Annotated in this window: 101 protein-coding genes, 2 tRNA genes, 2 pseudogenes and 1 riboswitch (1 of these 106 cut by a window edge); of the genes and pseudogenes, 52 read left to right on the forward strand and 53 right to left on the reverse strand. The window is 66.9% G+C overall.

The features are described 5' to 3' along the window. A pseudogene (locus ASE66_RS33080) lies at nt 1-286 on the reverse strand (IS3 family transposase); the annotation flags it as partial. Between the two features lie 178 nt (nt 287-464). Beyond that, entirely contained in the window at nt 465-1,160 is a 696-nt protein-coding gene (locus tag ASE66_RS02695) for a FadR/GntR family transcriptional regulator (protein ID WP_244494779.1), read from the reverse strand. A 230-nt stretch (nt 1,161-1,390) separates the two neighbouring features. Here ASE66_RS02695 and ASE66_RS02700 point away from each other — a divergent pair, with 230 nt between their 5' ends. From ASE66_RS02700 to ASE66_RS02720, 5 genes are all read left to right on the forward strand, one after another. Further along, entirely contained in the window at nt 1,391-2,383 is a 993-nt protein-coding gene (locus ASE66_RS02700) for an ABC transporter substrate-binding protein (protein ID WP_057188015.1), read from the forward strand. Nucleotides 2,384-2,476: 93 nt separating this feature from the next. Continuing rightward, nucleotides 2,477-3,295 (forward strand): ABC transporter permease, encoded by an 819-nt coding sequence (locus ASE66_RS02705; RefSeq protein WP_244494780.1) that lies wholly within the window; start codon nt 2,477-2,479, stop codon nt 3,293-3,295. Next, nucleotides 3,292-4,119: an ABC transporter ATP-binding protein gene (locus ASE66_RS02710; RefSeq protein WP_057188017.1), complete on the forward strand. Its 828-nt coding sequence runs from the start codon at nt 3,292-3,294 to the stop codon at nt 4,117-4,119. Before ASE66_RS02705 ends, ASE66_RS02710 begins: the two co-directional genes overlap by 4 nt. Nucleotides 4,120-4,128: 9 nt before the next feature. Beyond that, nucleotides 4,129-4,881: an ABC transporter permease gene (locus ASE66_RS02715; RefSeq protein ID WP_057188018.1), complete on the forward strand. Its 753-nt coding sequence runs from the start codon at nt 4,129-4,131 to the stop codon at nt 4,879-4,881. Nucleotides 4,882-4,913: 32 nt separating this feature from the next. Continuing rightward, nucleotides 4,914-5,618 carry a fumarylacetoacetate hydrolase family protein gene (locus ASE66_RS02720; RefSeq protein WP_057188019.1) on the forward strand — a complete coding sequence of 235 codons (705 nt, stop codon included), beginning with the start codon at nt 4,914-4,916 and terminating at the stop codon, nt 5,616-5,618. Nucleotides 5,619-5,970: 352 nt separating this feature from the next. Here the strand turns inward: ASE66_RS02720 and ASE66_RS33905 are convergent, their stop codons facing one another. The 5 genes from ASE66_RS33905 to ASE66_RS02745 all read right to left on the reverse strand — a co-directional run bounded on the left by ASE66_RS33905 (nt 5,971) and on the right by ASE66_RS02745 (nt 9,577). Then, nucleotides 5,971-6,510 carry a helix-turn-helix domain-containing protein gene (locus ASE66_RS33905; RefSeq protein WP_413814243.1) on the reverse strand — a complete coding sequence of 180 codons (540 nt, stop codon included), beginning with the start codon at nt 6,508-6,510 and terminating at the stop codon, nt 5,971-5,973. Further along, nucleotides 6,472-6,547 (reverse strand) — tRNA-Thr (locus ASE66_RS02730). The genes ASE66_RS33905 and ASE66_RS02730 overlap by 39 nt, the downstream gene beginning before the upstream one ends. 114 nt (nt 6,548-6,661) lie before the next feature. Then, nucleotides 6,662-7,606: a prephenate/arogenate dehydrogenase family protein gene (locus tag ASE66_RS02735; protein WP_057188021.1), complete on the reverse strand. Its 945-nt coding sequence runs from the start codon at nt 7,604-7,606 to the stop codon at nt 6,662-6,664. Beyond that, entirely contained in the window at nt 7,603-8,712 is a 1,110-nt protein-coding gene (gene hisC, locus ASE66_RS02740) for a histidinol-phosphate transaminase (RefSeq protein ID WP_057188022.1), read from the reverse strand. The genes ASE66_RS02735 and hisC overlap by 4 nt, the downstream gene beginning before the upstream one ends. Nucleotides 8,713-8,743: 31 nt before the next feature. Next, entirely contained in the window at nt 8,744-9,577 is an 834-nt protein-coding gene (locus ASE66_RS02745) for a chorismate mutase (RefSeq protein WP_057188023.1), read from the reverse strand. A gap of 155 nt (nt 9,578-9,732) precedes the next feature. Here ASE66_RS02745 and metX point away from each other — a divergent pair, with 155 nt between their 5' ends. Next, a complete protein-coding gene (metX, locus tag ASE66_RS02750; RefSeq protein ID WP_057188024.1) occupies nt 9,733-10,911 on the forward strand; it encodes a homoserine O-acetyltransferase MetX in 1,179 nt (392 codons plus the stop codon). 2 nt (nt 10,912-10,913) lie between these two features. Further along, complete coding sequence (gene metW, locus ASE66_RS02755) at nt 10,914-11,537, forward strand: methionine biosynthesis protein MetW (RefSeq protein WP_082613147.1); 624 nt, start codon at nt 10,914-10,916, stop codon at nt 11,535-11,537. A gap of 237 nt (nt 11,538-11,774) precedes the next feature. Here the strand turns inward: metW and ASE66_RS02760 are convergent, their stop codons facing one another. Both ASE66_RS02760 and otsB read right to left on the reverse strand, forming a co-directional pair. Continuing rightward, entirely contained in the window at nt 11,775-13,613 is a 1,839-nt protein-coding gene (locus ASE66_RS02760) for a glycoside hydrolase family 15 protein (RefSeq protein WP_057188025.1), read from the reverse strand. A gap of 14 nt (nt 13,614-13,627) precedes the next feature. Next, on the reverse strand, nt 13,628-14,425 hold the full coding sequence (gene otsB, locus ASE66_RS02765; RefSeq protein ID WP_320409748.1) for a trehalose-phosphatase: 798 nt from the start codon (nt 14,423-14,425) through the stop codon (nt 13,628-13,630). 217 nt (nt 14,426-14,642) lie between these two features. Between otsB and ASE66_RS02770 the strand changes: the two genes are divergently transcribed. The 7 genes and pseudogenes from ASE66_RS02770 (at nt 14,643) to ASE66_RS02795 (ending at nt 22,479) form a co-directional block, all read left to right on the forward strand. Next, nucleotides 14,643-16,199, forward strand: a complete 1,557-nt coding sequence (locus ASE66_RS02770) for a trehalose-6-phosphate synthase (RefSeq protein WP_082613148.1) — start codon at nt 14,643-14,645, stop codon at nt 16,197-16,199. 179 nt (nt 16,200-16,378) lie between these two features. Continuing rightward, the gene (gene ptsP, locus ASE66_RS02775) at nt 16,379-18,646 is read left to right on the forward strand and encodes a phosphoenolpyruvate--protein phosphotransferase (RefSeq protein ID WP_057188026.1); all 2,268 of its coding nucleotides are present in this window, start codon (nt 16,379-16,381) and stop codon (nt 18,644-18,646) included. A 57-nt stretch (nt 18,647-18,703) separates the two neighbouring features. After that, the gene (gene prfA, locus ASE66_RS02780) at nt 18,704-19,789 is read left to right on the forward strand and encodes a peptide chain release factor 1 (protein ID WP_057188027.1); all 1,086 of its coding nucleotides are present in this window, start codon (nt 18,704-18,706) and stop codon (nt 19,787-19,789) included. Between the two features lie 62 nt (nt 19,790-19,851). Beyond that, nucleotides 19,852-20,097 carry a hypothetical protein gene (locus tag ASE66_RS02785; RefSeq protein WP_057188028.1) on the forward strand — a complete coding sequence of 82 codons (246 nt, stop codon included), beginning with the start codon at nt 19,852-19,854 and terminating at the stop codon, nt 20,095-20,097. Nucleotides 20,098-20,125: 28 nt separating this feature from the next. Further along, entirely contained in the window at nt 20,126-21,010 is an 885-nt protein-coding gene (gene prmC, locus ASE66_RS02790) for a peptide chain release factor N(5)-glutamine methyltransferase (protein ID WP_200964537.1), read from the forward strand. A 392-nt stretch (nt 21,011-21,402) separates the two neighbouring features. Next, nucleotides 21,403-21,597: pseudogene (locus ASE66_RS33910) on the forward strand (DUF4167 domain-containing protein); the annotation flags it as partial. Nucleotides 21,598-21,660: 63 nt separating this feature from the next. Continuing rightward, on the forward strand, nt 21,661-22,479 hold the full coding sequence (locus ASE66_RS02795; protein ID WP_244494783.1) for a hypothetical protein: 819 nt from the start codon (nt 21,661-21,663) through the stop codon (nt 22,477-22,479). 57 nt (nt 22,480-22,536) lie between these two features. Here the strand turns inward: ASE66_RS02795 and ASE66_RS02800 are convergent, their stop codons facing one another. Continuing rightward, nucleotides 22,537-23,325: an MOSC domain-containing protein gene (locus ASE66_RS02800; RefSeq protein ID WP_200964538.1), complete on the reverse strand. Its 789-nt coding sequence runs from the start codon at nt 23,323-23,325 to the stop codon at nt 22,537-22,539. A gap of 104 nt (nt 23,326-23,429) precedes the next feature. Continuing rightward, a complete protein-coding gene (locus ASE66_RS02805) occupies nt 23,430-23,798 on the reverse strand; it encodes a DUF2293 domain-containing protein (RefSeq protein WP_244494784.1) in 369 nt (122 codons plus the stop codon). 145 nt (nt 23,799-23,943) lie between these two features. Here ASE66_RS02805 and clpB point away from each other — a divergent pair, with 145 nt between their 5' ends. Next, nucleotides 23,944-26,565, forward strand: a complete 2,622-nt coding sequence (gene clpB, locus ASE66_RS02810; protein WP_057188030.1) for an ATP-dependent chaperone ClpB — start codon at nt 23,944-23,946, stop codon at nt 26,563-26,565. A gap of 167 nt (nt 26,566-26,732) precedes the next feature. Here the strand turns inward: clpB and ASE66_RS02815 are convergent, their stop codons facing one another. Continuing rightward, the gene (locus tag ASE66_RS02815; protein WP_057188031.1) at nt 26,733-27,941 is read right to left on the reverse strand and encodes a M20 family metallopeptidase; all 1,209 of its coding nucleotides are present in this window, start codon (nt 27,939-27,941) and stop codon (nt 26,733-26,735) included. Between the two features lie 234 nt (nt 27,942-28,175). On the opposite strand from ASE66_RS02815, the gene ASE66_RS02820 reads away from it, so the two are divergent. Continuing rightward, nucleotides 28,176-29,642: a methyl-accepting chemotaxis protein gene (locus ASE66_RS02820; protein WP_057188032.1), complete on the forward strand. Its 1,467-nt coding sequence runs from the start codon at nt 28,176-28,178 to the stop codon at nt 29,640-29,642. A gap of 54 nt (nt 29,643-29,696) precedes the next feature. Here ASE66_RS02820 and ASE66_RS02825 read toward each other — a convergent pair whose 3' ends face one another. Continuing rightward, on the reverse strand, nt 29,697-30,887 hold the full coding sequence (locus ASE66_RS02825) for a pyridoxal-phosphate-dependent aminotransferase family protein (protein WP_057188033.1): 1,191 nt from the start codon (nt 30,885-30,887) through the stop codon (nt 29,697-29,699). A 108-nt stretch (nt 30,888-30,995) separates the two neighbouring features. Then, on the reverse strand, nt 30,996-31,628 hold the full coding sequence (locus ASE66_RS02830) for a LysE family translocator (protein WP_057188664.1): 633 nt from the start codon (nt 31,626-31,628) through the stop codon (nt 30,996-30,998). A 181-nt stretch (nt 31,629-31,809) separates the two neighbouring features. Between ASE66_RS02830 and ASE66_RS02835 the strand changes: the two genes are divergently transcribed. Next, entirely contained in the window at nt 31,810-32,352 is a 543-nt protein-coding gene (locus tag ASE66_RS02835) for a hypothetical protein (RefSeq protein ID WP_057188034.1), read from the forward strand. A 12-nt stretch (nt 32,353-32,364) separates the two neighbouring features. On the opposite strand, the gene ASE66_RS02840 is transcribed toward ASE66_RS02835, so the two are convergent. The 3 genes from ASE66_RS02840 to ASE66_RS02850 all read right to left on the reverse strand — a co-directional run bounded on the left by ASE66_RS02840 (nt 32,365) and on the right by ASE66_RS02850 (nt 35,238). Further along, nucleotides 32,365-32,865, reverse strand: a complete 501-nt coding sequence (locus tag ASE66_RS02840; protein ID WP_057188035.1) for a DinB family protein — start codon at nt 32,863-32,865, stop codon at nt 32,365-32,367. A 165-nt stretch (nt 32,866-33,030) separates the two neighbouring features. After that, on the reverse strand, nt 33,031-34,251 hold the full coding sequence (locus ASE66_RS02845) for an NAD(P)/FAD-dependent oxidoreductase (RefSeq protein ID WP_057188036.1): 1,221 nt from the start codon (nt 34,249-34,251) through the stop codon (nt 33,031-33,033). 72 nt (nt 34,252-34,323) lie between these two features. Beyond that, complete coding sequence (locus tag ASE66_RS02850; protein WP_057188037.1) at nt 34,324-35,238, reverse strand: LysR family transcriptional regulator; 915 nt, start codon at nt 35,236-35,238, stop codon at nt 34,324-34,326. Nucleotides 35,239-35,419: 181 nt separating this feature from the next. Here ASE66_RS02850 and ASE66_RS02855 point away from each other — a divergent pair, with 181 nt between their 5' ends. From ASE66_RS02855 to ASE66_RS02865, 3 genes are all read left to right on the forward strand, one after another. Then, entirely contained in the window at nt 35,420-36,940 is a 1,521-nt protein-coding gene (locus tag ASE66_RS02855) for an aldehyde dehydrogenase family protein (RefSeq protein ID WP_057188038.1), read from the forward strand. Nucleotides 36,941-37,068: 128 nt separating this feature from the next. Then, nucleotides 37,069-38,286: an acyl-CoA dehydrogenase gene (locus ASE66_RS02860; RefSeq protein ID WP_057188039.1), complete on the forward strand. Its 1,218-nt coding sequence runs from the start codon at nt 37,069-37,071 to the stop codon at nt 38,284-38,286. A 121-nt stretch (nt 38,287-38,407) separates the two neighbouring features. After that, nucleotides 38,408-39,592, forward strand: a complete 1,185-nt coding sequence (locus ASE66_RS02865) for a CaiB/BaiF CoA transferase family protein (RefSeq protein ID WP_057188665.1) — start codon at nt 38,408-38,410, stop codon at nt 39,590-39,592. 9 nt (nt 39,593-39,601) lie between these two features. Here the strand turns inward: ASE66_RS02865 and ASE66_RS02870 are convergent, their stop codons facing one another. Next, nucleotides 39,602-39,976: a type II toxin-antitoxin system VapC family toxin gene (locus ASE66_RS02870; RefSeq protein ID WP_274532926.1), complete on the reverse strand. Its 375-nt coding sequence runs from the start codon at nt 39,974-39,976 to the stop codon at nt 39,602-39,604. A 5-nt stretch (nt 39,977-39,981) separates the two neighbouring features. Continuing rightward, nucleotides 39,982-40,224 (reverse strand): type II toxin-antitoxin system Phd/YefM family antitoxin, encoded by a 243-nt coding sequence (locus ASE66_RS02875; RefSeq protein WP_057188041.1) that lies wholly within the window; start codon nt 40,222-40,224, stop codon nt 39,982-39,984. 53 nt (nt 40,225-40,277) lie between these two features. Between ASE66_RS02875 and ASE66_RS02880 the strand changes: the two genes are divergently transcribed. Then, a complete protein-coding gene (locus ASE66_RS02880; RefSeq protein WP_057188042.1) occupies nt 40,278-41,957 on the forward strand; it encodes a thiamine pyrophosphate-binding protein in 1,680 nt (559 codons plus the stop codon). Here ASE66_RS02880 and ASE66_RS02885 read toward each other — a convergent pair. Together ASE66_RS02885 and ASE66_RS02890 are read right to left on the reverse strand one after the other, a co-directional pair. After that, entirely contained in the window at nt 41,942-42,496 is a 555-nt protein-coding gene (locus ASE66_RS02885; protein ID WP_057188043.1) for a cytochrome b, read from the reverse strand. The two genes, ASE66_RS02880 and ASE66_RS02885, sit on opposite strands and share 16 nt — an antisense overlap. Nucleotides 42,497-42,535: 39 nt before the next feature. Continuing rightward, complete coding sequence (locus tag ASE66_RS02890; protein WP_057188044.1) at nt 42,536-43,102, reverse strand: YceI family protein; 567 nt, start codon at nt 43,100-43,102, stop codon at nt 42,536-42,538. Nucleotides 43,103-43,362: 260 nt separating this feature from the next. On the opposite strand from ASE66_RS02890, the gene ASE66_RS02895 reads away from it, so the two are divergent. Beyond that, nucleotides 43,363-43,866 (forward strand): hypothetical protein, encoded by a 504-nt coding sequence (locus tag ASE66_RS02895; protein ID WP_057188045.1) that lies wholly within the window; start codon nt 43,363-43,365, stop codon nt 43,864-43,866. Between the two features lie 55 nt (nt 43,867-43,921). On the opposite strand, the gene tal is transcribed toward ASE66_RS02895, so the two are convergent. The 4 genes from tal to ASE66_RS02915 all read right to left on the reverse strand — a co-directional run bounded on the left by tal (nt 43,922) and on the right by ASE66_RS02915 (nt 48,222). Beyond that, nucleotides 43,922-44,890, reverse strand: a complete 969-nt coding sequence (tal, locus tag ASE66_RS02900) for a transaldolase (RefSeq protein WP_057188666.1) — start codon at nt 44,888-44,890, stop codon at nt 43,922-43,924. A 128-nt stretch (nt 44,891-45,018) separates the two neighbouring features. After that, nucleotides 45,019-45,855, reverse strand: a complete 837-nt coding sequence (locus tag ASE66_RS02905; protein WP_057188046.1) for a carbohydrate ABC transporter permease — start codon at nt 45,853-45,855, stop codon at nt 45,019-45,021. Further along, nucleotides 45,855-46,742, reverse strand: a complete 888-nt coding sequence (locus ASE66_RS02910; protein ID WP_057188047.1) for a carbohydrate ABC transporter permease — start codon at nt 46,740-46,742, stop codon at nt 45,855-45,857. Before ASE66_RS02910 ends, ASE66_RS02905 begins: the two co-directional genes overlap by 1 nt. Nucleotides 46,743-46,848: 106 nt before the next feature. Continuing rightward, complete coding sequence (locus tag ASE66_RS02915; RefSeq protein ID WP_413814244.1) at nt 46,849-48,222, reverse strand: ABC transporter substrate-binding protein; 1,374 nt, start codon at nt 48,220-48,222, stop codon at nt 46,849-46,851. A gap of 313 nt (nt 48,223-48,535) precedes the next feature. Here ASE66_RS02915 and ASE66_RS02920 point away from each other — a divergent pair, with 313 nt between their 5' ends. The 3 genes from ASE66_RS02920 (at nt 48,536) to ASE66_RS02930 (ending at nt 52,784) form a co-directional block, all read left to right on the forward strand. After that, on the forward strand, nt 48,536-49,519 hold the full coding sequence (locus ASE66_RS02920) for an ABC transporter substrate-binding protein (RefSeq protein ID WP_057188049.1): 984 nt from the start codon (nt 48,536-48,538) through the stop codon (nt 49,517-49,519). A gap of 31 nt (nt 49,520-49,550) precedes the next feature. Beyond that, on the forward strand, nt 49,551-51,296 hold the full coding sequence (locus ASE66_RS02925) for an ABC transporter permease (RefSeq protein WP_082613151.1): 1,746 nt from the start codon (nt 49,551-49,553) through the stop codon (nt 51,294-51,296). Between the two features lie 183 nt (nt 51,297-51,479). Then, entirely contained in the window at nt 51,480-52,784 is a 1,305-nt protein-coding gene (locus ASE66_RS02930; protein WP_057188050.1) for a diguanylate cyclase, read from the forward strand. A gap of 12 nt (nt 52,785-52,796) precedes the next feature. Here ASE66_RS02930 and ASE66_RS02935 read toward each other — a convergent pair whose 3' ends face one another. After that, complete coding sequence (locus ASE66_RS02935; RefSeq protein ID WP_057188051.1) at nt 52,797-53,735, reverse strand: LysR family transcriptional regulator; 939 nt, start codon at nt 53,733-53,735, stop codon at nt 52,797-52,799. Nucleotides 53,736-53,856: 121 nt separating this feature from the next. Here ASE66_RS02935 and ASE66_RS02940 point away from each other — a divergent pair, with 121 nt between their 5' ends. The 4 genes from ASE66_RS02940 to nudC all read left to right on the forward strand — a co-directional run bounded on the left by ASE66_RS02940 (nt 53,857) and on the right by nudC (nt 58,576). Further along, the gene (locus ASE66_RS02940; RefSeq protein ID WP_057188052.1) at nt 53,857-55,353 is read left to right on the forward strand and encodes a CoA-acylating methylmalonate-semialdehyde dehydrogenase; all 1,497 of its coding nucleotides are present in this window, start codon (nt 53,857-53,859) and stop codon (nt 55,351-55,353) included. A 25-nt stretch (nt 55,354-55,378) separates the two neighbouring features. Then, the gene (locus ASE66_RS02945) at nt 55,379-56,527 is read left to right on the forward strand and encodes an isobutyryl-CoA dehydrogenase (protein WP_057188053.1); all 1,149 of its coding nucleotides are present in this window, start codon (nt 55,379-55,381) and stop codon (nt 56,525-56,527) included. 12 nt (nt 56,528-56,539) lie between these two features. Continuing rightward, nucleotides 56,540-57,526 (forward strand): 3-hydroxyisobutyrate dehydrogenase, encoded by a 987-nt coding sequence (mmsB, locus tag ASE66_RS02950; RefSeq protein WP_082613152.1) that lies wholly within the window; start codon nt 56,540-56,542, stop codon nt 57,524-57,526. A 93-nt stretch (nt 57,527-57,619) separates the two neighbouring features. Beyond that, entirely contained in the window at nt 57,620-58,576 is a 957-nt protein-coding gene (gene nudC / locus ASE66_RS02955; protein ID WP_057188055.1) for an NAD(+) diphosphatase, read from the forward strand. A 61-nt stretch (nt 58,577-58,637) separates the two neighbouring features. Here the strand turns inward: nudC and ASE66_RS02960 are convergent, their stop codons facing one another. Together ASE66_RS02960 and ASE66_RS02965 are read right to left on the reverse strand one after the other, a co-directional pair. Next, complete coding sequence (locus ASE66_RS02960; RefSeq protein WP_057188056.1) at nt 58,638-59,492, reverse strand: prephenate dehydratase; 855 nt, start codon at nt 59,490-59,492, stop codon at nt 58,638-58,640. A gap of 8 nt (nt 59,493-59,500) precedes the next feature. Beyond that, complete coding sequence (locus ASE66_RS02965) at nt 59,501-60,244, reverse strand: 3-deoxy-manno-octulosonate cytidylyltransferase (protein ID WP_057188057.1); 744 nt, start codon at nt 60,242-60,244, stop codon at nt 59,501-59,503. A gap of 174 nt (nt 60,245-60,418) precedes the next feature. On the opposite strand from ASE66_RS02965, the gene ASE66_RS02970 reads away from it, so the two are divergent. The 6 genes from ASE66_RS02970 (at nt 60,419) to ASE66_RS02995 (ending at nt 68,123) form a co-directional block, all read left to right on the forward strand. After that, a complete protein-coding gene (locus ASE66_RS02970) occupies nt 60,419-60,964 on the forward strand; it encodes a c-type cytochrome (protein ID WP_057188058.1) in 546 nt (181 codons plus the stop codon). A gap of 167 nt (nt 60,965-61,131) precedes the next feature. Further along, nucleotides 61,132-63,000, forward strand: coding sequence for an extracellular solute-binding protein (locus tag ASE66_RS02975; RefSeq protein ID WP_057188059.1), 1,869 nt, complete (start codon nt 61,132-61,134; stop codon nt 62,998-63,000). A gap of 6 nt (nt 63,001-63,006) precedes the next feature. After that, a complete protein-coding gene (locus tag ASE66_RS02980; RefSeq protein WP_057188060.1) occupies nt 63,007-64,101 on the forward strand; it encodes a microcin C ABC transporter permease YejB in 1,095 nt (364 codons plus the stop codon). A gap of 1 nt (nt 64,102) precedes the next feature. Next, the gene (locus ASE66_RS02985) at nt 64,103-65,281 is read left to right on the forward strand and encodes an ABC transporter permease (protein WP_057188061.1); all 1,179 of its coding nucleotides are present in this window, start codon (nt 64,103-64,105) and stop codon (nt 65,279-65,281) included. Further along, complete coding sequence (locus ASE66_RS02990; RefSeq protein WP_057188062.1) at nt 65,278-66,906, forward strand: ABC transporter ATP-binding protein; 1,629 nt, start codon at nt 65,278-65,280, stop codon at nt 66,904-66,906. Before ASE66_RS02985 ends, ASE66_RS02990 begins: the two co-directional genes overlap by 4 nt. Continuing rightward, complete coding sequence (locus ASE66_RS02995) at nt 66,906-68,123, forward strand: phosphopentomutase (RefSeq protein ID WP_057188063.1); 1,218 nt, start codon at nt 66,906-66,908, stop codon at nt 68,121-68,123. Before ASE66_RS02990 ends, ASE66_RS02995 begins: the two co-directional genes overlap by 1 nt. Before the next feature lie 169 nt (nt 68,124-68,292). Here ASE66_RS02995 and ASE66_RS03000 read toward each other — a convergent pair whose 3' ends face one another. Further along, nucleotides 68,293-69,750, reverse strand: a complete 1,458-nt coding sequence (locus ASE66_RS03000; protein WP_057188064.1) for a methyl-accepting chemotaxis protein — start codon at nt 69,748-69,750, stop codon at nt 68,293-68,295. Further along, nucleotides 69,747-70,109 (reverse strand): hypothetical protein, encoded by a 363-nt coding sequence (locus ASE66_RS03005; RefSeq protein WP_057188065.1) that lies wholly within the window; start codon nt 70,107-70,109, stop codon nt 69,747-69,749. The genes ASE66_RS03000 and ASE66_RS03005 overlap by 4 nt, the downstream gene beginning before the upstream one ends. A gap of 190 nt (nt 70,110-70,299) precedes the next feature. Here ASE66_RS03005 and ASE66_RS03010 point away from each other — a divergent pair, with 190 nt between their 5' ends. Together ASE66_RS03010 and ASE66_RS03015 are read left to right on the forward strand one after the other, a co-directional pair. Next, nucleotides 70,300-70,728, forward strand: coding sequence for a TadE/TadG family type IV pilus assembly protein (locus ASE66_RS03010; RefSeq protein WP_057188066.1), 429 nt, complete (start codon nt 70,300-70,302; stop codon nt 70,726-70,728). Nucleotides 70,729-70,763: 35 nt separating this feature from the next. Further along, nucleotides 70,764-72,443, forward strand: a complete 1,680-nt coding sequence (locus tag ASE66_RS03015) for a pilus assembly protein TadG-related protein (protein WP_057188067.1) — start codon at nt 70,764-70,766, stop codon at nt 72,441-72,443. Nucleotides 72,444-72,446: 3 nt separating this feature from the next. Here ASE66_RS03015 and ASE66_RS03020 read toward each other — a convergent pair whose 3' ends face one another. The 5 genes from ASE66_RS03020 to murA are packed head-to-tail and all read right to left on the reverse strand — an operon-like array spanning nt 72,447 to nt 76,499. Next, nucleotides 72,447-72,854, reverse strand: a complete 408-nt coding sequence (locus ASE66_RS03020; RefSeq protein ID WP_057188668.1) for an ArsC family transcriptional regulator — start codon at nt 72,852-72,854, stop codon at nt 72,447-72,449. Between the two features lie 46 nt (nt 72,855-72,900). Next, entirely contained in the window at nt 72,901-73,374 is a 474-nt protein-coding gene (locus tag ASE66_RS03025) for a UPF0262 family protein (RefSeq protein ID WP_057188068.1), read from the reverse strand. A 47-nt stretch (nt 73,375-73,421) separates the two neighbouring features. Beyond that, entirely contained in the window at nt 73,422-74,714 is a 1,293-nt protein-coding gene (gene hisD, locus ASE66_RS03030; protein WP_057188069.1) for a histidinol dehydrogenase, read from the reverse strand. Between the two features lie 23 nt (nt 74,715-74,737). Beyond that, nucleotides 74,738-75,178, reverse strand: coding sequence for a DUF2948 family protein (locus ASE66_RS03035; RefSeq protein WP_057188070.1), 441 nt, complete (start codon nt 75,176-75,178; stop codon nt 74,738-74,740). Between the two features lie 31 nt (nt 75,179-75,209). After that, nucleotides 75,210-76,499 (reverse strand): UDP-N-acetylglucosamine 1-carboxyvinyltransferase, encoded by a 1,290-nt coding sequence (murA, locus tag ASE66_RS03040; protein ID WP_057188071.1) that lies wholly within the window; start codon nt 76,497-76,499, stop codon nt 75,210-75,212. Nucleotides 76,500-77,223: 724 nt separating this feature from the next. On the opposite strand from murA, the gene ASE66_RS03045 reads away from it, so the two are divergent. From ASE66_RS03045 to ASE66_RS03060, 4 genes are all read left to right on the forward strand, one after another. After that, on the forward strand, nt 77,224-78,180 hold the full coding sequence (locus ASE66_RS03045; RefSeq protein ID WP_057188072.1) for an enoyl-CoA hydratase-related protein: 957 nt from the start codon (nt 77,224-77,226) through the stop codon (nt 78,178-78,180). Between the two features lie 176 nt (nt 78,181-78,356). Next, on the forward strand, nt 78,357-80,708 hold the full coding sequence (locus ASE66_RS03050) for a putative bifunctional diguanylate cyclase/phosphodiesterase (RefSeq protein WP_057188073.1): 2,352 nt from the start codon (nt 78,357-78,359) through the stop codon (nt 80,706-80,708). 124 nt (nt 80,709-80,832) lie between these two features. Further along, on the forward strand, nt 80,833-82,278 hold the full coding sequence (locus ASE66_RS03055; RefSeq protein WP_057188074.1) for a dihydrolipoyl dehydrogenase family protein: 1,446 nt from the start codon (nt 80,833-80,835) through the stop codon (nt 82,276-82,278). Between the two features lie 11 nt (nt 82,279-82,289). Continuing rightward, on the forward strand, nt 82,290-83,744 hold the full coding sequence (locus tag ASE66_RS03060) for a sensor histidine kinase (RefSeq protein ID WP_057188075.1): 1,455 nt from the start codon (nt 82,290-82,292) through the stop codon (nt 83,742-83,744). Nucleotides 83,745-83,894: 150 nt separating this feature from the next. On the opposite strand, the gene ASE66_RS03065 is transcribed toward ASE66_RS03060, so the two are convergent. Continuing rightward, on the reverse strand, nt 83,895-84,521 hold the full coding sequence (locus ASE66_RS03065) for a helix-turn-helix transcriptional regulator (RefSeq protein ID WP_057188076.1): 627 nt from the start codon (nt 84,519-84,521) through the stop codon (nt 83,895-83,897). A gap of 231 nt (nt 84,522-84,752) precedes the next feature. Between ASE66_RS03065 and ASE66_RS03070 the strand changes: the two genes are divergently transcribed. Both ASE66_RS03070 and ASE66_RS03075 read left to right on the forward strand, forming a co-directional pair. Next, the gene (locus ASE66_RS03070) at nt 84,753-85,094 is read left to right on the forward strand and encodes a DUF952 domain-containing protein (RefSeq protein ID WP_057188669.1); all 342 of its coding nucleotides are present in this window, start codon (nt 84,753-84,755) and stop codon (nt 85,092-85,094) included. Further along, nucleotides 85,091-86,179 carry a quinone-dependent dihydroorotate dehydrogenase gene (locus ASE66_RS03075; RefSeq protein ID WP_057188077.1) on the forward strand — a complete coding sequence of 363 codons (1,089 nt, stop codon included), beginning with the start codon at nt 85,091-85,093 and terminating at the stop codon, nt 86,177-86,179. Before ASE66_RS03070 ends, ASE66_RS03075 begins: the two co-directional genes overlap by 4 nt. A 30-nt stretch (nt 86,180-86,209) precedes the next feature. Here ASE66_RS03075 and ASE66_RS03080 read toward each other — a convergent pair whose 3' ends face one another. The 5 genes from ASE66_RS03080 to ASE66_RS03100 all read right to left on the reverse strand — a co-directional run bounded on the left by ASE66_RS03080 (nt 86,210) and on the right by ASE66_RS03100 (nt 90,707). After that, nucleotides 86,210-86,575 carry a hypothetical protein gene (locus ASE66_RS03080; RefSeq protein WP_156411998.1) on the reverse strand — a complete coding sequence of 122 codons (366 nt, stop codon included), beginning with the start codon at nt 86,573-86,575 and terminating at the stop codon, nt 86,210-86,212. A 190-nt stretch (nt 86,576-86,765) separates the two neighbouring features. Then, the gene (locus tag ASE66_RS03085; RefSeq protein ID WP_057188079.1) at nt 86,766-87,038 is read right to left on the reverse strand and encodes a DUF6460 domain-containing protein; all 273 of its coding nucleotides are present in this window, start codon (nt 87,036-87,038) and stop codon (nt 86,766-86,768) included. Nucleotides 87,039-87,122: 84 nt separating this feature from the next. After that, on the reverse strand, nt 87,123-87,788 hold the full coding sequence (locus ASE66_RS03090; RefSeq protein ID WP_413814239.1) for a response regulator: 666 nt from the start codon (nt 87,786-87,788) through the stop codon (nt 87,123-87,125). 217 nt (nt 87,789-88,005) lie between these two features. Continuing rightward, nucleotides 88,006-89,640, reverse strand: a complete 1,635-nt coding sequence (locus ASE66_RS03095; RefSeq protein ID WP_057188080.1) for a cisplatin damage response ATP-dependent DNA ligase — start codon at nt 89,638-89,640, stop codon at nt 88,006-88,008. Next, nucleotides 89,637-90,707 (reverse strand): ligase-associated DNA damage response exonuclease, encoded by a 1,071-nt coding sequence (locus tag ASE66_RS03100; protein WP_057188081.1) that lies wholly within the window; start codon nt 90,705-90,707, stop codon nt 89,637-89,639. The genes ASE66_RS03095 and ASE66_RS03100 overlap by 4 nt, the downstream gene beginning before the upstream one ends. Before the next feature lie 60 nt (nt 90,708-90,767). On the opposite strand from ASE66_RS03100, the gene ASE66_RS03105 reads away from it, so the two are divergent. From ASE66_RS03105 to ASE66_RS03120, 4 genes are all read left to right on the forward strand, one after another. Further along, the gene (locus ASE66_RS03105; RefSeq protein ID WP_162262435.1) at nt 90,768-91,703 is read left to right on the forward strand and encodes a methyltransferase domain-containing protein; all 936 of its coding nucleotides are present in this window, start codon (nt 90,768-90,770) and stop codon (nt 91,701-91,703) included. A 163-nt stretch (nt 91,704-91,866) separates the two neighbouring features. Beyond that, nucleotides 91,867-94,353, forward strand: coding sequence for a ligase-associated DNA damage response DEXH box helicase (locus tag ASE66_RS03110; RefSeq protein ID WP_057188083.1), 2,487 nt, complete (start codon nt 91,867-91,869; stop codon nt 94,351-94,353). 2 nt (nt 94,354-94,355) lie between these two features. After that, on the forward strand, nt 94,356-95,060 hold the full coding sequence (pdeM, locus tag ASE66_RS03115; RefSeq protein WP_413814245.1) for a ligase-associated DNA damage response endonuclease PdeM: 705 nt from the start codon (nt 94,356-94,358) through the stop codon (nt 95,058-95,060). A 195-nt stretch (nt 95,061-95,255) separates the two neighbouring features. Continuing rightward, nucleotides 95,256-95,330: transfer RNA gene (locus ASE66_RS03120), tRNA-Thr, on the forward strand. Nucleotides 95,331-95,457: 127 nt separating this feature from the next. Here ASE66_RS03120 and ASE66_RS03125 read toward each other — a convergent pair. Beyond that, on the reverse strand, nt 95,458-96,669 hold the full coding sequence (locus tag ASE66_RS03125; protein ID WP_057188084.1) for an MFS transporter: 1,212 nt from the start codon (nt 96,667-96,669) through the stop codon (nt 95,458-95,460). A gap of 201 nt (nt 96,670-96,870) precedes the next feature. Here ASE66_RS03125 and ASE66_RS03130 point away from each other — a divergent pair, with 201 nt between their 5' ends. Together ASE66_RS03130 and ASE66_RS03135 are read left to right on the forward strand one after the other, a co-directional pair. Beyond that, entirely contained in the window at nt 96,871-97,725 is an 855-nt protein-coding gene (locus tag ASE66_RS03130; protein WP_057188085.1) for an AraC family transcriptional regulator, read from the forward strand. A 42-nt stretch (nt 97,726-97,767) separates the two neighbouring features. Next, the gene (locus ASE66_RS03135; protein WP_082613156.1) at nt 97,768-98,514 is read left to right on the forward strand and encodes a GntR family transcriptional regulator; all 747 of its coding nucleotides are present in this window, start codon (nt 97,768-97,770) and stop codon (nt 98,512-98,514) included. On the opposite strand, the gene ASE66_RS03140 is transcribed toward ASE66_RS03135, so the two are convergent. From ASE66_RS03140 to ASE66_RS03160, 5 genes are all read right to left on the reverse strand, one after another. After that, nucleotides 98,503-100,023, reverse strand: a complete 1,521-nt coding sequence (locus ASE66_RS03140) for a tripartite tricarboxylate transporter permease (RefSeq protein ID WP_057188673.1) — start codon at nt 100,021-100,023, stop codon at nt 98,503-98,505. The two genes, ASE66_RS03135 and ASE66_RS03140, sit on opposite strands and share 12 nt — an antisense overlap. 4 nt (nt 100,024-100,027) lie before the next feature. After that, nucleotides 100,028-100,519: a tripartite tricarboxylate transporter TctB family protein gene (locus ASE66_RS03145; RefSeq protein ID WP_057188086.1), complete on the reverse strand. Its 492-nt coding sequence runs from the start codon at nt 100,517-100,519 to the stop codon at nt 100,028-100,030. Between the two features lie 56 nt (nt 100,520-100,575). After that, entirely contained in the window at nt 100,576-101,526 is a 951-nt protein-coding gene (locus tag ASE66_RS03150) for a Bug family tripartite tricarboxylate transporter substrate binding protein (protein ID WP_057188087.1), read from the reverse strand. A 102-nt stretch (nt 101,527-101,628) separates the two neighbouring features. Further along, nucleotides 101,629-102,561 (reverse strand): methylisocitrate lyase, encoded by a 933-nt coding sequence (gene prpB / locus ASE66_RS03155; protein ID WP_057188088.1) that lies wholly within the window; start codon nt 102,559-102,561, stop codon nt 101,629-101,631. 6 nt (nt 102,562-102,567) lie between these two features. Beyond that, nucleotides 102,568-104,019 (reverse strand): bifunctional 2-methylcitrate dehydratase/aconitate hydratase, encoded by a 1,452-nt coding sequence (locus tag ASE66_RS03160; RefSeq protein ID WP_057188089.1) that lies wholly within the window; start codon nt 104,017-104,019, stop codon nt 102,568-102,570. Between the two features lie 211 nt (nt 104,020-104,230). Between ASE66_RS03160 and ASE66_RS03165 the strand changes: the two genes are divergently transcribed. The 3 genes from ASE66_RS03165 to ASE66_RS03175 are packed head-to-tail and all read left to right on the forward strand — an operon-like array spanning nt 104,231 to nt 107,165. After that, the gene (locus ASE66_RS03165) at nt 104,231-105,202 is read left to right on the forward strand and encodes a Bug family tripartite tricarboxylate transporter substrate binding protein (RefSeq protein ID WP_057188090.1); all 972 of its coding nucleotides are present in this window, start codon (nt 104,231-104,233) and stop codon (nt 105,200-105,202) included. A 34-nt stretch (nt 105,203-105,236) separates the two neighbouring features. Then, entirely contained in the window at nt 105,237-105,662 is a 426-nt protein-coding gene (locus ASE66_RS03170) for a tripartite tricarboxylate transporter TctB family protein (protein WP_057188091.1), read from the forward strand. Further along, complete coding sequence (locus ASE66_RS03175; RefSeq protein ID WP_057188092.1) at nt 105,663-107,165, forward strand: tripartite tricarboxylate transporter permease; 1,503 nt, start codon at nt 105,663-105,665, stop codon at nt 107,163-107,165. A 34-nt stretch (nt 107,166-107,199) separates the two neighbouring features. Here ASE66_RS03175 and ASE66_RS03180 read toward each other — a convergent pair whose 3' ends face one another. The 6 genes from ASE66_RS03180 to ASE66_RS03205 form a co-directional block, all read right to left on the reverse strand. After that, on the reverse strand, nt 107,200-107,856 hold the full coding sequence (locus ASE66_RS03180) for a class I SAM-dependent methyltransferase (RefSeq protein WP_057188093.1): 657 nt from the start codon (nt 107,854-107,856) through the stop codon (nt 107,200-107,202). Next, entirely contained in the window at nt 107,853-108,632 is a 780-nt protein-coding gene (locus tag ASE66_RS03185) for an ABC transporter ATP-binding protein (protein WP_057188094.1), read from the reverse strand. Before ASE66_RS03185 ends, ASE66_RS03180 begins: the two co-directional genes overlap by 4 nt. Then, nucleotides 108,629-109,672, reverse strand: a complete 1,044-nt coding sequence (locus ASE66_RS03190) for a FecCD family ABC transporter permease (RefSeq protein ID WP_057188095.1) — start codon at nt 109,670-109,672, stop codon at nt 108,629-108,631. The genes ASE66_RS03185 and ASE66_RS03190 overlap by 4 nt, the downstream gene beginning before the upstream one ends. Then, complete coding sequence (locus ASE66_RS03195; RefSeq protein ID WP_057188674.1) at nt 109,669-110,676, reverse strand: ABC transporter substrate-binding protein; 1,008 nt, start codon at nt 110,674-110,676, stop codon at nt 109,669-109,671. The genes ASE66_RS03190 and ASE66_RS03195 overlap by 4 nt, the downstream gene beginning before the upstream one ends. Nucleotides 110,677-110,915: 239 nt before the next feature. Then, nucleotides 110,916-111,226, reverse strand: a riboswitch (cobalamin riboswitch). Between the two features lie 34 nt (nt 111,227-111,260). Beyond that, entirely contained in the window at nt 111,261-112,967 is a 1,707-nt protein-coding gene (locus ASE66_RS03200; protein WP_057188096.1) for an aconitase X, read from the reverse strand. Nucleotides 112,968-113,076: 109 nt separating this feature from the next. Further along, nucleotides 113,077-113,576, reverse strand: partial view of an enolase C-terminal domain-like protein gene (locus tag ASE66_RS03205; protein ID WP_057188097.1) — the final stretch only. Its footprint extends 682 nt past the window's final position; only the last 500 of its 1,182 coding nucleotides appear in the window; its start codon lies beyond the right edge, outside the window — the gene reads right to left on this strand; its stop codon occupies nt 113,077-113,079.

Raw genomic sequence — 113,576 nt, forward strand, 5'->3', positions numbered from 1 at the left:
GGTGCCAACGCTCGATCTTGCCCTGCGTCTGCGGATGGTACCTCATGTGTCGTCCTCCCCATCCGCCAGCATGCTTTTTTTGAGCAGGCGGCTTTCCAGGGTCAGATCGGCCACGGCCTCCTTCAGCGCCTGTGCCTCACGGCGCAGGTCCCTCACCTCGTCGGACGTCGCCGCGCGCGCCGTGTCACCGGCGAGCCGGCGCTTGTCGGCATCGAGGAACTCCTTCGACCAGCCGTAATACATCGACGCGGCGATCCCCCCCGCGCCGGCACAGCTCGGCGATGCTCTGCGCGCGGCCGCTCCTGATGCGCCCGCACCATCAGCGGCGATCGGCCAAGCGCCTCGCAGGCGTTTGGCGCGTTGGCCGAGACGCGTTGAACTTTCGGATCAGGTGACGAGCAGGCTTGCGCTGAGTGAGGAGCTTGCCCTGAGTCGAGGCGGCCCTTCCGGGACGCTCTTTTCGCTCAGGGCGAGCGCCCGATCAGCCGATCCTCGACGTTCTGAAGATGCCGGCGCATCGCGTCGGCGGCCCCCGCGGGTTCCCGGTGAGCGATGGCGTCGACGATCCGGTCGTGGTCGTCGAAACTATGGTGATCGGCGGGCGGGCTGCTGTGGCTCGGCCGCGGCCGCCCCCAGGTAACGGCGCGGCGCACGGCGTTCAGCGTTTCGAGCAGTGCGAGCAGGATCGGATTATGCGCAGCCTCGGCGATCTGATGGTGGAAGCGCGCGTCGTAAGCCTCGTACTCACGCCAGGTCGTCGAAGCGCGGCAAGCGCTGTTCAGTTCGGCGAGCGTGGTGACCTCGCCAGCAGTGGCGTTGACCGCGGCGAGGCGGGCGAGTTCAGGCTCGAGGCCGATGCGCGCCTTCATCACCTGAATCGGATTGCTGCGCTGCGCCAGGTCCGAGACGTCCAGCAATTGCGGCGGCCGCTGCCCGACGAAGGTGCCCTTGCCGACACGGCGCCAAAGCTGGCCCTCGCGCTCAAGCACTGCCAGGCCCTTGCGCAGTTCGGCGCGTTTGACCCCGAGGAGTTCGGCGAGTTCTCGCTCCGGCGGCAGACGCCCGTCATCCGGCAGTCTCGCGGCAGCGAGAAAACCATAGAGCTGCGTCATGACGCCCGAGACGGCGGTATCGGGTGAAGAATTGACCGTCTGATCCATCATGCGGCGTCCGGCAGTGAATGACAGCACCTTGATTTCACGAATGGGCGACGATTTCAACCATTTTGAGATTGGTTGAAACAATCCGGCTTTTTAAGCCGGATTTCTTACCCGTTAGGAGATTATCTCGGCCTTGACAGGATCAATCCGCACCATGACACTGCCCAAAATAAAATTGGTTGCGACCAGATCGCGCAAAAAGACCAAACAGAACTCTGGGAGGAGTCGTCATGAAGCTCTTGGGAAGAAGGCTGCCCGCCGTGCTCGCCGCCGCCGTCGCGGCCGCCTTGACGATCGGGAGCGTGGCCGCGCAGGCGCAAGGCAAGGTCCGGGTGGCGCTCGGAGACGTGCTGTCGACCGAGACGCTTGCGATGATCATCGCGCTCGAGCGCGCCAAGGAGAAGGGCGTCGACTATCAGGTGACGCATTTCTCGAAGGAGGATCTCGCCATCCAGGCCGTGATCAATGGCCAGGCTGACCTGGGCATCGGCACGCCCTATGCGGTCGTGCAGAAGAGCAAGGCGCCGCTGCGCGTGCTCTTCCAGGGCACGCGCCTCGTCTTTTTCCCGGTCGCCGACAAGTCCTACAAATCGTGGAAGGACATGGCCGGCCAGCCGATCACGTTCCATGCCCGTGCGACGGGGACGGAAGCCATCGGCAACATCATCGCCAAGCGCGAAGGCATCCAGTTCGGCGAGCGCAGCTATGTGCCCGGTTCCGAGAACCGGATCATCGGCATGATGAAAGGCCAGATCAAAGCCACCATCGTCGATCTCGCCAACAAGAACCTGCTGCTCGAGAAGGCGGGCGACCGCTTCCACGTTCTTCCCGGCGTCAGCGAACCCGCTTCCGACGAGACATTGTTCGGGCAGATCGACTGGATCAAGAAGAACGAAAAGCAGGTGGACGTCATCGTCACCGAGTTCCTGCGGCTCTGGCAGGAAATGGCGGCCAATCCCGGAATCGTCGAGCAGGAGCGCACCAAACGCAAGCTGATGGCCGACCAACCCAAGGAGGTGCTGGAGGGCATCACCAAATTCTACACGATGGCGACCAAGGAAGGCGTCTATGCACCGACCGGCGGCAGCGCCGAAATCGCGAGGGCCGATTTCGAGTTTTACGCCGAGGCCGGACAGATGCAGGGGCCGGCTGCGGAGCTGAAGGTCGAGGACTTCTGGTATCTCGCGCCGCTCGAGCGGGCACGCAAGGCATTGGGCAGCTAGGCCGAGTTCGCGCCTGCCCAGCCGATCGGCATGCCGGGCGATGACGGCCCGACATGCCCCTCCTTGCGGCTCTCACAAGCGGAGGGACCTCCCTTGCAGATTTCCGACCTTGCCACCGCCCTCCCGACACGCCGTGAACCTCCGGCCAGCTACTGGCGCGATGCGCTGATCCACCCGCTCGTACTGCGTCTGGTTTCCTTCGCGGCGGTGTTGGCGCTCTGGGAATATGCCGGGCGGATTCCGCTGAGCCCGGCCTTCCCGACCTTTCTGGAGACGCTGGGCGGGCTTGGCGCGATCATCGCCGACGGAACCCTGTTCAAGGCCTTCCTGATCACGCTCCATCCGCTTGTCATCGGTCTCGCCGCCTCGGTCCTGCTCGGCGTGGCGCTCGGCGTCCTGATGGGTCTGCACGAGCCTTCAGAATGGCTGATCGCGCCGATCTTCGTGATCGCCCAAGCGGCGCCGCTGGCCGCGCTCATCCCGGTCCTGACCTTCGCCTATGGCATCGGGCTCACCGCCAAGATCATGACTGTCTGCATCATGGCGATGCCGGTCATCGTGCTGAACACGCTAGGCGCGGTGCGCAACACGCCAAAATCGCTACTGGAAATGGGCCGGTCCTTTCTCGCCACGCGCAGCCAGAGCATCCGCCTCGTCATCCTGCCCGCGGCGAGCCCGATGATCTTCGCCGGTCTCCGGCTCGGCTGCGCGGCCGCCTTCATCGGCGTGATCCTCGCCGAGTTGCTGATCACGCCGACCGGCATCGGTGACGTGATCTCCTACAACCAGTCGGTCGCCGACTATCCGAAGATGTACGCGGCCATTCTCGCCATCATCGTGTTCTCGGTCCTGTTCATCGAGCTGCTGGAGCGGATCGAGCTCACCCTGTTCCGACCGGAGAGCCGCGCATGACGCCGACCATCGCTCCTGCCGAACCACGGCAGCTGTCCGGCTCCGCGCCGATCCCGTCCCTCGCCGCGCGGCCGATCGTCGAGGTCAAGAGCGTCTCGAAGACCTATCCGGGCGGCCTCGAGGCGCTCAGCGGTATCTCGCTGGATTTTCCGGAAGGGCGGCTGACGACCCTGCTCGGACCATCGGGCTGCGGCAAGACCACGCTCCTGAAGATCATCGCCGGCCTGATACCGGCCAGCGGCGGCCAGGTCTTCGTCGACGGCGCCGAGGTGAAGGGACCCGGCCCCGAACGCGCCTTCGTCTTCCAGGATTTCGCGCTGATGCCTTGGGCGAGCGTCATCCGCAATGTCGCCTTCGGGCTCGAATTGCGCGGCGTCGCCCATAGCGAGCGCGAGGCGATCGCCGAACGCCACATCGCGCGCGTCGGCCTCAAGGGCTTCGAGCAGAAATACCCGCATGAGCTCTCGGGCGGCATGCGCCAGCGCGTCGGTCTTGCCCGTGCGCTCGCGGTCGACGCCAAGGTCGTCCTGATGGACGAGCCGTTCTCGGCCGTTGATGAGCAGACGCGCCGCAAGTTCCAGGAGGAGTTGCTCGAACTCGTCGCCAACGAAGGCAAGTCGTTCATTTTCGTGACGCACAGCATCGAGGAGGCGGTCTATGTCTCGGACCGGATCGCGTTGCTATCGCGCCGGCCGAGCCGCGTCTCGGCAATCATCGAGCCGAAGATCGTGCGCGGCGGCGACCCGGAGAAGATCAGGCGCGACAGCGCCTATCTCGATGTCGTCGAGGATATCTGGCAGCAGCTCAAGCACTATCTGGATTAGGAGGCGGCCATGGTCATTTCCGGCATCCGCCTTCCCATGATGACGTCACTCATCGTCTGGGCCGTGATCTGGGAGATCGTCGGCCATACCGACGCCGGCTTCATCCTGCCCCCGCTGTCGCGCATCATCTGGCGCGTCGTCGAGATCGTCCCGACCGCTTCATTCCTCGACGCGCTCTTGATCACCGGCCGCGCCTTCCTGCTCGGCAATGCCATCGCGATCAGCGTCGGCGTCCCGCTCGGGATCGTGATGGGCCGCTCGGTCATCGCCGACCGGCTGCTCCTGCCCTGGGTGAACCTCTTCCTCTCGGCACCGCTCAGCGCGCTGGTCCCGGTGATCATGGTGCTGTTCGGGCTCGGTGAGACCACGATCGTCCTCGTCGTCGTGCTGTTTTCGATGTGGATCATCGTCCTCAACACCCGCGCCGGCATCCGCGCGATTTCGCCCTCGCTGGTCGAGATGGCGCGCAGCTTCGGCGCCAATCGCTGGCAGGCTTTCAGCCGGATCTATCTCTGGGCGGCGCTGCCCGAAATCCTGGCCGGCATCCGGCTGGGCATGATCCGCGCCGTCAAAGGCGTGGTCATCGGGCAACTCCTCGTCTCCGTCGTCGGCTTCGGCACGCTCTTCGAGATCTACCAGTCGCATTTCCTGATGGAGCATTTCTGGGCGCTGCTGCTCGTGCTCTTCAGCTTCGCCTTCACCCTCAACGAGTTGCTGGCCCGGCTCGAACTTCGGTTCGGCTATTACGCCGCCTCGCGCTGACCACCCCTCTTGCCAACCAAGGATCCCGCAAGATGAACATCGCCACGCCTCAGAACCATGTCGTCCAGGCCCCGGCGCCGGTTTCGCTTCCCGTGCGCGGGACGCAAAGCCGCTTCCCGGTTCACCGCATCTATTGCGTCGGCCGCAACTACGCCGCCCACACGATCGAGATGGGTGGAGACCCGACCCGCGAGGCGCCCTTCTTCTTCCAGAAGAACCCCGACAACGTCGTCCTCGATGGCGGCGACTTCCCCTATCCGCCCCGCAGCAGCAATGTTCACCACGAAATCGAGATGATCGTTGCCCTCGCCAAGGGCGGCAAGGACATTGCCGTTGAGGACGCCCTCGACCATGTCTACGGCTATGCCGTCGGCCTCGACATGACCCGGCGCGACCTGCAGGACGAGTGCAAGAAGGCGAGCCGGCCCTGGGAGATCGGCAAGGCCTTCGAGCATTCAGCGCCGATGGGCGAGATCGTTCCGGCGAGCACGATCGGCCATCCCGAGAACGGGGCGATCTGGCTGAAGGTCAACGGCGAGATCCGCCAGCAGGGCGACCTCAACCACATGATCTGGAAGGTGCCGGAGATGATCTCCTATCTCTCCGGCCTATTCGAGCTGCAGCCGGGCGACCTGATCATGTCGGGCACTCCCTCCGGCGTCGGCGCGATCTTGCGCGGCGATGTGATGGAAGGTCATATCGAGGGCATCGGCACCTTGCACACCAAGGTGGTCTGAGCAGCGACGAATCCAGCAATATCACGCCGAGGGCTGCGTGATCAGGCCCTCGGCCGGCGAGCCGCATCTGCTCGACCATACCGGCCTGCTCTCGTCTTCGACAACCATGCGCAGAGAAGGCTGAGATCTAGATTCCGCTTCGTACGAGGCGGGATCTAGAAGCGCCCGCCAATTGCGGAATGTGCGGAACGGAAGACCCCGGCCCCGTCAGCGATCAAGTGAGCTGCTCATCATCACAAAACCTGCCAAGCAGTTCCAGCCTCCGGCTGCGCTCCCTTATCGCCAAACTGAGCCGCCGGGAATCGGACGTTCCAGACGTCCAGAAAGGGCCATTTCAGCGGTTGGGCTGCTATTAGCCTCGGGTCCTGCGGGTCAACCGGAGGAGTTCGCTGGGCTCAACACCCAAAGCGTCTGCGATCAGGCCAAGGACCGTAACGCTCGCAGAAACATCTGCCCGCTCAACAGCTCCGACGTAGCGGCTATTGATCCCCGCCCGTTCGGCGAGTCCCTCCTGCGTCAGCTGACGTTCACGCAACAGGCGGTGCAGATTTGCGGCCAGGACATCCTTGAGATCCATGGGCGCCACAAGCGGCACATGAGAACGATCGACCCCGGAATGATCGTTCCGCCGAACGCGGCGCCGGCAGCCGCGATGTTCAAAACTGGGAAAATTAGCGCGTTTGATGCGAACACCTGCGCCAGTCCGCAGCCCGGGAATCGACCGTGCGCAAGGGGGTGGGCAGTGGCTGAAACTCGAAACTTCGTGATTCGCTATCAGCGCCGAAAAGCCCGGCGCTGCCGGCTCTCGTGTCCTGAACCCGACCGGGCAGAGACTAAAAATCGAGCTAAGCGATGGTGCCGCAAGAGGGATTCGAACCCCCGACCCCCTCATTACGAATGAGGTGCTCTACCAGCTGAGCTATTGCGGCGACGGGTGGGGCTGTATCAGTCCGACCCCGTTTTGACAAGGCAGGCAGGCGCCGCCTCGCACCAGAATTCACGCCTGACTGCGCAATACCGTGGGATCGTGCGAGCCCCTGCCCTCACCCCTTCTTCAGCTTCTCCGTCTCGGCCTTCTCCTGGCCGAGCGCGACGATGCCGCGGCGGATGGTGCGGGTGCGGGTGAAGTGCTTGTGCAGGGTCTCGCCGTCGCCATAGCGGATGGCGCGGGTGAGCAGTGCCAGATCCTCGTTGAAGCGGCCGAGCATCTCCAGCACCGCCTCCTTGTTGGCAAGGAAGACGTCGCGCCACATGGTCGGGTCGCTCGCCGCGATGCGGGTGAAGTCGCGGAAGCCGCCGGCGGAGAACTTGATCACCTCCGATTGCGTCACCGCCGCCAGATCCTCGGCGGTGCCGACGATGTTGTAGGCGATCAGATGCGGCAGATGGCTGGTGATGGCGAGGACGAGGTCATGATGCTGCGAGCCCATCACCTCGACGATCGCCGCCATGCCCTCCCAGAACTGGCGGGTGCGGGCGATCGCGGCCTCATCCGTGCCGGGCGGCGGCGTCAGGATGCACCAGCGGTTGAGGAAGAGGCTGGGGAAGCCGGCATCGGGCCCGGAATTCTCGGTGCCGGCGACCGGATGGGCCGGGACGAAATGCACGCCCTCGGGCAGATGTGGGCTCACCGCCTCGACGACGGCATGCTTGACCGAGCCAACGTCGGAGAGGATCGCACCGGTTTTCAGCACGCTGGCGATCTCGGCCGCGACCGCGCCGCAGGCGCCGACCGGCACGCAGAGCACGATATGGTCGGCATCGCGGGCCGCCTCGGCTGCGCTCTCGGCAACCTCATGGCCGAGATCGAGCTCGCGCGCCCTGCGCCGGACATCGGCGTCGGCGTCGCTCAGCACGATATGGCCGGCGAGATTGAGCTCCCTGGCCGCATGCGCGATCGATGAGCCGATCAGGCCGATGCCGATGATGGCGAGCCGCCCGAACAGCGGCTCGTCGCGGCGCGGCGCGAAGCTTTCCGGCGCGCTCACGCGGCCTTGCCCAGGAACTCGGCCAGGGCCGCCACGACGAGGCGGTTGGCCTCCTCGCTGCCGATGGTCATGCGCAGCGCACCGGGCAGGCCATAGGACGCGACCGAGCGGAGGATCAGCCCGCGCTGGCTCAGGAAGGCATCGGCCTCCTGAGCGCTCGTGCCGGCGGCCGCCGGGAAATGGATCAGGATGAAGTTGCCGACCGAGGGCGTCACGGTGAGGCCGAGCTTCTCCAGCTCGGCCGTGGTCCAGGCCAGCCATTTGTCGTTGTGCTCGATCGCGGCGGCGATGTGGGCCTCGTCGGCGATCGCGGCGACGCCGGCTTCGATCGCGGCGCCGTTGACGTTGAAGGGTCCGCGGGCGCGGTTCAGAGCGTCAATGATGTCGGCCGGCCCATAGAGCCAGCCGAGGCGCAGATTGGCGAGGCCATAGATCTTCGAGAAGGTGCGCGTCATCACGACGTTCTCGCTGGTCGCGACCAGTTCGAGGCCCGAGGCGTAGTCGTTGCGGCGGACATATTCGGCATAGGCCGCGTCGAGCACGAGCAGCACATGCGGCGGCAGCCCGGCCTGCAGGCGCTTGACCTCGTCGAAGGGCAGATAGGTGCCGGTCGGATTGTTGGGGTTGGCGAGGAAGACGATCTTGGTCCGCGGCGTCACCGCCGCGAGGATCGCGTCGATATCCGCGGTAAGGTTCTTCTCGGGCACGACCACCGGCTTGCCGCCGGCGGCGAGGATGGCGATCTTGTAGACGAGGAAGCCGTGCTGCGTGAACACGCCCTCGTCGCCATCGCCGAGATAGACCTTGGTGATCAGCTGCAGCAATTCGTCCGAGCCGGTGCCGCAGACGATGCGGTTCGGATCGAGGCCATAGCGGCCAGCGATCGCCTCGCGCAGCTTCGTCGCCGAGCCGTCCGGGTAGAGTTCGAGCTTGCCGGCGAGGCCGCCATAGGCTGCGATCGCCTTCGGGCTCGGCCCGAGCGGTGTCTCGTTCGAGGAGAGCTTGTGCAGCTTGACGCCGGCCGGGGCCGAGGACTTGCCGGGGACATAGGCCTCGATGTCGAGGACGCCGGGACGCGGGACGGGGCGGGGAGCGGGCAGAGCCATGGGGCTGGACCTTGAGAGCAGCGTGAATTGATCAGCGAGCGGATTTGAAGGCGAAGCGAGCGGCGTGGCTGCCGATCTCGGTCAGTTCCTTGAGGCCGGCCGGTTCGAGCGCGCTGCGAATGGCCGTGGCCGGCGTCTCGCCGGAGGCGGCAACCAACAGCGCCAGATGCGAACCGTCGGCGGCGCTGGCCGAGACCTCGGCGAGATGGTGGGCAAGGCCAGCGCGCAACGGCTCCGACCAGCGCTCGACGCGGGCGGCATAGAGCACGATCTCGCGCACCGCGGCGTCGGTGAGCGGCTTGGCGATGCAGTAGACCGGCGTGCCGGCGGGATGGTCGGGCCGCTCGATGAAGGGCAGGCGCGCGATGATCTTGGGCTGGGCGGCACCGATCAGGTCGCGCCACCAGACGCCGGCGCTGGCGCCGAGGTCCATGCGGAAGATGCCGAGATCGCCGGCCGATTCCGCCACCGCCGCGATCACGGCGCGCGCGTCCTCATGCGTGACGAAGGGCACGGTAAAGCCGAAATGGAAGCGGGCGCTGTCGCGCATCGGCGCATCGCCGCCCGAGATGTCGGCATGGACCGAGTAATTCGCCTGCACGAAGGTGAAGGTCGCGATGATGATGCGCCAGATGCTCTCGACGGTATCGAGCGGCAGCAGGCCCTGATGGCGCAAGGCGAGGCGTTTCATCATGTCGGCCTCGCGGCCGGGGCGGAAGGCCGAGCCGGAAACCTGCGTCTTCTTGATCGCGATCAGCGTCTCGATGATCTGCGAACGCTCCATCAGGAGGCCGTGCATCGCGGAATCGATGCGGTCGATCTCGCTTCGCAGATCGGCGAGCGTGGTCGGTGCGGCTTGCGTCATGATAGCCAGACTTCTTTAATCGTGCCGGTCTCTTAGCGGTCGTTGCCGAGCTTGGCAAAGCCATCGCAACGCATCGCCGCGTTGACAGGCGGGAAGAGCCGCGCCATCGGTAAAGTCCGCTATTACGAACGGACCGGGCGACAAGACAAATCCGAATGCCGAACCGGACGCAAGCTCCCGAACTTCTGGCCGACCCGCTGGCCGAAGCCAACCAGCCGTCGAGCCTGTTCGCCCGGTTCGGGCCGGACAAGGCGCTGCAGCTCGATTCCGGCGCGACGCTGGAGCACTGGCAGATCGCCTATCAAACCTATGGCGAGCTCAATGCGGCGCGCTCGAACGCAGTGCTGGTCTGCCATGCGCTGACCGGCGACCAGTATGTCGCGAGCCGCAACCCGGTCACCGGCAAGGGCGGCTGGTGGACGGCGATGATCGGGCCGGGCAAGCCTGTAGACACCGACCGCTTCTTCGTGATCTGCGCCAATGTGCTCGGCGGCTGCATGGGCACGACCGGCCCGGCCTCGACCAACCCTGAGACGGGCAAGCCCTGGGGCCTGTCCTTCCCGATGGTGACGATCCGCGACATGGTGCGGGCGCAGGCGCATCTCATGGACTCACTCGGCATCGACAGCCTGTTCTGCGTCGCCGGCGGCTCGATGGGCGGGATGCAGGTGCTGCAATGGGCGGCGAGCTATCCGACGCGGGTGTTCTCGGCGCTGCCGCTGGCGACCGCCGCCAAGCACTCGGCCCAGAACATCGCCTTCCACGAGGTCGGCCGGCAGGCGGTGATGGCCGATCCGGACTGGCGCCAGGGGCGCTATCTCGACGAGGGCACGCGGCCTTCGAAAGGGCTTTCGGTGGCGCGCATGGGCGCACACATCACCTATCTCTCGGAGCCGGCGCTGCACCGCAAGTTCGGCCGCAAGCTGCAGGAACGCAGCGCCCCGACCTTCACCTTCGACGCGGATTTTCAGGTCGAGAGCTACCTCCGCTATCAGGGCATCAGCTTCGTCGAGCGCTTCGACGCCAATTCCTATCTCTATGTGACGCGGGCGATGGATTACTTCGACCTCGCGGCCGATCATGACGGCGTGCTGGCCAAGGCCTTCGCCGGGACGCGGACGCGGTTCTGCGTCGCGTCCTTCACCTCGGACTGGCTGTTCCCGACCACCGACTCGCGCGCCATCGTGCACGCGCTCAACGCCGCCGGTGCCTCGGTCTCCTTCGTCGAGCTCGAAAGTGACAAGGGCCACGACGCCTTCCTGCTGGAGGAGCCCAATTTGTTCGCGACGACGCGCGGCTTCATCGGCGCCGCGGCGCGGGCGAGAGGGATCTGAGCATGGCGCTGGCGGAGAACCAGACCAACCGCATCGACCTGCGCCTCGTCGCCGAGATGGTGACGCCGGGTTCGCGCGTGCTCGATGTCGGCTGCGGCGACGGGGAATTGCTGTCGCTGCTCGCCGAGACCCGCGGCGTCGACGGGCGCGGCATCGAGCTCTCGCGTGAAGGCGTCGCCGGCTGCGTGGCGCGTGGGCTCTCGGTGATCCAGGGCGACGCCGACACCGACCTCGCCGACTACCCGGACGACAGCTTCGACTACGTCATCCTGTCGCAGACCATCCAGGCGACGCGCAATCCGCGCCATGTGCTGGAGCACATGCTGCGCATCGGAAGGCGCGCCATCGTCTCCTTTCCAAATTTCGGGCATTGGCGGATGCGCACCCAGGTCTTCTTCCTCGGTCGCATGCCAGTGACCGACTCCCTGCCCTATGCCTGGTGGGATACGCCCAACATCCATTTCTGCACGATCCGCGACTTCGTGGCGCTCTGCGACACGATCGGCGCGGAAAAGGAGCGCGCCGTTGCGCTCGACGTCGCCGGCGGCAGGGTCGGCGTCAGCGCGCCCTGGTGGTTCTGGAACCTCTTCGGCGCGCAGGCAGTGTTTCTGCTGAAGCGGGGCTAGAGCAGCTCCGCCCGGTCGACCGCGATTACTCGGGAACCGCGACCCAACCTTCTCCCGGATGGGAGAAGGTGGCGCGGAGCGCCGGATGAGGGCCTGCCTCATCCGCAGAAGGCGCAGCGGCGCCGCATCGCCTTAATTATTCGCGGCAGTCCCTCACCCCTGCCCCTCTCCCATCCGGGAGAGGGGTTCCCCGCGCCTCGCTAAACGTACGTACCCGCCCGAGAATGACGACGCCGCTCAAAACGCCTCTTCCCAATTCCGGCTCAGCCGCATCGCCGAGTTGATCAGCCCGACCATCGAATAGGTCTGCGGGAAGTTGCCCCAGAGCTCGCCGGTCGTAAGGTCGGCGTCCTCCGAGAGCAGGCCGAAGCTGTTGCGGCGCTGCAGGATGCGGCCGAACAGCTCCTTGGCCTCGTCCTTGCGGCCGATCGCATGCAGCGCGTCGACATACCAGAAGGCGCAGATCAGGAAGCCGGTGTGCATGAAGCCGAAATCATCCTCGGTGCCGTAGCGCAGGATGAGATCGCCGCGGCCGAGATCGCGACCGATCGCCTCGACCGTCGCGATGTAGCGGGGATCGTCGGGCTTGACGAAGCCGAGCTCGGCGATGAGCAGCAAGGTGGCGTCGAGATCGGCCCCGTCGAAGGTCGAGACGAAATGGCCTTTCTCCTGGTTCCAGATCCGGTCGGAGATGATGCCCTTGAGCCGCTTGGCCTCACCGCGCCAGTACTCCTTGCGATCGGAGCGGCCGAGCGTGCCGGCGATGCGGGCGAGCCGGTCGCAGGCAGCCCAGCACATCACGCTGGAGAAGGAATGCACGACCTCCTTTTCGCGCAGCTCCCAGGGGCCAGCATCCGGCTTGTCGAAGAGCTCGATGGCGCGCTCGCCCATGCGCTCGAGCTGGGCGAAGAGCGCCTCCTTGCCGGGCTGAATCAGGCGGCGATCGAAGAAGGACTGGGTCGCGGCGAGTACGACCGCGCCATAGCCGTCGTTCTGGATTTGGGTCGCCGCGCCATTACCGACGCGAACTGGCTGATGGCCGCGATAGCCGGCAAGGTTCGGCACTTCGAACTCGCGCATTTCGCCACCGCGCGTAATCGGATAGAGCGGCGGCAGATGCTCGGCACCGCTCTCCGAATAGGTGTCGACGACGTTGGTGATGAAGCCAAGATAATCCTCCATCGTCCGGGTCGTACCGAGGCGGTTGAGCGCATGAACGACGAAATAGGCGTCGCGCAGCCAGCAGAAGCGATAGTCCCAGTTGCGCTGCGTGCCCGGCGCCTCGGGGATCGAGGTGGTCAGCGCGGCGACGATGGCGCCGCTCTCCTCGAAGGAGCAGAGCTTCAGCGTGATCGCGGCCCGGATGACCTCGCGCTGCCATTCGAACGGGATCGAGAGCGAGCGGACCCAGTCGCGCCAGTAGTCGGTGGTCTTGTCGAGGAATTCGCGGGAGGTCGTCTCGATCTCGGCGCGCAGCGCCTCATCCGAGCCGATGAAGAAGGAAAACGGCTTCTCGACCGCGAAGGGAATGCTCTCCAGCACATAGGAGACCGGCGCGTCCGTGGTCAGCCGGATCGTCTGGTCGGCGCCGACGAAGCGGACATGGTTGGAGCCGCGGGTGATCTCGTCCGGCTCCTCGCCGAGGCCGAGACAAGGCTTGACCACGACGCGGATGCGCGGCCGGCCAGAGATGCGGCGGACGCGGCGCACCAGCTGCGGCGGCCGGAAGAAGCGCTCGAAGCGGACGAAGCGCGGCGCGAAGTCGAGGATCTCCAGCGCATTGCCCTGGTCGTCGGAGAGCACCGAGGAGAGGATAGCCGTGTTGTCGAGATAGCTCTGCTCACAGCGCGTCATCCCGACCATCTCGATGGCGAAGACGCCCTTCTTTGGCATGGCGTCGCCGTCGTCGATCTGGTTGTCGATCAGCGAGCAAAAGACCGGGTCGCGGTCGAAGCGCGGGAAGCAGCTCCAGACGATGCGCGCCTGCCGGTCGATCAGCGCGGCGATCGTGCAATTGCCGATGACGCCGAGATCGAGCGAGGCCACTCTCGGCGAGGCGGTGGTCGTCACAGTCATGCCTGTTCCTGAAGTCAGTTCTGGAGAAAGGTTTCGAGCGTGAGGTCGCCGCCTTCGGCAGCCGCAAGAAGAACATTGTGCAACGCCGTCGGCGAAGCCAGGCGATGGCGGGCGCAGGTCTGGCCATCGCCGATCCGGATTGACAAACCATCTGCAGCATTGACCGCGGAGAAGCCGTCCTCGTCGGTGATGTCGTCGCCGATGAACACCGGCGTGCGGCCGACATAACCGTCCTGCTGCAGCAACCAGCTGATCGCGCCGCCCTTGCTCGCAGTCGCCGGAACCAGCTCGGCGACGGCCTTGCCACGCTGCAGGCGCATGGACGGTCCGATCTCGAGGGCGACGGCTTCCATCAACGCCAGCGCGTCATCGGCGAGCGCCGGCGCCAGTCGCCAGTGCAGCGCCACGGACTGGCGCTTGTCCTCGACGATGATGCCGACATGAGCGTTGGCGAAGCGGACCATCTTGCGCGTCGCCGCATGCAGCGCCTCCGAGGGCGCGGCGAGCGGCGCGTCGACTCCTCCGAGGCGGATCTGGGCACCGTGCAGGCCGGCAGCGTCGAAGCGATAGGGCGTCATCATCTCGTCGAGAAACGCAACCGGGCGGCCCGAGACGAGGGCCAGGGCGCCGCCCAGCCGCTTGCGCAACGCCTCGAGGGCGCCAGGCAGGCGACGATCGATGCGGACATCGCTCGGCGACGGCGCGATCTCGACGAGGGTTCCGTCGAAATCCAGGAACAAAGCGACCTGCCCGGTGATGGCAGCGGCTTTTGCGGGAGGCTCGGCGATTGCGGGACTCAGCATCTCTGACATGGCGTTCTGGTTAGAAGGCGAAACGGGCGAAAGGACGACAATCGGGGATGGTCCCCTCATCGCCACATTCAAGGTTCAGTTTGGCTCACGGTCGCCATGATCCGGTCACGGCGACGACGCGATCCGGCCGGGGAGCCGGCCTGCACACGAAACATTACGCCTGCCCGCGCGTTCTGTTCCCGCGCCTTTGTGGCAAGCGTCAGCAAAAAAGTGAGGCATCATGCGTCTTGTCGTCGTGTCCAACCGCGTCACCATGCCCGAGCGGGGCGAAAAGGTGGCGGCAGGGGGATTGGCGGTCGCATTGCGCTCGGCGCTCGAACAGCATGGCGGTCTTTGGTTCGGCTGGAGCGGCGCGACCAGAGCGGATCCAGCGGCCAGTGTGGAGCCGGTGCGACATGGCAAGGTCAGCTATGCCGTCACCGACCTCACCGAGGCCGAGCGCCAGAGCTATTATCTCGGCTTCGCCAACCGGGCGCTCTGGCCACTGATGCATTACCGGCTCGGCCTGACCGAGTTCACCCGGGCCGACTATGCCGGCTATCTCGGCGTCAACCGCCGCTTCGCGCGATTGCTGATCCCGCTGCTCAAGCCCGACGACATCATCTGGATCCACGATTACCATCTGATCCCGCTTGCGGCGGAGCTGCGCCGGCGCGGCGTCACCAACCGGATCGGCTATTTCCACCACATTCCTTGGCCGCCGGCCGATGTGTTCAGTGCCCTGCCCTTCTCGTCGACGCTGATCAGCACGATGACCGCCTATGACCTCATCGGCATGCAGACCCCGAACGACGTGGCGAATCTGATCGGCGGACTGGTCGCGCTCTGCGGGGCGCGCCGCGAGGGCAACCGGGTCAAGGCCGGCCAGCGCGAGGCCGTGATCCAGGCCTTCCCTATCGGCATCGATGTCGAGGGCTTCCGCAAGCTCGCAGTCGCTTCGGTCCGGGCAGCGACCCAGCCGGTCCGGGCCACGACCGCACCGCTCGGCGACCGCAAGCTGGTGATCGGCGTCGACCGGCTCGATTATTCCAAGGGCATCGTCCAACGGCTCGAAGCCTTCGGTACCTTCCTTCGCAACCATCCGGAACACCGCAGCAAGATCGGCCTCCTGCAGATCGCACCGCCCTCGCGCAGCGACGTGCCCGAATATGCCGAGCTCGACCGGATGTCGGACGAGGTCGCAGGCCGACTCAACGCCGCGCTCGGCGAGTTCGACTGGACGCCGATCCGCGTGGTGAAGAAGGCCTATTCGCGCAGCGCCCTCGCCGGCCTCTACCGGCGCGCCCAGGTCGGGCTGGTGACGCCGATGCGCGACGGCATGAACCTCGTCGCCAAGGAATATATCGCCGCGCAGAATCCCGACGATCCCGGCGTGCTGGTCCTGTCGCGCTTCGCCGGCGCGGCGCAGCAGCTCGGCGAGGCGCTGATCGTCAACCCGTTCGACACCCATGAGGTGGCCGAAGCGATCAGGACGGCGCTCGCCATGCCGTTGTCGGAGCGCCTGCGCCGCTTCGAGCGGCTCTATGCGACGATCTCCTCGACCGACATCGACTGGTGGACGTCGCGCTACCTCGCCGCGCTCTCCGGCCTCGATATCCCCAGCGGCGACATCGTGCCGCCTGGACGCCCCAAACCGCTGCGCAGCACACGCAAATCAGGCGTAGGCGCCAAGCCTGCACGCACCAATACGCACCCTCAAGTCTCCCGAACGGCGCCGCGCAAGGGCGAGCCGATGCGCGCGAAGGTCTTGCCGAACGCTCCCTCAGCTGGCTAGAAGCTCCTCGCCGACTGAAACTGAGAGACGGATTCACCGATCAGGTAGCTTCAACCTGATCGGATCCGGCTCTTGGGCAGCAGAGCCCGGCTTTCGCTTGCGACTCAGCCGTTGCGATGTCAGGTCTGCTGAGGGTATTCGGCTGAAATGGCCGTGGAGGCGGGCGGAGGGCTTTGTTGATGCGAGGCGCACTCGGGGGATCGGGCGTGCTGCTGCGCCGTCTCCGCGAGGTGATGGCGGCGCCGGTCAGCCCGCAGGAGCGGCTCGACAGGCTCGTCGTCGTGATCGCAGGCAACCTCGTGGCCGAGGTCTGCTCGGTCTATGTCCTGCGCGAAGACAGCTCGCTCGAACTCTACGCCACCGAAGGCCTCAACCGCGAGGCGGTCCACCTCACCACCATGCGGGCGGGCGAGGGCCTGGTCGGCCTGATCGCCAGCGAGGCGGAGCCGCTCGCGCTCTCCGACGCTCAGTCGCACCCGTCCTTCTCCTACCGGCCGGAGACGGGCGAAGAGATCTACCGCTCCTTCCTCGGCGTGCCGATCCTGCGTGGCGGCGCGGTGATGGGCGTGCTCGTGGTGCAGAACCGCGCCTCGCGCCTCTACAGCGAGGACGAGGTCGAGTCGCTGCAGACCACGGCCATGATCATGGCCGAGATGATCGCGGCCGGTGGCTTGAAGGCACTGTCGAAGCCCGGCGCGACCATCGGCCTCGACCGTCCGATCCACAGCATCGGCACAACGCTCGCCGACGGCGTCGGCCTCGGCCATGCCGTCCTGCACGAGCCGCGCGTCGCGATCACCAACCTGATCGCCGAGGATCCGGGCCGCGAGGTGCAGCGGCTGGAGGCCGCGATCGCGACGATGCGGCTCGCCATCGACGAGCTGATCGAGCGCGGCGACGTCGCCCATACCGGCGAGCACCGCGACGTGCTCGAGACCTTCCGCATGTTCGCGCATGACCAGGGCTGGCTCAGGCGCATGCGCGAGGTGGTGATGACCGGCCTCACCGCCGAGGCCGCGGTCGAGCGCGTGCAGTCGGATACCCGCGCCAAGATGCTGCGCCAGACCGACCCCTATCTGCGCGAGCGCCTGCACGATCTCGACGACCTCGCCAACCGGCTGCTGCGCACGCTGGTCGGCAAGGCCAATGGCGTCACCCGCGAGGAACTGCCGGAGAATGCGATCCTGATCGCGCGCTCGATGGGGCCGGCAGCGCTGCTCGACTATGATCGCGGGCATCTGCGTGGCCTCATCCTTGAGGAAGGCGGCCCGACCAGCCATATCGCCATCGTGGCGCGGGCGCTCGGCATCCCCGCCGTCGGCGAGATCGCCAATGCGACGGCGCTGATCGAGGCCGGCGACGCGGTCATCGTCGACGGGCAGGCCGGCGAGGTGCAGATTCGGCCGCAGCCGGACGTCGAGAACGCCTACAAGGACAAGGCGCGCCTGCGCGCCCGCAAGCAGGAGCAGTACCGCAAGCTCAAGACGCAGCCGGCGGTGACCAAGGACGGCGTCGACATCACCCTGCAGATCAATGCCGGACTCCTGGTCGACATGCCCAATCTCGACGAGACCGGCGCCGGCGGCATCGGCCTGTTCCGGACCGAGCTGCAGTTCATGGTGGCGCAGCACATGCCGACCACCGCCGAGCAACAGGCCCTTTACGGCGCCGTGCTGGAGGCTGCGAACGGACGACCGGTGACCTTCCGCACGCTCGATATCGGCGGCGACAAAGTGCTGCCCTATATGGAGCGCGTCGAGGAGGAGAACCCGGCGCTGGGCTGGCGCGCGATCCGCATCGGCCTCGATAAGCCGCGGCTGCTGCGGGCCCAGGTCAGGGCGCTGCTGCGCGCTGGCGCCGGCCACGATATGAAGATCATGCTGCCCATGGTCGCGACGGTGAACGAGTTCCTGCGGGCGCGATTGATCGTCCGCCGCGAACTCGCCGTGCTGGAGCGCGACGAGCGGCCGGCACCGACGAGCCTGCAGCTCGGCGTCATGGTCGAGGTTCCCTCGCTCCTGTTCGAGTTGCCCGAGATCGCCCGCGAAGCCGACTTCCTCTCGATCGGCACCAACGACCTGATGCAGTTCCTGTTCGCGGCCGACCGCGAGAACAAGCGCGTCTCCGATCGCTTCGACCCGCTCTGCGCCGCCGGCCTGCGGGCACTGCGTTCGATCATCGAAGAGGCCGGAAAGGCGGGCTGCCCGGTCACCGTCTGTGGCGAGATGGGAGGCAAACCGATCGAGACGCTGGCCCTGATCGCGCTCGGCTACCGCTCGTTCTCGATGTCATCAGCCTCGATCGGCCCGGTGAAGGCGATGCTGCGCGCGCTCGACGCCGGCAAGGCGCAACAGCGTCTCGAGGCCTGGCTCGCCGCGTCCGACGGTGCTGCCAGCCTGCGCCCGCTGCTCGCCGCACTCGCCGCCGAAATGAAGGTGCCGGTCTAGCGACGCTTCCGTCCTCGCCCGCGCACACCTCCGTTCCGCTCAGATTGTTTTCGCATCATGTCGCTCCCCCTTCCGCAAGACCGCCTCGACGGCATCGTCGCTCGCCACGCTGCGGCGAGCGACGCCATCAACCATGCGACCGAGGCGACGCGCGTCGTCGAGCTGGCGAAAGAGCTCGCCGAACTCGACCCCGTGGTTGCGGCGATCGCGGCCTGGCGACGGGCGCAGACCGGGTTGGCGGAAGCGCTCGCGCTCATCGACGATCCGGCGACCGATGCCGAGATGCGCGACCTCGCCTATGAGGAGCGCGATGTCTCCCGGGCCGAGATCGAGGCGCACGCCCGCGAGATCCTGATCGCGCTGCTGCCGAAGGATGCTGCCGACGAGCGCGGCGTCATCCTCGAAGTCCGCGCCGGCACTGGCGGCGATGAGGCTTCGCTCTTCGCCGGGGACCTCTTGCGGATGTACCAGCGCTACGCCGCCGGCAAGGGCTGGAGCGTCGACATCCTGACCGAGAGCGAGGGCACGGTCGGCGGCTTCAAGGAGGTCATCGCCGAGATCGCCGGCAAGGGCGTCTATGCCAGGCTGAAATACGAATCCGGCGTGCACCGGGTGCAGCGCGTGCCAGACACCGAGACGAGCGGGCGCATCCACACCTCGGCGGCGACTGTCGCCATGCTGCCGCTCGCCGGCGAGGTCGATGTCACGCTCGAGGAGAAAGATCTGCGCATCGACACGATGCGAGCCCAGGGCGCCGGCGGCCAGCACGTCAACAAGACCGAGTCGGCGGTGCGCCTCACCCATATTCCGACCGGCATCGTCGTCCTCGTCCAGGACGAGCGCTCGCAGCACAAGAACAAGGCTCGCGCCTACGAGCTGATGCGGGCCAAGCTCTACGACATGGAGCGCAGTCGTGCCGACGCCGAGCGCTCGGCCGACCGGCGCTCGCAGGTCGGCTCCGGCGACCGCTCCGAGCGCATCCGCACCTACAACTTCCCACAGGGGCGCGTCACCGACCACCGCATCAACCTGACGCTCTACAAGCTCGACGAGATGATGCAGGGGCTCGTGCTCGACGAGATCATCGACGCGCTGACGGCACAGCGACAGGCCGAGCTGCTGGCCGAGCAAGGCAGCGTATGAAACTTTCGTCTCCCTCGCGCGTTCTGGACGCATCAACCGTTCTTTTTGGGGAGGATAGAGAGATGAAAGCCCTGTTCAGCGCCATCGCCCTTGCTGCGGCCGTCGCCCTCGTGCCAGCCTCCGTGGGCGCGCAGGAGCAGACCGCGAAGAAGGTCCTCAGCGGCCAGCCGGCGACACTGCACAACGCCAAGACCGAGTCGCAGGCACGGCGCGATTGCCAGCAACAGTATCGCGGCGCTAGGGAGAGCAAGTCCGCGCTGCGGATCAAGATGAAGGAATGCGTCCGAGAGGGGATGCAGGGCAACTGACCGGCCGCGTGCCGGGCCAAGGACACACTTGACCGGCGCAGCCAGACCGACCGACGAGATCGCGCCCGTTGCCGTGCCGGCAGCGGGCGGAACTGTATCCGCGACCCGGAAGGCGATCGCGCTGGTGCTGAAGCGGGCCGGCATCGCCGATTTCACCTTCGAGGCCCGTATCCTGATCGAAGACCTCGCCGGCGCCAGCGATCCGATCGACGAGGCCGCTGCCATCAGGCTGAACGATGCGCTCGCACGGCGTCTTGCCGGCGAGCCGCTCTGGCGTATCCTTGGCGCGCGCGAATTCTGGGGCCTGAGCTTTTCGCTTTCGCCGGGCACATTGGAGCCGCGGCCGGACAGCGAGACCTTGATCGAGACGGCCCTCGGTCATCTCGATCAGCGCCGGCATGAGCCCCTGCGCCTGCTCGACCTCGGTACCGGTACCGGCTGCCTTCTGATCGCGACTTTGCGCGAGTTTCCGCAGGCGACCGGGCTCGGCATCGACCTGTCGCCCGATGCGGTCGCGACGGCAACCGGTAATGCCGCGCGCAATGGCGTCGCCGAGCGCGCCGCTTTTCGCCAGGGCGATTGGACCGATGGCATCGCGGAGCGCTTCGACCTCATCCTGTCGAACCCGCCCTATATCGGCAGCGACGAGATCGCCGGCCTCGACCATAACGTGCGCGAACACGACCCGCTTCTCGCCCTCGACGGCGGGCCGGACGGGCTCGATGCCTATCGCGCCCTCGCCGCCGCCCTGCCCGGTCATCTGAAGCCCGGCGGCCTTGCCATCCTGGAGATCGGTGCCGGACAGGAAGAAGCGGTCGTCGCGCTGATGAGGCGGGCCGGCCTGCATCACCGCGAGTCCCGGCGCGATCTCGGCGGCCATATTCGCGCCCTCGTTTTCGGGCATAACCTCTGAACGATGCACAGCAAGTTGCGCGAATTTGCTTGGAAGAAGCCGCAAAACCAGCTATGCACGCGTGGTCTTGAAGACAGTGTCGACAGCATATAACCTTTGGCTAGGGTTCGCAGAGCGGACCGGGTCCTCGGATCACTGCCAGAATCGACGTTACTGACATAGCGAGACCGAGACTCCGAATGCGCGAGACAGCCGTTCGGAGGGGGAGCCGGTAAGGCTCCATTGGAAAGAGCGCGTGAAGACCCATATCGGCGCAGAGCCCTGTCAGGTCGGATTTTTTACGCACGGCGTCGCAACCCGCCGCGCGTCACGACGCGCATGACGACCTCAAGGTTGCTTTGAATGAACAGAACGCGAGACAGACGCGAATGAGACCAGGTCAGAACCGGCGCATGCGCGGCCGTAACAGCAACAACAGCAATAACAATAACAATAGCAACAACGGCAACCGGAAATCTCCTAACCCGCTTCAGCGGAGTTACGAGTCGAATGGCCCGGACGTCAAAGTCCGGGGCACTGCGCAAAATGTCGCCGAGAAATACCTGCAGCTCGCCCGCGACGCCCAGTCTTCGGGCGATCCGGTTGCGGCCGAGAACTATTTCCAGCACGCCGAGCACTACTATCGTATCCTGCTCGCGGGACAGGAGCAGATGACCCAGCAGTTCGGGCACACGTTCCAGCTGAACCGCGCCTTCGTCGAAGATGCCGATGAGCACGAGGAAGAGGGCGACGAGGACACCAATTTCCAGGGCGGCCAGCCGCAAGGTGAGCGCCAGCATGTCAACGGCAATGGCCCGAACGGCCATGGCGCGCCGCGGCATGAGGGTGAGGACGTCGAAGGCGGCCAGAACAACGGCCAGCGCTTCGATCGGCCGCCTCGCCCGGACCGGCAGGACCGCAATTTCGATCGCAACGGCCAGCGCCGTTTCGATCGCCCAGATCGTAACGACCGCCAGGACCGCGGCGATCGGCCGGATCGGGGCGAGCGTCGCTTCGAGCGGAACGACGGCCAGAACGGCTCCTATGCCCCGCGCCCCGAGGCTCAGCCCGGCGCCGAGCAGCCCGATATCGCGGCGCCGGTCCAGGGCCAAAGCGAGCCCCGTTTCGAGCGGCCAGAACGCCAGGAGCGGCCGGAGCGCCAGGAACGGCCCGAGCGCGCGCCGCGCGGCGAGCGTCCTTCGCGCCGTGACCGCAACGAGGCCCGCGCCGGCAACGAGGAGCAGGAAGCCCCGGCTGGGCTGCCGGCCTTCCTGACCACGCCGACCCGCGTGCCGATCGCGATCTCGGAAGAGCCCGCGGCTCCGGTCACCGCTTCACCCGCTGCAGCCGCTGCAGCCGCTTCGGCAGACCTCGCAGAGGGCGCGCCCGAGGCCGGCGAGAAGCCCAAGCGCCGGGCGCCCCGGCGGCGTTCGCCGCGCGAGGTCATGGACGCGCTCGGCAACGATGGCGGCGAGACGCCGGCGGAGTGATCCTGCCGGGTAAGATTATGAACACGAAAGAGGGCCCGAAAGGGCCCTCTTTCTGTTTCAGGCGACGCCGAGCGTGGCCGGCGCGCTCGCCTCGACCAAAGTCAGCCGCTCGCCTTCGCCGAGCGTTCCGCCAGTGATGATCCGGCAATAGATGCCGCAATCGACATGGCCGTAGCCCTGCATCAGCGCCTTCGGGATCTGCAGGTCGCGAATACCGGTCGCCGGGGCGACATTGGTGGCGGCGCAGCGTTCGATCCGCTTGATCACCAGGAGGCGCAGGCCCGACGGAGCGGTAAGCTCGCGCCCGACCAGATCAAGCTCCGCCCAGGCCGCCAGATCCTCGACCATGACATTGCCGCGGAAGCGCAACGGGTCGACCGCCACGCCGAGCCGCGTTTCCAGATCGGCGACGCTGGCGAGGTTGATGATCGAGACGAAGCCCGAGCGCGAATCGGTGAAACGATAGCCCTCCAGCGCTGTCAGCAAGCGTGGCTCGCCACGCAACTCATCCGGCATGTAACCCTTGAAGAACGCGGTCAGCCCTTCCCGGCCCGCTTCCGTTTCGGTGGCAACGCGGGTCTCCGCGCCATCGTGACCGATGACAAGATCGCCACTGCCATCGTCATAGCGGGTGCGCAGGCGCGCCAAGGACTCGTTGCGCATCAGCATCAGGTATTTGATCTTCGGCTGGTGCACTGGCTCGGCCGGATCGAAACCGGACGGCCCGTTCTCGACGGCGAAGAGCCGGTCCCCTGGGAAATAGCCGCCCGTCGGCAGCTCCGCGCGGTTCAAGCGCTCGGGCGACAGGCCTTTGACCGGGTAGCGATACAGTGAAGCGACACGCATGGGCTCGGCCCTTTCGATAGCGAGGCGGCGGAAACTGCCACGCAAAGAACCGAGGCGCCACAGCGAGGGCAGTCACGGCCGATGAAAGGATTGCATCGATCCGATCAATGCGGCTGCTCGGCCCCCTCCTCCACCTCAGCTTCGTCAAGGATCGAGCGCTGGCAGCCCCAGCCGGAAAGCACGTCGTCGATCGCGTCGGCGACGAAGAAGCGGGCGGCGTCACGCTCATAGCCTTCAGCGAGCAGGTGATCATAATCGGTATGGCTGTGGCGAACATGACTGCCGAGCGCGAGCCAGAGCGCGGTCGAGGGCGGCAGCGCCTTCATCTGCGCCCGTCCGGCCAGCGCCAGCACCGTCTCGGCGTCGAGCAAGGGGATGCCGGGTACGAGCGCCCGCAGCGCCTTGCGAATCGCCTGCTGCCGTTTGGTGCCGATCATGGTGACAGGCTGGGCGAGGCTCGCGGTGGAGGTCAATGCGAAAGCACCGCCCGCCCCCTTCCGTTGCGCGAAAGCAACACTATCTTCTGAGGCGAAGGGCTGCCCATCAGGGGGCCCTATCCCTTTGAAAGGCAGCCGGCTCCGCCGCTTCGGGGCGCGACCGGCGGGCGGAGGTAACCGAATGAACATCGAGAAATATACGGACCGGGCGAAGGGCTTCCTGCAGGCTGCGCAGACGATCGCGATGCGCGAGGGCCATCAGCAGTTCACGCCCGAGCACGTGCTGAAGGCGCTGCTCGACGACAGCGAAGGCATGGCGGCTGGGCTGATCGACCGGTCCGGCGGGCAGGCAAAGCAGGCCAGGCAGCTCGTCGACGCGGCCATTGCCAAGCTCCCCAAGGTGAGCGGCGCCGGCGCGGGCGGCCTGCACCTGACGCCGCCGCTGGCGCGCGTCTTCGATACGGCCGAGAAGGCTGCCGACAAGGCCGGCGACAGCTTCGTCACGGTCGAGCGGCTGCTGCTTGCGCTGGCGATCGAGAAGGATAGCGAGGCCGGCAAGATCCTGGCCAAGGCCGGCGTCACGCCGCAGGGTCTCAACGCCGCCATCGAGGCGATCCGCAAGGGACGTACTGCCGACTCGGCCTCCGCCGAGCAGAGCTATGACGCGCTGAAGAAATATGCACGCGACCTCACCGAGGCGGCGCGCGAGGGCAAGCTCGACCCGGTGATCGGCCGCGACGAGGAGATTCGCCGCACCATCCAGGTTCTGAGCCGGCGTACCAAGAACAATCCCGTGCTGATCGGCGAGCCCGGCGTCGGCAAGACCGCGATCGCCGAGGGCCTCGCCTTGCGCATCGTCAATGGCGACGTGCCCGAGAGCCTGAAGGACAAGGAGTTGCTCTCCCTCGACATGGGTTCGCTGATCGCCGGCGCGAAATATCGCGGCGAGTTCGAGGAGCGGCTGAAGGCCGTGCTTTCCGAGGTCTCGGCCGCGGCCGGCGGCGTCATCCTGTTCATCGACGAGATGCACACCCTGGTCGGTGCCGGCAAGACCGACGGTGCGATGGATGCCTCGAACTTGCTGAAGCCCGCTTTGTCCCGCGGTGAATTGCACTGCGTCGGCGCGACCACGCTCGACGAGTACCGCAAATATGTCGAGAAGGACGCGGCGCTGGCGCGGCGCTTCCAGCCCGTCTTCGTCGACGAGCCGACGGTCGAGGACACGGTCTCGATCCTGCGCGGTCTGAAGGAGAAGTACGAGCAGCACCACCGCGTGCGCATCACCGACTCGGCGCTGGTCTCGGCCGCGACGCTGTCGAACCGCTACATCACCGACCGCTTCCTACCGGACAAGGCGATCGACCTCGTCGACGAAGCGTCGGCGCGGTTGCGCATGCAGGTCGATTCCAAGCCCGAGGAACTCGATTCGATCGACCGCGAGATCGTGCGCCTGAAGATCGAGCAGGAGGCGTTGAAGAAGGAGAGCGATGCCGGCTCGAAGGAGCGGTTGAAGCGGCTCGAATCCGAGCTCGTCGAGCTCGAGGCGCGCTCGGCCGCGATCACCGCGGCCTGGAAGGCCGAGAAGGACAAGCTCGGCCAGGCGGCGGAGATCAAGACCAAGCTCGACAACGCCCGCAACGAGCTCGCCCAGGCACAGCGCAAGGGCGAGTACCAGCGCGCCGGCGAGCTCGCCTATGGCGAGATTCCGCAGCTCGAGAAGCAGCTCTCCGAGATCGAGGCGAGAGGCGATGCACCCGGCATGGTCGAGGAAGCCGTGACGCCGGACCATGTCGCGCAGGTGGTCAGTCGCTGGACCGGCGTGCCGGTCGACAGGATGCTGGAGGGCGAGAAGGAGAAGCTCCTGCATATGGAGCAGAGCCTCGGCACCCGTGTCATCGGCCAAGCGGAGGCGGTCGAGGCGGTCTCCAAGGCGGTCAGGCGTGCCCGCGCCGGCCTGCAGGATCCGAACCGGCCGATCGGCTCGTTCATGTTCCTCGGCCCCACCGGCGTCGGCAAGACCGAGCTGACCAAGGCGCTGGCGTCGTTCCTGTTCGACGACGACACGGCGATGGTCCGGCTCGACATGTCCGAATACATGGAGAAGCACTCGGTCAGCCGGCTGATCGGCGCTCCTCCCGGCTATGTCGGCTATGAGGAAGGCGGCGCGCTGACGGAAGCGGTCCGGCGCCGGCCCTATCAGGTCGTGCTGTTCGACGAGGTCGAGAAGGCGCATCCGGACGTGTTCAACGTCCTCTTGCAGGTGCTCGACGACGGGCGACTGACCGACGGCCAGGGCCGCACGGTCGACTTCCGCAACGTGCTGATCATCATGACCTCGAATCTCGGTTCGGAGTACTTGGTGAACCAGCCGGAAGGCCAGGACAGCGACGCCGTGCGCGACGAGGTGATGGGCGTTGTCCGTCACGCCTTCCGGCCGGAGTTCCTGAACCGGATCGACGACATCATCCTGTTCCACCGCCTGCGGCGGGCCGACATGGGCGCAATCGTCGATATCCAGATGGCGCGGCTCGCCAAGCTCTTGGTCGACCGCAAGATCACGCTCGACCTCTCGCAGGAAGGGCGCGACTGGCTGGCGGAGAAGGGCTACGACCCGGCCTATGGCGCGCGCCCGCTGAAGCGCGTGATCCAGAAGTCGGTGCAGGACCCGCTCGCCGAGCTGCTGCTCTCGGGCGCGATCCGCGACGGCGAGACCGTGCCGCTGACCGTGGGCCCGGCTGGGCTGATGCTTGGCGAATTTCCCGCCGCGCGCGAGAGCCGGCCGGCAGGGATCGCGCTGAACTGAAGGTCGGTCTGCTAAGAACAAAGGGCACCGCGCAAGCGGTGCCCTTTTTCATGCCGTCATTCTCGGGCGGCGCGAAGCGCAGGCCCGAGAATCTCATGACGATAAGGGCGCAGATCAGCTCCTCATCCGGCCTGAGATGCTCGGGTCAAGCCCGAGCATGACGCGCGTCACTCCATCCGCGCCGCGGTCCGCATCACCGCCAGCGCCAATGTCTGCGCCGCAGGCACGATGCTCTCGACCTCGAGGAACTCATCCGGCGTATGGGCCATGCCGCCGACGGGTCCGACGCTGCACAGGGTCGGGCAGCCCTGCGCCGCGGTGAAGCCGGAATCAGCGCAGCCGCCGGTGTACTCGGCCGTGACGGCGATACCGAGCCCGGCCGCCGCCTCGCGATAGGTGTCGTAGAGCAGGAGCGAATCCGGCGTCTGCTCCAGCGGGTAGAACTCGCCCTTGATGATCAGCTTGGCCGAGGTGCCCTCGACCACCGGCGTCTCGACGATGTCGCGGATCGCCTCGACCAGCTCCTCGCGTTGCGTCGGCGTCTTGTAGCGCAGGTCGATCTCGCACCAGGCCGAGGGAGCAACCGTGTTGACGGTCTGGCCGCCGCCGATCAGTCCGACATTGACGGTGACGCCGGCTTGAAGATCGGTCAGCCCCTGCAGGCGCGGGATCTTGTGGCCGAGATCGACGATGGCCGAGACGCCCTTCTCGTAGTTGGCGCCGGAATGCGCCGCCTTGCCGACGAACTCGGCGCGCATGAAGACGCCGCCCTTGCGGCCCGATGTGATCGACTGCCTATGGTCGCGGCCATAGTCGGTGCCGGCCGGCAGGCGGCTCGGCTCGGCATTGAAGACGCAGCGCGACTCGCGCGCCGCCGCCTCGATCACCGGCCGCGAGGAAGGCGAGGCGATCTCCTCGTCGCTGGTGGTCAGCATCGTCAGCGGCGCCTTCAGGCCGCCATTGGCGGCGAAGGCGGCAGCGACGAAGGCCTCGATGACGAGCCCGGCCTTCATGTCGGCGACCCCCGGCCCATAGGCGCGTCCGCCCTGGATGGTGAAGGGCCGGCGCGTCGGCTCGCCCTCGGGGAAGACGGTATCACGGTGACCGAGCAGCAGGACGGGCCGCTGATCGTTCGCGGTGGGATTGGGCAGGCGCGCCTTGACCGCGTCGCCATAGCGGGCATCCGGCACGATCTCGATAGAAAGCCCGTTCGCCTCGTGGAAACGGGCCAGTACCTGCCCGGCCCGGTCGACACCCGCCTTGTCGTAGGAACCTGAATCGGTGTCGACCATCTCGCGCAGCAGATCGATCATCGCCTGCTTGCGCTCGCCCAGCCAGGCGAGAATGCGGGCTTCTTCCTGCGTCGTGTCGGTCATGGTCGGCTTTCCCGTGTCCTGGTGCGGCGGCGAGCTTAGCCAAGCCGCTCCGGCGACGATAGGAGACGCACGCAAATCCGTCAGACCTCCGGCGCGGTCCGGCGCTGCGAAATCCCGGCTATGGCGTAAATGGTTAAGCGAAAATTCAGCGAGAGGAGCGAGGCTGCCAGAGGGGGATTGGCCTGCCGACAGCTATCGGCCATCTCCGAACAGCGCTCACAGGCCAACGCCCGCATGCAAACCGATTCCGCCGCGACCTATCTGACGCAGCTGCGGCTGCGCGTCGGCGGCGCCCTCACCTTGCTGCTCTGGCTCTTCGTGCCGGCGACGATGCTGGCCTGGTTCGCGAGCGGCAGCGTTGGGACATTCACGCCCCCGCTCATCACGATCGGCCTGGCAGCCTTCGCGACCCTGACCTGTCGGCGCGACCCGATCGGCATGGCGACGCAGATCATCCTCTCGCTGGCCGCGACCGGCAGCGCGCTCGCCTTCACCTATGGGCTCAAAGGCGCGAGCTGGCACGAGGCGAGCGATTCCGTGCTGCTTATCATGCTGACTCTGTCGGCCGGCTGGTGCGCCTGGCAGCCGCTCGTCGCCACGGCGATCATGGCGCTCGGCCATGCCAGCCTCATCGGGGCGATGCTCTCCCGTGCAGGCACCCCTTTGCAGGGCGACGCGCTCTTCCTCGCCGGCGTCGTCATTCAGCTCGGCCTGCTGCTCTGGATCATCAAGCAACAGAGCCGGACGCTCGCGGCCGCGGGCGACATGGCGGCGCAGGCGCGGGACGACGCCACGGCGCAGGCCGAGGAGCTGCATCAGGCGCAGCTGCGCGACATGGAGCGCGAGGCCGCCCGCCGCCAGACCACCAAGGACATCGTCGCCGGCTTCAATACGCAGTTCCTCGCCACGCTCGACACGGTGCTGCAGGATATCCGCAATCTGAAGGGGCGCGCCGCCTCCCTGAACGAGATCGCCGACATCGCCAATGGCGAGGTCACCGCCGTGGCCTCGACCTCGGAAGAATCCTCACGCAACGTCTCCGACGTCGCCGCGGCGACGGAGCAGCTCTCGACCGCGATCACGTCGATCGACCGCCAGCTCGCCACCACCCAGGCACTGGTCGCCGACATGAACGGCAGCGCCCGCACCACCGCAGGCTCGGTCGACCTGCTCGACCGGGCGGTGCGGCGCATCGACGGCATCGTCGCCCTGATCCGAGGGATCGCCGGGCAGACCAATCTCCTGGCGCTCAACGCGACGATCGAGGCCGCCCGGGCCGGGGATGCCGGCAAGGGCTTCGCCGTCGTCGCCGGCGAGGTGAAGAGCCTGTCGCACCAGACCGCGATCGCGACGCAGGACATCGCCGGGCAAATCGCCGAGATCAAGCAGGCGACGGCCGGCGTGGTCGAGACCATCGCCAAGCTGACCGCCGGCATGGCCGACATGGACGAGCGCACGCTCTCGATCACCGCCGCGCTGGAGGAGCAGGGGCAGATGACCCATGTCATCAGCCGCAGCATCGCCGAGGTCGCGACCGGCACGGAATATCTGGCGCAGACCACCAACAACATCCGCGGCTCGGCCCATCAGACCCACGAGGTCGCCAGTGCGGTGCTCGCCTCGACCACGGCGCTGGAAGGCAAGGCCGAGGAGCTCGGAACGGCGGTGCACCAGTTCCTGCAGCGCGTCTCCGCCGCCTAAGGCGCGTCCCGGCAATCCGCTTCAATACGGCTGCCGGCGCTCGCCCGATCGATGCTAGGCAGCGACCTCGCGCGCATTGGCGCCGAGATAGGCGATGGCAGCCGCGACGCCGCCGCTGCCATGCGGGATGCCTTTCGCCTGCAGCGCCATCTCGACCGCGCTCAGGCTGCCCAGCACCATCGGCGCATTGACATGGCCCATATGGGCGATGCGGAAAGCCTTGCCGGAGAGATCGCCGATGGCGATCCCGAGCGTCACACCGCAGACCTGCTGTGCGTAATCGGTGATCGCAGCCGGGTCACCGTCGACAAGGATCGTGGTGACCGAGGGCGCGCGCTGCGACGGCTCGACGACATTGAAGCTCAGCGTCTGGCCCTCCGCCCATTTCGACATCGCTGCCTGCGTCGCAGCCGCCAGCAAGGCATGGCGCCGCCAGACGGCTTCGAGTCCCTCAGTGAAGATCATGTCGAGGGCGGCGCGCAGGCCGAACATCAGATGCTCAGGCGGCGTGCCGCAATGCTTCATGTAGAGCAGCGGGTCCATGCGCGCGGTCCAGTCCCAATAAGGCGTGCGCATCGTCGCCTGCCGGTGCGCCTGCAGCGCCTTGCCGTTTGCGGCGACGAAGGCGAGGCCAGGCGGCGTCATCAGGCCCTTTTGCGAGGCCGACATCGCGACATCGACGCCGAAGGCATCCATCTCGAACGGCATGCAGCCGAGCGCGGCGACACCGTCGACCATGTAGAGCGCGGGATGGCCGGCCGCATCGATGGCGCGGCGGATCGCCTGGATATCGTTGACCACGCCGGACGCGGTATCGACCTGGACCGTCAGGACCGCCTTGATCGCTTGGTCCCTGTCCTGCCGCAGGCGCTCTTCCACCGCAGCCGGATCGACCGCCGCACGCCAGGAGCCGGCGAGCACTTCGACATCGGCGCCCATGAACCGGGCCATCTCGCCCCAGCCGATGGCGAAGCGGCCGCTGGCGAGCACCAGCACCTTGTCGCCGCGCGAGAGCACATTGGTGAGCGCCGCCTCCCAGCCGCCATGGCCGTTGGCGGCGTAGAGGAAGGTCTCGCCCGTCGTGCGGAAGATCGCCTTGAGGTCTGCCAGCAGGGTTTGCGTCAGGTCGACGATCGTCTTCGAGGCGAGTTCCTCGGCGGGACGCATCATCGCCTGGAGCACGCGGTCGGGAATATTGGTCGGACCCGGCATCGCGAGCAAAGCGCGGCCGTTGGCAACACTCATCTAGAACTCCTGCCTGATGTACTGCGCCGAGCGCGATGAGCCGGCAGCGGCCCGACGGCGCGATGCATAAGCCTTGGTAACGGTGCAGAAATCGTTGCCGACAGCCGATCAGCGACGTGCTTCGGCCGCCATGCGCACGGCGAAGCCCGCGAGCATCGTGGCCATCAGCCAGCGCTGCACCAGCGCCCAGAACGGACGCGTGCGCAGGAAGATGGCAATGCCGCCGGCAGCGAAGGTGATCAGCGTGTTGACGCTGACCGAGACGATGATCTGGATGAAGCCGAGGACGATCGACTGCGTCAGCACGCTGCCGGCGGCGGGATCGATGAACTGCGGCAGCAGCGCCAGATAGAACATCGCGATCTTCGGATTGAGCAGGCTGGTCAGGAAGCCCATCGCAAAGAGCTTGCGCGGCCCGTCATGCTTGAGTTCGCGGACATTGAAGGGCGAACTGGCTCCCGGCCGAACCGCCTGCCAGGCGAGCCAGAGCAGATAGGCGGCGCCCGCCAGCCGCAGCGCGTCATAGGCGTAAGGCACCGCGAAGAGCAGCGCGGTGATGCCGAAGGCGGCACAGACAACATAGAAGACGAAGCCGAGCGCGATGCCGCCGAGCGAGATCAGCCCGGAGGCCGGCCCCTGCGAGATCGAGCGCGAGATCAGGTAGATCATGTTCGGCCCGGGCGTCAGCACCATGCCGAAGGCGAGCAGGATGAAGGCGATCAGATTGGTGGTGTCGATCATGGCGCGCTCCGGCTCTAGGTGGCCGACCATGGCATTGCCGGCGAAACGACCGCAAGACGCAGCTCATGCAGCCGCCGCATCGCCGCCATCCCAGGCCCGGCGGGCTCTGACAGGAGCTGGCGGGAACGAGTCGCCGTCTGCCGGGTTACATGGCGCACGGTCTCCGGGGGGAGTTGCACCAATGACCTTGTTCAGTCGCCTGCTCTATTCCGGCATCGCCGGCGTCCTACTGCTGGCCGCAGTCCTGCTGATGGCGGTCGCGATCTCGCAGACTTTCACCGGCTTCCGGACAGGGGAAGGCGCGCTCGACACCATGCTCGACGGCATCGGCCTGGTGATCATCGCGGTCGCCGTCGCCGATGTCGGCAAGTTCCTGTTCGAGGAGGAGGTCATCGCCGACCGGGAATTGCGGCGACCGGCCGAGGCGCGCGGCTCGCTCACCAAATTCATGACCATCATCATCGTCGCGCTCAGCCTGGAGTCGTTGGTGCTGATCACCAAGGCTTCGCGCGACAAGCCGGCCGACATCCTGTTCCCGGCCCTGCTGATGCTTGTCGCGGTCGCGGCCCTCGTGGGCCTCGGGCTGTTCCAGAAGCTGAGCCAGCATGCGACGGCCGCGATTCCCGACGATGTCGGCGACTCCAGCGGCGACGAAAACGAGACCGGCGAGGATGCGCCGAAGCGGTTGGCAACCAGGTCACGCAAACCGAGGACCGTTGGCTAGGGCAGTTCAATCTTAGGCGCCGACCAGCATCAGGTCGGTGTCGTCCGGCTTTGCGCCGGATGCGGTCAGCATGGCGTGAATTTGCCCGCGATGATGGGTCTGGTGATTGAAGAAATGCATGACCAGCAAGGCCTTCGGCCTGGTCAATTCGCGACGGGAGATACCCGACACCCAGGTCAGATCGCCAGCGAGCCATTCGGGCGTGAGTCCGGCCGCCCAGTCGCCGATCAGCGTGTCGGTGACCTGCCGTTCGGCGACGAGTTCCTCCCATGCCCCGATCATCCGGGCGGATTCGCTGCCGGGGACGCTGGGCTTCGGCGTTCCAGCGAAACGCGAGAGCCACATCCTGTCGGCCCATAGAAGATGACAGAACGTGCCGTGGATCGAACGGAAGAAGGCGCCACGGTCGAGCCGGCGCGCCTCGTCGCTCAGGCTGTCGGCCGCCTCGTAAAGACTGCGGTTCTGCCAGCGATTATAGCGCGCCATGGTCGCGACATAGGCCGTGTCGATCATGGTGTTTCTCCCCAGCTCCGGTCCAGCTTACCCGACGCCCCTCATCCTGGGGAGCCGTGAAGCGGCGTCTCGAAGGATGTTTCAGGAGACCCCGGATCAATCTGGATCATCCTTCGAGACGCGATCCTTCGGATCGCTCCTCAGGATGAGGACTGAGGACCGACTTCAGATGATGTTCGCCTCGCGCAAAGGCGTGCCGGAGACGATGCGCTCATGGCCGAGATCGGCGAGATCGAGCGAAACGTAGCGACCGTTGACGATGTGCTCGGCGAGGCCGCGGCCGACCGCGGGCGACTGCTGCAGGCCATGGCCGGAGAAGCCGTTGGCGAGATAGAGGTTCGGCAGGCCGACCGCCGGGCCGAGGATGGCATTGCCGTCGAGGCCGTTCATGTCATAGGGGCCGGCCCAGGCGCGGCCGGGCTTGATCGCCTCGAAGGCGGGCACGCGATGGGCAAGCGGCGCCCAGACATATTCCTCGAAGAAGGACCAGTCGACATCCTCGACATCGGCGTCGGTCTCGATCCATTCGCGGTCGAGTTCGGCCGGCGGCGAGGAGCCGCAGATGAACATCTGGCCCTCGTTGCCGCGCTTGCCCTCGGGGCGGACATAGGCGCCGGAAGTGTCGATTAGCAGCGGGCAGTTGTCGACCTCGCCCTTGCAGGTGAAGCTGTAGACATAGCGCTTCATCGACTTGACGGGGATCTCGACGCCCGCAGTCGCCGCCAGCCTCGCGCCGTGCGTGCCCGCTGCGTTGACCGCGGCGGCGCAGGCGATGCGACTGCCATCGGCCAATTCGACACCGGTGACGCGGCCGCCCTCGACGGCATAGCCGACGACCTCGCCCTGGCGATATTCGACACCGAGCGAGCGCGCCTTCTTGCGGAAGGCCTGCAGCAGGGCCCAGCCGTCGAACCAGCCCTCGCCGCTGACGCCATAGGTGCCGCAGGCGAGATCTGAAGTATTTAGCCAGCTGAATTTGCTGCGCAGCATTTCTGCAGCATAGAGCGCAACATCGGCGCCTTCCTGCTGCTGAAGCGCTTGATTCTGCTGGAGAACCTTACGTCCCTCGTCACCGGCGACGTAGAGATAGCCACCCTCGTGCAGGTCGATCGAGGGCGTCTCGCCATCGACTGCAAGGTACTGTCCGATGTTGCGCAAAAATTCGATGCCGAAGAGCGAGACGCGGATGTTCACCGCGCTGGAGAATTGCTGGCGGATCGAGGCGGCCGAGAGCGCCGAGGCCGAGAGCCGATAGGTCGGATCCTTCTCGACGACGATCACCTTGCCGTTGAAGCCGGGATCGCTGGCGAGATGATAGGCGACGGAGGAGCCAATCGCAGCGCCCCCCACAATGACGATGTCGGCCGAGCCTGGAGCGGAAGACATGAGTGACCTGCGCAAGCGGTGGTTCGTGATCTCAGCGCATGAATGACGCCTCGACCGGCGCTTGTCGAGAGGCTAGCTCGTCTCTCCGCATTCGCCGAGCAGCCAATCGCGGAAGGCGATCACCGCCGGCAGGCTTGCCTTGGCCTCGGGATAGACGAGGTAATAGCCTTCGGGACCGCGCACCGGCCGATCGACCGGAATGACCAGCGCGCCAGAGCGCAATTCCTCCTCGATCAGGAAGCGCGGCACGATGGCGACGCCGAGCCCCGCCACCGCCGCCTGCGCCACCATGGCGAACTGCTCGAAGCGCGGGCCCATCAGCGCCCGCTCCGGCGGCAGGCCCTGCTGCTCCAGCCAGTTGGCCCAGGCGCGTGGGCGGGTCGATTGCTGCAGCAAGGGCTGGCGCAGCAGATCGGCCGCCTCGCGAATGCCGGCCCGCGCAACCAGCGCCGGCGCCGCGACCGGCACGACCTCCTCGCCCATCAGTCGATGCAGGCGGGCGCCCGGCCAGACGGGATGGCCGAAATGGATGGCGGCATCGGCCGGGTCATGGGCGAAGTCGAAGGGCACCAGCTTGGTCGAGAAATTGATGGTGACGCCGGGATGCGCCTCGGTGAAGCGCGGCAGACGCGGGATCAGCCAGCGCGTGCCGAAGGTCGGCAGGATGGCGAGATGGAGCAGGCCGGCACCGCCACGGAAAGCCATGGCAGAGAGCGTCGCCGCGGCGAGCCGCGAGAGCCCGTCGCGTACCTCGGCGGCATAGGCGCCGCCGGCCGGCGTCAGGCTGACGCGTTTCTTGACGCGCTCGAACAGTTTCAGGCCGAGACTCTGCTCGAGCAGCGCAATCTGGCGGCTGACCGCACCTTGCGTCAGGTTGAGTTCCTCGGCGGCGCGGGTGAAGCTGCCATGGCGTGCCGCCGCCTCGAAGGCGGCGAGCGCCGACAGCGACGGCACCGAAAGACGGCCGGGGACGATCTCCGAGTTCATGATCTACCCTCATCAAGTCGTGAGAACATATCGATTGCGGAGAGCGGCCGGAAGAGGGCATTGTGCAGCCGAACTGGCAGGCTTCCGGCAAGCCGCCATCCCTGGATGATCCGGCATCCGGGTTCATTTGCGTTGCTGATGCTGCGCGATGGCCCGATGGCGGCAGGAGCATAAGCGAACGATGACGACATCCCTCCCGAAAGACGCTCTTGCCCTCCTGAAGCGCCTCGGCGTCTCCGAGAGCGCCTATGCCAGCGCCGGCCTCTCGGCTTCCTCACCGATCACCGGCGAGACGGTCGCGACACTGCGTGAGACTTCTCCGGCCGAGGCCGAGGCCGCGATCGGCCGGGCACAGGCCGCCTTCCTCGCCTGGCGCAAGGTTCCGGCGCCGCGGCGCGGCGAGTTCGTCCGCCTGCTCGGCGAGGAGCTTCGCACGCACAAGGCCGATCTCGGCCTGCTGGTGACGCTGGAGGCCGGCAAGGTCACCTCAGAGGGCCTCGGCGAGGTCCAGGAGATGATCGACATCTGCGACTTCGCCGTCGGTCTGTCGCGCCAGCTCTACGGTCTCACCATCGCAACCGAACGCCCGAACCATCGCATGATGGAGACCTGGCACCCACTCGGCGTCTGCGGCGTGATCTCGGCCTTCAATTTCCCGGTTGCGGTCTGGTCGTGGAACGCGGCGCTGGCCTTCGTCTGCGGCGACAGCGTCGTCTGGAAGCCGTCGGAGAAGACCCCGCTGACCGGCATCGCCGTGCAAGCGATCGTCGAGAAGACGATGAAGCGCTTCGGCCCCGAGGCGCCGATCGGCCTGTCGGAAATCCTGATCGGCGGCCGCGAGATCGGCGATATCCTGGTGCAGGACCATCGCGTCCCCATCCTCTCCGCCACCGGCTCGACCCGGATGGGCAAGGAGGTCGGCCAGAAGCTCGCCGCCCGCTTCGCCCGCGCCATCCTCGAGCTCGGCGGCAACAACGCCGCGATCGTCGCGCCCTCTGCCGATCTCGATCTCGCCTTGCGCGGCATCGCGTTTGCGGCGATGGGCACCGCCGGCCAGCGCTGCACCACGCTACGCCGCCTGATCGTGCATGAGAGCGTCTACGACAAGCTCGTGCCGAAGCTCGCCAAGGTCTACGGCTCGGTGAAGATCGGCGACCCGCGCGAAGCCGGCGTGCTGGTCGGCCCGCTGGTCGACGAGGCTGCCTATCAGGGCATGCAGAAGGCGCTCTCCGAGGCCAAGGCCGAAGGCGGCAAGGTCCATGGCGGCGAAAAGGTCGACGTTGGCTCCGGCGGCTTCTATGTCCGTCCGGCGCTGGTCGAGATGCCCAGGCAGTGCGGCCCGGTCGAGCGCGAGACCTTCGCGCCGATCCTCTATGTGATGAAGTACAAGACGCTGGCCGAGGCGATCTCGCTGCAGAACGCGGTCGGAGCCGGCCTGTCTTCCTCGATCTTCACCCTCGACATGCGCGAGGCCGAGAACTTCGTCTCGGCCGAAGGCTCGGATTGCGGCATCGCCAACGTCAATATCGGCCCGTCCGGCGCCGAGATCGGCGGCGCCTTCGGCGGCGAAAAGGAGACCGGCGGTGGCCGCGAGGCCGGCTCCGACGCCTGGAAGGCCTATATGCGCCGCGCCACGAATACGGTGAATTACGGCACCACGCTGCCGCTGGCGCAGGGCGTCAGCTTCGATGTGGATGCGTGATCGATAAGCCGTCATTCTCGGGCGAAGCGAAGCGCAGAGCCTGAGAATCTCAGGACCAGCCAGCTGGTTTCCGAGATGGTCGGGTCAAGCCCGACCATGACGATCAAACGAACAGGGGAGTTGAGATCATGGCCGAAGCCGCGCGCAAGACCGCCCAGAGCCACAAGCTGGCCGAGTTCAACTGGCAGGACCCCTTCCTGCTCGATGACCAGCTCAACGAGGACGAGCGGCTGATCCGCGACACTGCGCGCGACTATGCGCAGGAGAAGCTGATGCCGCGCGTGGCCGATGCCTATCTCGAGGAGAAGACCGAGCGCGGCATTTTCAACGAGATGGGCGAGCTCGGCCTGCTCGGCGTCACCGTTCCCGAAGAGTATGGCTGCGCCGGCGCCAACTACGTCTCCTACGGGCTGGTTGCCCGCGAGGTCGAACGCATCGACTCCGGCTATCGCTCGATGATGTCGGTGCAGTCCTCGCTGGTGATGTACCCGATCTACGCCTATGGCGACGAGAACCAGCGCAAGAAGTACCTGCCCAAGCTCGCCTCGGGCGAATGGGTCGGCTGCTTCGGCCTGACCGAGCCGGATGCCGGCTCCGATCCCGGTGGCATGAAGACCCGGGCCGAGAAGGTCGCCGACGGCTACAAGCTCAGCGGCTCGAAGATGTGGATCTCGAACTCGCCGATCGCCGATGTCTTCGTCATCTGGGCGAAGTCGGCCGCGCATGACAACCAGATCCGCGGCTTCATTCTCGAAAAGGGCATGAAGGGCCTGTCCGCCCCGAAGATCGGCGGAAAGCTTTCGCTTCGCGCCTCGATCACCGGCGAAGTCGTCATGGACGGCGTGATCGTGCCGGAAGAGAACCTGCTGCCGAACGTCTCCGGCCTGAAGGGCCCGTTCGGCTGCCTCAACCGCGCCCGCTACGGTATCTCCTGGGGCGCGATGGGCGCCGCCGAGGATTGCTTCCACCGCGCCCGCCAATACGGGCTCGACCGCAAGCAGTTCAACAAGCCCCTCGCCCAGACGCAGCTCTACCAGAAGAAGCTCGCCGACATGGTGACCGAGATCACGCTCGGCCTGCAGGGCTCGCTGCGCGTCGGCCGCCTGCTCGACGCCGGTCAAATGGCGCCGGAGATGATCAGCCTCGTCAAGCGCAACAATTGCGGCAAGGCGCTCGACATCGCCCGCCAGGCCCGCGACATGCACGGCGGCAACGGCATCTCGATCGAGTACCATGTCATGCGCCACGCCGCGAACCTCGAGACGGTCAACACCTACGAAGGTACGCACGACGTCCACGCGCTGATCCTCGGCCGGGCAGTGACCGGGCTGCAGGCGTTCTTCTGATCATCCCTCTCGGGTCGTCCCGGGCGAGCGCAGCTCGACCCGGGACCCATGCCTGGACCGTTCCGGCATGGGTCCCGGCTCTCCGCTTCGCTCCGGCCGGGACGACGGCGCGGATTTCGACATGACTTCAGCCCCTCCCCTCGCCGGCCTGCGCGTCCTTGAACTGGCGCGCATCCTCGCAGGCCCGTGGATCGGGCAGCTCCTCGCCGATCTCGGCGCCGATGTCGTCAAGGTCGAGGCGCCGGAGGGCGACGACACCCGCAAATGGGGACCGCCCTTCGTCGAAGGCGTCGGCGACGAGCATCTCTCGGCTGCCTATTTCCATTCGGCCAATCGCGGCAAGCGCTCGATCACAGCCGATTTCCGCACGGCCGAGGGCCAGGCGCTGGTGCATCGCCTCGCCGCCCATGCCGATGTGGTGATCGAGAACTTCAAGGTCGGCGGCCTCGTCAAATACGGGCTCGACGTGGCGTCGATGCGCAAGGCCTATCCTCGCCTGATCTACTGCTCGGTCACGGGCTTTGGCCAGGACGGCCCTTACGCGCCGCGCGCCGGCTACGACTTCCTCGTCCAGGGCATGGGCGGGCCGATGTCGGTCACCGGCGAACCGCAAGGCGCGCCGATGAAGGCCGGCTATGCCGTCGCCGACATCTATACCGGCCTTTATGCCACGACCGGCATCCTCGCAGCGCTGCGTCGGCGCGATGCCACCGGCGAAGGCGCGATGCTCGACATGGCGCTGCTCGATGCCCAGGTTGCCGTGCTCGGCAACCAGGCGATGAACTACCTCACCTCCGGCAAGGCACCACAGCGCCTCGGCAACGCCCATCCCAACATCGTGCCCTATGACGTCTTCCCGGTGGCGGACGGGCACATCATCATCGCCACCGGCAATGACGGGCAATGGCGCAAGCTCTGCGAGGCCATCGGCGACGCCGGTTTCGCAGCTGAGCCCGATTACATCGACAACCGCTCGCGCGTCGCCAACCGCGTCGCACTGACGGCCCGCCTCAATGCGCTGACCAGCCGCTTTGCCAAGCTCGATCTGCTCGCCAAGCTGGAAGCCGTCGGTGTGCCGGCCGGCCCGATCAACACGATCGAGGAGGTCTTCGCCGACCCGCAGGTCAAGGCCCGCGGCGTGCGCGTCGACCTGCCGAGCCCGGCGGCCAAGGCCGGCGCCATCCCGACCATCGCCTCGCCGATCGTGCTCGACGGTATCAGGCAGGTCGCGAGCCGGCCGAGCCCGCGCCTCGGCGAGCACGAAGACGAGATCCTGAACGACCCGGCCTGGGGCGGAGGCGGCTGAATGGCCGGCTCACCACAAGCGGCGGGCGCCGAGCGCATCGAAGGCTGTATCCGACGAGACCAGCAGCAGGTCCTCGAGAATCGCCTGCGCGGCCAGCATGCGATCGAAGGGATCGCGCGGCTCGGCCTTGATGGAGCCGGCGAAGAGGCCATGGCGGTGAGACAGCGGCAGCAGGCCGAAGCCCTCATCGGCGCATCGGACCTCGAATTCCTCGACCAGCAACCGTGCGTCGGGAAGCTTGCCGATGCGCAGCTTCGTCGACAGCTCCATCGCCGTGATCGCGCTGACGAAAACGGCGTCGGCGGCACTGATGCCGTTCCGCGCGGTAAGAGTCAGTTGCGGGCTGTCATTGGCCCACCAGATCAACGCCGAGGTATCGAGCATAAGCCTCAATCGTCGCGACCTTCCCAGAGCCGCAGCTCCTCTTCTGGAAGGGGCTCGAAGAATTCCGGCCCGATATCAATCAGCCCCTTCATCCGCCCCGGCTTGCGCTCCGGCCGCGCCGTCTCGATCGGCACCAGGCGCGCCACCGGCTTGTCGCGGCGCGAGATCACGACCTCGCCCCCCTTCTCGACCTGCTCGATCAGGCGCGAGAGATGTGTCTTGGCTTCATGGATGGTGACGCGCGTCATCGCCGTCTCCTCGTTCAACCTGACCAACTTAGCTAACTAGGGCGGATGTTTCAATGACCGGACCTCGCACAGGCGGGCAGATCCTCGTCGACCAACTCCTGATCCATGGCGCGACCGACGCCTTCTGCGTGCCGGGCGAGAGCTATCTTGCCGTGCTCGACGCGCTGCACGACGCCGAGATGAAGGTCACCATCTGCCGGGCCGAGGGCGGCGCGGCGATGATGGCGGAGGCCGCCGGCAAGCTCACCGGCAAGCCCGGCATCTGCTTCGTGACGCGCGGTCCCGGCGCCACCAACGCCTCGCCCGGCATCCATATCGCCGACCAGGACTCGACCCCGATGATCCTGTTCGTCGGCCAGATCGAGCGCGGCATGCGCGAGCGCGAGGCCTTCCAGGAGCTCGACTACCGCGCCGTCTTCGGCACCATGACCAAATGGGCGACCGAGATCGACGATGCCGCGCGCATCCCCGAAATCATCAGCCGCGCCTTCCATGTCGCGACCGCCGGCCGCCCCGGCCCAGTGGTGATCGCGCTGCCTGAGGATGTGCTGACCGACCTCGCCGACGTGGCCGACGCGCAGCCCTATCAGGTGACCGAGACCCATCCCTCGCTCTTGCAGACGATCGACCTGCAGAAGCGGCTCTGGGCGGCGAAGGCGCCGATCGCGATCCTCGGCGGCTCGCGCTGGGACCCACAGGCGATCGCGCGCTTCCAGCGCTTCGCCGAGCGTTTCGACCTGCCGGTGGCGGTCTCGTTCCGCCGGCAGATGATCTTCCCGGCCGATCATCCGAACTTCGCCGGGGATCTCGGCATCGGCCCCAATCCGAAGCTGTTGAAGCGCATCCAGGACAGCGATCTCGTGCTGCTGGTCGGCGGGCGGCTCTCGGAGATGCCGAGCCAGTCCTACACGCTGTTCGGCATCCCCAATCCGGGCCGGCCACTGGTGCATGTCCATCCCGACGCGGAAGAGCTCGGCCGTGTCTACCGGCCGGAGCTGGCGATCAACGCCTCGCCGACCGCCTTCTGCGCCGCGCTCGAGACGGTGCATCCGCCACAGGTGATCCCGTGGGCCGGTGCGGCGGCCGAAGCACATGAATCCTATCTCGGCTGGAGCGAGCAGCCGGCGCCGGTGCCGGGCAAGTTCCATCCCGGCGAGATGGTGACCTGGCTGCGCCGCAACCTCCCGGCCGATGCGATCATGTGCAACGGCGCCGGCAATTACGCGACCTGGGTCCACCGCTTCCACCGCTTCACCAAATTCGCGACGCAGCTCGCGCCGACCTCGGGCTCGATGGGCTATGGCGTGCCGGCCGCGATCGGCGCCAAGCGCTTGTTCCCCGAGAGAACGGTGATCGCCTTTGCCGGCGATGGCTGCTTCCTGATGAACGGCCAGGATTTCGCGACGGCGGTGCAATACGAGCTGCCGGTGATCGTCATCGTCGTCGACAACGGCATGTACGGCACCATCCGCATGCACCAGGAGAAGCACTATCCCGGCCGCGTCTCGGCGACGACGCTGAAGAACCCCGACTTCGCCGCCTATGCCAAGGCCTTCGGCGGCCATGGCGAGCGGGTCGAGACGACCGAGGAGTTTGCGCCGGCCTTCGAGCGGGCGCTGAGCAGCGGCAAGCCGGCGATCATCCACTGCCTGCTCGATCCCGAGGCGATCACTCCTGCGAAGTCGCTCTCGACCATCCGTGCCGAGGCGCTGGCGTCTCAAGGCAAGGGCTGATCGCGACCGAACCAGATCCGGCGCACCAGCCCGTCCTTCAGCACGAACTGGTGGAGCAGGGCCGCGCCGGCATGGATCATTGCGAGCGCGGCCAACGTGGCGAAGAGCACCTCGTGCAAGCGCAGCATCGCCTCGTAGACCGCCTTGTCCGGGCCGATCGGGTGCGGCACCGGAATCCAGCCGAAGAGCAGTGTCGGAATCTGGATCGGCGCGGCCGAGACCATCAGCAGCCCGGACAGCGGTAGCGCCAGCAGGCAGAGATAGAGCCCAGCCTGGACGCTTGTCGCGGCGAGGCGCTGCCAGGCCGGCATGACGAGCGGCTGCGGCGCCGGTAAGGCCAGCCGCAGCGCGAGGCGCATAAGGACGAGCGCCGCGACGGTGAGCCCGACGGATTTGTGCCATTGATAAAGCTGGAAGCGGCTGATGAGGTCGCGCGTCTCGTCGCGCATCATCTGTGCGAGCCCGAACTGCACGAGGATCAGCGCCAGCGTCAGCCAGTGTAGGGCGATGATCAGGGGATGCCAGCGTCTCAGGCGCATCGCGAACGTCCCGCCCCTGCCTGCAACGAAACGCGCCGTTCAGCGCAAGATCTCGCCCCGGATAGCCAGGTCGACCTGATCGTCCACGACGTTGACGTCACGCCCGATGTCGAAGGCGTTGCGCGAGAAGGCTGCCGTCGCGCGGAAAGGCAGTCGCTCGCCAGGGCGCATCGTCGCCGGGTCGCGCTCGGCAATCGCGCTGACACTCACCTGCTGCGTGGTGGCGCGGATCGTCAGCCGGCCGCGGATGACGAGGCTGCGACCGTCGACTCGGCTGATCTGCTCGGACACGAAGGTCGCCGTCGGGTAGTGACCGACATCGAGCATGCTCTCCCCCTTGACGAAGCCGTCGACAAGGGCGGTGCCGGTATGGAGGGAGGCCGTTTCGATCGTCATCCTGATGCGACTGCGCTCGGGATGATCGAAATCGAGCGAGATGGCGCCGTCGACATGGCCGAAGATGCCCGAGGCGGTCGATACGCCGAAGCGCTTGGCGGTGAAGGAGACTTCACCGGACCCCGGCCGAAGCACGCTTGACGGCTCGGCGGATACCGCAGTCGCAAGGGCGGCGGAGAGAAGCAGTGCGAGGAAGGAACGGATCGTCATGACAGCCGGCCCGGCCTGTTGGACGAGAGCTCATCTCTAAGCTTCTGCCCCGGTGCCCGCCAGAGCACGCGCGCAATCGTGTACGAAGCGGCCGCAGTCGCCGGAACGAGGCGGGTGCAATGAACATGCAACGAACCGATCGAACTTTCCCGCCCGTACCTCGTTTGAGAGGAACGGGCGCCTTCGATTGCGGCGCTGACACGAACAAGCGCGACGCAACCGGGCAAGGCAGGATGGGAGGTTCGGCCATGACACGACGGATGATCCTGGCGATCGGCGTAGCCGGCGGCATCGGCCTCGCCATGGCGCCGCGGGCCGAGGCCGCGGGCTTCCTCGACGATCTCACCCGGGCGATCTTCGGCAATCCGACCCCGCCGGCTGCGATCGGCGGCCTTGACGGGCCGGTGATCAGGCCGAAGCCCAGCAAGCCGCGGCAGGTCAGCACGAAACCGGCGGAACCCGCGCTCAAGCTCGATCCGGCCAGCGATGCCTATTGGTATCTGCGCGACCCCACGCTGCGGAAGGGCGACATCGTCGTCACCCGCAGCGGTATCGTGGTGTTTGACGGCCAGAAATCATCGGAACATGCGAGCAGCGCGTTCACGGCCCTTGAGGACACCAAGCGCCTGCCGAAGGCCCAGCAACAGACACTGGAAGCCGCGGCCGCGCGGGGACGGGCCAATTTTACGCCGTCCACCACCGCTCCGGTCATTCCTGTGATGCAGACGAAGGCAGAGATCGGCGCGACCGCGCAGGCTCAGTAAGTCGCCCGGCCACCCGAAAATTCGACGACGGCGAGCTTCGGCGAAGCAGCCGTGCTCACGCCGCCTTGGCCTCGTCGAGCTTGGCGGCGACGAGCTTGCGCAGGCTGCGCAGGTCCTTGACGAAGCCACGAATGCCTTCCGCGAGCTTCTCGGTCGCCATCGGATCCTCGTTCATGGCGAAGCGGAAAGCCTTCTCGTCGAGATCGAGCTTTTCAGGCGCCTTGCCGGAGGCCTCGGGCGAGAGCTTGCGCGGGAGGTCACCGGTCGCAGCCGCCAGATCGTCGAGCAGGCCGGGGCCGATGGTCAGCCGGTCGCAGCCGGCCAGCGCCTCGATCTCGCCGGTGTTGCGGAAGGAGGCGCCCATCACCACGGTCTTGATCCCGAACGCCTTGTAATAGGCGTAGATGCTCTTCACCGAGACGACGCCCGGGTCGGTCTCCGCCGTATACGGGCCTCCGCCAGCCTTGACGTGCCAGTCGAGGATCCGGCCGACGAAGGGCGAGATCAGGAAGGCCTTGGCATCGGCTGCCGCGACCGCCTGCGGCAGGGCGAAGAGCAGGGTCAGGTTGCAGTCGATGCCCTCGGCCTGCAGGACGCGGGCGGCCTGGATGCCTTCCCAGGTCGAGGCGATCTTGATCAGGATGCGCTCGCGCCCGACGCCGCGCTCCTTGTAGGCGGCAATGATGGCGCGCGCCTTGGCGATCGAGGCCTGCGTATCGAAGGAGAGATCGGCATCGACCTCGGTCGAAACCCGGCCGGGAACGATCCTGGTCAATTCGGTGCCGAAGGTGACGGCGAGCCGGTCGCAGACCGCCTCGACCGCGGCTGCACCGCCCTGGCGCTTGCCCCAGGCGATCGCCTCTTCGACGAGGCCGGCATAGGCCGGCGTCTCCACCGCCTTGAGCAGCAGCGTCGGATTGGTGGTGCAGTCGACCGGCTTCAGCCGACGCACGGCCTCGATGTCGCCGGTGTCGGCGACGACGGTGGTCATGGCGCGGAGCTGGTCGAGCTTGGAGGCGGTCATCACGTCATCCATAGGGGTTGTTGCGGCGTCCAACGCCAATATGCGGCTTGCCGTCCGTCATTGCGAGCGAAAGCGAAGCAACCCGGCTCTGCATCAGCTAGGGCCGGGTCGCTTCGACGACGCTTTCGTCAGCTCTTCACCGCCCCGGCGGTCAGGCCAGTGACCATGTTCTTGCGGAAGCCGTAATAGATCACCGCCGGCGGGATGGCGTAGATCAGGCCGGCCGTCATCAGGAGGTTCCAGGGCGCGTCGTCAGCCGAGAGGAAGAGGCCGAGGCCGACGGCGAGCGGCACCGCCTTCTCGCTGGAGAGCAGCAAGAACGCGTAGAGATACTCGTTCCAGGCAAGCAGCAGCGCGTAGATGCCGATCACCACCATCGAAGGCTTCATCAGCGGCAGGTAGACCAGCCTGAAGAGCTGCAGCGAGTTGGCGCCGTCCATGATCGCGGCTTCGTCGAGTTCCTTCGGCAGCTTGTCGGAGGCCTGCTTCAGCACCCAGATCGCATAAGGCGAAGCCAGCGCCACCATGGCGAGGATCAGCGCGATGCGCGTGTTGAGCAGCCCGAAGGTGCCCATCGCCTTGTACATGGGGATGGCAAGGAATGCGGCCGGGATCAGATAGGTCGCGAGCGCGAAGTTCATGATCGAGCGGCCGCCCGGCGCCTTCAGCCGCGAGATGGCGAAGGCAGCGCAGGTCGCGATGAACAAAGTGAGCAGCCCGGTCGTGATCGCGATCAGGAAGCTGTTGAACAGCTGCAGCCAGAAATTCGTCAGGTAGTAGTGCTGCTGGTTGAAGACGATCTGGAAGTTCTGCAGCGTCGGCTTCTCAGGCCAGAGCCTGCCGGCGAGCATCGATTCCTGCGTCGAGATCGACAGCACGAAGAGGTGGTAGATCGGCAGCAGCGTCCAGATCAGCACCGGGATGGCGATCAGGATCAGCTTACCCTCGTCGAGAACCTTCTTCATCATTCGGCTCCCTTCGAGAGACGCTTCACCATGAACCAGACCATGGGCAGGATCAGCGGCATCGCGCAGATGATCGAGGCGATGCCGAGGTCGAGATTGTTGTTGCGCATATAGCGGATGCCGAGCGTCGCCAGCACGTGGTTGAGATCGCCCGGGCCACCGCCGGTGAGCAGGTAGACGCTGTTGAAGTCGCCCAGCGTCCAGATCATCGAAAGCAGCGTCGAGGTGACGTAGAGCGTCGCCAGCGAGGGCCAGGTGATGAAGCGGAACTGCTGCCATTTATTGGCGCCGTCGACGCTGGCGGCCTCGTAGAGGTCCTGCGCGATGGCGAGCCGGCCGGTGACGAGGATCAGCGTCCAGAACGGCAGCGACTTCCAGATGTGGACCATGATCGAGGAGGCGAAGGCGAGCGTCGGATCGGTCAGCCAGCCCGGGCCCTCGACGATGCCGAACCAGTGGAAGAGCTGCTGGTTGATCATGCCGTTCTCGGGATTGAGCATCACCCGGAAGGACAGGATGGTCGGGATCGAGGGCACCGCCCAAGGCAGGATGAACAGCACCAGCATGAAGCGCACCCAGGCGCGCTGCTGGATGAAGAAGCCCGAGAGGAACAGCGCCATCAGGAACTTCAGGTTCACCGCGATGAACAGGAAGACGACGGTGTTGACCAGCGTGCGAACGAAGATCGGATCGGCGAAGAGCGCCTTGTAGGACTGCCAGTTGAGACCGAGCCAGAGGCCGTAGGCGACCGGGTAGACCACCATCACAGCGAAGACGAGGAGATAGGGGGCGAGCATGAGCACGCCCCAGAACACGCGGTCGCGCGCCTGCCCGGAGGTCGCATCGCTCGAAGCAGTTGCTGGGGGAGCCATCGCTGCCGTGGTCATTTTGTCGTTCTCCCTCGAGACGCGCCCGTCGCCGAAGACGGGTCGGCATCCCGCAGCGAGGTCGCGCTGCGGGATGCCGTGTTTGTCGGCTTGCCTTATGCCGGCGTCAGCCGGCGATCTGCTTGATGCGGGCGATCATCTCGTCGGTCGCCTGCTCGGGCGAGACCTTGTCGACCAGCACGCGGTTGACGGCCTTGGCCCAGACGTTCTCAGCATTCACAGCCGTGAACTTGTAGTTGTAGACGAACTGGAACGGCACCGTGCCGTCCTTGTACTGCTTGTAGACCACGGCCCGGTGCGGGTCCTTGCCGTCGGACCAGAACGGAGCCTCGATGCCCGCAAGCGTCGTCGAGACCCAGCGGCCGGCCGAGCCCTCGACGAAGGGACGCAGGTTCTCGTCCTTCATCAGGAAGGCCATGAACTCCTTGCCGCGCTTCTTGTTCTTGCCGTCGGCGAAGACGACCGCCGTCTTGACCGCCGCGAGGTTGGTCATGGCGCTGCCGTCAGGCTTCTTCGGGAACTCGGCGGTGCGGATGTTGTCGTAATAGTTCTTCTTGGCCGTGTCGCGCTGCTCCTGCGTCAGCGCGGGATTGTTCATGTCGTCCATATGCTTGCCCGCGATCGAGATCGTCGCGTTGTGCGTTGCGACGGTCGTGCGGTTGTGGAAGGCAACGTTGTTGTCGGGATCGAGCCAGTTCACCGACGACGGCGGCGTGCAGCCGCGCTGCATGATGTTGGCATAGGACTTCACCGCCTCGATCATGGCGGCGCGGTTCTTCGGCTCGTCGAGCACGATCTTGCCGGTCTCGTCGACGACCTTCGCGTCATAGGCGTTGGCGAAGGTCAGGAAGGAGTAGAAGGTATCGGAGGCGGCGACGCCAAGCGGATGACCGATGGCGTAGACGCGCTTGCCCTTGGCGCGCATCGCGCCCTGGACCTTGTCGCACCAGAAGTCCCAGTAGCCGTTCCAGGTCTTCGGGATGTCGCTTTCCTTGAAGCCGGCCTCCTCCAGCATGTCCTTCCAGTAGGTGATGTGCATCATCTGCTGCTCGACCGGGAAGGCGTAGTAGGCCTTCTTCTTGGTCTTGTCGTTCATCAGGAAGGTCGTCGCCAGCGCCTGCGGCTGGAATTCGGCCTTCATCGGCTCCAGAACATCGGTGACGTCCTCGAGCTTGCCCTCGAAGGCCCACTGGCCGGTGGTACGGAAGTCATAGGTCGTGCAGAAGCCGACATCCGGCGGCGTGCCTGCCTGGACGGCGCCGACCGACTTGGTGACGCAGTCCTCGGTCGCGTAAAGCGAGAGATCGACCTTGACGCCCGTCGCCTTCTGGAACTTATCGACGACGGCAAGCAGCGCATCGTCCTCGCCCTTGTAGAAGCCCTTGGTGAACCAGACCGTCACCGTCTCCTGGGCGAACGCTGCTCCGGACCAGCCCGCAGTGATCGCGGCCAAGGCTGCACCGGCAGCAAGAGAACGCACGAATTTCATGAAAACCTCCCATTTAAAACGTTTAGATTGAGCTTTTTTGCCCTGCTCCTCCTAAACACTAGTCGAAGAGCCCTGCAAGAAACAAGCGGCAGGTCTGCACCAATTTCATGGGAGGCTGGGCAGGCCGCTGCCGCCATCCTCTTCGCCGGAGCCTTGAGAATCGGCTTTGACGGCGCAGCCGGGCCGCGTCAAAGAGAGGCTGTCACGGATGTGTCATCGGCACGGCTTACCTCGCGCCGCACGATCATGTCTCGATGCTCGCGAAGCCTCGCTGGTTTTGCGGCAGACCCAACCGGAGTTTCCCATGCGCGCCCTTGCAACTGCCGCCCTCGCGCTCGGCCTCGTTGTGCCGGCGATCGACGCCGCCCTCGCGGTCGAAGGCAAACTGGTACTCTACACCAGCCAGCCCAATACCGACGCCCAGCAGACGATCGACGCCTTCAAGGCGAAGTATCCCAAGGTCGAGATCAGCTTCGTCCGCGACGGCACGCCGCGCGTGATGGCCAAGCTCCGGGCCGAGATCGAGGCCGGCGCGCCGCAGGCCGACGTGCTTTTGATCGCCGACGCCGTGACCATGGAAGGTCTGAAGAAGGAAGGCCGCCTGCTCGCCCATGACAAGGCCGATGTCTCGGCCTTTCCGGCCGGCGTCCACGATCCCGCGAAGATGTGGTTCGCGACCAAGCTGATCACCACCGGCATCGTCTACAACACCAAGGCGGCGCTGAAGCCGGAGAGCTGGCTCGATCTCGCCAAGCCCGAGGTCAAGAACCAGCTCGCCATGCCGAGCCCGCTGAACTCCGGCGCTGCGATGATCCACACCATCACGCTGACCGGCAACCTGCCGGGCGGCTGGAGCTTCTATGAAGAGCTGAAGAAGAACGGCACGCTCGCGGCCGGCGCCAATGGCGACATCCTGCGCCAGGTCGCGACCGGCGAGAAGCTCTACGGCATGATCGTCGACTTCATGCCGATCCGCGAGAAGGCCAAGGGCGCGCCGGTCGAGTTCGTCTTCCCGAAGGAAGGCGTCTCGGCGGTGAGCGAGCCGGTCGCGATCCTGAAGAGCAGCAAGAATCCCGAGGCCGCCAAGGCCCTGGTCGATTTCCTGATCTCGAAGGACGGCCAGGAACTGGCGCTGAAGCAGGGCTATGTCTCGGCCCATCCCGACGTCGCCCTGCCGGCCGGCTATCCGGCCCGCGGCGCGATCAAGCTGATGCCGTTCGACGCCGCCAAGGCGCTGGCCGACGAGCCGGCCGCCCGCAAGCGCTTCAGCGCCATCTTCGAAGGCTGAGCCCAGTCAGACCGGTCCAGGCACCGACACGATGACGCTCGCAGCACCCGCAGAGCTCCGGCAGGCCGGCATCCGCCCGGCCCTGCCGGGGTTTGCCTTGCCGGCCGGTCTCGGCTTGCCGGCACTGCTGCTGCTTTGCGCAACGCTGTTCGGCGCCCTGCCCTTCCTGCGGTTGCTCATTGCCGCCTTCGCCCCGGGCTGGCAGTTCGCGCCCGAGGGCGCGCTGGCCGAGATCACCAGTCGCGCCGCGGTCAAGGCGACCCTGCATACCTTCGAGACGGCGGGCCTTTCGGCGCTCGGCGCGCTCGCGATCGGCGGCGCGGCGGCGATCCTGCTCGCCGTCACCGATGTGCGCGGCAAGCGGCCGCTCGCCTTCGCGCTGGTGTTCTCGATGATGATCGCGCCGCAGGTGGCGGCGCTCGCTTTCCTCAGCCTGTTCGCGCCGAGCTCGGCTCTGCTCGGCATGGTCGGGCTCGCGCCGGAACCAGGCACGCCCAATCCGCTGCTCGGGCGCGGTGGCATCATCCTGGTGATGGCGCTGCATCATGCGCCGCTGGTGGCGATCACGCTCTGGACCGGCCTGCGCAGTGTGCCGCATACGCTGGTCGAGGCGGCGCAGATGGAGGGCGCGGCGCCCGCTACCATCGTCGGACGCATCCTCTTGCCGGTGCTGCGGCCGCAGATCATCGCCGCGGCGCTGCTCGCCTTCGTCGCCGGCATCGGCAATTTCGGCATTCCGGCCCTGCTCGGCCTGCCGGTGAACTATCTCACGCTCCCGACGCTGATCTATCGCCGGCTGTCGAGCTTCGGCCCGTCAGGCCTGCCCGATGCGGCGGCGCTCTCGCTCCTGGTCGCGCTCGTCGCCGGCCTCGGCATCGTCGCCGGCCTGCTCGCGACGCGTCGCGGCGGCGGCAAGGTCGAGATCGAGCGGCCGCTGCAGCCATTCTGGCAACTCGGTGCCGCTCGCCCCTTCGTCGCCGCCGGGCTCTGGCTGCTGATCGCGGTCAAGCTCGGCCTGCCGCTGCTGGCGCTGATCGGCGAGGCGTTGACGCCGGCGCTCGGAGTTGCCCTCACCTGGCAGAATCTCACCTTCGACAAGTTCGCCGAGGTGCTGCTGCGACAGGATGTGACGGTGCGCGCCTTCCGCAACTCCTTCCTCTTCGCCGGTACCGCGGCCGTGCTGCTGGCCTTCCTCTCGATCGCCTTCGCCTACGCGCTGGAGCGGCGCATGGGCAAGCTCAGGCGCGTCGTCGACGTGGTGATCGAGCTGCCCTACGCGCTGCCGGGCGTCGTGCTCGCCATCGCCTGCATCCTGATGTTCCTGAAGCCGCTGCCGCTGATCGGCGTCAGCATCTACGCCACGCCCTTCATCATCCTCTTCGCCTATATGGCCCGTTTCCTGCCGCTGGCGCTGAAGGCCCCGGTCGCGGCGATGGCCCAGATCGAGGCGCATCACGAGGAAGCCGCCAAGCTCGACGGCGTCACGCTCTGGCAAATGCTGCGCTTCATCGTCGCGCCGATCCTGGCGCCGGCGGCAGCCGTCAGCGGGCTGATGGTCTTCCTCGTCGCCTTCAACGAGCTCACCGTCTCGGCCCTGCTCTGGTCGTCCGGCACCGAGACGCTCGGCGTCGTGCTGTTCAGCCTGAAGGAAGCCGGGCTCGCCGGCGAAGCCGCCGCGGTAGCGATCAGCGCCTGCGCGGTCATCCTTGCCGTGATGCTCGGGCTCGACGCGCTCGGCCGCAAGCTGCCGGCCAACATCCTGCCCTGGCGGATCTGAGCGGCCCCTCCCGCCGTACCGATAAGCCCGCCTTATCGGCCGTGGACGGCAGGGGCTTAAGTTAAGCCCAATTTAACGTTACGGCAGGATGGTCTGCCACATGGAGTTCGCCCTTCCATCGCGAAGCAGAGCTTGCAACCTGCCGTATACCCCGCCGGCGCCGATCCGGGACTTGTGAGTTCAATGGCCTATCGCGCAAACGGACGCCGCCAGAGCGAACCCACCTCCAAGCAGCTCAAGGTCCTCCTTGTCGAGGATTCGCGCACCTATGCGCTGGCGCTGTCGCGCCGCCTCGAAGCCGAGCTGCGCCTGCCCATCGTCGTCTGCCAGTCGCTCAACGAGCTCCACGAGGTGGTCACCGAGGACCGCGCCGCCTACACCATGGCCGTGGTCGACCTGAACCTGCCTGACGCACCGCGCGGCGAAGCGATCGACTTCACCGTGCAGCGCGGCATACCGACCATCGTCCACACCGCGAGCTACGACCTCGAGACGCGCGACCGGATCATGGAGCGCGATGTCATCGACTATGTCCCGAAGGACAGCGCCTTCACACTAGAGACCGTCGTCGCCACTGCCAGGCGCGCGCTCGCCAACCGGCAGACCCGCATCCTGGTGGTCGACGACACGTCGGCGACCCGCAAGCTGCTCGCCCATATGCTGAAGGTCCAGCAATACCAGGTGATCGAAGTCGGTTCGGGAGACGAAGCGCTGTCGCTTCTCCATGACAATCCCGACATCCGGCTTGTCGTGAGTGACTATTACATGCCGGCGATGGACGGCTACGAACTGACGCGGCGCCTGCGCCGGCAATTCGCCTCGAACCGGTTGCGGGTCATCGGCGTCTCATCCTCCAACGACCGCATGGTCTCGGTCGGGTTCCTCAAGGCAGGCGCGAACGACTTCATTTCCATGCCCTTCATCCCCGAAGAGCTGCAATGCCGGATCGCCAGCAATGTCGAGACCCTGGAACAGATCGAGCTGCTCCATAACCTCGCCTCGCGCGATGCTTTGACGGGCCTGTTCAATCGCCGCCATTTCTTCGAGAGCGCCGGCAGACTGGTCGAGGAAGCCCAGGCGAAGAACCTGACGAGCGCCGTCGCGATCCTCGACATCGACGACTTCAAGCAGTTGAACGACAGCCACGGCCATGATTTCGGCGATCAGGCACTGGCGAAGGTGGCGCGTTACCTCGCCCAATCGGTCGAGGGCAGCGGCCATCTGCTGGCGCGGATCGGCGGCGAGGAATTCGCGATCCTGTTCCCGGGCCTGAACGCCAAGGAGGCGATGCGCCTGAGCGATCACATCCGACTCGACCTCTCCCATGAGACATTGCTGGTCGACGACCGGCAGATCACGCTGACGGTCTCGATCGGGGTCGCGGAGATCGGCGGGCAAGGCAGCCTCGACCAATATCTCGTCGCCGCCGATCGCGCGCTCTATGCAGCCAAGCACGAAGGCCGCAACTGCGTCCGCATCGCGCCGTAAGCGCGCCGATTTTCAGCCCGCCGCGGCAAGGCGCGGGCTGCCGGCCGCCGCCAGCTCGCCCATCAGCAGCGCGCGGTTGGCCTTCGACTCGCGCACGACGAAGTCGACGACCGCGCGCACCCGCGCCACGTCCTTGAGATCGGCGTGAACGAGCAGCCAGAAGGAGCGGGTGATCGAGACGCTCTCCGGCAGCACCGGCACGAGCCTGGGCTCGTCGACCGCCATGAAATGGTGGATGACCCCGATGCCGGCGCCGGCGGCGACCGCGTTCATCTGCGCCAGGACGCTCGAGCTCTGGATGTGGGCGCGCAGGCCCTTGGCGACCTCGTCGAGATAGTCGAGCTCAGGCGTGAAGATCAGGTCGTCGATGTAGCCGACGACGCGATGGTCGAAGAGATCCTCCGGCACCGTGATCGGCGGCATCGCGTCGAGATAGTCCTGCGAGGCGTAAAGCCCGAGCCGATAGTCGCAGAGCTTGCGCGCGACGACCTTGCCTTCCTTGGGTGGGGCGAGCGTGATCGCGACATCGGCCTCGCGCTTCGACAGCGAGAGCAGGCGCGGCATGGCGATGAGCTGCAGCTCCAACCCGGGGTAGGCCTTGGTGAGCGCAGCGAAACGGGACGCCAGGAAGGTCGAGCCGAAACCGTCCGGCGCGCCGATCCGAACCGTGCCGGAGAGGGCCATGTCGGCCCCGCCGATCTCGCTCTGGATCGCCAGCGCCTCGGTCTCCATGCTCTCGGCCTTGGCCAACAACTGCTCGCCATGGCCGGTCAGCGCGTAACCTTGCGGACGGCGCTCGAACAATTTGGCCTTGAGCGATTCCTCCAGCGAGGTGATGCGGCGCGAGACGGTGGCATGGTCGGCGCCGAGGCGGCGCGCCGCCGCGGTCAGCCGGCCCGAACGGGCCACGGCAAGGAAGAAGCGCAGGTCGTCCCAGTCGAACCGTTCCATGACGCTTCTCCCGTATCTGTGTTTTCGCACGACGCTGGTCGATATCCGCCTATAGTCGTGCGCAAACGATAATGATAGGGGTAGCGCCAATCAGCAGCACACGACTTTAGGGGAGGACGTCATGCGTCAGATCGGTCACTTCATCGGCGGCAAGCACGTCGCAGGCACCTCGGGCCGCACGGCCGACGTCTACCAGCCGATGGACGGCTCGGTGATCGGCAAGGTCGCGCTCGCCTCCGCCGCCGAAATGCGGGCTGCGGTCGAGAACGCCGCCGAAGCCCAGCCGAAATGGGCGGCGGTCAACCCGCAGCGCCGCGCCCGCGTGCTGATGAAGTTCCTCGACCTGATCGCGCAGAACAATGACGAGCTCGCCGAGTTGCTCGCCCGCGAGCACGGCAAGACCATTCCCGACGCCAAGGGCGACATCCAGCGCGGCGTCGAGGTCGTCGAGTTCTCGCTCGGCGTGCCCAACCTGATGAAGGGCGAGTTCACCGACGGCGCCGGCCCGGGCATCGACATTTATTCGCTGCGCCAGCCGCTCGGCGTCGTCGCCGGCATCACCCCGTTCAACTTCCCGGCGATGATCCCGCTCTGGAAGCTCGGCCCCGCCATCGCCTGCGGCAATGCCTTCATCCTGAAGCCGTCCGAGCGCGACCCCGGCGTGCCGATGCGCCTGGCCGAGCTGTTCATCGAGGCCGGTGGCCCTCCCGGCATCCTCAACGTCGTCAACGGCGACAAGGAGGCGGTGGACGCCATCCTCGAAGACCACGACATCAAGGCGATCGGCTTCGTCGGCTCGACCCCGATCGCCGAATACATCTATGCCCGCGGCTGCGCGAACGGTAAGCGCGTGCAGTGCTTCGGCGGCGCCAAGAACCACATGATCATCATGCCCGACGCCGACATGGACCAGGCGGTCGACGCCCTGATCGGTGCCGGCTACGGCTCGGCCGGCGAGCGCTGCATGGCGATCTCGGTCGCGGTGCCGGTCGGCAAGGCCACTGCCGACGAACTGGTGAAGCGCCTGATCCCGCGCGTCGAGAGCCTGAAGATCGGTCCTTCGACCGATACCTCAGCCGATTACGGCCCGGTCGTCACCAAGGCGGCGATGGAGAAGATCAAGTCCTATGTCGATATCGGCATCGGCGAAGGCGCCAAGCTCCTCGTCGACGGCCGCGACTTCAAGATGCAGGGCTATGAGAACGGCTTCTATGTCGGTGGCTGCCTGTTCGACAACGTCACCAAGGACATGCGAATCTACAAGGAGGAGATCTTCGGGCCCGTGCTCTCCGTGCTGCGCGCCGAGAGCTATGACGAGGCGCTGAAGCTGACCAACGACCACGAATACGGCAATGGCACCGCGATCTACACTCGCGACGGCGACGCTGCCCGCGACTTCGCCTCGAAGGTCCAGGTCGGCATGGTCGGCATCAACGTGCCGATCCCGGTGCCGCTCGCCTATTACACCTTCGGCGGCTGGAAGCGCTCGGTCTTCGGTGATCTCAACCAGCACGGCCCGGATTCGATCCGCTTCTACACCAAGACCAAGACGGTGACGGCGCGCTGGCCGTCTGGCATCAAGGACGGCGCCAGCTTCGTCATCCCGACGATGGGCTGAGGCCGGCGGCGAAGGAGATCAGGGCATGTTCTCCCTCACCGAAGACCAGATCGCCATCCGCGACATGGCCCAGGGTTTCGCAGCCGAAACCCTGGCGCCGCATGCCGTGCGCTGGGACGAGGAAAAGCATTTCCCGGTCGAGGAAATGCGCCAGGCGGCAGCGCTCGGCATGGGCGGCATCTACATCCGCGACGATGTCGGCGGCTCCGGCCTGTCGCGCCTCGACGCGGCTGTGATTTTCGAGGCGCTCTCGACCGGCTGCCCGACGGTCGCCGCCTATATCTCGATCCACAACATGTGCGCCTGGATGATCGACCGCTACGGCGCGGACGAGCAGCGCCAGAAGTACCTGCCGAAGCTCTGCAGCATGGAGCATCTGGCGAGCTATTGCCTGACCGAGCCGGGCGCCGGCTCGGATGCCGCCGCGCTGAAGACCAAGGCCGTGCTCGACGGCGATCATTACGTCCTCGACGGCCAGAAGCAGTTCATCTCCGGCGCCGGTGTCTCCGACGTCTATGTCGTGATGGTCCGCACCGGCGAGGCCGGCTCGTCAGGGATCTCGACCATCGTTGTCGAGAAGGGCACGCCCGGCCTCTCCTTCGGTGTCAATGAGAAGAAGATGGGCTGGAACGCCCAGCCGACGCGCGCCGTGATCTTCGAGAACTGCCGCGTGCCGGTCGCCAACCGGATCGGCCCGGAAGGCATCGGCTTCAAGATCGCCATGGCCGGGCTCGATGGCGGGCGGCTCAATATCGGCGCCTGCTCGATCGGCGGGGCGCAGGGCGCGCTCGACAAGGCGATCGGCTATGCCCAGGAGCGCAAGGCCTTCGGCAATCGCATCGCCGATTTCCAGGCGCTGCAGTTCAAGCTCGCCGACATGGCGACCGAACTGGAGGCGGCCCGCACCTTCCTCTGGCGCGCCGCAGCGGCGCTCGACGAGAAGACGCCCGATGCGACCAAGCTCTGCGCCATGGCCAAGCGGGTCGCGACCGATACCGGCTTCGAGGTCGCCAACCAGGCCCTGCAGATCCATGGCGGCTACGGCTATCTCGCCGATTACGGCATCGAGAAGATCGTCCGCGACCTCCGCGTCCACCAGATCCTCGAGGGGACCAACGAGGTGATGCGGATGATCGTGGCGCGCTCGCTGGTCGGGCGGGCCAAGGGGAATTGACGACGCACCGTCATTCTCGGGCGAGACGAAGCGCAGACCCGAGAATCTCCTGAAAGAGATGCTCGGGTCAGGCCCGAGCATGACGCCAACGATAGCGGGAAGGACACGACCATGAGCACCATCGCCTTCATCGGGCTCGGCAATATGGGCGGGCCGATGGCCGGCAACCTGGTCAAGGCCGGGCACAAGGTCTTCGCCTTCGACCTCTCGCAGCCTTCCAAGGACTCGGCCGCCGCGCTCGGCGTCGGCATCGCCGGCTCGGCGAAGGAAGCCGTCGCCGAGGCCGAGATCGTCGTCACCATGCTGCCGGCCGGCAAGCATGTGCTGGGCGTCTGGGCCGACATCCTGCCCGCAGTGAAGCCGGGCACGCTGCTGATCGATTCCTCGACCATCGACGTCGAGAGCGCCCGCAAGGCGCATGCGCTGGCCACCGAGCGCGGCTGCCTCTCGCTCGACGCGCCGGTCTCCGGCGGCGTCGGCGGCGCGCAGGGCGCGACCTTGACCTTCATGGTCGGCGGCAGCGCCGACGCCTTCAAGCGCGGTGAGCCGATCCTGTCGGCGATGGGCAAGAAGGTCGTGCATTGCGGCGACGCCGGCAACGGCCAGGCGGCGAAGATCTGCAACAACATGATTCTCGGCATCTCGATGATCGCCGTCTCGGAAGCCTTCGTGCTGGCCGAGAAGCTCGGCCTGTCGCACCAGGCGCTGTTCGACGTCGCCTCGACCTCGTCCGGCCAGTGCTGGTCGCTGACGACCTATTGCCCGGTGCCGGGGCCGGTGCCGACCTCGCCGGCCAATAACGACTACAAGCCCGGCTTCGCCTCGGCGCTGATGCTGAAGGATTTGAAGCTCGCGCAGGAAGCGGCCCAGGCGGCCGGCGCCTCGACGCCGCTCGGCGCCGCGGCAGCGCAGGTCTACGGGATGCACAACGCCTGGGGCGAAGGCGGCACCGACTTCTCCGGCATCATCCATCTGCTGCGCGGGCGCGGAAACACCTGAACGGATGCACCGCCGCCGGCGAACGTTCGCATACGTATAATTCTGCTTTCGACCCCGTTCCGATCGGAACGAAAGCGGAGTAGGACGGGAGGCATGAACGACGCCTCCCGCCGCAAAGAACGCTCAGCCCAGACCGGCTTCGCCACCAGCCCGCTCGACCGTCGTGCCGATCTGCGCGACCGGCCGGACGAGGTCGCCGAATTGCGGGCGCGCAGCGATGCGCGCTTCACGGTCGTCGCCGGAGAGACGCCGATCCTCTTGCGCAGCGGCGCCGAAACCCAGACCGTCTGGTTCGACGAGAGCGGCGCCGACGGCCTCGGCCCGGCACTGGACGAGGTCTTCCTCGGGCTCGATCCCGATGGGGCGCCGCGCTTTGGCCGGCTGATCGACCGCGAGCTGCTGGAAGGCCTGCGCGAGCAGGCGGTGCTCGTCACCGCCGATTTGCGCAGCGTCGCGCTTAAGCGGCTGGTGCCGAAGGAGGAGCTCGGCCCGCTCGGCGAGGCCAAGGCCCTGCTCGACTGGCATGCGCGCCATCGCTGCTGCGCCCAATGCGGCGCGCCGACGAAGCTCGGTTCGGCCGGCTGGAAGCGGCAATGCGAGGCCTGCGGCGCCCAGCATTTTCCGCGCACCGACCCCGTCGTGATCATGCTCGCCGTGCGCGGCGACAACTGCCTGCTGGCGCGCCAGTCCCGCTTCGCACCCGGAATGTATTCCTGCATCGCCGGCTTCGTCGAGCCGGGCGAGACCTTCGAGGATGCGGTGCGGCGCGAGACCTGGGAGGAAGCGGGCCTGCGTACCGGCACGGTACGCTACATCGCCTCGCAGCCCTGGCCCTTCCCGGGATCGCTGATGATCGGCTGCATCGCCGAGGCGCTGAACGACGACATCGTCCTCGACGGCACCGAGCTCGAGGCCGGCCGCTGGTTCAGCCGCGAGGAAGCCCTTCAGATGCTGGAGGGCAAGCACCCAGACAATCTGTTCTGCCCGCCGCACATGGCGATCGCCAACACGATCCTGAAGGCGTGGGCGGTGGACGGCGAAGAGCCATAAGGTTCAGGGCTGCGTCATTCTCGGGCGAAGCGTAGCGCAGACCCGAGCATGACGCGGGTACCTACTCCCCAGGCTCGGGGAAGCTGTCGCGGAATGCGTGGGCGGGGTAGACGCCGAGGATCTTCAGCTCCTTCGAGAAGAAGGCGAGCTCGTCGAGCGCCCGCTTCAGCGCCGGATCGTCGGGATGGCCCTCGACGTCGCTGTAGAACATCGTCGCCGAGAAATGGCCGTCGACCATGTAGCTTTCCAGCTTGGTCATGTTGACGCCATTGGTGGCGAAACCGCCGAGCGCCTTGTAGAGCGCCGCCGGCAGGTTGCGGACCTGGAAGATCAGGGTCGTCACCGTCTTGCCAGCGCCCTGACGGGCGAATTCGGGGTATTTCGAGAGCACGACGAAGCGCGTGGTGTTGTGCTTCTCGTCCTCGATGTCCTCCATCAGGATGTTGAGGCCGTAGACTTCGGCGGCGATGTGCGGCGCGATCGCGGCACGCGTCGGATCGCCCGCTTCGGCTACCTGCCTCGCGGAACCGGCGGTGTCGGCCGCGACCTCGGCCTTCAGGCCGAGCTTGCGGATGATCTTGCGGCACTGGCCGAGCGCATGGATGTGGCTCTGCACCGTCTGCAGCGTCGCCAGCGTCGCGCCCTCGACCGCCATCAGATGGAAGCGGATCGGCAGGAAGTGCTCGCCGATGATGTGCAGGCCGGAACGCGGCAGCAGATGGTGGATGTCGGCGACGCGGCCGGCGATCGAGTTGTCGATCGGGATCATGCCATAGCGGGCGGCACCATCGGAGACCGCGGCGAGCGCGTCCTCGAAGGTGCGACAGGGCAGCAGCTCGCAATCCGGGAAGACCTGAAGCGCGGCCTGCGAGGAGAAGGCCCCGGGCTCACCCTGGTAGGAAACGACGACTGACATTGGGGTCTTCAGGCTCCGGCGCTGGACTTCAGGAACGTGCGGGCACGCTCCAGGTCGGGAGGGGTATCGACGCCTCGCGGGACGTGATCGATGATCATCGCATCGATGCGCATGCCGTCCTCGAGCGCGCGGAGCTGCTCGAGCTTCTCACGCAGTTCGAGCGGCGACTGCGGCAGCGAGACGAAACGGTCGAGCGCGCGGCGGCGATAAGCGTAGAGGCCGACATGATGGTAGAGCGGGCCCTCGCCATGAGGCGCGGTCGCACGGGTGAAGTAGAGCGCCCGCATCCGGCCGGGGGAAACCTCGCTGCCGATCAGCTTGACCACACTCGGCGCGGTCTTCTCCTCTTCGTCGGTGATCTCGCCGGCCAGGGTCGCGATGTCGACGGCCGAATCGGCCAGCGGCTCGACCGCGGCCGCGATCGCGGTTGGCGCCAGGGTAGGGAAATCGCCCTGGACGTTGACGATGATGTCGTGCTCACCCTTCGGATCGATGATATCGGCGGCTTCCTTGATCCGGTCGGAGCCGGTCTGGTGCGCGGGGCTGGTCATCACCGCCCGGCCGCCGGCCTGCTCGATCGCCGCCAGGATGCGCTCGTCATCGGTCGCGACCACGACATCGCCGACGCGCGCTTCGATGGCACGGCGCCAGACGCGGACGATCATCGGCTCGCCCAGGATGTCGGCCAGCGGCTTGCCCGGCAGGCGCGTCGCCTGCATGCGGGCGGGGATCAGGATCAGCGGATTGGGCATTGGCGGGGGAAAGCTCGCGGGGCGGCAAAAGGTCTCAAAGCGGAGCGTGCTTATACGAGTTGCAATGCAGCGCGCAAAGCGGTTAAGCAGCGCTGACGTGCCGGTGCCCGTAAGGGTGCGGCCGCAGCGCTATCTTGACTTCGCCGACGGGCGGGCCGGGGGTTGTGAGAGACGATGAACATCGAACTGAACAAGATCGCTGGCGCGGGCCTTTCGACCCTGCTCGTCGTGATGGCCCTAAACATGACCGCCGGCATCGTCTTCGCCCCGAAGAAGCCGGCCGTGCCGGGCTTCGACCTGCCGAGCCTCGAGCCGGCGGCAGCCGGCGGCGCCGGCGCCCCGGCAGCAGCTGTCGAGGAGCCGATCGCGGTCCGCCTCGCCAAGGCCGATCCGGCCAAGGGCGAGAAGGCCGTCGGCGCCTGCAAGGCCTGCCACACCTTCGAGAAGGGCGGCGCCAACAAGGTCGGCCCGCATCTCTACGACGTCTATGGCCGCAACGAGGGCTCGGTCGCAGGGTTCGGCTATTCCGCCGCGATGAAGGGCCGCGCCGACAAGAACTGGGACGCCGACGCGCTCGACCATTTCCTGAAGAACCCGAAGGCTTACGTTCCCGGCACCATCATGGCCTTCGCCGGCCTGAGCAAGCCCGAGCAGCGTGCCGACGTCATCGCCTATCTGAATACGCTGGCCGAGGCGCCGAAGCCCCTGCCTAAGCCCTGATTTGGCCGCGCCTTTCGCGCCAAGGTGACCACATGAGCCGGGCCCTAAGCCCGGCTTTTGCTTGTCCGCGCCATGCAATTGCCGTCAGCATGACGGGAAATGCGCGCAAGGCTGGCGTTAGCTCGGCGTGACGACATAATTAGGCAACGAATCGCAAGGGGTTACGCATGGCGATCCGGATCACCCGCCGCAGGCTGCTCGAAGGCGGCGGCGCGCTCGCGGGCGCGGCCGCGCTGCCAGGCCCGCTCACGACGGCGCTGGCGCAGGAGAACGAGGCCCATGGCCTCTCGACCTTCGGCGAGCTGGCACTGCCGGCGGACTTCCCGCATTTCGCCTATGTCAATCCGAAGGCGCCGAAGGGCGGCTCGATCACCATCCAGATCAAGCGCGGCGGCGGCAATCAGAGCTTCGACACTTTCAACACGCTGAACACCTATGTGCTGCAGGGCGACGGCGCCGCCGGCATGGATGCCTGCTTCGACAGCCTGATGGCCGGCTCCGGCGACGAGCCCGGCTCGCTCTACGGCCTGCTGGCGAAGAGCGTCGTGGTCTCCCAGGACAAGCTGACCTATCGCTTCCGCCTGCGGCCGGAAGCGAAGTTCCATGATGGCTCGCGTGTCACCGCGCGCGATGTCGCCTTCTCGCTCAACCTGCTTAAGAGCAAGGGCCACCCGACCTACCGGCTGATCCTCACCGAGATGGAATCGGCGGTCGCCGAGAGCGACGACCTCATCGTCGTCAAGCTCACACCGAAGCGCAGCCGCGACCTGCATCTCGTCGTCGCCGGCCTGCCGGTGTTCTCCGAGACATTCTGGTCGACGCGCAATTTCGAGGCCTCGACGCTGGAGCCGCCGCTTGGCTCGGGCGGCTACAAGGTCGGCCGCCTCGAGCAGGGCCGCTTCATCGAGTTCGACCGGGTGCCGGATTACTGGGCCAAGGATCTGCCGGTGAATGTCGGCCAGAATAATTTCGACCGCGTGCGCTGGGAGTATTTCCGCGACCGGCAGGTGGCGTTCGAGGCCTTCAAGAGCGGCGTGATCACCTTCCAGGAGGAGTTCACCTCGCGCATCTGGGCGACGGGCTACGATTTCCCCGCCATCCACGAAGGCAAGGTCAGGAAGGAGGCCCTGCCGAAGACCGAGCCGATTGGCTCGCAGGGCTGGATCTACAATCTGCGCCGCGAGAAATTCGCCGATCCGCGCATCCGCGAAGCGCTCGGCTTCGCCTTCGACTTCGAATGGACCAACAAGAACATCATGTTCTCGTCCTTCTCGCGGGCGACCTCCTATTTCGAGAATTCGGATTCGAAGGCGGTCGGCCTGCCCTCGCCGGAGGAGCTCAAGCTGCTGGAGCCCTTCCGCGGAAAGGTGCCCGACGAGGTCTTCGGCGAGCCCTATTTGCCACCGGTCAGCGACGGCTCCGGCAGTGACCGTGCCCTGCTACGCCGCGCCGACGAGATGCTGCGCGCCGCCGGCTGCAAGCGTGACGGCAATGTGATGAAGTTGCCGAACGGCCAGCCCTTCGAGATCGAGTTCCTGGATTCGACACCGTCACTGCAGCCGCACACCCAGCCCTTCCAGGCCAATCTCAAGCGGCTCGGCATCAACGCGACCTCGCGCATCGTCGACGGCGCGCAATACCAGCGCCGGCTCGACGAGTTCGACTTCGATGTCATCAGCCGGGCGATGTCCGGCAGCTCGATCCCGAGCGACACGATGCGCGTGATCTACGGCTCGGAAGCGGCCAAGACGCGCGGCTCGCGCAATGTCGGCGGCATCGCCCATCCGGCGATCGACGCGATGATCGACAAGATCGGCCAGGCCGACAGCTATGCCGAGGTGGTCGTCGCCGCGAAATGCCTCGACAGGCTGCTACGCGCCGGGCGTTACTGGATCCCGATGTGGTGGAACGCCAGCGAGTGGCTGGCCTATTGGGACATGTATGAGCGGCCGCAGACCAAGCCAAAATTCAGCTCCGGCGCGCCGGGCACATGGTGGTACGATCCGGAGAAAGCAAAGCGGATCGGGAAGGCATAAGCGGGCATGCTGAGCTACATCGCCCGGCGTCTGGCGCTGATGGTGCCGACCCTGTTCGGCATTCTCCTGATCTCCTTCGTCATCGTGCAATTCGCGCCGGGCGGACCGGTCGAGCGGGTAATCTCGCAATTACAGAACCCGAACAGCGGCGGCGCGGCCGACCGCGTCGGCGGCGGTTCGGGCGGTGATGCCGGCGCGCAGGCGATTGATTCAGGTTCGGCCTATCGCGGCGCGCAGGGGCTCGACCCCGCCTTCATCAAGGAGCTCGAGAAGCAGTTCGGCTTCGACAAGCCGGCGCATGAGCGCTTCCTCAAGATGCTGAAGGACTATGCGACCTTCGATTTCGGCCGCAGCTATTTCCGCGATGCGCCGGTGCTGCAGCTGATCAAGGAGAAGCTGCCGGTCTCGATCACGCTCGGCCTGTGGATGACCTTGCTCTCCTATGCGATCTCGATCCCGCTCGGCATCCGCAAGGCGGTCAAGGACGGCTCGCGCTTCGACACCTGGACCAGCGCGGTCGTCATCGTCGGCTACGCAATCCCGGGCTTCCTATTCGCGATCCTGCTGATCGTGCTCTTCGCCGGCGGCTCGTTCTGGCAGATCTTCCCGCTCAGGGGGCTGACCTCGGAGAACTGGGCGCAACTCAGCCTCATCGGCAAGATCGGCGATTATTTTTGGCATATCGCCTTGCCCGTGCTGGCGATGGCGCTCGGCGCCTTCGCAACCTCGACGCTGCTGACCAAGAACTCCTTCCTCGACGAGATCAGGAAGCAATACGTCCTGACGGCGCGGATGAAGGGGCTGTCGGAGCGCAGCGTGCTCTATGGTCACGTCTTCCGCAACGCGATGCTGATCGTCATCGCCGGCTTTCCCGGCGCCTTCGTGCACGCGCTCTTCGCCGGCTCGCTCCTGATCGAGACGATCTTCTCGCTCGACGGGCTCGGGCTCCTGTCCTTCGAGGCGATCGTCAACCGCGACTATCCGGTCGTCTTCGCCAACCTCTTCATCTTCTCGCTGATCGGCCTTTTCGTGCACCTGATCACCGACCTGACCTATGCCTGGGTCGACCCGCGCATCGATTTCGAATCGCGGGAGGCCTGAGATGAGCGACACGCTTCTCGACGCCCCGCCGCCGGCCCTGCGCTCTGCCGAGCCCGCCCGCGCCCCAGCCACAGCGAAACAGGGCTGGCTCAAGCTCTCGCCGATCAACCGGCGCCGCCTCGGCAGCTTCAAGGCCAACAAGCGCGGCTGGTGGTCGTTCTGGATCTTCCTGACGCTGTTCGTGCTCTCGCTCTTCGCCGAGTTCATCGCCAACGACCGGCCGCTGATCGTCCGCTACAAGGGCGAGACGCTTTTTCCGGTCGCGGTGAACTATCCGGAGGAGAAGTTCGGCGGCTTCCTCGCCACCACCGACTATCGTGACCCGACCATCGCCAAGGAGATCGCGGCCAATGGCTGGGCACTGTGGCCGCTGATCCGCTACTCCTACCGCACCCATAATCTCGACCTGCCGGTGCCCGCCCCTGCCCCGCCGACCTGGCTGCTGAAGGACGAGCAGTGCCGCCCGATCGCCGAGCGCACCGGCGGCATGACCTGCCGCGAGCTCGAATGGAACTGGCTCGGCACCGACGACCAGGGCCGCGACGTCGTCGCACGGCTGATCTACGGCTTCCGCATCTCGATCCTGTTCGGGCTGATCCTGGCCTCGATCTCCTCGGTGATCGGCATCGCCGCCGGCGCGATCCAGGGCTATTTCGGTGGCTGGACCGACCTGATCTTCCAGCGCGTCATCGAGATCTGGACCTCGATCCCGGCGCTTTATCTCCTGATCATCGTCGCGGCGATCATCACGCCGAGCTTCTTCGTCCTGCTCGGCATCCTCCTCTTGTTCTCCTGGGTGGCGCTGGTCGGCGTGGTCCGCGCCGAATTCCTGCGGGCGCGTAATTTCGAGTATGTTCGCGCCGCGCGGGCGCTTGGGCTCTCCAATCGGGCGATCATGGTCAAGCACCTGCTCCCCAACGCCATGGTGGCGACGCTGACCTTCCTGCCCTTCATCCTCAACGGCTCGATCACGACGCTGACCTCGCTCGACTTCCTCGGCTTTGGCCTTCCACCAGGCTCACCCTCGCTCGGTGAATTGCTGGCGCAGGGCAAGGCCAACCTGCAGGCGCCCTGGCTCGGCCTCTCCGGCTTCGTGGTGATCGCACTGATGCTGTCGCTGCTGATCTTCATCGGCGAGGCCGTCCGCGACGCCTTCGACCCGCGGAAGACGTTCGCATGAGTGCCCCTCTCCTCTCCGTCCAGGACCTTTCCGTCGCCTTCCGCCAGGGCGGGCAGGAGACGCTCGCCGTCGACAAGGTCTCGTTCGAGGTCGCCAAGGGCGAGACGCTGGCGATCGTCGGCGAGTCCGGCTCGGGCAAATCGGTTTCGGCGCTATCGATCCTGAAGCTGCTGAACTATCCGGCGGCGTATCATCCCTCCGGCAAGGTGCTGTTCAACGGCCAGGACCTGATTGCGGCCGATGAGGACGCGATGCGCAAGGTCCGCGGCAACGACATCACCATGGTGTTCCAAGAGCCGATGACCTCGCTCAACCCGCTGCACACCATTGCGCGGCAGATCGGCGAGATCCTCGAACTGCACAAGGGCCTGCGCGGCGAGAAGGCGCGGACCCGGACGCTTGAGCTACTTGGCCTCGTCGGCATCCGCGATGCGGCGAGCCGGCTCGACGCCTATCCGCACCAGCTCTCGGGCGGCCAGCGCCAGCGCGTGATGATCGCGATGGCGCTCGCCAACGAGCCCGACCTTTTGATCGCCGACGAGCCGACCACCGCGCTCGACGTCACGGTGCAGGCGCAGATCCTGACGCTGCTGAAGGAACTGCAGGGCCGGCTCGGCATGGCGATCCTGTTCATCACCCATGATCTCGGCATCGTCCGACGCATCGCCGACCGGGTCTGCGTCATGCTGAAGGGCAGAATCGTCGAGCAGGGTCCGGTCGCCGAGATCTTCGGCAAGCCGCAGCATGCCTATACGCAGCGCCTGCTCGCCGCCGAGCCGAAGGGCCGGCCGGAGCCTGTTCCGGAAGGCGCGCCGATCCTGCTCGAAGCGGGGCCGATGAAGATCTGGTTCCCGATCAAGACCGGCCTGCTGCGGCGGACCACCAGCCATGTGAAGGCTGTCGACGGCATCACGATCAAGGTGCGCGAGGGCGAGACGCTCGGCGTCGTCGGGGAATCCGGCTCGGGCAAGACGACGCTCGGCCTCGCCATCCTGCGCCTGATCTCCTCCGAGGGACCGATCGTCTTCCTCGGCGACCGCATCGACGGACTGAGCAGCGCCGCGGTGCGGCCGAAGCGCAAGGATTTGCAGGTCGTCTTCCAGGACCCTTACGGCTCACTGTCGCCGCGCATGTCGGTCGCCGACATCGTCGCGGAGGGGCTGACGGTCCAGCAGAAAGGGCTGAGTTATCAGCGCCAGCGCGAGATCGTGGCGCAGGCGCTCGCCGATGTCGGGCTCGATCCAGCGACGATGGATCGCTATCCGCATGAATTCTCCGGCGGCCAGCGCCAGCGCATCGCCATCGCCCGCGCCATGGCACTCGACCCGAAATTCGTAGTGCTCGACGAACCGACCTCGGCGCTCGACATGTCCGTTCAGGCGCAGATCGTCGAGCTGTTGCGGGGGCTGCAGGCGAGGCGCAAGCTCGGCTACCTCTTCATCAGCCACGACCTCAAGGTGGTCAGGGCGCTGTCGCACCGGGTGGTGGTGATGCAGAACGGCAAGGTGGTCGAGGAGGGGCCGGCGGAGGAGATCTTCCAGCGTCCGCGCGAGGCCTATACGCAGGCGCTGCTTGCCGCCGCCCTCAACCTCGAGCCGGCGACCAACGCCGCGGTGCGCGACTGATGGCGCGCGCCATCCTGATCGTGCTCGATTCCGTCGGCTGCGGCGGCGCCGAGGATGCCACCTCCTATGGCGATGAGGGGTCCGACACGCTCGGTCATATCGCGCAGGCCTGTGCCGAGGGGCGCGGCGACCGCGAGGGCCTGCGCAGCGGGCCGCTGCATATCCCCAACCTCGCCCGGCTGGGCCTCAGCCATGCCTGCGAGGCCTCCACCGGAAAGCCACTGGCCGGCGTGACGCGGCCAGAGGCCCCGCAAGGGCAATACGGCTACGGTGTCGAGGTCAGCCAGGGCAAGGATACCCCGTCCGGCCACTGGGAGATCGCCGGCTGCCCGGTCCCGTTCAAATGGGGCTATTTCACTGCGCTGGAGAACACGTTCCCGCCGGACCTCGCCGCCGAAATCATCCGCGAAGGCGCCCTGCCCGGCATCCTCGGCAACAAGCACGCCTCGGGCACGGCGGTGATCGACGAACTCGCCGAGGAGCATATCCGGACCGGCAAGCCGATCTGCTACACCTCCGTGGACTCGGTGCTCCAGATTGCGGCGCATGAGGAGCATTTCGGCCTGGAGCGGCTTTATGCTCTCTGCAAGAAGGTTCGGGTGCTGGTCGACCCGCTCAGGATCGGCCGCGTCATCGCCCGGCCTTTCGTGGGAACGACGGAGACCGGCTTCACCCGCACCGGCAACCGCAAGGACTTTTCCATCCCGCCGCCGGACGAAACCATCCTCGACCGCCTCGCGACCAAGGGCCGCCCGGTGGTCACCGTCGGCAAGATCGGCGACATCTTCGCCCACCGGAATACGGCTGAGGAGATCAAGCCGTTCGGCAATGCCGCCATGTGGACAGCGGCGCTGGAGGCGTTCGCGACGTTGCCGGATGGCGGCTTCTGCTTCGTCAACCTCGTCGACTTCGACACCGAATATGGTCATCGCCGCGACATCCCCGGCTATGCGGCAGCGCTCGAAGCCTTCGATCGCGACCTGCCGAAGCTCGAGGCCCTGCTCCAGCCCGGCGATCTCGCGGTCATCACCGCCGACCATGGCAATGATCCGAGCTGGCCCGGCTCCGACCATACGCGCGAGCATGTGCCGATCCTGGCCTTCGGGCCGGGCGTGACGGCCGGGCCGATCGGCGGCCGCGAGAGCTTCGCCGACATCGCCGCGACGCTCGGAGACTGGCTGAAGGTTGGCGCGATCGGCCCCGGCCGCGCCTGGTAGATCAGCGCTTTTGGTTTTGTCGCATTTCCTTCACGCGAACCGGTCCCCACTTCGCTTGAAAATGCTCCAGAGAATTTCTGCGTTTCTCCGAATCGCGGAAATTCTCCAGCTCTTTGTTTTATCGCATTTTCTTCACGCGAACTGGTCCCCCACTTCGCTTGAAAATGCTTCAAGCGGCGGCGACGCGCTCGCAGAACTCGGCAACCTCGCGGCGGATGCGCTGGGCCTGCGTCGCCAGATCGTTTGAGGAGCTCTGCAGGCTGCCGGCCGCAGCGTAGGTGCGCTCGGTCACCGCCTCGAAGCTCTGCAGGGTCTGGGCACTGCGGCTGGCGCCGTCGGAGGAAACCTGGACCTCCTTGGCGATCTCGGCGGTGGCGCGATCCTGCTCGCCGACCGCATAGGCAATCGCGACTGAGACGGTCTCGACCTCGCCGATCGCCTCGACGATCTCGCGGATCGACTTGAGCGAGCGCTGCGAGGCGGTCTGGATCGCCTCGATCGAGCGCGAAACTTCCGCAGTCGCGCTCGCGGTCTGCGCCGAGAGCGTCTTCACCTCGCTGGCGACGACGGCGAAGCCCTTGCCCATGGAGCCGGCACGCGCTGCCTCGATCGTCGCGTTCAGCGCCAGCATGCTGGTCTGCGCCGCGATGCCGCGGATGATCTCGACCACGGCACCGACGCTTTCACCGGTGTGCGCCAACGCCTCGATCTCGGTGCTGGCGGCCCGCGCGAGCTTTGCAGCCGACTGCGAGCTGTCGGCGGTCTGCGTGACATTGCGGCCGATCTCGGCGATCGAAGAGGCCAGTTCCTGGCTGGCAGCCGCAGTCTGCTCGATGCTGGTCGTCACTTCGGTCGAGCTGCGCGAGACCAGCGCGATCTGCTGGCGCGCCCGGTCGGAGGCGCCGGTCAAGCCGCGGGCGTCGATCTGCATCGCGTCGGAGGCCTTGTCGAGCACCGTCATGGCGCCGTCCATCTCGTCGCGGAAATGCTCGACCATGGCGCGCAGGCGCTGGGCGCGGGCCTCGGCATCGTCGGCGAGCGACCGTTCGCGCTCGCCCGCCAGCCGCTCGCGCTCGGCGACCTCCTCGGCGCGGCGCAGATTGGCCTCGGTCTGCGCGAAGATGCGCGCGGTCATCACCGCGATCACCGCGAGGAAGGCGGTCTCGACCACCACGATGACCGCGTGCAGCAGGACCCGGAGCAGATTGCCGCCCTGGTAGAAGACGGCCGCAGGCAGGAAGAACTGCAGCACCAGATGGTGGATCGCCGTGAGCGTTGCACCCAGAATGATCGGCCGCCAGTCGCAGAAGCCGGCGAGCAGCGCCAGCACGGCGAAGTAGTACATGTGCATGTCGGGCTGCCAGGGGTGCCCGGAGAAGACAGCGACCAGGATCGAGACCTGGCCGATCAGGGTGACCGCGATCGCGCATTGCGCCAGCAGCGTCGCGCCGACGCTGCGATAGGCAATCAGTGCCGCGAGCGCGAGCATCGGGGCGCTGATCGCAGGTATCAGCCCCTCCCCGGCCTGGGCCAGAGATGCCAGCGCGAGCAGCGGGACATGGATGAAGGCGAGACCGATGAGACAGCGCGCGACCAGGTCGCGAAGGCCAGGCAAAGTCAACGTCATAGGCGGCTCGCTTCGGTCTCGGGGGAGATGATGCATCCGGCAAGGCCGTCGAGGCGCAACATCAGCAGGGCACCGGAGGGCCTTGTTGCGGTTTCCGGGGCGAGCACGACGACGAACGGCACCGCCCCTTGCCGCAGGATCCTGGCACCTGTCGCCAGGCTGCGCGCCACGGCCTCATCGCCGGAGACCCAGGGCGGGAAGATCGCCGCCAACGGAGGCGATGCTCCCACCGCCGGGCCGGGCAGGCTCGCGAGGGTCAGGAGACCGGAGCAGAGCGCCAAGCCCGCAATCAAGCCGATGTCGCGCCATTGCCGAAATCGCCGAGAGCGGGAGGCGGGCGACATCGCGACGGGGATCATCCTCAGCTCGGCTCTCGACTTGGCTAACGCAACGTTGCCTTCAGTAACTTTCCTGATCCGGGCTCATTAAATTTCTATTAAGCGCTTCTGGCACCGCCACCATTTGGAATAGCTCCAAAATACAACTTTTACGTTTCATCAATGACCCGCTTATACACCTTATGATTGTATAAATGGAAAGCAGCACGCCATGCGCTCACTCCTCCTCGGACTCAGAACCGACCGGTCGGCGAGCACGGCCGTCGAATTCGCCTTCATCGCACCGATCCTGCTGATGCTGCTGTTCGGGATCATCGGCTACGGCCACGCCTTTGGCGTGTATCACGGCGTGCAGCAGCTCGCTGCGGAAGCAGCACGCGCCTCCGTCGCCGGCCTCGACGATGCCGAGCGCGAGCGGCTGGCGCGCTCGTTCATCACACGCAATATCGGCTCATACGCCTTCCTCGAGCCGAGCAAGCTAACGGTCCGGACAACCGCCCTTGGCGCGCCGGCGCCCAGCTTCGAGGTCGCGATCGTCTACGACTACTCCGGCAGCGCCTTCAACCGGCTCAGCTCGATGGTCGCGCTGCCGATGCCGGTCGTCGAACGCCGCGCCGTCGTTCAGCGCGGCGGCTACTGACGCAATCCCCGTATCGGCCGGACAAGGAGGCCATCATGATCCATGCGCTCCGGAAGCTCCTCGCCGACCGCCGCGGCATCTCGTCGATCGTCTTCGCCGGCTCCTCACTGATGCTCTTCGGCTTCGGCTCGATGGCGGTCGATGTCGGGAGCTTCTTCTACCAGAAGCGCCGGCAGCAGACGGCGACGGACCTCGCCGCACTCGCCGCTGCGGCCGACCTCGAACGCGCCGTGAACGCAGCCCGGGCGAGCGCGAGCCGCAACGGCTTTTCGGCGAGTGCCGTCGAGACGGTGCAGACCGGCACCTATACGCCCGATGCGCGACTGGCGCCCGATGCGCGCTTCCGGCAGGGTTCGGGGCCAGCGGCCAATGCGGTCCGGATCGAGATGCGCGCGACCACGCCGATGATCCTCGGCCGTGTCCTGGCCGTAGGCCTGGGCGGCGACACCGGCGACGTCGCCATCGTGACGCGGGCGACCGCCGCACAGGAGGCGCAGGCCGCCTTTGCCATCGGCTCGCGGCTGGCGCGCATCGAAGGCGGCGCCCTCAACGGCCTGCTCAGCGGCCTGCTCGGCACGAGCATATCGCTCTCGGTGATGGACTATGAGGGGCTGGCGCGGGCGCGGATCGACCTCTTCGGCTTTGCGCGCCGGCTGGCGACGCGCGCCACGATCTCCGCCTTGACCTTCGACGAGGTCGTCCGCGCCAACGTCCGCATCGGCGACGTCATCCTGGCGGCCCAGGACGCGGCACGCGACCAGGGCGCAGGCAGCGACGCGATCGCAGCGCTGGGACGCCTGGCGGCAGCGGCGGCCAGCACGGGCCAGCGGATCAACCTGCAGAGCCTCGTCTCGTTCGGCAGCTATGGCAGCCGGCAACTGAGCGAGGAGGTGCCGCTCAAGGCTTCGCTATCGGCGCTCGATCTCGTCTCGGCCACAGCCCAGATCGCCAATGGCGCGCGCCAGCTCGATCTCGGCCTTGCGGTCAACGTGCCCGGCCTCGCCGCGGTATCGCTCAAGCTCGGCATCGGCGAGCGGCCCGTGGGCACCAGCCTCGTGCGTGTCGACCGCGCCGGGGCGAGCGTGCACACTGCCCAGACGCGCCTGCTGCTGACGCTGACCCTCGTCGGCAGCGGCCAGGCCTCTTTGGTCAAGCTGCCGCTCTATCTGGAGCTCGCCGCCGCGACCGCCCGCCTGACCTCCGTCTCCTGCGGGGCTGGCGACATCACCAGCTCGCGGGTGACGCTCGGCGTGACGCCGGCAGTGGTGGATGCCTGGATCGGGCAAGTCTCCAATGCCGAGTTCAGCAATTTCAGCACGCGACCCAACCCGCCGGCGGCAACGCTGCTCGATCTGCTCGGCCTCGCCAAGGTGACGGGCCGGGCCCATGTCACGATCAGCAACACCAGCGAGACCCCGGTCAGCTTCAGCTATGCCGAGATCCAGCGTGCCGACAAGAAGACGACCTCGACCCAGAACTTCGTTGCGAGCCTGCTGTCGCGGCTGGTTTCAGATCTCGATCTGCGCGTCGAGCTGCTAGGGCTCGGGCTCCCCATCCCCGGGTTGGGTGGCGCCGTCTCCGGCGTCATCGCGGGCGCCGCGGCCCCGCTCGACCAGGTGCTGACGAGCCTGCTCAACACGCTCGGGGTCGGGCTTGGACAAGCGGATAGCTGGGTCAGCGGCGTGCGCTGCGGCGGGGCCGTGCTGATCCAGTAGGGTTCAGGACCTCAACCGCTTCGTGATCTTCTGCATCAGCCCGTCACGGACGGCGCGATAGGCGTCGAGCACCTGCTCGCGTGAGCCTTGGATGATGGTCGGGTCCGGCGTCGGCCAATACTCGACCTCGGCGGCAACGGTGCGGGTCAGCTCGAGCGCCTTGTGGTGCGCCTCGGGCGAGAGCGAGACGATCAGGTCGAAGTTGAGGCCCTCCCACTCCTCCAGTTCCTCGACCGTCTTCGGCTTGTGCTTGTGCGCGTCGATGCCGATCTCGTCGAGCACCGACAGCGCGAAGGGATCGAGCTCGCCCTTGCGCTTGCCGGCGGCGGACTGGACATAGATCGACTTGCCGAAGAAGTGCTTGGCCAGCGCCTCCGCCATCGGCGAGCGCACCGCATTGTAGGCGCACATGAACAGCACGCTTTGGAGCTTGCGCGGGGCGGACGGCTCCAAACGGTCAGCCCTTCCAGTGCAGCGCGTAGATCAGGGTGAAGAGGCGGCGTGCGGTCTCGTTGTCGATCTCGACCTTGTTCGACAGTCGCTCGACCAGCAGAACCGCCGCCTCGTCGTGCAGGCCACGGCGGCCCATGTCGATCGCCTCGATCTGCGCGGGCGTGGCGGTGCGGATGGCAGCGTAATAGCTGTCGCAGACCAGCTCGTAATCCTTGATGATGCGCTTGAACGGCGTCAGCGAGAGATGATGGGTGACGAGTGCCGCCCCCTCGGCGCTCTTGACCTCGAAGGCGAGCCGCCGTTCGACCAGAGCAAGATGGACCGCGTAGGGGCCGCCGTCGAATTCCGGCAGGGCGAAGTGGTTGCGCTCGATCAGGTCGTAGATCGCGACCGCGCGCTCATGCTCCTGGTCGGCACTGCCGCGCCCGAGCGAGGCCTCGTCGAGCGTGACGGCGAGCAGTTGGTTGCGTTCCGACATGTCCCCTCCGCCCAGCTCCGTGCAGGCGTAGAATCGCCAGCCTGCCGTCAGCCGTTGAGTCGGATCGTCACGGAACGCGCATGAGCCTGCAAGCCCTCAGCTTCGGCGAGCTCGGTCGCGGCCCCGGCGAGCGCACGCAGCGCCTCGGGATCGCATTTCAGCAGCGAGGTGCGCTTCATGAAGTCGGGCACGCCGAGCCCGGAGGAGAAGCGGGCCGAGCGGGCCGTCGGCAGGACATGGTTCGAGCCGCCGACATAGTCGCCGATCGCCTCTGGCGTATGTCCGCCCAGGAAGATCGCGCCGGCATTGCGGATGCGCGCCGCCAGCCCATCGGCATCGGCAGCGATGATCTCGAGATGCTCCGGCGCGAGCCGGTTGACCAGCGGGATCGCCTTGTCGAGCGCTTCGACCAGGATGACAGCGCCGAACTCGCGCCAGCTCGCCCCGGCGATTTCGGCCCGCGGCAGCGTCCTGAGCTGGCCCTCGACAGCGCGCTCAACGGCGTCGGCCAACGCGGCATCGTTTGTGATCAGGATCGACTGGGCGGCGGTGTCGTGCTCGGCCTGGGCGAGCAAGTCGGCGGCGATCCAGTCGGCATTGGCGCTGACATCGGCCAGGACCAGCACCTCGGAGGGGCCGGCGATCATGTCGATGCCGACCGTGCCGAAGACACGGCGCTTGGCGGCGGCGACATAGGCGTTGCCGGGACCGACGATCTTGGCGACCGGGATGATCGTCTGCGTGCCATGGGCGAGCGCGGCGACGGCCTGCGCCCCACCGATCTTGTAGATCTCGTCGATGCCGGCGAGCTTCGCCGCAGCGAGCACGAGCGGATTGGTTTCGCCGCGCGGCGTTGGCGCGACCATGACCAGGCGCTCGACCCCAGCGACCTTGGCCGGGATCGCGTTCATCAGCACCGAGGAAGGATAGCTTGCCGTGCCGCCCGGCACATAGAGGCCGACCGCCTCGACCGCGCTCCAGCGCCAACCGCTCTCGACGCCGAGCGCGTCGCGCGACCAGGAATCGGTCGGCTTCTGGCGCAAATGATAGGCTTCGATCCGGGTGCGGGCCGTCTCGAGCGCAGCGAGCTGCGCGCGCGTGCAGGCGGCAAACGCCGCCTCGATCTCGCTCTCGGTGACACGCAGTGTCTGCGGCGTCAGGGAAAGCTTGTCGAAGCGTTCGGTATAGTCGATCAGCGCGGCATCGCCGCGGGCGCGGACATCGGCGATGATCGCCGCCGCGACCTGGTCGACATCCTCGGAAACCTCGCGCTTCATCGCGAGCAGAGCCGTGAACTCCCGCTCGAAACCGGCATCGCGTGCGTCAAGCCTGATCGGCATCGGAGATCCTGACCGGAAGAGGTTCAGCCGGCGTCCGGGTGAGCCGGCGTCGCGACGGCTTCCCAGATCGGACCGAGATCCTTCATCTGCGCCTCGATGCACTCGACATCGAGGCGGATGGCGGCACCATCAGAGAAATGCAGGGTCACCTGCCCGGCCGGATCGTCGCTCTGTGCGAAGGTGACCGCAAGCAGGCTGAGTATGGCATCGCCGGCCGCGACCTTGGTGCTGCGCGCCGCCGTGACGCGCTCGAAATGCAAGGCGGAGAGCCGGCGGCGCTTCTGGCCTTGCGCCGCGCCTTCCCAGTCGAAGCGGCGCAGCGCCAGCGCAAAGCGCTTCTCGGCCGGCAGATAGGCGATGTCGCCGCGCTTCAGCACCGCATCCTGCAAATGCGCCGAGATCACCGACAAGTCGTCGGCGTCCAGGGCGATCAGCTTCAGCGGCTCGGCGGCAGGATCGGACATGGGTCCTATCTGGCTGGGGCAGTGCCTTGCGTCAACCGCTGATGCGTTCGACCTGGGCGCCGCAACGGCTGAGCTTGGCCTCCAGCGCCTCGAAACCACGGTCGAGATGGTAGACGCGGTTGATCATCGTCTCGCCCTCGGCGACGAGGCCGCCGATGACCAGCGAGACCGAAGCGCGCAGATCGGTCGCCATCACCGGCGCGCCGGTGAGCTTCTCGACGCCGTCGACATAGGCCGCATCGCCGTCGAGCCGGATCTTGGCGCCGAGCCGGGCCAACTCCTGCACGTGCATGAAACGGTTCTCGAAGATGGTCTCGCGGATGCGCGAGGTGCCTTTGGCCATGGTCATCAGCGCCATGAGCTGAGCCTGGAGATCGGTCGGGAAACCCGGGAACGGATCGGTGGTGACGTCGACCGGCGCGAGCGCGGCGCCGTTGCGACGGACGCGAACGCCTTCATTGGTCTCGGAGATGTCGACGCCGGCCTGGCTCAGCACATCGAGCGCCGCCTGCAGCAGATCGGCGCGCGCGCCTTCGAGCAGGACGTCGCCGCCGGTCATCGCCACCGCCATCGCATAGGTGCCGGTCTCGATCCGGTCCGGCAGCACGGCGTGGTGCGCGCCACCAAGGCGCGAGACGCCGCGGATGGTGATGGTGGAGGTACCGGCGCCCTCGATCTTGGCGCCCATCTTCTCCAGGCAGGCGGCAAGGTCGACGACCTCGGGCTCGCGTGCGGCGTTCTCGATCACCGTAGTGCCATCGGCGAGGACGGCGGCCATCAACGCGGTATGGGTACCGCCGACCGTGACCTTCGGGAAGACGATCTCGCCGCCCTTCAATCCCTTCGGGGCGCGAGCCAGCGCATAGCCGCCCTCGATGGTGATGGTGGCGCCGAGGCGCTCCAGCGCCATCAGCAGGAGGTCGACAGGGCGGGTGCCGATGGCGCAGCCGCCGGGCAGCGAGACCTTGGCCTCGCCCATGCGGGCCAGGATCGGCGCGATCACCCAGAAGCTCGCCCGCATCGTCGAGACCAGCTCATAGGGCGCGCAAGTATCGACGATCTGGCGCGCGGTCAGGGCGACCGTCTGGCCAGTCTCGGCGCTCTGGCCGATGCGCTTGCCGGCGACCGAACGGTCGACGCCTTGGTTGGAGAGGATGCGCGACAGCGCGCTGACGTCGGAGAGCCGCGGCACATTGGTCAGCGTCAGCGTCTCGTCGGTGAGGAGGCTCGCGATCATCAGCGGCAGCGCCGCGTTCTTCGCGCCGGAGATAGGGATCACGCCATTGAGGCGCTGACCGCCGGTGATGCGGATACGGTCCATCGGGCTCGTCCTGCAGGGCGGCGGGCGGGAGGGCCGGCCGGAAAAAGGGGGATCAGGACCGGGTGGGGTCGGCCTGGGTGGGCGGAGGCGTGTCCTCGGCCGTCGTTTCCGAGGCACGCCTGGCCCTTGCCTGCGCCTTGCGGCGCTTCAGATTCTCGCGGAGGGCGGCGGCGAGGCGCGCCCTTCTCTCATCCTCGGCTTCGGTCTGGCGGCTCAAAGCGTCAGCTCGTCGTGATGCCCGCAACCTTGCGGCGGCGGACGTTGGTTCATGGTTAGCCGCTCGACCACGCCGGGACAAGGCCGGCCTGCGGCACGTCATTCCTTGCACGACCGATTGCGGCACAACTGCGGCGTGGCCGGTTCTCTCGATGAAACAGCCTTGCCTCATGCCGACCGGCGCCCCCGCCGCCCACCTGATCGGCACATCGCCGCCGGCCATGCCGGACACGCCACAAGGCGCTGCTCCGATTGGTAAATTTTTCGTTATCACGGCAACCCTGACCGACGAGTGATATGCTGGCACGCCCATTGCGTGCATCGACTGCGACGCTAGCGGCGACAGCGAGACAACCGAGGGATGCGGTTTCAGGTGGTGAGCCAGCTTTTGCGTTAACGAATAAAACTTAACGAAATTAACCATTTCGGACAGTTTGCGTTTACAGATTATTAACTTTCACTACCCTCGGCGGCGTCGAGGGGTGCGATACGAGGCGGAGACGGGACGATGTTTCAGAGCTATGCACCGACAGCAGCCGGCCAGGCCGTTGCCGAGCTCGTCGATGGAGAGGTGATCGAGGCTATCCGCCAGCGGGCCGGCTTCCTGCCGGAGATCAAGCTCGCCTACGAGCAGGAGCTGCGCCTGCTCTGGGTCACCATCAAGCCGGAGCTGAAGCCGGTCTTCACGCTGCAGTTGCTCGAGAGCCTCGGCAAGGTGCAGCAGGCGATCATCGACCTCTGGGGCGCGCCGGAGCAGTATCACGCCGCGCCGGTGCGCTTCCTCGCCTTCCGCGGCACCGGACCGTTCTTCACCCTCGGCGGCGACCTCGACTTCTATCTCGACTGCCTGGCCAAGAACGATCGTCCTGCTCTGGCGGAATACGCCCGGCTTTCGGTCGAGGATGCCTTGCGCAACGCCAGCGGCCTCAACGGCATGGTCGTCACCCTGTCGACGATCCATGCCAAGGCGATCGGCGGCGGCATCGACGCACCGCGCTCATGCAACGTCATGATCGCCGAGGAGCAGGCCTCGTTCGTCTACCCGGAGATCAAGTTCAACCATTTCCCGATCACCGCCGTCGGCCTCCTGTCGCGCCGGATGGGCCCGCGCGCGGCCGAGCATATGCTGCAGTCCGGCGAGGAGATGAGCGCGACCGAGTTCCTGGCGGCGGGCGGGCTGGAAGCTGTGGTGCCGACCGGCACCGGCGACGACTGGATCCGCAAATACGCCGCCGACTCGCTGCCGATCCATGCGGCCCGCACCGCCCTGTTCTCGGCCTTCAACCGCCGCGCCGGCAATCTGCGCGAGGAGCTCGAATATCTCGGCCAGCTCTGGACCGACTGCATGCTGCGCCTGCATCCGAGCGCGATCTCCAAGCTGCAGCGCATCGCCCAGACGCAGGACCGTATGCTGGCGCGCGTCTACCAGCGCGGCCCAGAGGATGCGTTCGCCGGCGCCGCCTGAGCAAACTGCAGAAAACCCCGGCGCGGTCGGCGTTTGCGCCGATCGCGCAACTCCGCCGCGTAACTCTCATGAAACTTTTACCTTTCCCTCTTATAGCCGTTAGGTGATGCGGCAAAGGATGGGCCCGTTCAGCCGCCTCGCCCGAGACCGTCAAAAGGCAGGAGTGGATGGCGGGAGTGCCGAACCGGTTGCATAGCGCCAGCGCCGACAGAGCGATCGCAGAGCAGCCAGCCGGCCACGACGGCCGGAGCGCGGTCGACCTCGCCGATTATCGCCTGCTGGTCTCATCGCTGTTCTCCTCGCCGGGCTCGATCATCCCCGGCGGCATTGCCGGCATCCTGACGCCCTTCCTGTGCTGGGTGGCGACCAGGGCCGAGCTGTTCATGGCGCTGACGCTTGGCGTCGCGCTGGTCGTCGTCATGCGGATCATCACGGTGGTCCGCTATCGCCGGCTCGACCATTCCGAGGATACGCTCGCGCAGACCAGGCGCTGGGACCGGGAGTATTTCTTCGGCGCGACCGTGTTCAGCGCGGTGCTCGGCTTCAGCTGCTATGCGGCGCTGGCCTGGACGGACGATGCCGCCGCCCACATCACCTCGGTGTCATCGACGATCGCGCTCGCCTCCGGCTATGTCGCGCGCAACGCCGGACGGCCGAAATTCGTCGCGGTGCAGCTGCTGACCTTCTGCGTGCCAATGGCGGTCGGCCTGATCCAGGCGCACAACCCCTACTACCAGTACATCGGCTATTTTGCCTTCCTCTATGTCGTAGCCAACATCGCGATCACCAACTCGCTGCACCGCAACCTGCTGGCACTGAGCGACGCGACCAAGCAATCCAAGGCACTGGCGACGGCGCTGCGTTCGCAGAACCTGACGCTCGACGCCGCGCTCAACACGATGATCCACGGGTTGGCGATGTTCGACCGCAAGCTCGACCTCGCGGTCTCGAACGCGCCGCATGCCGCTCTCTACGGGATTCCCGAGACGCTGGCGCTGCCGGGCACACCGATCAGCGCGATCGCACGTTTCCTGGTCGAGCGGCAGGTGATGAACCCCGAGCAGGTCCGCGACATCAAGGCGGCGCTCGACGGCGTGCAGGCGACGCAGCAGGCCGCCATCTACGAATTGCAGTCGCGCAACGGGCGGATGCTCGTCGTCACCATCGCGCCCGCGGCCGAGGGCGGCGTGCTGATGCTGACCGAGGATGCGACCGAGCGGAAGGCGACCGAAGCGCGGATCGAGCAGATGGCGCGCTTCGACGAATTGACCGGCCTCGCCAATCGCTTCGAGTTCAACACGCAGCTCGCCGACGCTTTCCGCCGGCAGGAGCGGACCGGCGAGACCTTCGCCCTGCTCTATATCGATCTCGACGGCTTCAAGCAGGTCAACGACAATCTCGGCCACGACATCGGCGACCGGGTGCTGATCCAGACGGCGGCGCGGCTGAAGAGCGCGATCCGCCACAACGACCTGCTGGCGCGCTTCGGCGGCGACGAATTCGTGCTGATCCTGCCGGCGACCGATGTCGCCACGGTCCGGATGATCGCGCAGCGCATGATCGAGACGATGGACCGCGCCTTCGAGCTCGACACCAAGACCGTCTACGTCACCGCCAGCGTCGGCATCGCACTCGCGCCCGTGGACGGCGCAACGCCGGCCGACCTGCTGCGCCATGCCGACACCGCGCTCTACAAGGCCAAGGGCGCCGGCCGCAACACCGCGACCTTCTTCGACCCGGCGATGGCGGAGGAGATGCTCGAGCGCCACGAGATCGAGGTCGATCTGCGCCAGGCCAGCGCCGAAGGCGCGCTCCAGCTGCACTACCAGCCGATCATCGACCTGCGCACGCAGGAGATCGTGACGCGCGAGGCGCTGATGCGCTGGCGGCACCCGACGCGCGGCATGGTGCCGCCCGGCGTGTTCATCCCGATCGCCGAGCAGTCCGGGCTGATCGCCGGCATGGGCGACTGGGCGATCCGCCAGGCCTGCCGCGACGCGGCAAAATGGCCCGATGGCATCGGCGTCTCCGTCAACATCTCGCCACTGCAGTTCCGCGAGCCGCGCCGCATCGTCGAAACCGTCAAGAACGCCCTGCTGCTCGCCCATCTCGCGCCCGCCCGCCTGACGCTCGAGGTGACGGAATCGCTGCTGATCGAGGACAACAAGACGACGCTCGAGGTCATCAACGAATTGCGCGGAATCGGGATCAAGTTCGCCCTCGACGATTTCGGGACGGGCTATTCCTCCCTCGCCTATCTCTCGACCTACCCGTTCTCGCAGGTAAAGATCGACCAGAGCTTCAGCCGCGACGTCAACAGCGACGAGGCCTCCAAGGCGGTGATCGAGGCGGTCTGCCAGCTCGCCCGGCGCCTGTCGATGAATGTCGTGGTCGAGGGCATCGAGACCGAGGCGCAGCGCATGGCGGTGCAATTGCTCGGCGCCCAGCGGGCGCAAGGCTATCTGTTCGGCCGGCCACAGCCCGTGTCGGCGTTCAGCAAGGGCGACGAGCCACGCAAGATCGCCTGAGGGCGAGCTTCACCGTCATCTCGCCGGAATTCACCGCTTCCACCCTGCGATCGCAGGACTGAACTTGATTCTGCCGCAACGGCACCGCATCTGCACCAGCGGGACAGTGACCGGGAGACGCGGCGTGAGCGAAACCGCCAGCCCAGCAGCCAGCAAGGATCCGCTGACACCGGACATCTGCGTCGTCGGCGATGGTCCGGGCGGGCTCGCGGTGGCGAGCGCGGCCGCGCTGTTCGGCGTCCGGGTCGTGCTGGTCAGGCAGAGCGGGAGCGCGCTGTCGCTCAACCGGGGAGCGCGCGGTCAGGCTTTGCGCGCCGTCGCCGGGCAGGCGCGGGCTGTCGCGGATGCGGCAACGTTCGGCCTCATCCAGGGTGCGGGTGAAATCGATTATGGGCGCGTCCGGGCTCATCTGGATCAGGTTGCCGCCAGATCGGCCGCAAACGATTCGGATGAGCGCCTCGCCGCCCTCGGCGTCATCGTGCTCAAGGGCGAGGCGCGCTTCCAGAACCGTCATCAGATCGCGATCGGCGAGACGGTGATCAAGGCGCGGCGCTTCGTCGTCGCGACCGGTTCGCTGCCGGTCATGCCATCGGTCCCCGGCCTCGCCGACCTGCCCTGCCTGACCGAGGACAGCGTCTTCGAGCTGGCGAAGCGGCCAGACCGGCTGATCGTGCTCGGCGACACGGCTGCGGCCGTCGAACTGGCGCACGCGATGCGTGCGCTCGGCAGCGAGGTCGTCCTGATCGCGCGCGAAGGCCTCTTGCCCGATGAGGACCCCGAGGCGGTCGGCGTGCTCAGGCGCGCCTTGCTCGGAGACGGCATCGGCTTGCACGAGGGCCGACCGATCCTGCGCGCCGAGAGCCATCGGCAGCGACCACGCCTGACGCTCGACGGCGAGATTAGGATCGACGGCACGCATCTCCTGGTCGCGAGCGGACGCAAGCCGAACATCGCCGGCCTCGAACTCGATCTCGCCGGCGTCCGCAGCGACGATACCGGCGTCATCGTCGATGCCTCGCTGCGCACCGCCAACCGCAGCATCTACGCCGTCGGCGATTGTGCCGGCGGCGCGGCCGCTGGAACAACCTCGAGCCATGCCGCCCAGCATCAGGCCGGGCTCGTGCTCCGCAACGCCCTCTTCCGTCAGCCGGTCCGCTTCAGGCGCGAACAGGTACCGCGCACTATCCATGGCCGGCCGGAGCTGGCAAGCGTCGGCCTGAGCGAAGCGCAGGCGCGGGCGCAAGGCGAGATCCGGGTGCTGCGCTGGCCTTATGCCGAGAGCGGCCGGGCTCAGGCCGAACGGCAGAGCGAAGGGCTGATCAAGTTGATGACCGACCGCAAGGGCGGCATTATCGGCGTCGTCATCGCCGGTGCGCAGGCGGCCGAGCTGATCGTGCCCTGGGGCCTTGCCGTCCAGAAGCGGATGAACGTCAGGGAGATGGCCGGGCTGATCCCACCGTCCCAGAGCCTGTCGGAGCTGTCGCAGAAGGCGGCGCTCTCCTTCCAGGCGCCGCTCGCGGCAAAGCCAGGCCTCCGCCGATTGATCGGCTTCCTGCGCCGTTTCGGATAGACTGGCTCTCGATGTCAGTGAGACGGTTCGATCCCAATACCCTGTCGATCAGCGTCGCGCGCGGGCCGACCCAGCTCGGCCTGTCGGCCAAGCTGCTCGTGCTCACCATCCTGTTCGTGATGCTGGCCGAGGTGCTGATCTATCTGCCCTCGGTTGCGAATTTCCGGCGCAACTGGCTGAACGACCGGCTCGCCGCGGCGCAGATCGCCGTGCTCGTGCTCGAAGGATCCCCGGCCGAAGGTATGCCGGAAGGCAGCGAGGAGCGGCTGCTCGCCGGCGTCGGCGCCTCCGCCATCGCCGCCCGTGTGGGCGGGGCGCGCCGCCTGCTCAGCCTCGATTCGATGCCGCACGAGGTCGCCAAGACCGTCGACCTGCGCGACCAGAGCTGGATGCAGTCGATCGTCGAATCGGTCGCGACGCTGGTCAGCCCCTCGCATGAGATGCCGATCCGGGTGGTCGGACAGGCGGTCGGCGCCGCCGACTTCGTCGAGATGGTCATCGACGAGCGGCCGCTGCGGCGGGCCATGCTGAAGTTCTCGGTCAACCTGACTCTGGTCACGCTGATCATTTCGATCCTGACGGCAGGGCTGGTCTATCTCTCGCTCAACTGGCTGATCGTGCAGCCGATCCGGCACCTCGCCGCCAATGTAATGGAATTCGAGCACGACCCGGAGAATCCGCGCCGGATCATCGAGCCGACGCAGCGCGCCGACGAGATCGGCGAGGCACAGCGGGCGCTGGCGCGCATGCAGGCGACGCTCGCCGACGACCTTCGCGCCAAGAAGCACCTCGCGGAACTCGGGCTCGCCGTCAGCAAGATCAACCACGACCTGCGCAACATGCTGGCCGCGGCGCAATTGATGTCCGACCGGCTGACCGAGACGCGCGATCCGAAGATAAGGCGTTTCGCGCCGCGGTTGATCGCGACGCTCGGGCGCGCCATCGATTTCTGCCAGGCGACGCTCGCCTATGGCCGGGCGACCGAGGCTAACCCGACGCTGCGGGATGTGGCGCTGCGCCAGCTCGTCGCCGAACAGGCCGAGCTGCTCGGCCTCGGCGAGAACGGCGCGATCCATTTCGCCAACGAGGTGCCGGCCGAGGTGATCGCCCCTTGCGACCCCGACCAGATGGCGCGCGTGCTGTCCAACCTGATGCGCAACGCGATCCAGGCGCTCGACGGCATCGCCGAAACGGGGGAGCGGGCCCCGGCGCTCAGGATCAGTGCCGGCCGGCGCCATGGCGAGGTCGTCCTGCGGATCGCCGACAACGGGCCGGGCGTTCCGGCGCGGGCGCGGGACAACCTGTTCCAGGCCTTCCGCGGCTCGGTCAATCCCGGCGGCACTGGCCTTGGCCTCGCCATCGCCGCCGAGCTGGTGCGGCTGCACGGCGGCATGATCGCGCTCGAACCGTCCGAGGTCGGCGCGGTGTTCACGGTGTCGCTGCCGGCGCAGCGCGTATTGGCCTGATCTTTTAGGCCTCATCCTGAGGAGCAGCCTTTGGGCTGCGTCTCGAAGGATGCTTCAGTTGGTTCCTGAGCCTCCTGGAGCATCCTTCGAGACGCCGCCTACGCGGCTCCTCAGGACGAGGACTGTGGAAAGAGCGGCTTCGGCGTTGCTCTACTGGCTGGCCCAGATCACCCGCGCCATGAAAGCGATCTCGGAGAGCGCCAGCACCCGGTCGGCATGCTCGGGGTTGAGCGAGGCAAGTTCGACCGTCTTGGCGGTCTGGCGCCTGAGCTGCTTGGCCAGCACCTCCCCGTCGACGGTCTTGACCACGACGCGGTCGCCACGGCGGATCGCTGCACCCGGCGAGACGATGATGGTGTCGCCGTCGCGATAGAGCGGCAGCATCGAATCGCCGGCGATCTCGAGCGCATAGGCCTTCTCGTCCTGCAGGCCCGGAAAGGCGACCTCGTCCCAGCCGGAACCGACCGGAAAGCCGCCATCGCCGAAGAAGCCGCCGGACCCCGCCTGGGCAAAGCCGATCACCGGGATCGTGTGCGCCGGTGGCGCGCCGCGCCGGACGACGTTCATGAACTCGTCGAAGGAGGCGCCGGTGGCGGCGAGGATCTTGGCGATCGACTCGGTCGAGGGCCAGCGTTCGCGTCCGTCGGCGCCGGTGCGCTTCGAGCGGTTGAAGGTGGTGGCGTCGAGCCCGGCCCTGCGGGCGAGGCCCGAAGGCGTCAGGCCATAGCGCTGGGCGAGCGTGTCGATCGCGCTCCAGATCTGGTCATGAGACAGCATCGCCGGGAGGCCTCGTTCCTGATGGTGCCGAGCGGGGACAGAAATAGGAAATATCCCCTATTCGATAAGAATTCAATCTGATTTCTGCGTCTGCCGGGCCGAGTCATCCGGGGCGACCGCCGGGAAACCGGGGACGACCAGGACCGCGGCCAAATGGAAAATCGGGAACGCAGCTCGGTGCGGCATGGTTTCCGCTTTTGCCGACGGCCCTCAGGCGATATGTCCGGCACCATGCCGCTCATCTACAAGATCTGTCCCAAGGCGCTTTGGCGCGAAGCCGAGGCCGCAGGCCTCTTCGAGGGAGCGCCGGTCGACCTCGCCGACGGCTTCATCCATTTCTCGACAGGCGCGCAGGTTCGCGAGACCGCAGCCAGGCATTTCGCCGGCCAGGACGGCCTGCTGCTGGTCGCCATCGACGATGCCCGGCTCGGCGACGCCCTGCGCTACGAGCCATCGCGAGGCGGGGCAATGTTCCCGCATCTTTATGCCCCACTCGATCCGAAGCAGGCGCGCTGGATCGTGCCGTTGCCCCGCGGTGAAGGCGGCCATGTCTTTGCGGAGGATGTCGCGTGATCGGAGCGCTGTTCGGCCTGGCACGGCCGCTGATCCACAAGCTCGACGCCGAGCAGGCGCACCGGCTGACGATCGCGGCACTGGCCGCCGCGCCGTCCTTGCGGCCGGCAGCCGATCCGCCGTCTCTGGCGGTCGAGGCCTTCGGCCTGCGCTTTGCCAATCCGGTCGGCCTCGCCGCCGGGTTCGACAAGCATGCCGAGGCGGTCGATGGCGCGCTCGGGCTCGGCTTCGGCTTCGTCGAGGTCGGCGGGGTGACGCCGCTGCCGCAGCCGGGCAACCCGCGCCCGCGCGTCTTCCGCCTGCCGGAGGACGAGGCGGTTATCAACCGCTACGGCCTCAACAGCGAAGGCATGGAAGCGGTCGCCGCGCGACTGTCGGCCCGCCGGAAGAAGGGCGGCCTCGTCGGCGTCAATCTTGGCGCCAACAAGGATTCGGCAGACCGCAGCGCCGACTATGCGGTGCTGGCAGGGAGGCTGGCGCCGCTCGCCGATTTCCTCACCGTCAACGTCTCCTCGCCGAACACGCCAGGCCTGCGCGACCTGCAGGTCGAGGACGCGCTCGACGACCTGATCGCGCGCACGCTCGCTGCCCGCGACGAGGCCGCCGCCGGGGGCAACCCGACGCCGGTGCTGATCAAGATCGCGCCGGACCTCTCCATGCCCGAGCTCGACGGCATGGTCGCGGTCGCCCGCCGCCGCAAGGTCGACGGCATGATCGTCTCGAACACGACGGTCGTGCGGCCCGACAGCCTGCGCAGCGCCAGCAGAGCCGAGACCGGCGGCCTATCCGGCAAGCCGCTCTTCGTGGCCTCGACGCGCATCCTCGCCGAGACCTTCCTGCGCGTGGAGCGCCAGTTCCCGCTGATCGGCGTCGGCGGCATCGATTCGGCGCAGACCGCCTTCGCCAAGATCCGGGCCGGTGCGAGCCTGTTGCAGTTCTATTCGGCGATGGTGTTCAAGGGTCCGGGGCTGGTCGGCGAGGTCAAGCGCGGGCTCGACATGCAGATGCGCAAGGCCGGATTGCCGCGGCTCGACGTCTTGGTCGGGCGCGATGCTGAGGCGATCGCGCGGGGGGAGATGATCTAAAGCCCGAGTACGGTTGTCTACTATGGGTGGCTAGCGAACCATCGGCCCCGCCATGAACACTTCCACCGCGCCGTCTTTTGTGCGGGCCCAAAGCGAGCAGTTCTCGCCTGAGATTTTGAACTCTTCCCCTAATTCGAATGCCTGAGTCAGGCGCGATTTGACGTTCTGATTCGGGGAGCTATCGGCCAGATGGCTGATAAAAATCCCGGCAAGAACCTCCTTGTCCGCCCTTTCGCGGGCAGACGCGCTGAGCACGGCCAAGTACCCAGGCATATACCCAGGCACCGCAAACGAATTGGTTTCCAGAGACCGCTCCTTTATGAGGCATTGGACGCCTTCGTTCTCGTGGCGGCACCTTTCCTTGTAAGGCTCGAATACTTTTCTGATCGCGGCCATCGCAGCCTTGGCATCTCTGACCGCAATTTCGCAAGCTACTAGATGGTTAGGAAGAAAGATCAAAGCCGATGCGGCAGCGAATCTAATCCAGCACACCGACATGTCTCCTACGAGTGATACAACTCACGGTAGGCAGCTTCTGTCGGGTCCGCAATGAATCGCAAACCGACTCCGTTCCTCGCCTCCGCTCCTACCGCTTCGAGGCGAACAGCCGGCTGATCAGCCAGAGCGGCACGACGACCAGCGCGCCGGCAATCGCCCAGCCGCCAACTTCGCGGACCGCGTCGAAGCCGAGATCAGTGATCGAGCGGAAGAAGCGCAGCACTGAGTCGAAGAGGCCGCGCGGCGACAGGCCGAGAAAGGCCATGGCCGCACCGACCAGCAGTGAGATGAAGAACAGGCGCACGAGGACGCTGAGGACGGAACCGCCCAGAAAGCGCTCGGTGCCACCGCCATTGGCCATGGAAATCCCCTTCGGATCGACGTGCGAAACAAATCAGACCCTGCTTGAACCGGGCCTGAACGCAGCCGTCAACCGCCGTGCGCCTCAGCTCGTCGCCGAAGCGCCCTGCGCCGCCCAGCCGGCGCCGGCGATCTTGGCGGCGGCAATCACGGCCTGGGTCCGGCTGTCGACGTTGAGCTTGGTCAGGATCGCCGAGACATGCGCCTTGACCGTCGCCTCGGAGACGCCGAGCTCATAGGCGATCTGCTTGTTGAGCAGCCCCTCCGACAACATCATCAGCACGCGCACCTGCTGCGGCGTCAGCGTCGCCAGGCGACGGACCATGTCGGCGGTCTCATGATCGACCGGGGCGGAGAGATCGACGCCGGGCGGGGTCCAGACGCCGCCGTCGAGCACGGCCTGGATCGCCTCGCCCATCTGCGCGACCTCGGCGGTCTTGGGCAGGAAGCCGAGCGCGCCGAATTCGATGCAGCGGCGGATCACGGCGGGGTCGTCATTGGCCGAGACGACGATCACCGGAATCTCGGGATGGGCGGCACGCAGGAAGAGCAGGCCGGAAAAACCCTGGACGCCGGGCATGCTGAGATCGAGCAGGATGAGATCGGTGTCGGCAGCCTCGGCGAGGGCCTGGCCGAGCGCATCGAGCGAGCCGACCTCGCTGACCTCCGAGCCGGAAAGCGCATGCGAGACCGCCTGGCGCAATGCGCCACGAAAGAGCGGATGATCGTCCGCGATCACGATCCGTGTCATCATGCCCTCCACACGCCGCAGCTCCGGCAAGATGCCGCGCGATTCCCCCTTAAAGTTCAAGCGCCGGGCATCTCACGCTGTCAATGCTTCAATCGTCAGGAGACACAGGCGATCGCTGGAGTATCTCCGCACATCTTCGACACGCGGAGATACTCCAGGCTTTTGGTTTGGCGCATTTTCTTCCCGCGAACCGGTACCCACTTCGCTCGAAAATGCTTCAGTTCGCCGGCAGCAGCGCCTCCAGCGTCTCGATCCGGTCGGCCTCGCCCGGCGGCTTGTCCCAGCGGATGCGGTTGATCCGAGGAAAGCGCATGGCGACTCCGGATTTGTGCCGCGTCGAGCGCTGTAGGCCCTCGAAAGCCACTTCAAAGACGAGGCCGCTGGATAGCGTATGCGTCACCTCGCGCACCGGCCCGAAGCGATTCAGCGTATTCTTGCGGACATAGCGGTCGATCTCGATCAGCTCCTCGTCAGTAAAGCCGAAATAGGCCTTGCCGACCGGCACAAGCTCGTCGGTGCCTTCTTCGCCCACCCGCCAGACGCCAAAAGTGTAGTCGGAATAAAAGGAGGAGCGCTTGCCGTGGCCGCGCTGGGCATACATCAGCACGCAATCGACCAGCCGGGCATCGCGCTTCCACTTGTACCAGTAGCCCTTGGGCCGTCCAGGCAGGTAGGGCGAGTCGAGCCGCTTCAGCATGCAGCCCTCGACCGCCTCGGCATCGGCACCCGCCCCGGCCGAGGCCGGATCAGCGCGAGCCGCGGTCAGTTCGTCCCAGCTTGCAAACGGAATGCGCGGCGAGAGGTCGAAACGGGCGCTGTCGAGCCTGCCGAGGAAAGCTTCGAGCCTGGCGCGCCGCTCGGTATAGGGATGGGCGCGCAGATCATCGTCGGCCTCGGCCATCAGGTCGTAGGCGCGGATATGGGCCGGGAACTCGGCCAGCATCTTCGCCGTCACCTGCTTGCGGTTGAGCCGCTGCTGCAGCGTGTTGAAGCTCTGGACGACGCCATCGCGCATCACCAGCAATTCGCCGTCGATCGCGCCGTCCTGCGTCAGCGCCTCGGTGACATCCGGGAAGGCGCCGCCGATCTCCTCGCCGGTGCGCGAATAGAGCCTGACGACGCGGCCGCCGTCGGGGCGCGTACCGGCAACGGCCTGGACGCGGATGCCATCCCATTTCCATTCGGCGGCCAACTCGCCGGCCTCGAGCTTGTCGAAGTCGCCCTCCTCGATCGCATGCGAGAGCATCACCGGGCGGAAGGGTGCCGGATCGGTCGCCTCGGGGCGCGCGCCTGAGCCCTCCAGCCAGGCAAACAGCGCGGTGTAGGGCGGCTCCAGCCCATGCCAGACCTGCTCGACCTCATCGGCCGGAATGCCGCCGAGGCTCGCCGCTGCGGTCTTGGCCAAGCGGGCGGAGACGCCGATGCGCAGGGCTCCGGTGATCAGCTTGAGCAGGGCCCAGCGCCCGGTCTCGTCGAGCGCATCGAGCCAGGAGGCGATCAGGCGCGGCAGTTCGGTCTTGCCCGAATTGCGCAGGCCGGCGACGACATCGGGCAGATGCGGCACGTCGTTCACGCCGTGCCGCGCCGGCCACATCAGCGCGACGGTTTCGGAGAGATCGCCGACATAATCATAGGACAGCGCGAACAGCACCGGGTCGGTGCGCTCGGCGATCAGCGCTCGGATCAGGCCGGGCTTGGCGTTCTGGAAGACCAGCCCGCCGGTCATGGCCGCGAGCGCATAGCCGCGATCGGGGTCGGGCGTGGTGCGCAGGTAATCGGCGATCAGCGCGAGCTTGCCGTTGCGGCGCGGCTCATAGGCGAGGCGGTCCAGCAGCCAGGCGAAGCGGTTCATGGTGACGCCTCCGCCGGTTTGGCCTCCGCCGGCTTGGCGTCCGGCTCGGCTTCGCCCTCGTCGCCATAGCCGACGAGGTGCAGCGGCGTGCCCTTGAGGCCGACCGTGCCGCACCAATGCGCCAGCGCCTCGGCCTCGCCATGGGTGATCCAGATCTCTCCGGCCTGGACCTCGCGGATCGTTGCCTGGAGATCGTCCCAATCGGCATGGTCAGAGATGATCAGGGGCAGCTCGACGCCCTTCTGGCGAGCCCGTGCCCTGACCCGCATCCAGCCCGAGGCGAAGGCGGTGACCGGGTCGGGGAAGCGCCGCGACCACAGGTCCTGGATCGCGCTCGGCGGGCAGATGACGATCTCGCCGGCAAATGCCTTGCGTTCCTCGGCCTTGCGCTCGCCAGGATCGACCTTGCGGATATCACCGAGCGGGATGCCCTCGGCCCGGTAGAACTCGGTGATCTTCTCGACCGCGCCGTGGATATAGATCGGGCGCTCGTAGCCGGCCTCGCGGATCAGCGCCATGACACGCTGGGCCTTACCAAGTGAATAGGCGCCGACGATATGCGTGCGCTCCGGGAAAAGCCGGACGGAATCGAGCAGCTTTCCGGTCTCGGCATGGGCCGGCGGATGGCGGAAGACCGGCAGGCCGAAGGTCGCCTCGGTGATGAAGACGTCGCAGGGAACGGGCTCGAAGGGCGCGCAGGTCGGATCGCGTTCACGCTTGTAGTCACCGGAGACGACGATGCGCAGGCCCCTGTGCTCGACCACGATCTGGGCGGAGCCGAGGACATGGCCGGCCGGGACGAAGCGGAAATCGACTGCGCCGATACGGACAGTTTCGCCGGGCACCGCCAGCTGCTGCGAGCCGGTGAACGCCTCGCCATAGCGCAGTGCCATGATCGCCAGCGTCTCGCGTGTCGCCAGCACGGCGCCATGACCGGCGCGGGCATGGTCGGAATGGCCATGGCTGATCAGTGCCCGCGCCACCGGACGGACCGGATCGATGTAGATATCGGCCGGCGGGCAATAGAGCCCGGCTGGCGTGGGCGTCAGCAGATCGGAAGGCTTCATCGTCTGGCCAGTGTCATTTGGCTCGGTTAAACCCGCAGCATGATCGAAAAGGGCAGCAGCGTGTACTCCGCCAGTTCCGGCGACGAGCGTCTCGACCGTCGTTACGCCTGGGCCGAGGCGGCGCTCAAGGATGGTGATGCGCAGGCGGCGATCGACATCCTCGATCAAACGCTCGCCGAGCATTACGGTTTCACCGCCGCCTGGCATCTTTACGGGCTGGCGCAGGAAGCGCTCGGGCACAATGAGGAGGCCGCCACCGCCTGGCGGCAATGCCTCGACCTCGATCCGAACGACCATGTCGGCGCCAAGCTCGACCTCGCCCGCATCGGCGCCCTGCCCGCCGAGCAGGCGACCTCGGAGAACTTCTCCGGCGCATTGTTCGACGGCTATGCCGAGCGCTTCGACAGCCACCTCGTTGGCACATTGCAATACCAGGCGCCGGCGCTGCTGAAGGACGCGCTGGCGCGCCATTGCGCAGAAGCCGGCCGCCCCTTCCAGTTCGAGGCGACCTACGATCTCGGTTGCGGCACCGGGCTGATGGGCGAGGCGATCCGCGCCAAGGTGGGGTTCCTCGCAGGCTGCGACCTCTCACCGCGGATGATAGCCAAGGCGCAGGCCAAGACGCGCGAGGGCGGCGGCCCGCTCTACGACAAGCTCGCCACGGCCGGCCTCGTCGCCTTCCTGGCGAGCCGGCCCGACGCCTCGGCCGATCTCGTTATCGCCGCCGACGTCTTCGTCTACCTCGGCGATCTTACTGCGAGCTTCCATCAGAGCGCGCGCGTGCTCAAGGCGGGTGGGCTCCTTGCCTTCACCGTGCAGAATCATGAGGGCGAGGGCGTCGCCGTCGGCCAGGACCGGCGCTTCGTCCATGCCGAGCGCTGGCTCAGGGAGAAGCTCGGCGAGGCAAGACTGGAGCCGGTGCTGGTCGAGCCGCAGAGCACCCGGATCGACCGCGGCCAGCCGGTACCGGGGTTGCTGGTGATCGCGCAGCGCTGAGACCGGGGTCATGCTCGGGCTTGACCCGAGCATCTCCGGCCGAATGAGGTGTTGATCGGTGTCTTCTGGTCCTGAGATTCTCGGCTCTGCGCTTCGCTCCGGCCGAGAATGACGCAAGCCCGCCGTTCCCTTTTCGTTCGGCAGCGCCTATCTCTGTCCTCCGATGGATGCGCCCTCGCCTCTTCCCCTCGCCTTCTCCGCCTGGTTCGCCAGCCGCGGCTGGAATGTGCGAGCGCACCAGCTCGCTCTGCTGGAGGAGGCCCGGGCCGGACGCTCGACCCTGCTGGTCGCGCCGACTGGCGCCGGCAAGACGCTCGCCGGCTTCCTGCCCTCGCTGGTCGAACTGACCCAGCGCGGCGGAAACCGCGATGGTCTGCACACGCTCTATGTCTCGCCGCTGAAGGCGCTCGCGGTCGATATCGCCCGCAATCTCGAGACGCCGATCCGCGAGATGGGGCTCAGCGTGAAGGTCGAGACCCGCACTGGCGATACCTCGCCGGCCAAGCGCGCCCGCCAGATCGAGCGCCCGCCCGACATCCTGCTGACGACGCCCGAGCAGCTCGCGCTGCTGGTCTCGCATCGTGATGCGAAACCATTCTTCGCGAATTTGCGCCGCGTCGTGCTCGACGAGCTGCACGCGCTCGTCACCTCCAAGCGCGGCGACTTGCTCTCGCTCGACCTCGCCCGGCTGCGTGGGCTGGCACCTGAGATGAGCGCGGTCGGCCTGTCGGCGACGGTGCGCGAGCCAGCCGACCTGCAGGCCTATCTCGGTGGCGCCGCCACGCCGTCGGGCCTCGTCACCGTCAAGGGCGGCGCGACGGCCGAGATCGGCATCATGCATACGAGCCGCCGGCTGCCGCTGGCGGGCCATGTCACCGCCCATGCCGTCGGCGACATCTACGCCGCGATCCAGCAGCACAAGCTGACGCTGGTCTTCGTCAATACCCGCATGCAGGCCGAGTTCATGTTCCAGGCGCTGTGGAGCGTGAACGAGGAGACGCTGCCGATCGCGCTGCATCACGGCTCGCTCGATGTCGGCCAGCGCCGCAAGGTCGAGGCGGCGATGGCGGCCGGCAAGCTGAAAGCCGTGGTCTGCACCGCAACGCTCGATCTCGGCATCGACTGGGGCGATGTCGACCTCGTCATCAATGTCGGTGCGCCCAAGGGCGCGAGCCGACTGATGCAGCGCATCGGCCGCTCCAATCACCGCATGGACGAGCCCTCGCAGGCGCTGCTGGTGCCGTCGAACCGTTTCGAGCTGCTTGAATGCCGCGCCGCGCTCGATGCGGTGGCGGAAGCGGCGCAGGACACGCCGCCCCCCCGCATCGGCGCGCTCGACGTCCTCGCCCAGCATGTGCTGGGGGTCGCCTGCTCCGACGGGTTCGAGCCCGACGCGCTCTATGAGGAGATCCTGACAGCCTCGCCCTATGCCGATCTCGACCGCGGGGATTTCGACGCGGTGGTCGATTTCGTCGCGACCGGCGGCTATGCGCTGAAGAGCTATGAGCGCTTCGCCAAGCTCCGGCAGAGCAAGGACGGGCTCTATCGCGCCAGCAATGCCCGCATCATCCAGCAATACCGGATGAATGTCGGCACCATCGTCGAAGCGACCATGCTCAAGGTCCGGCTCGGGCGCTCGCGGCCAGCCCGTCCCGGCGGCCAGAAGATGCTCAGCCGCGGCGGACGCATGCTCGGCGAATTGGAAGAATATTTCGCCGAGACGATGACACCCGGCGACACCTTCATCTTCGCCGGCGAGGTGCTGCGCTTCGAGGGCATCGTCGAGAACGAGGTGGTCTGCTCGCGCACCGCCGCCGGCACCGACTCGAAGATTCCCTCCTATGCCGGCGGCAAGTTCCCGCTCTCGACCTTCCTCGCCGCCCGCGTCCGCGCCATCCTGGCCTCGCCGAAGGAATGGACGAAGCTGCCGGACGAGGTCTCGTCCTGGCTGCATGCGCAGCGCCTGAAATCGCGCCTGCCGAAGCCGGGCGAGCTTCTGGTCGAGACCTTTCCGCGCGCAGGCCGCTTCTTCCTCGTCGCCTACCCGTTCGAGGGCCGCCTCGCCCACCAGACCCTCGGCATGCTGCTGACGCGCCGGCTGGAACGGGCACGATTGAAGCCGCTCGGCTTCGTCTGCAATGATTACGGCATCGCGGTGTGGACGCTTGGCGACATGGCCGCGGCGATCGCGCGCGGGGCGCTCTCGCTCGACGAGCTCTTTTCACAGGACATGCTTGGCGACGATCTCGAGGAATGGCTGGCGGAATCGGCGCTGATGAAACGGACCTTCCGCGCCTGCGCCGTGATCGGCGGGTTGATCGAGCGCCGTTTCCCCGGCCAGGAGAAGAGCGGCCGGCAGGTGACGATCTCGACCGATCTCGTCTACGACGTGCTGCGCCGGCATCAGCCCGACCATGTGCTGCTGCGCGCCGCACGTGCCGACGCCGCGACAGGCTTGCTCGACATCGGCCGCCTGGGTCAGATGCTGACACGGATCAGCGGGCGAATCGTGCATCAGCCGCTCGATCACGTCTCGCCGCTCTCGGTCTCGGTGATGCTTGAGATTGGACGCGAGGCGGTCCATGGCGAGGCGGCCGACGAAATCCTGGCGGAAGCCGAAGCGCAGATGCTCGAAGAGGCGATGGCGTGAACCTGGCGGCGAAGCAAGCGACAGAAGCGGCGTCCGAGGCTTTCATGCTCGGCCGGCTGGCGCTCGTGCCCGATCTGTCCGGTGCGCTCTACCTGCCGGACGAGCGCACGCTGGTCGTCGCCGACCTGCATCTGGAGAAGGGCTCGGCCTATGCGGCGCGCGGCGTGCTGCTGCCGCCCTATGATTCCGCTGCGACGCTGCGGCTGCTCGGCGCCGCGATCCTGCGCCATCAGCCCGCACGCGTGATCGCACTCGGCGATTCCTTCCATGACCGCGGCGCCGAAGCGCGGATCGACGAGAGCTGCCTTGCGACCCTGCGTGCCCATCAGGCCGGCCGCGACTGGCTCTGGATCAGCGGCAACCACGACCCTTCGATCTCGGCCGCGATGGGCGGCACGGTGCTGGACGAGCTCGAGCTGCGCGGCGTCAGGCTGCGACACGAGCCGAGCCCTGCCGGCGCACTGCCGGAGATCGCCGGCCATCTGCACCCCGCCGCCAAGGTCCGCATGCGCGGCCGGGCGCTGCGTCGGCGCTGCTTTGCGCTGTCACCAACGCGCTGCATCATGCCGGCGATGGGTGCCTATGCCGGCGGGCTCAATGTCCGCGACGCCGCCTTCCGGCCGCTCTTCGGCCTGGGCTTTTGCGCCCATCTCCTCGGCGACGGCCGGCTGTTCCGCATCGACCAGCGCCTGCTGTTGCCGGATTGAAGGCGAGCGGTTCAGCGAGGTAGAGCACACCATCGGGAATGGAGAGGTCGAGCGCCCTTCATTTTCAGATGCGGAGATATGTGCGTAACAGGTTGCGTCGACGCGGGGCTTGTGGCATCAGGACGCCGCTTCGGAACGGCGCGGCGCCTTTCAGGGTCCTCGATCGACCCGAAACGCCAGCACATGCACGGTCCTGCTGCGGTAGCTCAGTGGTAGAGCACTCCATTGGTAATGGAGAGGTCGAGAGTTCAATCCTCTCTCGCAGCACCAGCCTTCCGGCGATCGTCCCCTATTGTCAGAACACGTAGCCTTGGCAGGCACGCCGCCTCGTCGGGCCGCTTGAGGCCGGCTGCCCGCCCTGCGGTCGCAAGACGGCCCTCAGCCCAACTCGGCCTTGCTACGCCGCCGCGCGGCGGCCGGCTGCGAGCGCGACGGTCGCGATGAGCAGGGGCGCGAAGGACAGCCACAGCACCATGTCCCAGCCGAAGGCGGAGAGCAGCCCTCCCGAGAGGAAAGAGCCGATCGCCATCGTGCCGAACACCGCGAAATCGTTGAAGGACTGCACCCGCGCCTTCTCTTCCGGACGATGGCACTCCAGGACCATGGCCGAAGCGCCGACGAAGCCGAAATTCCAGCCCAGGCCGAGCAGGATCAGCGTCGCCCAGAAATGCGCGATGTCGATGCCGAACAGACCGACCATCGACGCAGCGCCGGTCAGGAACAGGCCGACCGCGACGACCTTCGCCGCGCCGAAACGCGTGATCAGATGCCCCGTCCAGAAGCTCGGGCCGTACATGGCGATGACGTGCCATTGCAGCCCGAGATTGGCGGATTCCTGGGACAGCCCGCAGAGCTTCATCGCCAGCGGCGCGGCGGTCATCAGGAAGTTCATCAAGAGGTAGGAGACGACCCCGCAGATCACCGCGAGGATGAAGCGGGGCTGGCGCACGATCACGCCAAGAGGGCGGCCGCCGCCTGCCTGTTCCGCAGCTGTCGGCATCGGCAGCTTGACGCCGAGCAGGATGAGCGCGGACAACGCCGCGACCGCTGCCTGGCCGATATAGGTCGCCGCGAAAAGATAGGGCGGCCACAGATTCATCGTATGAGTCACCAGTTGCGCACCGATGATCCCCGCGAAGACGCCGCCCGCCATCACCAACGACAAGGCGCGCGGGCGCCGCGCCGGCGCGGCGCAATCGGCGGCGGCGAAGCGGAAGGACAGGACGACCGCGGCATAGACGCCGGCGCAGAAGGTGGCGAAGCAGAACAGCCAGAACGAGGCGGCGAGCATCGCGAGACATGCCAGGAGCCCCGCCAGGACACCGCAGCCGGTGCCGAGCATGAACACCATGCGCCGGCCACGGCGCTGCGCGATGGCGCCGGCCGGGAGTGTACAGAGCGCCATGCCGACGACGAAGATGGAGACCGGCAGCGTCGCGAGGGCCTTGCTGGGCGCGAGCATGTCGCCGACGACCGCGCCCGTGGCGAAGACGACGGTGGCGTTGGCGCCGGCAAGCGCCTGACAGATCGCCAGGCGCAGGACATTGCTGCGCTCCCGGCGAAGCGAGCCCGCGGCTTCATTGTCCGGAAGAGTGGATATCGTGGTCATGCGGCGACCTGAGCTCTCCAGAGCGCCCCGTGGCGAAGGGCGGCGATGCAGCGGCCCACTCTCGGCGTGTGCGAGCAACGAACCGATTCCAGCGAGCGCGTCGGCCCTCGCCAGCCATCCGCTTCGCCTACCAGAAAGTCGGCTGACCTACTTTCGACGCTTTGCCAAAAAATATAGAATATCCGACAAACTGTGAGCGTCATGAGCTGGTCGATCATCACCGCGCCGCCGGATGCCCTGCCGCCACGCCCCCTGACGATGCGGGCCCAATCGATTCCGCCCCGGCATCATTTCCTCGAACACGCCCATGACTGGCACCAGCTGGTCTATGCGATCGATGGCGTGCTGACCGTCTCCACGATCGGGCAGACCTTCATCACCTCGCCGGACCAGGCGGCATGGCTGCCGACCGGGGTGCCGCATCGCGTCGGCTCGCTGCTCGGTGCGGAATTCCGGAGTCTTTGGATCGCGACCGAAGCCGGAAGCGGGCTTCCGCTTGCGCCGACGGTGCTGGCAGTGTCACCGCTGCTCAAGGCCCTGATCGTCGAAGCCGCGGCGATCGAGGGCCAGGACGACGGCGACGGCTATGACAGCCGGGTCGCCACCCTCATTCTCGATCAGTTGCGCCGGGCTCCTCCCCTGCCGACAGTCCTGCCATGGCCGCGCGATGGCCGCCTCGCAGCGCTCTGCGAGGCCTTGTATCTCGATCCGGCCGACGAACGCAGCGCGGATGACTGGGCCAGGGAACTCGGGCTGTCCGGCAGAACCTTGACCCGCCGGTTCGAGGCCGAGATCGGCGCTCCGCTGCGCTCATGGAAGCGCCGCCTGCGCTTGTTCCGAGCCATCGAGCTGCTCAGCGGCGGGATGTCGGTCACGCAGACCGCGATGGAGCTGGGCTACAGCTCGGCCTCGGCGTTCATCTTCGCGTTCAAGGCGGAGATGGGCGCCAGCCCCCATGCCTATGGCCACCAGCCCAGGCGCGGAAAGCCGGCGAGCCATTTTCCGGTGCACCCGGCCGCGGCAATCGCGCATACTCGGCGCGATCCAGAATCGTGATCCAGAAACTGCCCCCTTGGCAAGGCGACAATGGCGATACCAATGGCCGGCAAGCCGGACACAGCAGGGCTTCCAAGTCCGGCGTCAGGCGGCAAGCTCGGCATCGGCGACAAGCTCTACGATGCCCTGACCAGCGCGATCGTGACGGGGGAGATCGCTCCCGGCGAGAAACTGAGCGAGCCGGTGATCGCGCGCCGCTACGGCGTCAGCCGCGCCCCGGTCCGCGAGGCGATCCGCCGCCTGCAGGAGCGCGGGCTGGTCAGCTATGTCACCAATCAGGGCGCGCGCGTCGCCGAGCCCACCGCGGCCGAATTCCTGGCGCTGCTCGATGTGCGCGAGGCGACCGAGGGCATGGCCGCGCGGCTCGCGGCGGAGAGCATGAACGACGAGGAGATTGCGGCGCTGGAAGCGCTGGTCCAGGGACATCGCGGCGAGATCGAGCGCAACCCGACGGGCGCCTATCTGCAGGACGAGCCCGAAGCCGACTTCCACCGCCGGATCGCCAAGGGCAGCGGCAACCCCATCCTGGCGGAGCTGCTCTGCGAACAGTTCTATCCGCGGCTGAGGCTGTGCCGGCGGCTGCATTCGACCGTTCCCGGCCGTGGCCGCGAAGCCTGGCACGAGCATATCAGGATCACCGAGGCGATCAGCCATCGCGACGGCGAATTGGCCGAGATCCTGATGCGGCGCCATATCCGTGCCGCCCGCGCCGCGTTGCAGGCGGCGCTCACCAGCGCCGAGAGCGCCAGGCCGGCGGCGCGGCGGCGCGGCGGCCGGTCAGCCGGCTGAGGCGGGCTGCACCTCTGCCGACCCGGCGCGCCGGCGGCGCCAGGCGAGCAAAGGCGGCAGGGTGAGCAGCAGCGCGGCGATGGCGAGCAGCGAGGCGGAGATCGGCGTGCCGACCAGCACGCTCCAATCGTCCTGGCTGACGGCGAGCGCCCGCCGCAGCTGGATTTCAGCCTGTGGCCCGAGGATCAGGCCTATCAGTACGGGCGCGATCGGGAAATCATAGACGCGGGCGACATAGCCGATCAGCCCCAGCCCGCACATCAAGGCGAGATCGATCCACGAGGTCGACAGCCCCCAGACGCCGACCAGCGCGAAGACGACGATGCCGCCATAGATGTAGTGGCGCGGAATCAGCAGCAGCCTGACCCAGATGCCGACCAGCGGCAGGTTGAGGATGAGCAGGATCAGATTGCCGATATAGAGCGAGGCGATCAGGCCCCAGAGCAGATCGGGATTGGTCGCGAACAGCATCGGTCCGGGCTGCAGCCCATAGTTCTGGAAGGCGGCGAGCAGGACTGCCGCCGTCGCGGTCGAGGGCAGGCCGAGTGTCAGCAGCGGCACGAGGATGCCGGCGGCTGCGGCGTTGTTGGCGGCTTCGGGGCCCGCGACGCCTTCGATCGCGCCATGACCGAACTCCTCCGGATGCTTCGATAGGCGGCGTTCCAGCGCATATGACAGGAAGGTCGGGATCTCGGTGCCGCCGGCCGGCAGCGCACCAATCGGGAAGCCGATGACGCTGCCGCGCAACCATGGCTTCCAGGAGCGCGCCCAGTCCTGCCGCGTCATCCAGTGGCCGCCGGAAAGCGGATTGATCGCCGCCGGCGCCGAAGCAGGGCGGCTGGCGACATAGAGCGTCTCGCCGATGGCAAAGAGCGCGACCAGCACCACGGTGAAGGAGACGCCGTCGAGCAATTCGAGCATGCCGAAGACCATGCGCGTCTGGCCGGTCTGGGTGTCGATCCCGATCGTCCCGAGCGCCAGGCCGAAGAACAGCGCCGCAAAGCCCCGCACCAGCGAGCGCCCCATCACCACCGCGACCGAGGTGAAGGAGAGCACCATCAGCGCGAAATAGTCCTCGGGCCCGAAGACGAAGGCGAGCTCGGCGATAGCGGGCGCGAGGAAGGTGAGAGCGAGCGTGCCGATCGTTCCGGCGACGAAGGAGCCGATCGCCGCCGTCGCCAGTGCCGCGGCGCCGCGGCCCTTGCGCGCCATCCGGTTGCCTTCGATCGCGGTCATCACCGAACCGCTTTCGCCCGGCGTGTTGAGCAGGATCGAGGTCGTCGATCCGCCATAGAGCGCGCCGTAGAGGACGCCGGCGAACATGATGAAGGCCGAGGCCGGGTTGACCTGCGCCGTCACCGGCAGCAGCAGGGCGATGGTCAGGGCCGGCCCGATGCCGGGCAGGACGCCGACCGCAGTACCGAGCGCGCAGCCGATGAAGGCCCAGAACAGGTTCATCGGCTGGAGGGCGACCGCAAAGCCGCCGATGAGCTGGTTCAGGATATCCATCATCTCACCCGATCAGCGGCAGGAAGCCGCCGAGGCTGATCCCCAGGCGGGAGAAGCCGAACCAGGCAGTGCTGCCGAGCGCGAAGCCGATCGCCAGATCGAGGGCGCTGCGACGCGAGCCGAAGGCGTGGGTGACGAGAGCGAAGGCCAGCATCGCCGTGAGCGGGAAGCCGAGCCAGCGCATCGTCAGCAGCGGCACAGCCACGCCCGCCAGCGCCAGCAGGAAGGCGGAGCGGGAGGGCGGCGCCTCCGCCTCGTCATCGACGGCGCGGAAATCGCCACGCAGCGCCTGCAGGATCAGCAGGACGCCCAGAATCGTCAGGCCGAGGCCGACCGCGAGCACGATCGCCGCCGGCCCGAGGCCGATGTAATTGGTCGTCGAGGAGATGCCGCGCGCGCCGTTGAGCCAGAGCGCGCCCATGATCGCGAGCGCGAGCCCGAGCCACCAGGGCCTGGACTGCCGCCCCCGAGACTGCGTCTCTTCTGCGCCTGGCATGATCGCGCTCCCGAGCTGGTTGGACGGCGCGGCCTCTCGCCGCGCTGCCAGAAGGCTTATTTCAGGATGCCGACTTCCTTGAGCGCGCTCGTCCAGTTCGCTTCCTCCTCCTTGAGGAAGGCATTGAACTTGTCGCCGGGCAGATAGGCGTCCTCCCAACCCTGGGTCTTCAGGGTCTCCTTCCAGGCCGGCGTCTCATGCAGCTTGGCGAAGCGTTCGAGCCAGAGCTTCTTGGCGCCCTCGCTCATGCCGGGCGCGCCGACGAAACCGCGCCAGTTGCCGATCTCGACCGGGATGCCTGATTCCTTCAGCGTCGGCGCGTTGATGCCGTCGACGCGGGCCGGCCCGGAGACGGCGATGATCCGGATGCGTCCCGATTCCGCGAACTGCCGGAACTCGGAAGCGCCGGAGATCGCGGCCTTGATCTTGCCGCCGCCGAGCGCGGCCAAAATCTCGCCGCCCGAGAAGGAGACGAAGTTGATCTTGCTGACAGGCGCGCCGGCCTGCTTGGCGAGCAGCGCCAGCATGACGTGATCGGCGCCGCCGGCGGAGCCGCCGCCGACCGAGAGCGCGCTCGGATCGGCCTTGAGCGCGGCGATGAAATCCTGCGGCGTCTTGATCGGCGAGTTCGCGGGAACGGCGATGGCGTTGTACTCGTTGGTCAGGCGCAGCAGCGGCGTCGTATCGGCCAGCGACACCGGCGTCTTGTTGGTGATGACACCGCCAACCATGATCACGCCGGTCACCAGCAGGGCGTTGTCGTCGCCCTTCGCGGTGCGGACGAACTCGGCCAGGCCGATCGTGCCCGCCGCGCCCCCCTTGTTGGTGAAGGACGCGCCGTCCGTGAAGATCTTGCTCTGGGCGAAGGCCGCCATGGTATGACGGCCGGCACCGTCCCAGCCGCCGCCGGGATTGGCGGGGATCATCACCTTCGCCGGGTCGGCCGAGGCCGCTGCCACTCCCAACCCGAACACCAGCACACTCGTCATCGTCAGACGCTTCAGCATCGTTTCGTCCTCCCGTTGTCGGTTACGCCGCCTTGTCCGGTCGGTCGTTTCTTGCCGCGCCCTGCGCGGATGCCGGCGGCGAGAGCGCTCCGGCGGTCGTCGTCATCTGCCGCGCTCGCGCTGCGGCATGCCCTCGGGAATGATCGTCGCCACGATCGAGGCATCGAGCGCCTCGTAATCGGCGAGCCCGATCATCTGGTAGAGCTCAGCGCGCGTCTGCATCTCGTCGACCGCGGCGTGGGTGCCGCCATCGCGGGCCAGCGCCGCATAGAGCCGCTGCTGCGCCTTGTTGGCGACGCGCAGCGAGGAGACCGGCCAGATCACCATGCGATAGCCCATCGCCTCGAACTCGGAGGCGGTGAAGAAGGGCGTGCGGCCGAACTCTGTCATGTTGGCGAGCAGCGGCACGCCGGGCACGCGCCGGGCGAATTCGCGGAACATCTCGGCCGTGTTCAGCGCCTCCGGGAAGATCGCATCGGCTCCGGCCTCGAGATAGAGCCTGGCGCGAGCGACCGCCCCATCCATGCCCTCGCTCGCCGCCGCATCGGTGCGGGCAATCACATAGAGGTGCCGGCGCGCCTTGGCGGCGGCGGCGACCTTGGCCGCCATGTCATGGGCATCGGCGAGCTTCTTGTCGTTGAGATGGCCGCATTTCTTCGGCAGCAGCTGGTCCTCGATATGGACGGCACCGGCACCGGCCTCCTCGAAGACGCGGACCATGTGCATGACGTTGAGCGCCTCGCCATAGCCGGTGTCGCCGTCGACCAGCAGCGGCAGGCCGCTGGAGCGGGCGATCTGGCGGATGAAGAAGGCGACCTCGTCGACGGTGATGATGCCGAGATCGGGCAGGCCCATCGATGCCGTCATCGCCGCGCCGGAAAGATACAGGCCCTCGAAGCCGGCCGCCTTGGCCTGGAGCGCGGCCATGCCGTTATGGGCGCCGGGCAGGCGCAGGATGCCGCCACGCTCGACCAGCGCCCGGAAGCGCTGGCCGGCCGGCTCGGAAGGCTGTTCGGAGGCGACGAGATAGGGCATGGGCACTCAGCTGCAGTAGAGATCGACGTAGTCGTGGACCGGCATCGCCTCGAGCGTCGCCTGGTCCAGGGAGACGTCGAGAATCAGGCGCTGGCGCTTCTCGACGAAACGGCGGGCGAGATTGGTGCGGAACTTCGCCTCGAGCAGCGGGATGCCGTCGGCCCGGCGGCGCTTGTGGCCGATCGGGTACTCGACCACGAGCTCGGGCAGGACCGTGCCGTCCTTCAAGGTGACCGTCATGCCGTTGGCGATCGAGCGCTTGTCCGGGTCGTGGTAATCGCGCGTGAAGGCGGGGTCCTCGACGCATTCGATCTTGTCGCGCAGCACATCGATCCGCGGATCGGCGGCGACGTCGTCCTCGTAGTCTGCGGCAGTGAGACGGCCGAAGATCAGCGGCACGGCGACCATGTACTGGATGGTGTGATCGCGATCGGCAGGATTGTGCAGCGGGCCGCGCTTGTCGATGATGCGGATGCAGGCCTCGTGCGTCCTGATCCTGATCGAGGCGATATCGTCGCTGCTGCGCCCCAGCTCATGCAGGCGCTGATGCAGGCTCATCGCCGCCTCGACCGCGGTCTGCGAATGGAACTCGGCCGGGTAGGCGATCTTGAACAGCACGTGCTCCATCACATAGGAGCCATAGGGGCGCTGGAACTTGAAGCTCTGGCCACGGAACGAGGCGTCGTAGAAGCCCCAGGTCTTGGCCGTCAGCGCCGACGGGTAGCCCATCTCGCCGGTCGCGGCGATCAAAGCGAGCTTCACGGCCCGGCTGGTGGCGTCGCCCGCCGCCCAGCTCTTGCGCGAGCCGGCATTGGGCGCATGCCGATAGGTCCTGAGCGCCTGGCCGTCGACGAAGGCGAGCGAGAGCGCATTGACGATCTCGTCGCGATCGAGCCCCAGCATTCCGGCCACGACGGCAGTCGAGGCGATCTTGACCAGGACGACGTGGTCGATGCCGACCTTGTTGAAGGCATTCTCCAGCGCCAGGCAGCCCTGGATTTCGTGCGCCTTGATCATCGCCGTCAGCACGTCGCGCATCGTCAGCGGCGGCCGGCCGGCCGCAACCGCGGTCCGCGACAGCCAATCGGCCACGGCGAGGATGCCGCCGAGATTGTCGGATGGATGGCCCCATTCGGCCGCCAGCCAGCAATCGTTGAAATCGAGCCAGCGGATCATCGTGCCGAGGTTGAAGGCGGCCTGGACCGGATCGAGCTGATAGGGCGTCCCGGGCACGCGCGCGCCGTTCGGAACCACGGTGCCGGGCACCACCGGACCGAGCAGCTTGGTACAAGCCGGATACTCCAGCGCCTCCAGCCCGCAGCCGAGCGTGTCGATCAGGCAGTTGCGCGCGGTCTCGTAAGCGAGCGCGCTGTCGACGCGATAGCCGAGCACATAGTCGGCGATGTCGACGAGGACGCCATCCGGAGCCGGCCGGTCGTTGTTGTTGAAGCTCGCCATCGTCCGGCCATTCCTCGCATTGCGCCGCTCGCTTCCCGCGTTCGGCATTTATTGTCGACATAAATTGCATCTGACTCGGTGTTTGACAAGCGCGGCGAGATCATTAATCTAAAAATTGTCGACAATAACTTGAGCCGGGTCGCATCCCCGGCTTCGGCGCGCACCCGGCACAACGGGTGGCGACGACAAGAACAAGAGCTGGAGGAACGTCATGAGGACATCGATCGCCATCTGCTGCGCCGTCATGCTGTCGGCAGCTGCGCACGCACAGGATTTCAAGCCCCAGAATCCCGAATGCATCGCGCCGGCAGCGCCGGGCGGAGGCTTCGACCTCACCTGCCGGCTGACCAGCCGCGTGCTGAACGAGACCGGGCTCGTCGGCCCCTCGATCCGCACTACCAACATGCCGGGCGGTATCGGCGCGGTCGCCTACAACGCCATCCAGGCGCAGCGCTCGGCCGATGCGAACGTCATCGTCGCGGTCTCGACCGGCTCCTGGGTCAATCTCGCCCAGGGCAAGTTCGGCCGCTTCAGCGAATCCGACGTGCGCTGGCTCGGCGCGATCGGCGCCGATTATGGCGTGCTCGCGGTGCGCAAGGACAGCCGGTTCAGGTCGCTCGCCGATGTCGTCGAGGCGCTGAAGAAGGACCCCGCTTCGGTCAAGGTCGGAGCAGGCGGCACGGTCGGCAGCCAGGACTGGATGAAGCCGGCACTCGTCCTGAAGGCTGCCGGCGTCGATCCGCGCAAGATGCGCTACCTGTCCTATGAGGGCGGCGGCGAGGCGATGGGCGCCCTGATCGGGGGCCATATCGACCTCTTCCCCGGCGATGCCTCGGAGGTGCGCGGCCAGCTTGAGGCCGGCGAGATCCGGCTGCTCGCGACCTTCTCCGACAAGCGCCTGCCTGGCGCCTTCGCGCAGGCGCCGACCGCCAAGGAGCAGGGCTACGACGTGCAGTGGCCGATCGTGCGCGGCTTCTATGCGCCGCCGAAGGCGCCGGAAGCGTCCTATGCCTACTGGACCGGCGTCCTCAGCAAGCTCAATGCCGATCCGCGCTGGCACAAGGCCCGCACCGAGCAGGGACTGTTCGAGTTCGACATGGTCGGGCCGGCCTTCGATGCCTTCGCCAAGAAGCGGACGGCCGATTTCCGCTCGCTGGCGGCCGAAGTCGGCCTCGCCAAGTAGCTCGCCTTGCCAGGGAAGCGGAGGCAATGACGCCATGATCGACCGTCTGGTCGGATTGATCTGCATCCTGCTCGGAAGCGGGGCGATCTGGCACGCGCAGACACTGCACGTGCCGTTCGCCGCCGATCCGGTCGGCCCGCGGCTCTTCCCCACGATCATCGGCGCCATCCTGGCGCTCGGCGGCTGTGCTCTCGTCGCCCGCCCCGGCCGGGTGGAACTGGAGTTCGGCACCTGGCCGCGCGCGCTCGCGGTGCTTGTCGCCAGCCTGATCTATCCGCTCCTGCTCCTGCCGCTCGGCTTCATCCTCGCCACCGCGCTGCTGTGCTTTGCAGGGTCGCTGGCCTTCCACGCCCGGCCTTTGCCAGCGGCCGTGTCCGCAGTGGCGACGGCCGTTGTCTTCTTCGTGCTGCTCGACACAGTGCTCGACCTGCCACTGCCGCGCGGGCCGCTGGGGATCTAGATGGACGCGTTTTCCGCCCTTCTGACCGGGTTCCAGGTCGCGCTGACACCGCTCAATCTGGCGGTCGCCTTCGCCGGCGTCGCGCTCGGCACGGCGATCGGCGCCTTGCCGGGCATCGGGCCGATCAATGCGGTGGCGCTGCTGCTGCCGCTCTGCTTCGCCCTGAAGCTGCCACCGGAGACGGCGCTGATCCTGCTCGCCGGACTTTACTACGGCAGCGGCTATGGCGGGCGGATTTCCTCGATCCTGCTCAACATCCCCGGCGATCCCGGGCTGGTGATGACGACGCTCGACGGCTATCCGCTCGCCAAGTCCGGACGCGGCGCGGCGGCGCTGGCGATCAGCGGCATCGGCAGCTTCGTCGGCGGCACCAGCGCCGTCATCCTGATGACCTTCCTCGCCGTGCCGCTGGCGCGCCTGGCGATGTCGTTCGGTCCGGCCGACTACGTGGCGCTGATGGTGCTGTCCTTCGCCCTGCTCGGCACGATGAGCGAGGGCAAGGCGGTGAAGACCTGGATCGCCGTCGCGCTCGGCCTGTTGCTCGCCATGGTCGGCATCGACGGCGGCAGTGGCGTCGAGCGCTTCACCTTCGGCTCGCTGGAGCTACTCGGCGGCATCGACTTCACCAGCCTGACCATCGGGCTTTTCGCCGTCGCCGAGATCCTCGTCCTGGCGGAGGGGATGATCAGCGGCGTGGTCTCGCGCACGGGTGACGGAGCGCGGCTGACGCTGAAGGAGATCGTCTTCTGCCTGCCGGCGATGCTGCGTGCGACCGGCCTTGGATTCTTTCTCGGCGTATTGCCCGGCACTGGCGCCTCGGTTGCCTCGGCCATGGCCTACACCGCCGAGAAACGCATCTCCGACAAGGGCACGTTCGGCAAGGGCGACATGCGCGGCCTCGCCGCGCCGGAAACCGCCGACAACGCGGCGCAGACAGGCTCGATGGTGCCGATGCTGGCGCTGGGCATTCCCGGCTCGGGCACGACGGCGGTGATGCTCGGCGCCTTCATGATGTACTCGATCACGCCCGGCCCGCTGCTGTTCACGCAGCGGCCGGAGGTCGCCTGGGGCCTGATCGCCTCGATGTATATTGGCAACCTGATGCTGCTGGTGCTCAACCTGCCGCTGGTCGGGCTGTTCGCCCGGCTGCTCTTGGTGCCGGCCTGGATCCTCTATCCCGGCATCCTCGCTTTGTCCTATGCCGGCGTCTATGCCGTCTCGAACTCCCCCTTCGAGCTCCTGATCACGACCGCGATCGGTATCCTGGCCTATCTCATGCGCAAGGTCGGCATCCCACTGATCCCATTGATGCTGGCATTCGTGCTCGCCCGGCTGCTGGAGGATAATTTCCGGCGCGCGCTCTCCCTGTCGGATGGCGGCTACGAGATCCTGTTCTCGACGCCGACGAGCATCATCCTCTGGATTCTGGCCCTGCTCGCCATAGGTTGGCCGCTGGTCAGGCAAATGCAGGGAGCCCGCGCTCCGGCGCCCGGAGAAGCTTGAATCTCCCCCCGCCCCGGCCGATCGGCGAGAGGCCTCAGCCCTTGCTTGCCGTCAGCACGAACATCGGCACGTCGCCGGGATAGGGCGAGGCCGGGAACAGATGCTGCCAGCTGCGCGCCAGCCCGAACCCGGCGTCGCTCAGCATCAGCCGCGCCTCATCCTCCGTCAGCCCGTCATGACGCGGCAGGCTGGCGGCAAGCGCGCCGGGATAGGTCGAGCGATACTGCGCCGCGACAGACCAGAGCCCGTCCGAGACGAGCACCAGCCCGCCCGCGCGCAGGAGGAGATAAGCCTTGCGCAGCGCCGCCATCGGTTCTGGAAGGGTCCAGAGGACATTGCGCAGCGTCGCGATGTCGGCGGAACCCGGCGCGAACGAGACCTCCTCGATCAGGGCATGTTCGAAGGTGACGTCGAGCCCTGATGCCTCGGCCGCCCACCGGGCCGCGGCGAGCATCCCCTCGGAACCGTCGCAGGCGCGGACACGATGCCCGAGCGAGGCGGCAATGAGCGCACAGGCGCCGGTGCCGGTGCCGAGATCGACGACGTCCTTCGCCTCCTGCGCCTCGAAGGCTGCGGCAAGGACATCGCGCCAGAGCGAGGCCTGCGCGACATGGGAGGCGACGCCATCGAAAGCCGGCGCGCGCCGGGTCCAGTAATCGGAAACCTGGGTCTGCGCCTCGGCCGCTTTCATGACTGCCTCCGTTCGGCTTCGATCAGGTATTCGATGTGCCGGCGCCCCGACGCTCCCGTGCGGATCGAGACCGCGACGCCGAAGATGCGCTGGATCGCCTCGGCGGTGAGGACCTCGTCCGGCGGCCCCGCCGCCTGCAACCGCCCCTCGTGCAGCAGTGCGATCTCGTCGCAGAACATGGCGGCGAGGTTGAGATCGTGCAGCGCCATGATGCAGGTGATGCCGAGGCGGCGGACCAGGCCCAGGATCGAGAGCTGGTGCTGGATATCGAGGTGGTTGGTCGGCTCGTCGAGGATGAGCTCGCTCGGCTGCTGCGCGAGCGCGCGCGCGATGTGGACGCGCTGGCGCTCTCCCCCTGAGAGCGTGTGCCAGAACTGGTCGTGCCGCTCCGTGAGTCCGACCCGTGCCAGCGCCTCGTTCACCGCCGCCTCGTCGGCATCGTTCCACGATGCCAGCGCGGCGCGATGCGGCGTGCGTCCCAAGCGAACGACGTCGCAGACGGAGAGCTGGATCTCGGTGGTCGCCTGCTGCTCGACGAAGGCGAGCCGACGGGCGAGCTCGCGCCGGGACACGGCGGCGATGTCGCGCCCGTCGAGCATGACGACGCCGCTCGCGACATTGCGCAAACGGCAGAGCAGCCGCAGCAGGCTCGACTTGCCCGAGCCGTTCGGGCCGATCAGGCCGAGCACCCGGCCCGGAGCCGCCTGCAGCGTCACCCCGTCGACGATCATCCGGCCGCCGGCGCCCCAGCGCACCTCGCGGGCTGCGAGCGTCATGTCGCTCGCCTCGCGCGGTAGAGGATCAGCGCGAAGACCGGCGCCCCGAACAGCGCGGTCACCACGCCGATCGGCAGGATCTGCTGCGGGATCAGGATACGCGACAGGATGTCGGCGAGGATCATGAAGATCGCGCCAATGACCAGGCAGGCCGGCAGCAGGCGCGCATGGCCGGAGCCGACGAGGAAACGGGCGGCATGGGGAATGATCAACCCGACGAAGCCGACCGTGCCGACGATCGAGACCATCACCGCTGTCATCACGGCAGTGGTGGCGAACAGCACGACCTTCACCCTGATAACCGCGACCCCGAGCGAGGCGGCGGCATCGACGCCGAAGGCGAAGGCATCGAGCACCTTGGCGTGCAGCATGCAGATGGCGAAGCCGATCAAGGCGACCGGCGCGGCGATCCAGAGATCGGGCCAGCGCACGCCGCCGAAATTGCCGAGCAGCCAGAACATCACGCCGCGCGCCTGCTCAGCGCTGGCCAATGTCGTGACGATCGTCGCGGTCGCCGCATTGAAGAGCTGCGAGGTCGCGACGCCGGCGAGAATGACGCGGTCGCTCGCCCCGCCTGCCCCGGTCGCCAAGAGCGCGACGACGGCGAGCGCAGCGCAGGAGCCGATGAAGGCGCCGGCGGAAACCGTCAGCGCCGTGCCGCCGATGCCGACGCCAAGGATCAGCACCGCGACGGCACCAGTCGAGGCGCCGGCGGAGATGCCGAGGACGTAAGGCTCCGCCAGCGGGTTGCGCAGCAGCGCCTGCAGGATCGCGCCCGAAAGCGCCAGCGCACCACCGCACAAGCCGGCCATCAGCGCCCGGCTCAGGCGATAGTCGAAGATCACGCCCTGCTGGATCGCGCTCACCGGGAAACCAAGATCAAACAGCCCGTTGCCGAGCGCCCGCAGCGCGGTGTCGATCGGGATGCGCATCTCGCCGATCGTCACCGCCAGCGCCACCGAGAAGGTGAGCGCCAGCAGGGACGCCAGCGCGATGACGATCCGGGCCGGCCAGTCGGGACCGTGGACGGCGTGGCTCAAGGAGACAGGCCGAAACCGGAGATCGCCTTGGCGAGCGTCTCGATGCCGTCGACCGTGTCGAGCCCGGCGCGGGTGGCGCCGACATCCAGGATGACGACGCGGCTGTTCTTCACCGCATCGAGCTTGCTGGCGACGGGATCGGTCTTCAGGAAGTCGAGCTTCTTCTCGATGTCATCGGCGGGAAAGCGGCGGCGGTCCATCTTCACCGTGACGATCACCGCGGGATTGGCGGCGGCGATGCTCTCCCAACCGACCAGCGGCCATTCCTCATTGGTGCTGATGATGTTGCGCGCGCCGAGCTTCGACAGGATGTAGGCGGGCACGCCGTTCTTGCCGGCCATGAAGCCGTCGCCCTTGATATCCTTGCTGGAGAACCAGACGACGACCGGCACGTCCCTGGCCTTGAGGCTGGCGACAGCCGCGACAGCCTTATCCTCGCGCGCCTTCAGCTCGGCGACGAGCGTCTCGGCCTTGTCGGCAACGTCGAAGATCTGCCCGAACTCGCGGATGTTGCGATAGACCAGCTCCATCGTGAACATCTGGGTGCGGACGCCGTCGCCGGCGCCGGAATTGTCCTTGCCGACGCAATCGGTCGGCGAGACATAGGTCGGCACCTTGACCTTGGCGAACTGGTCGCGCTTGCCGACGATGCCGTTCGGCCCGACATGCCATTCGAACATCGCGGTGACGAGGTCGGGCTCCTGGGCGAGCACCGCCTCGAAACTCGGGTCATTGTCGGCGAGGCGCTTCGCCTTGGCGTTGACGGCTTCATAGGGCTTGGCGACGGGCGAGAACCAGACGGCCGTGCCGACGACGCGATCACCGAGGCCGAGTGCGTAGAGAATCTCCGTCTGCGTCTGGCCGATCGCGACGACGCGTTTTGGCGCCGCCGTGAAGGTCACGCTCTCGCGGCAGTTCTCCAGCGTCAGCGGATATTGCGTCGGTGCGGCTTGGGCAGCCCCCGCGGCCAAAGTGCCGAGCAACGCCGCGACAGGCCATCGCAGCAGGCGGGTGAGATGACGCGTAGCCGGCACGGCGGAAGCCTCAAATGTAACAATGTTGCATTTCTGATAGGATGGACGGCGCGCAGCCGTCAAGCTCTGCGCGGCAGCGCGGGCGGCGGTCTTCATAAACATGGATTTCATCGCTCCCCGAGATGACGGGCGGGAAGCTGCGCAGGGGCGTGAATGGATGGAGGGCATGGCCGCCATCGACACACACCTCCGGAACACCCCGTCCGAAAGACGTCTTCGACGATCGGGGCAGGTCTCCTGGCTCGCGGGTCGACGCCGGTTCCGCCCGGCCTTCCCGGCGCAACGCGCCAGTGGACGATGGACGGAGAGCTCGCCGCTTACAGTTGCGGGGGCAGCCTCGGCTTCGGCCATAGATCGCCATGTGCCCTATCGGACGCAGTGCGGCGATCTATCTCTTTTGTCGAAGCATCGGATTCACCCGAAAAGTGGATTCCACTTTTCGGTCCGATGCCCCAGCGCCTCACCGAATTCCCTCTTAGCTCCGGGAGCAACCCGGAGAACCTCGATCGCGGCCACCCTATAAGGCCGGGCAGCGCGGTCAAGCCTATACAGGCTCAGGACAGCCAGCCGGGCAGGCCTGCGGGGGCGGCCCCCGTCAGGGCGGCCTCGATGCAGTCGTCAAGCGTCCCCAGCCTGACGGTGCAACCGGAGAGCCCCGGCCCGTAATGGGCATATTTTCCGGAGTTGGTCAGGACCACCTTCGCCCGCTCCGGGAAGACCGGGCGGGTGATCGAGCACCAGCAGAGATCGGGAATGACCTCGACGCCGCTGCGCCGAAGCCTCGCCATCGTGCCATCGGCCTGCGCTGCGCCGACGACCTCCCGTCCGGCCGTGATGATGACGGAAAGCGTCGCAGCGACGGGCCGACCGTCGAGCCGCTCGGCCAGTGCCCGACATTCGTCGAGCGAGGCGTGCGGGCTGCCGATCGCGACGAGATCGACTTGCGACGGCCCTTCGCTGAGCTTGCGCCAGCCGGCGGCGAGGTCGTCGCGCGTGATGACGACGTCGTCCTCGGGGGAGCCACCGAGGCCCCCAGCCTCCGGCGTGATGCCTTCGACATGCAGCATGGCCGCGGCGGAGGTCGTGCCGAAGGCGGCGCAGAGCGCCTTGAGATCGTCCCGCGTCGGCCTGGTCTTCGCAAGGCCCGTGATCAGCGGGATCCGGTCGGGCGAGGCGAGGCCCACGAGATAGCCGATCAGGGGCCAGGCCGAAGAGTCCGCGCCCTCCGGCAGCTCGATCCGGACCGTACGGCGCGCCCGCCTGCCCTCGTCGAGGAAGGCTCCAGCGAGCGGCGCGCGGCCGGTGACGGCGATACAGAAATCCAGGAAATCCGGATGCTTGGCGGTCCGGGCGCCGAGTACGGAGTTGGCGAAGATCACCGCGTTCGATTCAGACCAGCCGATCGCCTCGCCGAAACCCGGCGGATCGGGCAGCGCATAGGGCGCGCAGGTGAAGCTCGCCTGGCAGCCCATGCGGACATAGGCGTCGGCAAGGCGCGCAGCAGGCTCGCCGAACGCTGGTGCGACGCCCTGGCGGCGCCAGTTGGCGTGATCGACCGAGATCGCATTCATCGTCGTCGGGATGCGAACGCGTGCGCCGAGCGCCTCCATCTTCTCGGCGAAGACGAGGTTCGCCGGGCCGGCATAGATGCAGCCGTCGACATGCGCCCGCGTCACGTCGATGAGCGTCCGAGCACCTTGCTGGCTCGCCATGGCGATGAGGATACGCATGGCCTGCTGCGCGGCGATCCCTTCGCCGCCGCCGAGCATGCGGTGGTCGGCGGCGGACAGCTGCAATTCGCCATGGGCTGCCGCGGCAAGCGGCATCCGGACGCGCCCGCCATCGGCCGATAGGCCGTCCGGCGCGAGTGTCGCGTGCTTCGCCGAGGCCAGGGCGGCGAAGCCCCCCGCGGAGAGACGGATGACCGGGATGCGGCGCCCGAACATCTCCGAGGCGACGATCGCTCCGAGCGTCAGCGTATCCTCGGGACCGGCGAAGATCAGGGCGGCGGGATTGCGGCCGGAAAGCGCGAGTTCCAGCAGCACGCCAGAGCCGGAGCAGGAGCCTCGGCTGGTCGACATCAGCACGACCGCGCCGGCAAGCGAGGCGCCATGGGCGGGATGGTGCACGTCGATCACCGTGCCCGTGGCGGGATCGATGCCGCCCCAGAAGCTCAAGGGCTCGTCGAGGACGACGATCGGCCCGGCGGCGGCCCCGGGGGCGACGATAATGCCGTGGTCCTGTCCCGAGGTGGAGTTCATGGCGCTGATCGACGAAGCCAAATGCGGAACGGGGCGGAGCGCGAAGCCCCTCCCCGCGCAGGTGATATCATCGAATGACAGGCGCGAAAGACTCCGGCCTCGGGGCGACCTATAGCTTGAACACCTCCCGCGCCGTCTCATGGGCGCGGATATAGTCCCAGTCATAGGTCACGCCGAGGCCGGGCGCGGTCGGGACCGGGAAGCAGCCATCCTTGTCGACGCCGTCGAGTTGGTCGCTGTAGCCGCAGGCATAGACCGGCGGCACCGCATTCGGGCAATCGGGCCCGACGAGAGCGAGCTCGTAGAAGTTGGTGTTGCGGGTCGCCGCCATGCAGTGGCGGTGGGCCGGCCCGCAGGCGTGGATCTCGACATCGACGCCGAAGGCTTCGGCGAGATGGGCGATCTTCATCGCGCCGGTGATGCCGAGGTCGTATTCCGGATCGGAGCGCAGCGCGTCGGTGCCGCCATTGATCAGGAAATCGGCCTTGGGCTCGAAGCCGCGCAGATATTCGGTCTGCAGGATCGGCGTCTTCAGCATTTCGCGCAGCTTCTTGTGGGCGAAGGCCGAGACGCCGCAATCGCGCATCGGGTCTTCGTACCAGAAGTAGT

Source organism: Allobosea sp. Root483D1 (assembly GCF_001429505.1).
In the GTDB taxonomy this organism is placed as follows: domain Bacteria; phylum Pseudomonadota; class Alphaproteobacteria; order Rhizobiales; family Beijerinckiaceae; genus Allobosea.

Coding starts and splice junctions, on each gene's coding strand:
- ASE66_RS02985 (WP_057188061.1), top strand. CDS start 64,103: ATGAGCGACACGCTTCTCGACGCCCCGCCGCCGGCCCTGCGCTCTGCC.
- ASE66_RS03200 (WP_057188096.1), bottom strand. CDS start 112,967: ATGAACTCCACCTCGGGACAGGACCACGGCATTATCGTCGCCCCCGGG.
- ASE66_RS02975 (WP_057188059.1), top strand. CDS start 61,132: ATGGCGATCCGGATCACCCGCCGCAGGCTGCTCGAAGGCGGCGGCGCG.
- ASE66_RS02760 (WP_057188025.1), bottom strand. CDS start 13,613: ATGACTGTGACGACCACCGCCTCGCCGAGAGTGGCCTCGCTCGATCTC.
- ASE66_RS02845 (WP_057188036.1), bottom strand. CDS start 34,251: ATGTCTTCCGCTCCAGGCTCGGCCGACATCGTCATTGTGGGGGGCGCT.
- ASE66_RS03020 (WP_057188668.1), bottom strand. CDS start 72,854: ATGTGCGCCTACAATGCGGTGCGCTCGCCGATGGCGGAGGCGCTGGCC.
- hisD (WP_057188069.1), bottom strand. CDS start 74,714: ATGCCGATCAGGCTTGACGCACGCGATGCCGGTTTCGAGCGGGAGTTC.
- ASE66_RS03015 (WP_057188067.1), top strand. CDS start 70,764: ATGATCCATGCGCTCCGGAAGCTCCTCGCCGACCGCCGCGGCATCTCG.
- prfA (WP_057188027.1), top strand. CDS start 18,704: ATGTCGCTCCCCCTTCCGCAAGACCGCCTCGACGGCATCGTCGCTCGC.
- ASE66_RS03140 (WP_057188673.1), bottom strand. CDS start 100,023: ATGGATATCCTGAACCAGCTCATCGGCGGCTTTGCGGTCGCCCTCCAG.
- ASE66_RS02870 (WP_274532926.1), bottom strand. CDS start 39,976: ATGCTCGATACCTCGGCGTTGATCTGGTGGGCCAATGACAGCCCGCAA.
- ASE66_RS03005 (WP_057188065.1), bottom strand. CDS start 70,109: ATGATCCCCGTCGCGATGTCGCCCGCCTCCCGCTCTCGGCGATTTCGG.
- ASE66_RS02970 (WP_057188058.1), top strand. CDS start 60,419: ATGAACATCGAACTGAACAAGATCGCTGGCGCGGGCCTTTCGACCCTG.
- ASE66_RS02925 (WP_082613151.1), top strand. CDS start 49,551: ATGACGCTCGCAGCACCCGCAGAGCTCCGGCAGGCCGGCATCCGCCCG.
- ASE66_RS02965 (WP_057188057.1), bottom strand. CDS start 60,244: ATGCCCAATCCGCTGATCCTGATCCCCGCCCGCATGCAGGCGACGCGC.
- ASE66_RS33905 (WP_413814243.1), bottom strand. CDS start 6,510: ATGAGGGGGTCGGGGGTTCGAATCCCTCTTGCGGCACCATCGCTTAGC.
- murA (WP_057188071.1), bottom strand. CDS start 76,499: ATGGACCGTATCCGCATCACCGGCGGTCAGCGCCTCAATGGCGTGATC.
- ASE66_RS02960 (WP_057188056.1), bottom strand. CDS start 59,492: ATGTCAGTCGTCGTTTCCTACCAGGGTGAGCCCGGGGCCTTCTCCTCG.
- prpB (WP_057188088.1), bottom strand. CDS start 102,561: ATGCCCTATCTCGTCGCCTCCGAACAGCCTTCCGAGCCGGCCGGCCAG.
- ASE66_RS03150 (WP_057188087.1), bottom strand. CDS start 101,526: ATGCTGAAGCGTCTGACGATGACGAGTGTGCTGGTGTTCGGGTTGGGA.
- ptsP (WP_057188026.1), top strand. CDS start 16,379: ATGCGAGGCGCACTCGGGGGATCGGGCGTGCTGCTGCGCCGTCTCCGC.
- ASE66_RS03145 (WP_057188086.1), bottom strand. CDS start 100,519: ATGCCAGGCGCAGAAGAGACGCAGTCTCGGGGGCGGCAGTCCAGGCCC.
- ASE66_RS03180 (WP_057188093.1), bottom strand. CDS start 107,856: ATGAAAGCGGCCGAGGCGCAGACCCAGGTTTCCGATTACTGGACCCGG.
- ASE66_RS02940 (WP_057188052.1), top strand. CDS start 53,857: ATGCGTCAGATCGGTCACTTCATCGGCGGCAAGCACGTCGCAGGCACC.
- ASE66_RS03125 (WP_057188084.1), bottom strand. CDS start 96,669: ATGACCACGATATCCACTCTTCCGGACAATGAAGCCGCGGGCTCGCTT.
- clpB (WP_057188030.1), top strand. CDS start 23,944: ATGAACATCGAGAAATATACGGACCGGGCGAAGGGCTTCCTGCAGGCT.
- ASE66_RS02835 (WP_057188034.1), top strand. CDS start 31,810: ATGACCTTGTTCAGTCGCCTGCTCTATTCCGGCATCGCCGGCGTCCTA.
- ASE66_RS03090 (WP_413814239.1), bottom strand. CDS start 87,788: ATGACACGGATCGTGATCGCGGACGATCATCCGCTCTTTCGTGGCGCA.
- ASE66_RS02980 (WP_057188060.1), top strand. CDS start 63,007: ATGCTGAGCTACATCGCCCGGCGTCTGGCGCTGATGGTGCCGACCCTG.
- ASE66_RS03045 (WP_057188072.1), top strand. CDS start 77,224: ATGTTTCAGAGCTATGCACCGACAGCAGCCGGCCAGGCCGTTGCCGAG.
- ASE66_RS02720 (WP_057188019.1), top strand. CDS start 4,914: ATGAACATCGCCACGCCTCAGAACCATGTCGTCCAGGCCCCGGCGCCG.
- ASE66_RS02785 (WP_057188028.1), top strand. CDS start 19,852: ATGAAAGCCCTGTTCAGCGCCATCGCCCTTGCTGCGGCCGTCGCCCTC.
- ASE66_RS02815 (WP_057188031.1), bottom strand. CDS start 27,941: ATGACCGACACGACGCAGGAAGAAGCCCGCATTCTCGCCTGGCTGGGC.
- ASE66_RS03095 (WP_057188080.1), bottom strand. CDS start 89,640: ATGAACCGCTTCGCCTGGCTGCTGGACCGCCTCGCCTATGAGCCGCGC.
- ASE66_RS03170 (WP_057188091.1), top strand. CDS start 105,237: ATGATCGACCGTCTGGTCGGATTGATCTGCATCCTGCTCGGAAGCGGG.
- ASE66_RS02795 (WP_244494783.1), top strand. CDS start 21,661: ATGACCCAGCAGTTCGGGCACACGTTCCAGCTGAACCGCGCCTTCGTC.
- ASE66_RS02880 (WP_057188042.1), top strand. CDS start 40,278: ATGACCGGACCTCGCACAGGCGGGCAGATCCTCGTCGACCAACTCCTG.
- nudC (WP_057188055.1), top strand. CDS start 57,620: ATGAACGACGCCTCCCGCCGCAAAGAACGCTCAGCCCAGACCGGCTTC.
- ASE66_RS02990 (WP_057188062.1), top strand. CDS start 65,278: ATGAGTGCCCCTCTCCTCTCCGTCCAGGACCTTTCCGTCGCCTTCCGC.
- ASE66_RS02920 (WP_057188049.1), top strand. CDS start 48,536: ATGCGCGCCCTTGCAACTGCCGCCCTCGCGCTCGGCCTCGTTGTGCCG.
- ASE66_RS02800 (WP_200964538.1), bottom strand. CDS start 23,325: ATGCGTGTCGCTTCACTGTATCGCTACCCGGTCAAAGGCCTGTCGCCC.
- ASE66_RS03035 (WP_057188070.1), bottom strand. CDS start 75,178: ATGTCCGATCCTGCCGCCGAGCCGCTGAAGCTGATCGCCCTGGACGCC.
- ASE66_RS03175 (WP_057188092.1), top strand. CDS start 105,663: ATGGACGCGTTTTCCGCCCTTCTGACCGGGTTCCAGGTCGCGCTGACA.
- ASE66_RS02745 (WP_057188023.1), bottom strand. CDS start 9,577: ATGACGCAAGCCGCACCGACCACGCTCGCCGATCTGCGAAGCGAGATC.
- ASE66_RS03070 (WP_057188669.1), top strand. CDS start 84,753: ATGCCGCTCATCTACAAGATCTGTCCCAAGGCGCTTTGGCGCGAAGCC.
- ASE66_RS02905 (WP_057188046.1), bottom strand. CDS start 45,855: ATGAAGAAGGTTCTCGACGAGGGTAAGCTGATCCTGATCGCCATCCCG.
- ASE66_RS02715 (WP_057188018.1), top strand. CDS start 4,129: ATGGTCATTTCCGGCATCCGCCTTCCCATGATGACGTCACTCATCGTC.
- ASE66_RS02850 (WP_057188037.1), bottom strand. CDS start 35,238: ATGAACTCGGAGATCGTCCCCGGCCGTCTTTCGGTGCCGTCGCTGTCG.
- ASE66_RS02895 (WP_057188045.1), top strand. CDS start 43,363: ATGATCCTGGCGATCGGCGTAGCCGGCGGCATCGGCCTCGCCATGGCG.
- ASE66_RS02710 (WP_057188017.1), top strand. CDS start 3,292: ATGACGCCGACCATCGCTCCTGCCGAACCACGGCAGCTGTCCGGCTCC.
- ASE66_RS02820 (WP_057188032.1), top strand. CDS start 28,176: ATGCAAACCGATTCCGCCGCGACCTATCTGACGCAGCTGCGGCTGCGC.
- ASE66_RS03110 (WP_057188083.1), top strand. CDS start 91,867: ATGGATGCGCCCTCGCCTCTTCCCCTCGCCTTCTCCGCCTGGTTCGCC.
- ASE66_RS02860 (WP_057188039.1), top strand. CDS start 37,069: ATGGCCGAAGCCGCGCGCAAGACCGCCCAGAGCCACAAGCTGGCCGAG.
- ASE66_RS02875 (WP_057188041.1), bottom strand. CDS start 40,224: ATGACGCGCGTCACCATCCATGAAGCCAAGACACATCTCTCGCGCCTG.
- ASE66_RS02825 (WP_057188033.1), bottom strand. CDS start 30,887: ATGAGTGTTGCCAACGGCCGCGCTTTGCTCGCGATGCCGGGTCCGACC.
- ASE66_RS02945 (WP_057188053.1), top strand. CDS start 55,379: ATGTTCTCCCTCACCGAAGACCAGATCGCCATCCGCGACATGGCCCAG.
- ASE66_RS03080 (WP_156411998.1), bottom strand. CDS start 86,575: ATGGCCGCGATCAGAAAAGTATTCGAGCCTTACAAGGAAAGGTGCCGC.
- metX (WP_057188024.1), top strand. CDS start 9,733: ATGCCGAACCGGACGCAAGCTCCCGAACTTCTGGCCGACCCGCTGGCC.
- ASE66_RS03065 (WP_057188076.1), bottom strand. CDS start 84,521: ATGCTGTCTCATGACCAGATCTGGAGCGCGATCGACACGCTCGCCCAG.
- ASE66_RS02930 (WP_057188050.1), top strand. CDS start 51,480: ATGGCCTATCGCGCAAACGGACGCCGCCAGAGCGAACCCACCTCCAAG.
- ASE66_RS02700 (WP_057188015.1), top strand. CDS start 1,391: ATGAAGCTCTTGGGAAGAAGGCTGCCCGCCGTGCTCGCCGCCGCCGTC.
- ASE66_RS02840 (WP_057188035.1), bottom strand. CDS start 32,865: ATGATCGACACGGCCTATGTCGCGACCATGGCGCGCTATAATCGCTGG.
- ASE66_RS02910 (WP_057188047.1), bottom strand. CDS start 46,742: ATGACCACGGCAGCGATGGCTCCCCCAGCAACTGCTTCGAGCGATGCG.
- ASE66_RS03010 (WP_057188066.1), top strand. CDS start 70,300: ATGCGCTCACTCCTCCTCGGACTCAGAACCGACCGGTCGGCGAGCACG.
- ASE66_RS02995 (WP_057188063.1), top strand. CDS start 66,906: ATGGCGCGCGCCATCCTGATCGTGCTCGATTCCGTCGGCTGCGGCGGC.
- ASE66_RS03085 (WP_057188079.1), bottom strand. CDS start 87,038: ATGGCCAATGGCGGTGGCACCGAGCGCTTTCTGGGCGGTTCCGTCCTC.
- ASE66_RS03160 (WP_057188089.1), bottom strand. CDS start 104,019: ATGGCGAGCTTCAACAACAACGACCGGCCGGCTCCGGATGGCGTCCTC.
- ASE66_RS03130 (WP_057188085.1), top strand. CDS start 96,871: ATGAGCTGGTCGATCATCACCGCGCCGCCGGATGCCCTGCCGCCACGC.
- ASE66_RS02935 (WP_057188051.1), bottom strand. CDS start 53,735: ATGGAACGGTTCGACTGGGACGACCTGCGCTTCTTCCTTGCCGTGGCC.
- ASE66_RS02855 (WP_057188038.1), top strand. CDS start 35,420: ATGACGACATCCCTCCCGAAAGACGCTCTTGCCCTCCTGAAGCGCCTC.
- ASE66_RS03000 (WP_057188064.1), bottom strand. CDS start 69,750: ATGACGTTGACTTTGCCTGGCCTTCGCGACCTGGTCGCGCGCTGTCTC.
- ASE66_RS03185 (WP_057188094.1), bottom strand. CDS start 108,632: ATGACGCTCGCAGCCCGCGAGGTGCGCTGGGGCGCCGGCGGCCGGATG.
- tal (WP_057188666.1), bottom strand. CDS start 44,890: ATGACCGCCTCCAAGCTCGACCAGCTCCGCGCCATGACCACCGTCGTC.
- metW (WP_082613147.1), top strand. CDS start 10,914: ATGGCGCTGGCGGAGAACCAGACCAACCGCATCGACCTGCGCCTCGTC.
- otsB (WP_320409748.1), bottom strand. CDS start 14,425: ATGTCAGAGATGCTGAGTCCCGCAATCGCCGAGCCTCCCGCAAAAGCC.
- ASE66_RS03135 (WP_082613156.1), top strand. CDS start 97,768: ATGGCCGGCAAGCCGGACACAGCAGGGCTTCCAAGTCCGGCGTCAGGC.
- ASE66_RS03100 (WP_057188081.1), bottom strand. CDS start 90,707: ATGAAGCCTTCCGATCTGCTGACGCCCACGCCAGCCGGGCTCTATTGC.
- hisC (WP_057188022.1), bottom strand. CDS start 8,712: ATGGCTCTGCCCGCTCCCCGCCCCGTCCCGCGTCCCGGCGTCCTCGAC.
- ASE66_RS02830 (WP_057188664.1), bottom strand. CDS start 31,628: ATGATCGACACCACCAATCTGATCGCCTTCATCCTGCTCGCCTTCGGC.
- ASE66_RS03025 (WP_057188068.1), bottom strand. CDS start 73,374: ATGTCGGAACGCAACCAACTGCTCGCCGTCACGCTCGACGAGGCCTCG.
- ASE66_RS03060 (WP_057188075.1), top strand. CDS start 82,290: ATGTCAGTGAGACGGTTCGATCCCAATACCCTGTCGATCAGCGTCGCG.
- ASE66_RS02695 (WP_244494779.1), bottom strand. CDS start 1,160: ATGGATCAGACGGTCAATTCTTCACCCGATACCGCCGTCTCGGGCGTC.
- ASE66_RS02885 (WP_057188043.1), bottom strand. CDS start 42,496: ATGCGCCTGAGACGCTGGCATCCCCTGATCATCGCCCTACACTGGCTG.
- ASE66_RS03165 (WP_057188090.1), top strand. CDS start 104,231: ATGAGGACATCGATCGCCATCTGCTGCGCCGTCATGCTGTCGGCAGCT.
- ASE66_RS02865 (WP_057188665.1), top strand. CDS start 38,408: ATGACTTCAGCCCCTCCCCTCGCCGGCCTGCGCGTCCTTGAACTGGCG.
- ASE66_RS02890 (WP_057188044.1), bottom strand. CDS start 43,102: ATGACGATCCGTTCCTTCCTCGCACTGCTTCTCTCCGCCGCCCTTGCG.